Below are 109,165 nucleotides of genomic sequence, written 5' to 3'. Positions count from 1 at the left end.
CACTTCCGAAGGAGCGATCATGACGCAGTTCGACGAGTCCACCCCCAGCGACGACGACGCCCTGCAGGGCGGCGAGTTCTCCGCGGCCGTCGACGGCGCGGCGACGGACGCCGACGACGTGCGCAGCGTGTCGGGGACCGCTGAGAGCGATCTCGGCGACGGCAGCGGCCTCGACGACGCCACGGGCGATGGCAACGCCGGTGCCATCCGGCTGGACCCCGACGACGCCCCCACCGGCGACACGACCGTCGGCGACACCGCTGCGGCGGACGCCGAGTTCGAAGGCCGGCCGCTGAGCGACGCCGTGACGGCCGACGATTCGGCGACGAGTGCGGATGCCGGCTTCGGCGACACCGCTCCGGCCGGGTTCTCCTCGGACACCGAGCAGACGTATGCCCCGGCCGACATCCAGCCCGAGTCGCAGGGCGATGACCCCGTCGTCGCCGAGCTCGGCGAGGACGGCGAAGGCGACCTCTCCCCCGAAGACCTCTGACCGCGTCGCCCGGTCGCTGCCGCGTCGCCTCTTCGCGCGTCGCCGCAGAGACCGGGCCCGGGAACGAAGGGTGCGAGCATGCCCGCACACGCCTCCGACAGCGGATGGCTGCTGACCGTCGCTCTCGCCGCGCCCGTCGCGATCGCCGGGGCCGCCTACCTGGCGGCCCCGGCGCATGAGCGCCGCGGCGGTCGTGGCTGGCCGGTCCGGCGGGTCGTCTGCGCGATGCTGGGGATCGCCGCCGCGGCATCCGGCTTCGTCGGTCCGCTCGCCGACGCGATGCACGACAGCTTCACCGCCCACCTCGGCGCCCACGTGCTGGTCGGGATGGCCGCCCCGCTTCTGCTCGTCCAGGCCGCTCCGATCACGCTGGCGCTGCGGACGCTCTCGGTCACGCCGGCGCGTCGCGTCGCCCGCGCGATGCGGAGCCGCCCGGCGCGCGTGCTGACGCACCCGGTCCCCGCCGCGCTGCTGAACGTCGGCGGTCTCTGGCTGCTCCACGGCACCGGGCTGTTCGCGGCGCTCTCGGGCATCCCGCTCGGACACGCCGTCATGATGCTGCACTTCCTGCTGGCGGGGTATCTGTTCACCGCCTCGATCGCGCCGGCGGATCCCGCACCGCACCGGGCGCCGCTGCGCACCCGGGCGATCGTGCTCGTCGCCGCGGTCGCGGCCCACGGCATCCTGGCGAAGCTGCTGTACTCCGCGCCGCCGACCGGCGTGGCGACGGCGGACGCCCGGACCGGCTCGCAGCTGATGTTCTACGGCGGCGACGCCGTCGACGTCGTCCTCATCGTGCTCATCTGCGCCGAGTGGTACCGCGTGACGGGGCGCCGGCCGGCGCCCCGCGCTGCACCGGCCGCGCGCCGGCAGCCGACACTGGGAGGAGCCGCATGACCGACGCCCCGACCGCCGCACCGTGGCGGAACCGCTCGTTCGCCGCCGCGCTCATCCTGGGCGCCGCCACGATGGCGGCCGTGGACGAGATCGTCTTCCACCAGCTGCTGCGGTGGCACCACTTCTACGACGACGCGACGGTCGGTGTGGGGATCCTCTCGGACGGCATCCTCCACGCCGCGGAGCTGTTCGGCTTCGTGGCCGGGTTCTTCCTCATGCTCGACGCTCATCGTCGAGGGACGTTCTGGCCCGGCGCGGCATGGGCGGGCTTCCTGCTCGGCCTCGGGGCCTTCCAGCTGTGGGACGGCGTCATCGACCACAAGGTGCTCCGGCTGCACCAGATCCGCTACGGCGTCGACGTGCTCCCCTACGACATCGCCTGGATCGGCGGCGCCGCCCTCCTGCTCATCGCGGGCGGTGCCGTGCTCCTCGTGCTGCGACGTCGGCAGCGGGATGCCGCGAAGACGGCGAGCCGGGGACCCCGCGCACCGCGCGGAGCCCCCGGCTCGTGATCGGTCGACTCAGAAGTCGAACTCGCCGATGTTCTCCGCGTCGAAGACGTAGGGGTCGCCCAGCAGGACGGCGCCGTCAGCACCGACCTCGAACGAGCCCAGCTTGCCCGCCTCGAACGAGTCGCCTTCCTCACCGCTGATCTCGCCGGTGACCAGCGCCTGCGCGGCGAAGGCCGCGAGGTAGCCCAGGTCGGCCGGGTTCCACAGCGCGAAGGCGGTGACGGTGCCGTCCTCGACGTACTCGCGCATCTGGTTCGGGGTGCCGAGGCCGGTCAGTGCGACCTCGCCCTTGAAGTCGGACGTCGACAGGTAGCGCGCCGCCGCGGCGATGCCGACCGTCGTGGGCGAGATGATGCCCTTCAGCTCGGGGTACGTCTGCAGCAGGGCCGCCGTCTTGTCGAACGAGGTCTGGTCGTCGTCATCGCCGTAGACGACCTCGACGAGCTCGATGTCGGGGTGGCTGGCGGCCAGCTCAGCCTCCATCAGCTCGATCCAGGCGTTCTGGTTCGTGGCGTTGGCCGAGGCGGACAGCACCGCGACCTGGCCGGCGTCGCCGATCTGCTCCGCGATCAGGTCGACCTGGACCTTCGCGATGCCCTCCGACGTCGCCTGGTTGATGAAGAGGTCACGGCAGTCGGGGTTCGTGTCCGAGTCGAACGTGACGACCTTGACGTCCGCCGAGCGCGCCTCGTCGAGGGCGTCGCAGATGGCCTCGGGGTCGTTCGCCGAGACCACGAGTGCGCCGGTGCCCTGCTGAGCGGCGGTCTGGATGTACTGCACCTGCGAGGTCGGGCTGGCCTCGGAGGGGCCCACCTCCTCGAACTGGCCGCCGAACTCCCCGGCCGCTTCCTCGGCGCCGGAGCTCGACGTGTCGAAGTAGGGGTTGCCGAGGTTCTTGGGCAGCATCGTGATCGAGACATCGGCGTCGCCGCCGTCGCCTCCGGGTGCGGGGGTGTCGCCGCCGCCGCCGGCGCTGCAGCCGGCGAGGACGAGGCTGGCACCGAGGGCCAGCGCCGTGACGACACCAGCGCGGCGCGTGCGCGTGAATCCGAACATCATTGTTTCCTTCCGTGGTGCGAGGGTTCGCGTGGATCTATCGGGGACCCGCGATGCCGTCGGCGTCGCGTCGTCCTTTTCTGCGCCCGATGGCTGCGGCTCTGCTCGTGTGCAGCCATGCGAGGAGACTTGCCGACACCACGGAGAGGATGAGGAGCACACCCGTGATGACGTTGATGATGTCGCTCGTGACACCGGCCAGGCGCAGCGCGCTGCCGAGGATGCCGATGAGCAGCACGCCGGCGATGACGCCGTGCAGCGCGCCGCGCCCGCCGAAGATGGAGACGCCGCCGAGGAGGACGGCCGCGATGATCTGCAGCTCCATGCCCATCGCGTTGTCGCCGCGCGCATTCGAGTAGAGCAGGGTGAAGTACACCCCGGCGAAGCCGGACACCGCGCCCGACATGACGAACAGCGCGAACTTGCTGCGGGCGACGTTGATGCCGGAGAAGTGCGCCGCCTCCTTGTTGAGCCCGATCGCGTACAGCGACCGCCCGAACGGGGTGAAGTGCAGCAGCACCGCGAAGGCGATCGCGAGGACGACGAAGGGGATGATCACGACCGGCACCGGGGTGCCGGGGATGTTCGCCTTCGCGAGGTCGGTCCACTCCTCGGGGAAGTCGGTGATCGCAGTCGTCCCGAGCAGGCCCACCGCGATGCCGCGGAAGAGCGCCAGCGTGCCGATCGTGACTGCGAGCGAGGGCAGCCCGACGACGGTGACGAGGAAGCCGTTGACGACGCCGGCGACGGCGCCGACAAGGATGGCGACGAGTGCCGCGGCGGGGAACGGGATACCGGCCTGGGTCAGGATCCCCGTGGTGACACTGGAGAGCCCGACGATGCTCGCGACCGACAGGTCGATTTCCTCCGTGATGATGATCAGCGTCATCGGCAGGGCGATCAGCAGGATCGGCGCGATGTCGCGCAGCAGGTACGTGACCGTCAGCGGGCTGTCGAAGTTCCGGACGGTGCCGAGTGCGACGACGACGACCAGGACGAGGACGACGATGATCGCCGCCTCGCGGGTGAGCAGGGCGCGACGCCAGAGCGCGCGGCCGTGGTCCGAGTAGGTCCGCACGGCGGCGGTCCCGGTGGTGACGGCGGTCATCGGTCGTCCTCCCGTTGTGCGATGAGTCGTCGGTGCTGGCGGACCGCGAGCACGCGGTCCAGCACGATCGAGCCGAGGATGAGGATGCCCACGACGGCGCGCTGCCAGAAGTCGTCGATGCCGAGGATCGGCAGGGCGCGGTTGATGGTCAGGAGGAGGAAGGCGCCGATCGCGGCCCCCCACACGGTGCCGACTCCGCCGGAGATCGCGACCCCGCCGATGACGGCGGCGCCGATGGCCTGCAGCTCCCAGCCGAAGCCGGCGGCGGAGCTGACCGTCCCGTAGCGCGCCGCGTACAGCACGCCGGCCAGACCCGACAGCGCCCCGGAGACCACGAACGCCGTGATGACGCGCCGGTTCACCTTGAGTCCGTACAGGTGCGCCGCGGCCGGGTCCGAGCCGATCGCGTAGAGCTCGCGTCCCGCGCGGATGTTGCGCAGGTACCAGGCGCCGCCGATCAGCACGACCACCGCGATGATCGTGAGGATGGGGATGCCGATGATCTGCTCGGTGCCCAGGCCGCGGAAGTCGCGCGGCAGATCCGAGGCGTTGATGCGGTCGCTGCCGGCCCAGGCGACGTTGATGCCGCGGTAGATGTACATCGTGCCGAGGGTGATGACGAGGGCGGGCACCTTGGCCCACGCCACGAGGAGGCCGTTGATCGCGCCGAGGAGAGCGCCGAGGGCCACGCCCGCGAGGAAGACCACGATGACCGGAACACCCTGCATGTCGACGAACAGCCGACCCGTGAGGTACGCGGTGAGCCCCACGACCGATCCCACCGAGAGGTCGACGCTGCGCGTGATGATGACGATGGCCTGCCCGACCGCGACGAGGAGCAGGAGCGAGGGCGTGAGCAGCAGGTCGCGGAAGCCGTCCGCGGAGAACAGGAAGTTCGGGTTGGATGCCGTCGCGGCGATCACGACGAGCACGAGTGCGAGGGCTATCCCCGTCTCACGGGCCGTGGCGACCTGGCGGACCAGGCGGGCGGCGCCGTTCGGCTGGGCGGTCGGGGTCCGACGGGGCGTGGTGATCGTCATGCTGCGGCCTCCGCGTCCGCTGTCGCCGCGAACATCACGGCTTCGGGTGTCGCTTCGGCGCGCGAGAACTGCCCGGTCAGACGGCCCTCGCGCATCACCAGGACGCGATCGGCCATGCCGAGCACCTCCGGAAGCTCGGACGAGATCATGAGGATCGCGATGCCCTGCTGGGCGAGCTCGCTCAGCAGCCGGTGGACCTCGGACTTGGTGCCGACGTCGATGCCGCGGGTGGGCTCGTCGACGATGAGCACGGTCGGCTCGGTGGCGAGCCACTTGCCGAGGACGACCTTCTGCTGGTTGCCGCCCGACAGGGTGCCCGTCTCGGCGTCCAGCGCGTTGGTCTTGACCTCCAGACGGCTCGCCCAGACCCGGGCCGCCGCGTTCTCGAGCCCCGTCCAGATGAGACCCCACTTCGCGAGCTTCGAGCGGATCGCGAGGGTGACGTTGCGCGAGACGCCGTCGTCGAGGACCAGGCCCTGCTTGCGGCGGTCCTCGGGCACGAGGGCGACGCCGCGGGCGGTCGCCTTCTGCGGGTTGCCCTTCGGAAGGTGCGCGCCGTGCAGGGTGACCGAACCGGACTCGTAGGAGTCGACGCCGAAGATGGCCCGGGCGACCTCGCTCCGCCCTGCGCCGACGAGACCGGCAAGTCCGACGATCTCCCCGGCCCGGAGGTCGAACGAGATGTCGGTGAAGACGCCGCGGCGGGTCAGACCCTCGACGGAGAGCACGACGTCGCCGACGTCGGCGGGGAGCTTGGGGAAGAGCTCCGTCACGTCGCGGCCGACCATCTGACGCACGAGGTCGTCGACGGTCGTGTCCGCGAGCGGTGTGGTGTCGACGTATGCTCCGTCGCGCATGACCGTGACGGTGTCGCACAGGGCGAAGACCTCGTCGAAGCGGTGCGAGATGAACAGCAGCGCCCGCCCCTCGTCGCGAAGGCTCCGGGCGACGGCGAACAGACGTTCCACCTCGACACCCGACAGCGCGGCCGTCGGCTCGTCCATGATGAGGACCCGGGCATCCAGCGAGATGGCCTTGGCGATCTCGATGATCTGCTGGTCGGCGATGGAGAGGCCCTCCGTGACCCGGTCCGGGTCGAGACGGACGCCGAGACGCTCGAAGATGCGGACCGCCTCCTCGCGCATCGCCCGGCGGTCGATGCGACCGACCCGGTTCGTCGGCTGGCGGCCCATGAAGATGTTCTCGGTCACCGAGAGATCGGGGAAGAGCGTCGGCTCCTGGTAGATGACCGCGATGCCCGCCGCCTTCGACTGCGCCGTGCTCGTGAAGTCCACGCTCCGGCCGCCGAGGGTGAACTCGCCCGAGTCGCGGCGGTAGAGGCCCGCGATGATCTTGACGAGGGTCGACTTGCCGGCCCCGTTCTCCCCCACGAGTGCGTGGATCGAGCCGGCGGCCAGCCGCAGGCTTCCGGATCGCAGCGCGATCACGGGACCGAACGACTTCACGACGCGCGTGAGTTCCAGCGCGGGTGGTGACGTCTGCGGGTCAGCGGCGAGGACCACGGATGCCTCCTCATTGAGGGTGTGCGTATCGGGATGAATCGTCTGATCGGACCTGAATCGATTCAGGATGATTTCACGCTACTGTATGAAACCGAAGCGCACACGGTCAAGTCACCCGGCGAGAGTGACCCAATCGTGATTTCCGGGGGAACGAGGAGGTGCCATGCCGGTCCGCATCCGAGACGTCGCCGAGCGCGCCGGCGTTTCCGTCGGGACGGTCTCGAACGTCCTGAACCGGCCCGACGAGGTGTCGTCGGAATCGGTGGAGCGGGTGACCCGGGCCATCAAGGAACTGGGGTACATCCGCAACGACGCGGCGCGGAAGCTCCGTGCCGGCGTGTCGACGACCGTCGGCTTCGTCGTCCTCGACGGCCAGAACCCGTTCTACAACGACGTCGTGCGCGGCGCCGAGGATGAGGCCACCCGGCACGGGATCGCGATCCTCTACGGCAACACCGACGAGGACGTCTCGCGCGAGCGGATGTACCTGGACCTCTTCCAGGAGCAGCAGGTGCGCGGACTGCTCATCGCACCCTACGGCGATGTGACGGCGCGACTGCAGCGCCTGCGCGCCAGCGGCATCGCCGCCGTGCTCGTTGACCGATTCAGCGGCGACGGCCGCTTCTCGTCGGTCTCGGTCGACAGCGTGGCCGGCGGGAGGCTCGCCGTGGACCACCTGATCGAGACCGGCAGGCGCCGCATCGCCTTCGTGGGCGGCCCGTTCGACATCCGTCAGGTCAACGACCGGCTCGCCGGCGCCCGCGCCGCGGCCGAGAACGCCGGCGCGCAGGTGGACCTCGACGTGATCGCGACCGAGGCCATGACGGTCGACGAGGGCGCCGCGGCCGGCGCGCGCCTGCTCGCCCGACCGCGCCGGGATTGGCCCGATGCCCTCTTCGCCGCGAACGATCTGCTCGCGCTCGGGCTGCTGCAGGCGCTCGTCGTCGACGGGCGGGCGTCCGTCCCCGGGGACATCGCGATCATCGGGTTCGACGACATCCCGTTCGCGGCGGCCGCCGCCGTCCCGCTCTCCTCGATCCGCCAGCCGAGCCGGATGATCGGCCGGACGGCGCTGCGGATCGTCCTCGAAGAGGCCGACGACCCCGACAGCATCCCGCGTCAGACGGTCTTCCCGCCCGAGTTGATCGTCCGCGCCTCCACGGCGGGCTGACCCGCCGTGCGCCGGGGTCGGTGCCGTCCGGCCGGCGGCCGGACCAGCGCGCCGATCAGAGCGACCGCCGCGGCGGCGACGAAGGCGGCCGGCAGGCCCGCGGCATCCGCCCCGCCGCCCAGCAGCGGCGCTCCGACCGCCTGGCCGAGGGCGAGCGCGAGGAACGCGACGCCGACGCCTCGCGCGGGGACGTCCGCGTAGACCCGCGTGCTCCAGACCAGCAGGATGCCGGTGAGCGCGATGTACACCGCACCGAAGACGCCCGACGCGACGATCGCGGCGACACCCGAGCCCGGCAGGACGCCGATGGCGAGGGTGGCGGCGGCGGCGCCGACCATGAGCAGCGTCCACGACCTGGCGAGCCCGATCCGCCCCGCCAGGTCGCCGGCGGTCGCGCCGATCAGCCCGCACGCCCCGAGCACGATCCACGCGATCGTCGCGAAGGTCCGGTCGTGGCCGCCCTCCGCCGTGAGGATGTCCTGCCCGAAGGTCCACACCGCGGCGGTCGCGAGGCCCATGGTGCCGGCCGCCAGCAGCAGCCGCCCGGCGCCGGTCGGCAGCCATGCGTGCCGCTCGCCCCGGCGTCCCGGCGCGCCGTCCCGGGCTGCGGGCATGAGGACGGCCATCCACGCGGTGACGAGGGCGCAGATCACGGCGAAGATGATCCAGGCGACCCGCCACTGCTCCTGGGCGAGGAGCGCCACGGGTCCCGACACCATGACCCCGAGCCCCGTCCCCGCGTTCACGATCGTCTGCACACGGTCCCGGCGCCCGGCGCTCACCCGCTTCGCGACGGCGTGAGCGAGCGGGGGCGAGGCCACGCCGGTGCTCGATCCCGCCAGCATGACACCGGCCGCGAGCACGAGCGCGTCGGGCGCGAACGCGATGAGCGCGGTTCCCGCTGTCGCGAGCACACCGGCGCCGACCGCGACCACGCGAGCGCCCAGGCGCGGCGTCGTCGCGGTGGCGGCGAAGATGCCGATGCAGTAGGCGCCGTAGCTTCCGGACGCGATGAGGCCCGCGGCTGCGGCGTCGAGGTCGAACGCACTGCGGAACGCGGGCACGAACAGTCCATAGGCGAACCGGGCGAGGCCGTAGCAGACGGCGATGAGGGCGAGCCCCCCGATCGCGAGGTGGACGGTGCGCCCGGTGGACAGCGTCGTGGTGTCCTGCGACGTCGGCATGCGTTCCCCTTCCCAGCTTCACCGATCGGTGAAGTAGTCTTGAAGACTACGCGACGACCGAGGAGAGGGGAACGGATGCCTCCGATCCTGACGCCTGGCGCGCGGCGAGTGCTGGACGCCGCGACCACCCTGTTCTACACGCACGGCATCGCCGCCGTCGGCGTGGAGACGATCGCGGCGACCGCCGGCGTGACGAAGCGGACCCTGTACGACCGGTTCGGCTCGAAGGAGGCGCTGGTGTGCGCCTACCTGCGGCGCCGCGACGAGGAGTGGACCGCGCGCTGGGAGGAGCGCATCGCCACCGCACCGGAGCCCCGCGCGCTGACGGTGTTCGACGCCTACGCCGAGGATGCGGAACCCTCCGGGCGAGGCTGCGCGTTCGTCAACGCGGCATCCGAGCTCGCCGACGAGCATCCGGGGAAGGCGGTCATCCGCGAGCACAAGGCCGCGGTGCGCGCGAGGATCGAGCAGCTGGTGACGATCGACGCCGCCCGCGCCGACGCGGTGGCCGTCGCCCACCACATCTTCCTGCTCGCCGAGGGCGCGATCGCCCAGCAGGGCGTGGACGGCGATGCCGGCCATCTGCGCCGGGCCCGCCGGCTGGCGGCCGAGCTGCTGCGCCGCTGAACCGTCCGGCCGGCCCGCGGAACAACGAAACCCCCGGGTGGAGCCGGGGGTTTCGAGTAGCGGGAGCGGGGCTTGAACCCGCGACCTCACGATTATGAGTCGTGCGCTCTCACCAACTGAGCTACCCCGCCGCGTAGCTTTCGGAGGCGGACCTCCGGATGCTGCGAGCCCCGAGTCAGGATTGAACTGACGACCCCTTCCTTACCATGGAAGTGCTCTGCCACTGAGCTATCGGGGCGTGCTGCCTGCGAGCAGGCAACTAGAAGAGGATACCAGAGCTGCGGCGCCTCCTCGAACGGGGATCACTCCGCCGTGTGCTCGTACATCCACGCCATCGGGTCGATCCGCTCGGTGCCGTTGAGCGCCACCTCGAAGTGCAGGTGCGGACCGGTCGCCTTGCCCGTGGAGCCCACGGCGCCCAGCACATCCCCGACCTCGACGGTCTCCCCGGGCGACACGCGCAGCGAGCCGTACTGCATGTGGCCGTAGCGCGTCGAGACCAGCTGGCCGTCCACGATGTGGTCCAGGACGACCGTCACGCCGTAGTCGCCGCCGACTTCGGTCGCGATGCGGACGGTGCCGGATGCCACCGCGTGGATCTCCGCGCCCGCTCCGGGGGTGAGGTCCACACCGCGGTGCGGCATCGCGAACTTCGACAGGTACGAGCCGGATCCGAAGGCCGCCGAGATCGGCACCCCGACCGGGAACGGCCACTGGATGTCCGCACTCGCGTCGTTGACCCAGGTTCCGGCGAAGTGCGTCACGCCCGAATCCGCGGCGACGTCCGCCATCGACTCGACGTCATACTCCTCGACGCGGACGAGGTCGCCGGACTTGGCATCGGATGCCGCGACGTACGCCTGGATCTCGGTCGACGAGCTCGCCTTCTGCGGCGCGACGAGGGAGATGTCGCCCTGAGCGCCGGCGCCGAATGCGCTCACCGCCGAAACCGGCGTGGTGGTTCCGACGGCCAGGAGTCCGACGACCCCGACGACGGTCACGGAGAAGGAGGCCGCGGCCACCCGCGTGAGCATGACCTTGCCGAACCGGGGCTTGGCAGGCAGCGCGGCCGCCGCGCGCGCACGGGTCGTCGGAGGCGCCTCCGCCTCGACGGCGGCACGGGCGACCTGGATCGGCGTCTCCCCGGTGAAGGCGAAGACCCGGGCGGCGAGCTCGAACTCGTCGGCGATGCGCGGGCCGGGCTGCTCGGCGGCCAGGTGGGTCGACGTCGCCGACGGGAGGACGACGGTCTCGTCGAGGAACTCGGGAGCATGCGAAACCGGCTCAGCCGCGGCATCCGTCGATTCCGTCCGCGCAGCGCGCGTGCGACGCCGCAGCGGGAGGGCGGCAGCCGCCGCGCCGAGGACGACCTGCTCCGTCACGGATGCAGGCGCGACCGGCTGGGCCGGTGCGGACGCCGCGGCCGCCTCCGCCGCCGCTTTCTCCGCCGCGAGCCGCCGGTACTCGGCACGGCTGAGCGGAACGCTCGCCGGCGGCGTGGCGCGCGCGGCGCCGCCGACGCGGGCGGCGTCCGTCGCAGAGGTATCGAAAGTCAAACGCGCAGGGCTCTCGGAATCGTGCGGCCGGGCGACCGCGAGGCTTCAGGCTTCACCGATCATTTCGCTTCGGGCGGCGAAAGTAACGATCGGGTAAACACGCTACACGAATGGACTGAAAAACACATGTACGAGTTGGCATGCAGTCAGGCCGAGATGGCCGCCACCAACCTCGCGTGCAGTGCGGGGCCTGCCGCGACCGTCATCTCACGCCCCGGCGCCCCGTGCGGCGACCCCGTCACGACCCCGCCGGCCTCCGTCACCAGCAGCGCTCCGGCGGCGTGATCCCACGGATGCAGCCCCCGCTCGAAGTAGCCGTCCAGGCGACCTGCGGCGACATACGCCAGGTCGAGCGACGCTGCGCCGCCCCGTCGGAGATCCCGCACCAGCGGCATCACCTTCGCGACCCGCGCCAGGTCGCCGGCGTGCGTCGCCGGGTCGTAGCCGAACCCGGTCGCGACGAGAGCTCCCGCGCCGCCGACCTCCGAGACCGCGAGCCGCTGTCCGTCCCGCCACGCGCCGCCTCCCCGCACCGCGGAGAACGTCTCCCCCGTGGCCGGGTTGTGGACGACGCCGGCCAGGGCCGTCCACAGCGGCGGCTCGGGCTCCCCCTCGATCGCGGCGATGCTGACGGCGTAGTGCGGCATCCCGTAGGCGTAGTTGACCGTGCCGTCGATCGGGTCGACCACCCAGGTGATCCCCGTGGTCCCGCGCTCGGCCCCCGACTCCTCCCCCAGGAAGCCGTCGCCGGGACGGGCGACCGCGAGCCGCTCGCGGATGAGCGCCTCCACCTCGCGGTCCGCCTCGGTCACGATGTCGGCGATCACCGACTTGGTCGCCGCGATGGCGACCCCCGCCTCGCGGCGGCGCCGGGCGAGATCACCGGCCTCACGGGCGATGTCCAAGGCGAGGTCGGCGAGCGCAGCGGCATCCATTCCTCCACGCTATCGCCCGCTATGTTGAGCGTCATGGCCGCCATCCGAGACGTCATCATCGTCGGCGGGGGGCACAACGCCCTCGTCGCCGCCGCCTACCTCGCCCGCGCCGGACGCACGGTCACGCTGCTCGAACGCCTCCCCCACGTGGGCGGCGCTGCCGTCTCGGAGCGGCCATGGGCAGGCGTCGATGCGCGACTCTCGCGGTACTCCTACCTGGTGAGCCTCCTGCCGGCGACGATCATCCGCGACCTCGGTCTCCAGGTCCAGCTGCGCCGGCGCCGCTACTCCTCCTACACGCCCCTGCCGGCCGACCCGTCCCGGGGTGTGCTCGTCGACAACGGCGATGCCGAGGCCACGGTGGCCAGCTTCGTCCGCGCGACCGGGGACGCCGCCGAGGCCGCCCGGTTCGACGCGTTCTACGAGCGGCTGCGACCGCTGGCATCGGTCCTGTTCCCGACCGTGACCGCGCCCCTGCGTCGCGAGCGGGACGTCCGCGCCGCCCTGGCCGACGACGAGCTGTGGGAAGCCGTGACCGCCCGCCCGCTCGGCGAGCTGATCCGCGGATCCTTCGCCGACGACCTCACCCGCGGGATCGCGTTCACCGACGGTCTCATCGGGACCTTCGCGACGGCAGACGACGCCTCGCTGCGGCAGAACCGGTGCTTCCTGTACCACGTCATCGGCGGCGGGACCGGGGACTGGGACGTCCCGGTCGGCGGGATGGGGAGTGTGAGCGGGGCCCTCGAGCGCGCTGCGCGCTCCGCGGGGGCGGAGATCCGCACCGATGCTCCCGTCACCGCCGTGACGCCCGACGGAGAGGTCGTGCTCGAAAGCGGCGAGACGCTCACCGCCCGCCTCGTGCTCAGCGGCGTCGGCTCGGCCGTCCTCGATGCGCTGCTGGCCGCCGGCGGGGCCGCGACGACGGATGCCGCGGCCCCCGAGGGCGCCCAGGTGAAGGTCAACATGCTGCTCCGCCGGCTTCCTCGTCTGCACGATGAGACGGTCTCGCCCGAGGCTGCGTTCTCGGGGACGTTCCACATCAATGAGACGCTCACCCAGTTGGATGCCGCCTACGCGCGCGCCGCCGGCGGCGCCGTCCCGGACCCCCTCCCCGCCGAGATCTACTGTCACTCCCTGACCGACCCGACGATCCTCGGGCCGGAGCTCCGGGCGAGCGGAGCACAGACGCTCACGCTGTTCGGCCTGCAGGTGCCGCACCGCCTCGTCGCGGACGGGGACGTCGACCGTGACGACCTGCTCGCCGCGGCCCACCGGTCGTTGGACTCCGTCCTGGCGGAGCCGATCGCCGATGTCGTCTTCGAGGCTCCGGACGGGTCGCCGTGCATCGAGGCGCGGTCGACGGCGGATCTCGAGGCGTCCCTCGGCATGGCGGGCGGCGACATCTTCCACGGCGACCTGTCGTGGCCGTGGGCACGGGACGACGCGGCGCTGCGCACACCGGCGGAGCGGTGGGGCGTGGCGACTCCCCACGAGCGCGTGCTCGTGTGCGGATCGAGCGCGCAGCGCGGCGGAGCTGTCAGCGGGATCGGCGGCCACAATGCGGCGATGGCCGCCCTGGAGCTGCTGGCCCGCTGACAGCGACGCCGCCTGCTACTGCTGCGGCGGGACCGGCGGAGCCGGCGGCATCTCGGGGTGACCCGGGAGCGGCGGGGCGGGCGGCACGTCAGGGTGGCCGGGGACCGGCGGTGCCGGCTGCTGCGGCGGCGCCGTCGGCGCGTCCGGCCGGCCAGGCGCGGGCGGTGCGGTCGGCTGCGCGGGCGGCACCGGCTGGTCGGGCGCGGGCGGCCAGATCGGCGCGTCGTGCGCTGCGGGCGACGCCGGCTGCGCGGACGCCGAGGAGGGACGCGCCGAGGGCGCGGTCTCCTCGGGCAGGGCCTCGGCCGGGGCGGCTGCGGCGTACGGCTGCTGCGGATAGGTCGGCCAGCCGGTGTAGTAGGCGTTCCAGTCGGGCGAGCCGTCAGGCAGGACCGGGAGCGGCGTGCGCCCGTCGCCGTACGTCGGCCATGCCTGCAGCTGCGGCGGAGCGGCCTGCTGCGCCCCGTAGGCGGACCGGTCGTACGCCGCGGCCGCTGTCGCGGGACGGCGCGGCTTCTTCGGCGCGAAGAGCGCGTTCACGAGCGGGACCAGCGCCGTGCCGACGGCCACCAGGATCGCCAGGGCGACGACGACGCGCCAGTAGATGTCGCGGAAGTCAAAGAACTCCTCGAGCATGAGCGGCAGCACGAGCATGACCGCGAGGATCACGACGAGGCCCATCGTGACGTAGGCGACGACGCTCGTGAAGGTCGTCTGGTGGCGCGCGTAGGCCTTCGAGAAGAGGCGGATGTGCAGCAGCGCACCCTGCAGGATCAGCAGGATCAGAAGGAACTTGAAGAACCGCTCCGCACCGACGCCGTAGTCGTCGGGAGACTCCGGCATCCAGATCAGGAAAGCGCCGACGAGGAGGGCGAGCACCCACGAGACCATGCTGGCGAGCGCGAACCAGGCCGGTCGGCGATCGGCGAGGTTCGACTCGAGGATGGCCACCCCGGCGAACGCCGCCAGCAGCAGGATGGTCAGGAACGCACGTCCGACGATGCCGTTCGAGTCGCCGATGAGCACCCAGATGACGCAGACGATGGCCGCGGCGATGAGCGCGCCGATCGCGACCCAGATCGCCGCTCGGAAGATCTTGCTGGACTCGGGCGCGCTGATCGGTTCGCTCATCGGTGTTCCCTCCGGCGGGCCGTCGCCCGCGATTCCCACCCATCCTGTCAGACGGTCCCCGCCCGCGGCAGGTCTGTCCGAGCCGTCCTCGCGACGCCTCGTCAGGCCTCCCCCATCAGCTCCGCCCGGATGCGGCGGAGGTCTTCGAGCAGCGACCCGATCAGGACCCAGTGAGCGGATGCCGGTGGCCGGACCTGCAGCGGCGAGGTGAGGGCGGGGACGGTCGCGCCGACCGGCTCGCCCCCACCGCCCGTGACCCGCGCCGCGAGCCGGACGTCGTGGGCGGCGCGGCGCAGCTGCTCCGCGATCGCGACGACCGTCGGCTCGTCCGCGAGCCCGTCGTCGTAATGGTCGGCATAGGCCCGGGTCATGCCGATGACCTGCGTGACGATGGGGCTGAGAGTCGTCATCAGCGCGCGCAGCTCGCCGAGCACGTCCCCGTGCGCGGATCTGCGGGGATTCAGTGCGAGGGATTCCTCACCCGCACTCAGGGATTCCTCGGCGACGTCCTTCATCGGCCGCAGCAGGCGCGCCTCCAGGAGCAGTCCGAGCCGCTCTGCGGAGGAGGAGGGGTCGGCGAGACTCTCGGCGAGCCGCTCCATGCTGGCGGCGAGCTCGTCGGCGAGCAGCCGGACGTCGCGCGCCGCCGGCGCCACGAGCACGGGCGGCACGATCAGGACGTTCACGATGACGCCGATGAGAGCGCCGATGAGCGTCTCGATGATCCGATCGAAGGCGTACTGCGGGTTCGAGGAGCCGAGAGCGAGGACGAGCAGCGCCGAGATCGCCACCTGGTTCCCGGTGCCGGGAGAGGCCCGCAGCGCCCAGGCGACGAGCATCGCCACGACGACGGCGAGCAGCACGACCCAGCTCTGCGGTCCGAGCAGCAGACTCAGCACGACGGCGATCACCACGCCGACGACGACGCCGACGCTGCGCTCCAGCGCCTTCGCGAGGGACTGGTTGACGCTCGGCTGCACCACCAGGAGGGCGGCGATCGCGGCGAAGACGGGGAGCGGCCCCGGGACGAGCCACCCGGCGATGAGCCACGCGCCGATCGCGGCCGCCGCGGACTTCACGACCTGCAGGAGCGACCCGCGCTTCGCGCTCCGCACTGCCGAGGTCACCCGCATGCGTCCACGCTAGTCCGCACAGCCGCCGCATCCCTTCGTCTGCCGGAAGAACCACCGCCACCGGTGTCCGCGCCGAGCGGGCGCCTCGTAGGCTGGCCCCATGGCTCACCAGGGGGGCGGTCCGTCCCGCGGACGGGGCAGGCCGCGCGGGCGTTCCGACGCGCGAGCGCGGATCCTCGCGGCGGCGGCCGAGGAGTTCGCCGAGCGCGGGTACGACGCCGCCACGATGCGGTCGATCGCCGGCCGGGCCGGCGTCGACGCAGCCCTGCTGCACCACTACTTCGGCACGAAAGCCGACCTGTTCGCCGAGACCATCGGCGCCCCGCTGCGGCCCGATCTGGAGATCCCCCGCCTGCTCGCCGGCGACCGGGGACAGCTCGGCGAGTCGATCGTCCGCTTCGTGCTGTCGCGATTCGAGGTTCCCGAGGTCCGCACGCGCGGCGTCGTGCTGCTGCGCACGGCCATCGGCAACCGCCTCGCCACGCCGCTGCTCGCCGGATTCCTGTCGCGAGAGCTCCTCGGCCGCATCGCGACGGAGATCGGCGGCGACGACGCCGAGCTGCGCGCCGCCCTCGCCGGGTCGCAGATCGCGGGCCTGCTGATCACGCGGTACGTGCTGCAGCTGCCCGGCATCGCCACCGCCCCCGCCGACGAGCTGGTCCGCCGGGTGGGGCCTGTCGTGCAGGCCTACCTCGTCGCCCCGCGCTGACGCAAGGGCGGCGCGCAGGCCGGCCCCTTGACCCGCCCTCGCTGCGGGCGCACAATTCACCGCATGATGAATAAACCGGGCGCGGTGCGCATTCGGGGACTGCAGGTCACCCGGGGCAGGACCCGGGTGTTCGACGGCCTCGACGTCGACATCGCCCGGGGAGCCGTCACAGGACTCCTGGGCCCGTCCGGGTGCGGCAAGACGACCCTCATGCGGGCGATCGTGGGCGTCCAGAAGATCACCGGCGGTGCGGTCACCGTGCTCGGCCACCCCGCCGGGAGCGCCACGCTCCGTCGTCGCGTGGCCTATGACACACAGGCCGCGTCGGTCTACCCCGACCTCACCGTCCGGCAGAACCTCCAGTACGTCACGCGGGTGCTCGGAGCTCCGGCATCCGACGCCGATCGCGTGCTGGACGCCGTCGCCCTCACGGCGCACGCCGACCAGATCGTGTCCTCGCTGAGCGGCGGGCAGAGCAACCGGGTGTCGTTGGCGGTCGCGATGCTCGGCTCACCCGAGCTGATCGTCCTCGACGAACCCACCGTCGGCCTCGACCCGCTCCTCCGAGCAGAACTGTGGCAGGTGCTCAGAGGCCTGGTCACGGCGGGATCGACCCTGCTCGTCTCGAGCCACGTGATGGACGAAGCGCTGAGGTGCGACCGGCTGCTCCTCATGCGCGACGGCCGCCTCGTCGCCGACACGACACCGGACGGGCTGCTCGCCGAGACCCGCGCATCCGATCCGGATGCCGCGTTCCTCGCCCTGATCCGACGGGAGATGGCGGCATGAACACGCGACGCCTGTGGGCGACCGCGACGCGGGTGCTGCGGCAGCTGAGTCACGATCCTCGGTCGATCGCATTGATGCTCGTCGCCCCGGCGACCCTCGTCGGCCTGTTCGCCTGGCTGTTCAGCGACCGCGAGGGGGTCTTCGATCGGTTCGGTGCACCGATCCTCGCCCTGTTCCCGTTCGTGGTCATGTTCCTGGTGACGTCGATCACGACGCTGCGGGAGCGCCGCAGCGGCACGCTCGAGCGCCTGATGACGACGCCGCTCGGCAAGGCGGACTTCGTCGTCGGGTACGCGCTGGCGTTCGGGCTCATCGCCACCCTCCAGGCGATCATCACGGTGACGTTCGCCGTCGTGGTCTGCGGGCTGACGGTCGACGGCCCGATCTGGCAGCTCGGACTGGTCGCGGTCGTCGACGCGGTCCTCGGGACCGCGCTGGGCCTGCTCGCGAGCGCCTTCGCGCGGACCGAGTTCCAGGCGGTGCAGTTCATGCCGGTGCTCGTCTTCCCCCAGATCATCCTGGGCGGCCTGTTCATGCCGCGGGATGAGATGCCCGACGTGCTCCACGCGATCAGCGACTGGCTGCCGCTCAGCCATGCCGTCGACGGGTCCGCCGCGGTGGCATCGGGCGAGGAGGGATGGGACCTCTACCAGCCCGTCCTCATCGTGGCGGCGTTCGCCGTGGGCGCGCTCGTGCTCGCCTCCCTCACCCTGCGTCGTCGCACTCCCTGACGAACGCCGAAGGGCCCCCGGCTGAGCGGGGGCCCTTCGTGGTGCGATGGTGGCGAGTGAGGGATTCGAACCCCCGAATGCAATGCAGTCTGATTTACAGTCAGATCCCTTTGGCCGCTTGGGTAACTCGCCAGGTGCGCATCCGCCCGGCTTTCTCAGTCGACCGGAGGCGCGAGCAACCATATTACCCTCCCGCGCGGCGCGCGACGAACCATCCCCTCAGGCGGCCGTCGCGACCCGCCCGACGAACGATTCGAGCCGGTGCCGCGTCCCGTCGATCCGCCGATCCACGCTGGCCCGGATCTCGCTCGGCGCGAGCGGTGCGGCGATCCTGACGTTCTCGTGGCAGGTCAGATCGGCGCAGAAATAGGTGCCGACGCTGTCACCGCGGTCGCCGGCATCCCCCGACTTGCGGGCGGTGAACAGCGTCACCTGATTGCCGGGCTGCATCGTGTGGCAGATGTTGCACATCGCCGATCGGCCGCCACCCGACCCGCTCGCCGCACGAAGGACGATGCCGGTCGGCTCGCCGCCGATCTCGGCGACGACGTACCCACGGCTCCGGGTGGTGGGATCACGCCACGCGAGGAAGTCGAGGTGATCCCACTCGAGGATCGGGAAGTCGTGGGGCAGTTCGAGGCGCTCGCGCTCGTCGCGGGTGGCATTCACGAGGACGTCGCGCAGCTGGTTCTCCGTCAGCGGCCGCATCGCTCCATTCTACGAACCGCCGTGGCAGCGGGCGCGACGAGAGTCAGAGGAAGGCGAGGGGCGTGAAGATGAGCGCCGTGGCCACCGCGAGCAGCCCGCCCAGCACGATGCCCGCCACCGGCCATGCGTAGGCGCGGCGCCGCAGTCGGGCGTAGACGATGCCGACGACGCCCGCCAGCGCGGCCAGCACGCCTCCGACGGCGGTCGCCGGAATCGTGATCAGGCTGAACCACCCGAAATCGGGGCTCACCGTCGCCGCCAGGATCAGGACGAGCACGGTGGGGATGAGGGCGAGCGCACCGATCACGACGGCGGCGATCCCCCACGCTCGCTGGGCGGTCACGGGAACGGGCGCGGAGATCGTCACGGCGCCAGCCTAGGGCGCGGACGGATGCCGGCTCGATAGACTCTCGGCATGGCCGACAGCTCATTCGACATCGTTTCCAAGATCGATCGCCAGGAGGCTGACAACGCTCTCAACCAGGCGCGCAAAGAGGTCGAGCAGCGCTACGACTTCAAGGGCACCGGCGCCTCGGTCGAGTGGAGCGGCGAGTCGATCCTCATCAAGGCGAACAGCGAGGAGCGCGCGAAGGCGGTGCTCGACGTGCTGCAGTCCAAGCTGATCAAGCGCGGCATCTCGCTGAAGAGCCTCGACTCGGGCGATCCCGTGGCCTCCGGCAAGGAGTACCGCCTCGTGTCCACCCTCAAGGAGGGCATCTCGTCCGAGGACGCGAAGAAGATCAGCAAGATGATCCGTGACGAGGGTCCCAAGTCCGTCAAGGCGCAGATCCAGGGCGACGAGCTGCGTGTGCAGTCGAAGTCCCGCGACGACCTGCAGGAGGTCCAGCGCCTCCTCAAGGCGGCCGACCTGGACGTCGACCTGCAGTTCATCAACTACCGCTGACCCACCCGGGGCACCTGCGCCGTCCGATCGTTCGCGCCGGCCGCCCTCACGGCCTCGTCGGAAGCCGACGCCCCGCTCTCGTCGGGGATGGCTCGATAACCCACGCCTCGCTGCGGAGCAACCCCCGCCGCGTCGCCCACCCCGTCTGATACTCGTGGGAAAATCGCGTGGAGGTCATCGCGAGAGATTCCGAGCAGCCAGACGAGGGAGGGCGTCACGTGCCCAGAACAGGACTGCGAACGGCGGGATGGGCGGTGGTCGCCGCGCTGATCCTGGCGGTGATCCCGGCCACGGGGGCTGCCGGCACCACGCCGACACCGGCGGCCACCAGCGAGACGATGACCCCGGCGCCCGGCCCGCGACCGACGGACGGCGCCGACCCGCAGCCGGAGCCGACGGACCCGGTCGCGGAGCCCGAGCCGACCGAGCCCGCACCGACCGAGCCCGAGCCAACACCGGCCGAGCCCGAGCCGACCGAGCCCGCACCGGAGCCGGAGCCGGAGCCGACCGAACCGCATGACCACGCGACCGATGAGGAGCCGCACACCGACGGCCCCACCATGCCGCTGACCCGGGAGATCCCCCGCGCGACGACGGAGACCCGCGCGCTGCGACTCGTGGCGAGCACCGGCCCGCAGCCGGTCTTCCACTTCCCCTGGCTGCCCGGCGAGCGCTGGGGCGCCAGCGGATCTCACGCCGACAGCGACGGGATCAACCGCGGCGCCATCGACTTCGCCCCGCTCAACTCCCGCGTCACCGCTGTCCGCGCCGTCGCGGCCGGCCGCGTGTACCGCGTCTCCTGCGCGGGCGGCTGGTTCCTCGGCATCGATCACGGTGGCGGATGGATGTCGGAGTACTACCACCTGAGGAAGGCCAAGTCCTCGCTGGTCGGCACGTGGGTCGAGGCGGGGACGATGCTCGGCTACGCCGGACAGACTCTCCCGTGCGGCGGAACACCGGGAACCAGCGCCCACGTCCACCTGTCGATCCTCAACGAATCCATCGACGTGCCGAGCGGCAAACGGAAGTACGTCAAGGTCAGCGGCATCCAATTCGACCGCTTCGTGCTGCGCGACAGCAGCGGCGCCTACAACGGCGTGTGGCGCGACATGTCGGGTAAGACGGTGCTGAACTCCCGGAGAGTGACGTGCTGCCTCACCGCATCGTCCCGCGTCGGACCGTCCTCGCCGAAAGCGGTGCTGCCCGATGCCGACGGGAACGGGATCGACGACCGATCGGAGGCGGCGGCGTGGGACACCGACCTCAACTCCGACGGACGGGCAGACGTCGTCGGGTTCGGCATCGACGGCGTCAAGACCGCCCTGGGCCGGAGCGCCTCGTTCGCCTCCCTGCGCGTCGCCACCCCCGGATTCGGGACGGGCACGGGATGGTCGCCCTCCAAGCGCCTCCGCATGGTGCAGGACGTCACGGGCGACGGCAGGCCGGACATCGTCGGCTTCGGGGACTCCGGGGTGACGGTCGCGCGCGGCAAGGGGGACGGCGCCTTCAGCAGGGCGACCAGGTGGTCGAGCGCGTTCGGCCGCAACGCGAGCTGGTCCGTCAGCAAGCACGTCCGCACCCTCGCGGACGTGAACGGCGACGGACTGCCCGACGTGGTCGGGTTCGGCGGCTCCGGGGTGAGCCTCGCGCTGAACACGGGCTCGTCGTTCCGTCCCTCTCAGCGGGTGCTCTTCGCCCTCGGCGCGGACCAGGGCTGGAATACGACCCGCAAGCTGCGGCTGGCCGCAGACGTCACCGGTGATGGGCGCGCCGACCTCGTCGGGTTCGCGAACTCCGCCGTGTACGTGGCGGAGAGCACCGGCACGGGCTTCCGCAAACCCGAGGCCTGGAGCCGCAGCTTCACCGGCGACAACGGCTGGCGAGCCGACGTCACACCCCGTCGCCTCGCCGACATGGACGGTGACGGCCTGCTCGACATCGTCGGCTTCGCGCGGTCCGGCGTGTACGTGGCACTCAACATCGGATCTTCCTTCGCCTCTCCCAAGAGGTGGGCGAAGAGCTTCGGCCTGAACTCCTCCTCGAGGGGCTGGAAGGTCGATCGCGACCCGCGCACCCTCGGCGACGTGGATGGCGATGGACTCCTCGACATCGTCGGCTTCCGGCGCGACGGGACGTACGTCGCTCTCAACACGGGGTCGACGCTGGGCGCCGCGAAACGATGGACGACCGACTACGGCTCCCGCGAATGGACGCTGGGACTGATGCCCCGCGCGGTGGCGGACGTGAACGGAGATGGGCGCGCCGACATCGTCGGCTTCGCCCGCCATGGGGTGCACGTGGCACTCAGCAGCGGCTCGCGGTTCGGCGCCGCAGCGCACTGGAGCGAGGACTACGGCTGGGGCACCTCGACCGGCAACTGGCGGGTCACCACCAAGCCTCGCGGCGTCAGCGGCGGCTGAGTCCGAGCGAGCGCTGACGCGCGCCCGGCGGCACGACGACGGCCCGGGTCCTCCGCGGAGGAACCCGGGCCGTCGTGCCGTGCGGGTCAGACCAGGGTCTGGGCGAACGGGTCGAAGTCCGCGGGCACGGCCGGGACCGATGCCACGGTGCTCGCGATCTCGAGGTAGGCGCCCGTCTCTGCGGACTCCTCCGCCGAGAGCAGCACGTCGAGCACGTGGAAGCCGAGCTCCCCCGTCGCCACGTGCGGGCGACCCTCCGCGATCGCGCGAACCATGTCCAGCACGCCGAGGCCGCGGCCGACGACGGTGCCCTGCTGCTCGACCTCGATCCACTCCTGCTCGTGCGACATCCCGTCGCGCAGCACGCCGAGCGGCTTCACGTACGCCGTGCGCCCCTCGAACTGGTTCGGGTCGGGCAGGACGATCGATCCGTCGGTGCCGTGGATCTCGACGACGCCGTGACGTTCGAGCGCGGAGTCGAAGCTCAACAGGTGCGTGCCGTGCTGGCCGCCCTCGAAGGTGGACAGCACCTGCACCGACGACGGCACCTCGACGGGGAACGTCTCGCCAGCCCGGGGGCCCGTGGCGATGCGGCGCTCGGTCCGGAAGCGGGACCCGCGCGCGGCGACCCCGGCGACGGGACCCAAGAGGCTCACGAGCGCCGAGAAGTAGTACGGCCCCATATCCAGCAGCGGGCCCGCGCCCGTTGCGAACAGGAACCCGGGCTCGGGATGCCAGAGGTCGGGCCCCTGCGTCTGGAACGCGGTCTGCACGAACAGCGGTGTGCCGATGACCCCCTCGGAGATCGCGCGCTTCGCGGTCTGGAAGCCGGGTCCGAGGATCGTGTCGGGAGCGGACCCGATCCGGACCCCCGCCGCCTCCGCATCCCGCAGCAGCGCACTCGTGCTCTCACGGTCGAGCCCCAGCGGCTTCTCGGTCCAGACGTGCTTGCCGGCCGCGACGGCGCGCGCCGAGACCTCCACGTGGACCGCGGGCACCGTGAGGTTGACGACGAGCTCCACCTCGGGGTGCGCGAGCACGTCCTCGGGCGAACCCCACACGGGGACGCCGTGCTCCTCGGCCTTCGCGCGGGCGCGCTCGGGCAGCAGATCCCCGACCGCGACCACCCTCACGTCGGGGAAGGAGGTGAGGTTCTCGAGGTACGTCTGACTGATGACACCTGCGCCGATGACGCCGACGCCGACCGGGCCGGTCATGCGACGAACCCGCCGTCGCGCAGGAACGCGTAGCCCGCGGCGATGTCGGCGAACACGTCGCCGGGTGCGTTGTCGTACTCCAGGACGGCATGACGGATGCCGCTTCCCGCGCGCAGCGCCTCGGCGAGCGGAACCTCCCCCGTGCCGGGGTGACGCTGATCGAGCGTGTCGGAGCCGAAGCTCTCGGCGCCCGGCGCCCACGGGTTCGCGGCCGGCACGATGCCGTCCTTCACGTGCACGGCCACCAGGCGGTCGCCCAGCGCGCGGACGAGCGCGGGCACGTCCTGCCCGCCGGTCATCGCCCAGAACAGGTCGAGCTCGAGCGCGACGCGCTCGTCCGTCAGGGCGACGAAACGCTCGTAGGCGCTCTGGCCGTCGAAGTCCGCGACGAACTCCTGGGCGTGGTTGTGGTAGCCGACGGTCAGTCCGAACGTGGCCGCCGTGTCGGCTGCGCGGTTGAGTCGCTCGGCGATGTCGGCGACGCCGTCGGCGGTGAGCCAGCGCTCGGGTGCGACGAACGGGTCGATGACGGTCGTCATGCCGACGGTCGCGGCGGCCTCGAAGACGACCTCGGGCGCGGGTGTCGGGATCGCACCGTCCGGCGTCCACAGCTCATCGGACAGGAGCGGCGCGTGGCCGGTCGGCGACGCGAGACCGCTGGCGTCGAGCGCCGCGCGGATCTCGACCGGACGCCCGACGAAGTTGAACGCCTCGACGTTGCGCAGCCCGATCGCGGCGAGCTTGTCGAGGGAGCCAGGCATGTCGGCGCTGAACTCCTTCGCGAGGGAATAGAGCTGGACTGAAGCGGCGGGCAGTGCCATGGGCTTCCTTTCGTTCGTCGTCGGACGCGGTGAGTCCTCCCGACGATATCAGTAAACCTCCACGTGGAGGTTTAGGGATTCTGCGCGGTACGCTGGCGGCATGGAGCCCCAGCCGCACCCGGTGATCGGGCGCCGCGGATCCCAGCCCAAGGGGGTCGCCCGGCGCCAGGAGATCCTGGACCGCGCGATCGACGTCTTCCGCGAACGCGGCGCCGACGGCACCTCGCTGCGCCGGATCGCCGAGGCCATCGGCGTCTCGCATGCGGCGCTCCTGCACTACTTCGACTCGCGGGAGCAGCTCCTCGTCGCGGTGTACGCACACGCCGAAGCGCGCAACGCGGCTCAGGGCGAACGCGTGCCGGGGATCGAGACCATGGTGCATGCGGCCATCCGCAACGTCGAGATCCCGGGCCTCGTGAAGCTCTACTCGACCCTCGTCGCGGCGTCGCTGGAGAGTGCGAGCGAGGTGGGCCACGCGTTCTTCTCCGCCCGGTTCGAGCGGCTTCGGTCGACGCTCACGGCAAGCCTGCAACGGCAGCAGGACGCCGGCGAAGTCCGGGCGGACGTTCCGGCCGACCATCTCGCGGCACTGATCATCGCGGCATCCGACGGCCTGCAGATCCAGTGGCTGCTCGAGCCGTCGGTGGAGCTGGAAGCCACCCTCCGGACGCTCGGCGACCTGCTGCAGCCGCCGCGCTGAGCGCGTCTCAGCGGCCGAGGACTCCCCCGACGAGCCAGCGCTGCAGGGCCGAGTACGCCTCCGTGCGCGCGCTCGGTCGCGAGAGGAAGAGGTCGTGGATGCCTCCCTCGATGCGCGAGATGGTGACGTCGCGTCCGATGCGCGGTGCGGCGCGGGCGATGTCGTCGACGACCAGGACCGAGTCGCTCGCGGTCATGTCGACGTTCCAGACGAGCGGGTTCGTGGATCTCGTCGACAGCAGCACGAGCGCGGGGCAGCCGACGTCGATGCCGGCGGCGACACGGCGATGGCCCTCGACGATCGCCGCGAGCCAGCCCGGGTGGGTGGGGAAGCCGCGCTCCGGACGCCACTCCCGTCGGTACCCGGCGATGGGGAGCGCCCCCACGTCGGCCTGCGCGCGCGTGTAGTAGCCCAGATCGACCACGGGATGCGTGCCGAGCGGGTCGAGCCGCGCCCGCACCTGCACGAACGGGGCGAGCACCTGGCGCCCCAGCGTCCCGATCTGCAGCTCCAGCCAGGGACTGTTGAGCACCAGAGCATCGGCGACGCCCGGATGCCGTGACGCCCAGAGTGTGGCGATGAGGCCCCCGGTGGAGTGGCCCATGACGACGAGCCGGCGGCCGGCGCCGGGATCCGTCGCGTCGGTCCCGCGCCCCATGGCCTCGAGCGCCGCGGCGATGTCGTCATCGTAGGTCTGGAGGTCCGTCACGAAGCCGGGCGTCTGTCCCTCGCGGAGGCTGCGTCCGTACTTGCGCAGGTCGAGAGCGTGGAAGCGGGCGCCGTGGTGCGTCCAGAACCGCGCCAACTCGACCTGGAAGAAGTAGTCCGACCAGCCGTGCAGGTAGAGGACGTCGACGTCGCGGAGCGATCCGAGCACCGATGAGGCGAACGGCGGGTGGAGCCGGACGAGCGTCGCGACGACCTCGCCCTCCTCGTCCTCGCCGAGCGGCAGGGTGAACTGCTCGAACGGCTTGCCGAGCACGTCCTGCACCCATTCACCGCTCATGGCCCCACACTACCCAGCGGCGCGCCGGGGGCCCGGTGGTCGCGCGGTCACTCGCCGCGGGAGACCTGCACCATCTGATCGCGATCGACGACCTTGATGCGCGCGCGCTCGTGCGGGGCGCCGAGGGCGACCTCGTGCTCGTCGAGACGGTGCCATCCGGCCAGGTCGGTCCAGGCGACCTGGCGCTCGGCGAGCAGCGCGGGGACCGCCTCCTCCGAGGCATCCTCGGGTGTCCACCACGAGCCCTGGTCGTTGATGAGGTGACGGACGGTCTCCATCGCGTCGGACTTGGTGTGACCGATGAGGCCGACCGGCCCGCGCTTGATCCATCCGGTCGCGTAGACGCCGGGGACCCGCTCGTTCGAGCCCTTCTGGAGGACCTGGCCCTCGTGGTTCGGGATGACGCCGTGGCGCTTGTCGAAGGGGACGTCCTTGAGCGGCGACCCGAAGTAGCCGACGGCGCGGTAGACCTGGCCGACAGCGACCTCGCGGAACTCGCCGGTGCCCTCGACACCGCCCGAGCTGTCGGGACGCGTCCGCTCGTACACGAGCGCTGCGGCGCGGCCGTCGGCATCCGTCTTGATCTCGACCGGACGCGCGTAGAAGTGCAGGTGCAGCCGGCGGCTGGCCTCGCCGCCGGCGTTGTTGACGCTCGGCCGCTGGCGCCACGCCTGCAGGACGCGGTCGATGACCATGACCTGCTTGTTCGACGCGATCGCCGCCTTGGATGCCTCGTCGTAGTCGAAGTCCTCGTCGTAGACGACCATGTCGACGTCGCGCAGCTCGCCGAGCTCGCGCAGCTCGAGCGGCGTGAACTTCACCTGTGCGGGGCCGCGGCGGCCGAACACGTGCACGTCGGTGACCGGCGACCTCTTGAGGCCGTCGTAGACGTTCGCGGGGATCTCGGTCGGGAGGAGGTCATCGGCGTGCTTGGCGAGGATGCGCGCGACGTCGAGGGCGACGTTGCCGTTGCCGAGCACGGCGACGGATGCCGCGTCGAGCGGCCACTCGCGCGGGAAATCGGGGTGCCCGTCGTACCAGCTGACGAAGTCCGCCGCACCGAAGGAGCCCTCGGCGTCGATGCCGGGGATGTCGAGATCGGCATCCCGGATCGCGCCCGTCGCGAAGATGACGGCGTTGTAGTGCTTCTTCAGATCGGCGAGGGTGATGTCCTCACCGAAGCGCACGTTGCCGAAGATGCGGATGTCGCCGCGGTCGAGCACGTCGCGCAGGGCGTTGATGATGCCCTTGATGCGCGGGTGGTCGGGCGCGACGCCGTATCGGACGAGACCGTAGGGCGCCGGCAGCTGGTCGAAGAGGTCGATCGAGACGTCGAACTTGCGCTCGGCCTTGAGGAGGATGTCCGCCGCATAGATGCCGGCGGGTCCTGCGCCGACGATGGCCAGCCGGAGCTTGGTCATGGGTGTCCTTTCCGAGTGCCCGGTGCGGGCGGAGCGAAGGGGCGGCGGGAGCGCCGTGGGTCAGCTGGAGCGGTCGACCATGACGTGCGCGAACCGCGTCAGCGACTCGCGGACGGGGCCCTCGGGGAGCGGCGCGAGCGCCGCGACCGCCCGGTCCGCCCACTCGTGGGCGAGGGCTCGGGTCGCCTCGGTCACGGGGTGCTCGCGGAGCGTCGCGAGCGGGCCGTCGAGGATCGCGGGGTCCGCGCCGTCGGCGATGCGGGCGACGCCGTCGTCGATGGTCGCGGTGAGCGCCTGGGAGGCGGGATCCCCGGCGCGGCCGAGCAGCAGGTACGGCATCGTCGGGACACCGGCACGCAGGTCGGTGCCCGGAACCTTCCCGGTCTCCTCGGCGTCCGCCGACAGGTCGATGACGTCGTCGAGCAGCTGGAAGGCGACGCCGACGCGCTCGCCGAACTCCCGCACCGGCGCGGCGTACTCGTCCGATGCGTCCGAGAACACGACTCCGGTCTCGGCGGCCGCCGCGATGAGCGAGCCGGTCTTGTCGCTGAGCACCCGCAGGTAGAAGTCGACGGGGTCGTCCCCGGCCTGGACGCCGACCGTCTCGTGCATCTGTCCGAGGACGAGTCGCTCGAACGTGTCGGCCTGCAGCCGGATGGCGCGCTCGCCGATCGTGGCCATGAGCTGGCTGGCGCGGGAGAAGAGGAGGTCGCCGGTGAGGATCGCGACGTTGTTGCCCCAGACCGCGTGGGCGCTCGGCACCCCGCGGCGCCGGTCGGCTTCGTCCATGACGTCGTCGTGGTAGAGCGATCCGAGGTGGGTCATCTCGAGGGCGGTGGCGCCGGCGATGACGTCGTCGTTGACCCCCGAGCCCAGCTGCGCGGTGAGGATCGACAGCACGGGCCGCAGTCGCTTGCCGCCCGCCTCGTACAGATAGCGGGAGGTGACGTCGGCGAGCGAATCGCCGACCTTCAGCTCATCGGCCAGCCGGGTCTCGACGAGCTCGAGGCCGTCCTCCACCGCGGTCAGGAGCTTCCGCAGCCGGGGCCCTGCGAAGATCCGCTCGGTGACGCCGAGATGGCTCGCGAGGTGCGAGCCCGAGGTCACAGGACGGGGGGTCATCCTCCCAGCGTACCGGTCGCGCCCTCGGGCCGGTTCGCCGCGTCGACGCTCCCAGCGAGCTCGCGGTCCGCCGGCGCCGGCGCGAGCGGCTTGCGCGCGCGGTGCAGGGCGACGATCCCGAACGTGAGGTCGCGATGCTCCACGGCATCCCACCCCGCGGCGCGGATGCGCGCCGAGAGGGCGAGCTGGTCGGGCCAGTCGCGGATCGACTCGTTGAGGTAGTCGTACGCGTCGGGGTTGCTGCTGACGGCGCGCGCCACGAGCGGCAGCACGCGGTCGTTGTAGAAGCCGTAGAGACCGCGCATGAGCGGATGCTGCGGGTGGGAGAACTCGCAGATGACCAGGGTGCCGCCGGGACGCGTGACCCGCAGCATCTCGCGGAGCGCCGTGTCCGGGTCGTTCACGTTGCGGAGGCCGAAGGAGATCGTGACCGTGTCGAACTCCCCGTCGGCGAACGGGAGCGCCATGGCATCCGCTTCGGCGAAGGTCAGGTTCGGGATGCCGCCGTGCCGGCGCTCGCCCTCCGCGATCATGCCCGCGGAGAAGTCCGCCGCGACGATCTCGGCGCCCGAGCGGGCGAGGGAGACGGAACTGGCGCCCGTGCCCGCCGCGAGGTCCAGGATGCGCTGGCCGCGCTCCGGCGCGATGGCGCGCGTGGCCGCGATGCGCCACAGCTTGTCGTTGCCGAGGCTGAGCACGGTGTTGGTGCGGTCGTAGCCGGCGGCCACCTCGTCGAACATGCCGCTGACGCGCGACGGGTCCTTGCCCAGGTCGGCGCGGGTCGGTTCGGCGTTGCGGGGCTGCTCGGTCACCCGTCGAGTCTACGGCGCACCTCCGGCCGGTCGCGGGGACCGCGGCGGCTTCGGCGGAAGCGGCGGGATTAGGCTGGGACGGTGACCCCCGACGCGCTCCGCCCTCCTCGGCTGCGCGCGACGACCCGCGAGATCCCGGCGCTCGACGACCTGCTGACGTTCGCGGAGCCGCACGATCCGATGGTGTGGACGCGCCGTGGCGACATCCTCGTCGGCATCGGGCGCGCGGCGGCTCTCCCCGAGGGCGCGGACCCCGGTTCCTGGTGGCGCCGGGTCGGCGGCGCGGCCGAGGTCGATGACGAGGTCGGCCAGCCGGGCACCGGGCTCGTCGCCTTCGGCGCGCTGCCGTTCGATCCCGCCGTCTCGACGGCCGCCGCGTCGCTCACGGTCCCCGAGGTGGTGCTCGGCCGCCGTGGCGGCAGAGCCTGGATCACGCGCATCACGGCCGAGGACGACGACGATGCCCGCGCGTCGCGCGGATCGGCCGACCTGCCCGAGCCGACCGGATTCGGGCCGCACTGGTCCGCGACCGTGGGCCCGGGCGCATGCACCCCCGAGGGCTATCAGGCTGCGGTCCGGGACGGCCTCGCCGCGATCGCCTCGGGCGAGGTCGCCAAGGTCGTGCTCGCCCGCGACCTCGTCGGCTCGGCCCCGGCCGGAGCCGACCTGCGACGCCTCGTCCGCGCGCTGGCCTCCTCCTACCCCGATACCTGGACCTTCGCCGTCGACGGTCTCATCGGCGCGAGCCCCGAGACCCTCGTGACCGTCTCGGGAGGCACCGTGACCGCCCGCGTGCTCGCCGGCACCGCCGCACGCGGCGCCGACGCGGACGCCGACACGGCGGCATCCCTCGCCCTCGCGACCAGCGCGAAGGACCTCGACGAGCACCAGTACGCCGTGCAGAGCGTGCTGACCTCGCTGCGCGCGCACACGAGCGCCCTCGTCGCGGAGTCCGAGCCGTTCATGCTCAAGCTCCCCAACGTCTGGCACCTCGCGACCGACGTCGAAGGCACCCTGACCGGCGACGCCTCCGCCCTCGACCTGCTCGGGGCGCTGCACCCGACCGCCGCGGTCGCCGGCACGCCGACGGATGCCGCGCTCTCGGTCATCCGCCGGATCGAACGCTTCGACCGCGGCCGCTACGCCGGCCCGGTCGGCTGGATCGACGCGAACGGCGACGGCGAATGGGCGATCGCCCTGCGCTGCGCGCAGTTCGACGTGCACGGCGCCGATGCCGACGGCATCCGTCTCACCGCGCATGCCGGCGCCGGAATCGTCGCGGGCAGCGATCCCGAGACCGAGATGCTGGAGACGCGCGTGAAGTTCCGTCCCATCGTGGACGCCCTCGCCTGATCCCCGGCGCCTCCGCCCGCGCGGCTACGCGCGCGCCGCCGCGAACGAGAGCGGCTCGAGCCCGGAGTCGAGGTTCGCGCCGTTCCGGTACCGGGCGCCGGCGTGGGAATCGGGGAGGCGGGGGCCGCGGCCGAACAGCGTCTCGCGCAGTGTGGCGGGCTCGCTCTCGCGCAGGCGGCCACGACGGCGGAGCTCGGGGACGACGAGCTCGGCGACGTCACGCGCGGTGTCGAACGAGTGGTACTGCCGCAGATTGATGCCGTCGACCCCGTCCTCGTCCAGCCACCGTTCGATCTCGTCGGCGACCACCGTCGGCGTGCCGGCGACGAAGTACCGGCCCTCCCGGCTCGCCCGCAGGTTCTGCAGCACGGCGCCCGCGGTCGCCTCCGGGTCGAGGTACGGGACGGCGGACAGCGGCACACCGGCCGCATGGAACGCCTCCCGCAGCCGCGTCTGCGGCGGCACCGCGGTGAGGTCGACGGGGAAGCTGGAGTGGGCGAGGATGCCGTCCAGGCTGCGGTGCTGCTCGTACTGCCGCCACTTGTCGGCCGCTTCCTCCTCGCTCCGCCCCACGACGATGCCGGCCTGCACGATGAAGCGGAGGTCGGCCCGCGAGCGGCCGTGGCGTTCGGCGGCCGCGGTCATCTCGGCGGCGTTCCGGCGGAAGTCCTCCGCGGTCCGGCCGCCCGTGAAGACGATCTCGGCGTGACGGCCGGCGAACTCGATCCCCGCCGGCGACCCGGTCGCCTGGTACAGCACCGGGGTCCGCTGCGGCGACGGAGCCACGAGGTGCGGTCCGGCGACGTCGAAGTGCTCCCCCTTGTGGTGGATGTAGCGGACCTTGGCGGGATCGGAGTAGATCCCCCGCTCCCGATCGACGATGACGGCGTCGTCGTCCCACGAGCCCTCCCACAGCTTGTAGACGACGTCGAGGAACTCGTCCGCGATGCGGTAGCGCTCATCGTGCGGGATCTCCTCGGCCAACCCGAAGTTGCGGGCGGCGTTCGGCAGGTACGACGTCACGATGTTCCAGCCGACGCGTCCCGCCGTGAGGTGGTCGAGCGTCGACATCCGACGCGCGAACGTGAACGGAGGCTCGTAGCTCGTCGAGAAGGTGGCGCCGAAGCCGAGCCGCTTCGTGACGGCGGCCATCGCGGGGATCACGAGGAGCGGATCGCCGGAGGGGATCTGCAGCCCCTCCGCGACGGCGGTCTCGATGCCGCCCCGGAACACGTCGTACGCGCCGACCACGTCGGCGAGGAAGACGCCGTCGAAGCCGCCGTCCTCGAGGATCTCGGCCAGCTCGACCCAGTACGACAGCTCGCCGGTGCGGTGCCGGTTGTTGCCGGGCAGGGTCCACAGTCCGTGGGTGATGTGACTGACCGTGTTCATCTCGAACAGGTTGAGGATCAGCGGCTTGGGGTCGGTCATGTGTCGTCCTCCTCATGCCTCGCCGTTGGACCACCACGACACCACGGGGGTGTCGTTGAGCAGGTGGTCGCCGACGATGCGGGTCTTGTAGCGCAGCGGGTTGTGGCTCGCGACCGTCCGGGCGTTGCGCCAGTGGCGGTCGAGTCCGAGGTCTTCGGCGAGCGCGCTCGCCCCGCCCACCTCGAACAGGGCGGTGGCATTGTCGAGCACGGCCGGCAGGATCACCTGCTGCGCCCGGGCGACGGCGAGGTCCGCCGCCCGGGCGCGCGCCTGCCGCTCCCCCTCATCGGCTCCGGCGAGGATCGCCGCCGACGAGCGGGCGAGGGCGGTCGCGGCGACCGACAGCGCGGCATCCGCGGCGAAGGATCGTCCGCTCAGCTCCCCCACCGTCTCCTGCACGAGCGGATCCTCGCGTGCGGTCGCTGCGGACGCGTGACTGTACGTCCGGGTTCGCGCGCGGACGAAGCGGACCGCATCGTCGACGACGGCGCGCCCGATCCCGGCGACGACGGCGAGGAGCACGAGCTGCACGAAGGCGCCGCCGTGACCGGCGGGTTCGCCGCCCCGCGGCGTCAGATCGGTCTCCGCGACGCGCACCCCGTCGAACACGGTCGTGCCCGACCCGGTGAGCCGCTGCCCGAACCCGTTCCAGTCGTCGATGCGGACCACTCCGGGCGCGTCGGTGCGGACCAGGGCTCCGACGACGCCGCCGTCGTGCTCCGCGGCGACCGACACCACATCGGCGTACAGCGTCCCCGTGCTGTAGAACTTCGTGCCGTCCAGGCGCAGCCCCTCGGCATCCCGGCTCACGGCGGTGGCGAACGAGCCGACCCGCGCCGGCCCCTTCTCGAACGTCGCGTTCCCGTGGATCGCGCCGTCCGCCACGAGGCGCAGGTGCCGGTCCCGGCGCTCCGACGGCTTCGCGTGGACGGACCGGTCCACGAAGGAGAAGTGCGAGCGGAACAGCTGCGCGAGGTTGGAGTCCCGGCGTGCGAGCTCGGCGAGCAGCTCGAACAGCTCCGTCGCGTCCGCACCGCGTCCGCCGTACCGCTCCGGCAGCGTGACGCGGGTGAAGCCGGAGTCCCGCAGCTGATCGATCTCGGCGAACGGATGCCGCCGCTCCCGTTCCCGCGCGACCGCCTCGGCGCCCACCGCGTCGAACACGGGCGCGAACTCCCGGGCGAGGTCGCGCTCGGCGACGCTCATCCGGTCACCGCCGCGCGCTCGCGTCCCTGCGAGATGGACAGCGCGTCGCGGGCGCGATCGCCGCGCACCGCCGCGGCGAGGGCGTTCAGCTCCGCGAGATCGGCCGCGCCCAGCAGCACGTCGACCGCCGCGAGGTTCTCTCGCACGCGCGCCGCACGACGCGTGCCCGGGATGGGCACGACCGTCGCCCCGAGCTCCGCCGCGCGGACGTCGAGCCACGCGAGCGCCACCTGGGCCGGGCTTGCGCCGACCCGGTCGGCGACGGCGCGCACCCCGCGCGCGATGACCTCGTTCGCCGCGCGGTGCTCCGCGTCGAAGCGCGGGAAGTTCCGCCGGTTGTCGCCCGCGGCGAGCGCGACCGGACCGGCGAGGAAGCCGCGGCCGAGCGGCGAGTACGCCACGACGCCGGCGCCGATCCGGGCAGCCGTGGGAACGACCCGATCCTCGATGTCGCGGCTCCAGACCGACCACTCGCTCTGCACGGCGCTGATGGGCGCGATGGACGCGGCGCGCTCGAGCTCGCCGGCGGTCACCTCGCTGAGTCCGACATGATCGATGATCCCCTCGTCCCGCAGGCCCGCGAAGGCCTCCACCGTCACCTCGATCGGGATCCGGGGGTCCACGCGGTGGTAGTAGTACAGGTCGATCCGATCGACGCCGAGTCGCTCGAGGCTGCGCTCGACGGCGGCACGGACGTGGTCGGGCGATCCGTCGACACGGAGTCCGTCGGCATCCGGCTCGGGCAGGAACCCGACCTTGGTCGCGAGGACGACTTCGGAGCGCCGGGTCCTGAGGACCTCGCCCACCAGGCGCTCGTTGTCGCCGTTGCCGTAGATGTCGGCGGTGTCGATGAGGGTCACGCCCGCGTCGAGGGCGGCGTGCAGCGTGCCGATCGACTCCTCGCGATCGGCGGCGCCGTAGGTGCTGCTGAGGCCCATCGCGCCGAAGCCCTGCGCCGAGACGATGAGTCCGTGCCCGAGGGCACGGGACGGGACGGATGCGGACGCGCTCATGATGCTCCTGCCGGGGTGGGTGCGCCGGGTGCCTGCCACTGCGGCAGGCGGCCCGAGATGTCGCGGTCGCCGACGGCGCGCGTGCGCTGGGCGACGGGGTTGTGCGAGGCGATGGTGCGGATGTTGCGCCAGTGCCGATCGAGGGCGCGAGTCCGAGAGGTGGCGCTCGCACCGCCGACCTCGAACAGGCGCGTCGCCGCGGCGAGGGCGAGCTCCGGGATGACACGCTGGGCGCGGAAGATCTCGAACTGGACCTCCTGCAGCGGCTCACCGGCACCGGCACGCAGCCGCTCCCGGGCGTCGTCGAGATCGCGCGCGATCGAGAGGACGAGTCGACGGGTGGCGGATGCCGCGCCGCTCAGCTCGCCGACGACCTCCTGCACGAGCGGGTCGTCAGCGGGAAGGTGCTCGCCGGAGTGGCCGAACGTGCGCCGACGCCCGCGGACGAAGTCGACGGTGTCGTCGGCGGCGCGCCGCGCGATGCCCGCGATCACGGCGAGGAGCGAGAGCTGGAACACCCCGCCGACGTACTGCCAGCGCTCGGGGTCCTCGCCCGCTCGCCCGATGTCGCCCGGATCCACGGCGACGGCGGTGAACGTCGTCGTCCCGGATCCGGTCAGCGGCTGTCCGAAGCCGTCCCAGTCGTCGACGATCCGCACCCCCGGGGCGCGTGCGGGGACCGTGACGGCGACCCGCTCGTCGCCGTCGAGGGCGGCGAGGTGGATCCAGTCCGCGTAGATCGAGCCGGTCGTGTAGAACTTCGTGCCGGTGAGGCGGACGACTCCGTCGACCGACTCGACCCGCGTCGAGAGCTCGGCGGTCGCGGCGCGCTCGGACTGCGCGTTGCCGATAACGTCGCCGGCGGCGATGCGGTGCCGCCAGCGCACCGCGCGGGGGCCGTCCCAGCCTTCCAGCGCCAGGGATTCGACGAACCCGATGTGCCCGCGCCAGACGTGCCCGAGGTTGGAGTCCGCCGCGGCGACGTCGATGACCCGGTCGAGCAGCTCGACGAGGTCGATCCCTTCGCCGCCGTGCTCCTCGGGCAGGCGGGCGGAGCCGAAGCCGAGGCCGGCGAGCGCGCGGACCTCGTCGTGGAGCAGGCGCCGGTCCTGCTCGCGCTCGACGGCGTCCGCCCGCGCGCGCTCCAGCACGGGGGCGAACCGCAGGCGGGCGTCGGGACGCACGGTGCTCATGCGTGCATCACCTTCCGCGCGACCCGGTTCCCGAGCCACTGCGCCGCCTGCACCAGCACGATCAGGGTGACCACCACGATGATCACGGTGACCCAGTCGAAGCGCGAGTAGCCGTATCGCATCGCGAGGTCGCCCAAGCCGCCGCCGCCGACGACGCCGGCGACCGCCGTCGCATCGACGAGCGCGACGAGAATGTAGGTCAGCCCGAGCGCGAGCGGACCGAGCGCCTCGGGGATGACGATCGTGAAGAGCACGCGGGCGGGGCTGGCGCCCATCGCCGCGCCCGCCTCGATCGTGCCGGGATCGACGGCGACCAGGTTGGACTCGCTGACCCGGCCGATCGCGACGGCTGCGACGATGATGAGCGGCAGTGTCGCCGGGAGCGGACCGAGGCCCGTCCCGAAGACGAACCGGGTCAGCGGGATCAGCGCGATCGCCACGATGAGGAACGGGATCGGGCGGATCGTGTTGATGATCGCGTTGAGCACGCCGAAGACGACCCGGTTGGCCAGCAGATTGCCCGGCCGGGTCGCATAGAGCAGAAGGCCCAGCAGGACACCGAGGACCGCGGCGACCGCGAAGGACACCGTGACCATCAGGCCGGTGTCGGCGAGGGCCTTCAGGAAGCGCGGGGCGAAGGACTCGAGATCGAAGTCACGCACGCGGCACCTCCGTGATGTCGGCGACGGTGCGGAGCGATGCCAGCGCCGCGTCGATCTGCGCGTCGGCGCCGGTGAGCTCGACGGTGAAGGTCCCGAAGAGCCGCCCCTGCAGCTCGTCGACGCCCCCGTGCACGAGCGTGACGTCGGCACCGGTCTCCCGCGCCGTCCGCGAGAGGAACGGCTGGTTCGAGACGTCGTCGGCGACGTGCACCTGCACGAGGCGGCCGGTGTGGCGTCGGCGGATCCCGTCGAGGGCCTCGGGCGAGGGCACATGGCGCAGCACGGACGACACGAACCGCTGCGCGGTCGAGGTGCGCGGGGCGGAGAAGACGTCGTACACGCTCCCCTCCTCGATGACCCGGCCGTTCTCCATCACCGCGACCCGGTTCGCGATCTCCCGGATCACGTCCATCTCGTGCGTCACCAGGAGGATCGTGACTCCGAACTCGCGGTTCACCCGCTGCAGGAGCTCCAGCACCTCGCCCGTGGTCTGCGGGTCGAGCGCACTGGTCGCCTCGTCGCAGATGAGGATGTCGGGGGCCGTCGCGAGCGCGCGAGCGATGCCCACGCGCTGCTTCTGACCCCCGGAGAGCCGGGCGGGATACTGCAGCGCCTTCTCGGTCAGCCCCACGAAGTCCAGCAGCTCCTCGACACGGTCGACGATCTCCTCCTTCGGGCGCTTCGTGAGGGCGAGCGGGTAGGCGATGTTCCGGTAGACGTTGCGCGAGCCCAGCAGGTTGAACTGCTGGAAGATCATCCCGATCTGCTGCCGCGCCCGGTACAGCGCCGGACCGCTGAGCGCGGAGACCTCCGCGCCCTGCACGACGACCCGACCCGACGTCGGACGCTCCAGGGCGTTCACCGTGCGCAGCAGGGTGGACTTGCCGGCGCCGGAGTATCCGACGATGCCGAAGATGTCTCCCTGCGCCACCGTGAGGGTGACGTCGTCGAGGGCGACGAAATCGGCCTTGCCCCGGGCCCGGAAGGTCTTGGACACGTTCTCGAAGCGGACCGCGGGGACGAGCGGGTCCCGCCCCCGGAGGTCGTCGACCGCGGTGTCGCGATCGAGCACGGCTGTCGCACCCATGGGTCAGCCGTTCTCGGCGGCGAGCTCTTCGAGCTCGGCGAGCTTGGCGCGGAGCTTCTCGACGTCGACGTCGACCGCGATGCTGTTGCCGAAGAACTCCTCCTCGCGGGCCGTGTCGACGCGCGGGTCGGCGTACGCCTCGGCGAGGATGTCCCACGCCGGGTCGTCGACGTCGTCGGCACGCGTCGCGACGACGTTGACGTAGGGCAGGCTCGCGTCGGCCAGCGGATCGTCGAGGAAGAGCGCGTCCTCCTTCGTGACGCCCTGCGACGGCTCGAAGTAGCTCGTGCCGACGACGACGGCGGACAGGCTCGGGTCGTCGAACTGCTGCGGGATGGTGCGGGCGCCGACCTCCACGAACTCCAGGCCGAGAGGGTTCGAGGTGATGTCGTCGGCGGTCGGGAACTCGCCTGCATCGTCGGCGACGGCGAGGAGGCCGGCGGCTTCGAGGATGAAGAGGGCGCGACCGCCGTTGGACGGGTCGTCGGGAATCGCGATCCGGCCGCCCTCCGGGATGTCCGCGACGTCGTCGAGCGTGGCCGAGAAGATGCCCCACTGCGTGATCACCGTGGAGAAGACCGGTGTGATGTCGGCATCCGTCTCGGCGTTGAACGCGCTCAGGTACAGTATGTGCTGGAACGCGTTCGCGTCGACGGTCCCGGCGACGAGTTCGGTGTTCGGCAGCACCCAGTCGTCGACGTTGACCCACTCGACGTCCAGGCCCTTCTCCGCCGCGACCTCGGCGATCGTGTCCTGGTACGCCGAGTCGTCCGCCGTCGCGATCCGGACGCTCAGCCGCTCCGGCGCGCCGGTCGCCGCCGCCTTCGTGGCATCCTTCGGCGCCCAGACGTTCGTCGCGAGGACGACGCAGCCGACGATCGCGCCGACGGCGACGACGCCGATGGCGATGCTCCAGACGGTCTTCGTTCGGCGGGAGTCCGCGGCGAGGGCGCTGCGCAGGTCGCTCGGTGCGCCGGTGGGTTCGGTCATGACGTGCTCGCTCTCGTGGTGGTGCATCCGGGGCCGCGGGATGTGCGGCGTCGCACGATTCGAGCACCTCCGCGCCGCCTCGTACAGCGCGCCCGTCATGGGAGGTAAGAGCCGGTCACACAGCGTCCAGAACCGTCATGAACGGTCATACGACGCGGTATGACGTTCAAGTCGCCGCGAGCCGCGCCTTCTCGGCCTGGACGTCGAAATCGGCGGTCGGCCACTGCGGATCGATGCGCTCGAGCGCGTCCAGCAGCAGCGCCTGGACCGCGAGTCTCGCGTACCACTTCGCGTTCGCCGGCACCACGAACCAGGGCGCCGCATCGGTCGAGGTGCGGTCGAAGACGTGCTGGTACGCCGCCATGTACGCCGGCCACTCCTGCCGCTCGTCGACGTCACCGGGGTTGTACTTCCAGTGCTTGTCGGGGCGTTCGAGTCGCTCCATCAGCCGGGACTTCTGCTCGTCGCCCGAGATGTGCAGCATCACCTTGACGAGATGGACTCCGCGTCCGGCGAGACGGTTCTCGAACTCGTTGATCGCGACGTAGCGGCGCTCGATCTCATCGGCCGGGGCGAGGCCCCGCACCCGGCCGATCAGGACGTCCTCGTAGTGGGACCGGTCGAACACGCCGATGTAGCCCGGACCCGGAACCTCCTTCTCGATACGCCACAGGAAGTCGTGGCCGAGCTCCTCGTCCGTCGGCTTCTTGAACGCGGTGAGGTGGACGCCCTGCGGGTCCGTCGCGCCGATGACGTGACGGACGATGCCGCCCTTGCCCGCGGAGTCCATCGCCTGGAGGACGAGGAGCACAGCCGGCGACCCGTCCTGCACGCGGCTCTGCGCGAACAGGCGCTCCTGCAGCTCGTCGAACTGCGCCGCGCCGGCGGCGAGGTCCTCCGCACCGGACTTCTTGCCGCGCTCGTACCCGGGTGTCGCGTCGGGGTCGACGTCGCTCAGGCGGAAGCCCTCGCCGACGCGGAGCAGCGGGGAGGGATCGCCGGTCCAGTGCTTCTGGCTGGTCGCTGTCATGCAGCCATCATGGCCCGCACTCCGCCGGTCGGGGCGGTGCCGTGACCGCCGGCGTGCCCGCGTCACGGGGGGACGGTGGCGCAGACGACGGATGCCGGGGTCAGCGCGGCAGCGGGACCTCGATGATCTGTCGTCCGCCGATGGGCGAGGTCAGCGCCTGGTCGAGGGCGCCGCGCGTCGTCACGCGGGTGTACTCCCATCCGTACGCCGTCGCGAGCTCTTGCAGCCGGGCGGTGTGCGGCGTGAACAGCACGCGGTCGAACGCGTCGTCGCCGGCGATGTCGGCGACTTCCAGTCCGTCGAAGATCGTCCCGCCGCCGTCGTTGCCGACGATCACCTGCAGCCGGGGCTCGTTCTCGCGCGGCGGCATCAGCAGCCCGCCGACGTCGTGGAGGAACGTCAGGTCGCCGAGCAGCACGCGGGTGACGCCCGGGGCACCGGCGCGCTGCGAGGCGGCCGCGATGCCGTGACCGGTCGCGATCGTGCCGTCGATGCCGGCAAGACCGCGATTCGCGTGGACGGGCACCTTCTTGCCGCCGAGGACCTGGTCGGCGACCCGCACGAGCCGCGAGGACCCGAACAGCAGCCGGTCGTGCGGCCATGTCGCACGCCACACCGCGTCGACGAGCGACGCGCGATCCAGCGGTGCGCGGATGGCACCGAGCTCGTTCGAGATCGCGGTGAGCCGCTCAGCGGGGACTGTCGAGGCGAGCGCGTCCGCGTCCGGCGCGGCCGGGCTGAGATCGACGACGCGTTCGCGCGAGGCGCGCAGCCACGCACCCAGCCAGTCCCGGTCCGTCGCCCCGTCGGCGACCGCGACGGCGCCGACGGCGGTCGTCACGCCGTTCAGGTTGAGGGGTTCGCCCGGGCCTCGGACGGCCAGCACGTCGATGTCGGGCCGGCTGACGAGCCTCGCGACCTCCCGGCTGAGGGTGGGATGCCCGAAGACGACCACCCGCTCGATCCGGCCGCCCAGGTCGGGATCGGACAGCAGGTCGCGGTAGCCGTGGACGAGGTGCCGCCCGTAGCGGGACCCGCTCACGATCTCGGCGATGAGCGGGAAGCCGCCGTCATGAGCGAGCTCTTCGGCGGCGGGTCCGGCATCCGCGCCGGCGACGACGACGGTGCGCGGACCGAGGGCCAGCTCGAAAACCGCCTCGACGTCGACCGGGACGTCGGCGGCGCCCACGCCGCCACCGCCCTGGTAGTGCGCGCCCCACTGCTCGTCCTCCGAAATCGCCGTCCCCCGGCCGTCCGTGACGGCGGCGTCGGCGGTGTCGTCGGTGTCGTCGGTGTCGGCGGTGTCGTCGGTGTCGGCGGTGTCGTCGGCGGCCTCACCGGAGTCCGCCGTGCCGCCGGCGAGGAGCCATCCCGGCAGCGCGCCGGCGAGCGGCTCGCGGTAGGGCACGTTGAGGTGCACGGGCCCGGCGGGGCGGGGACCCGTGCCGAGCGCGGCGTCCAAAGCGGCATCGGCGGCGGCGGCGAGCGCCGCGCCCTGCTCGTCGGCCGGGCTCTCCTCGACGGCCGCCGGGACCGGGAGATCCGCCTCGAACCGCACGTAGGGCGAGAACATCCCGGGCTGCCGGGTCGCCTGGTTCGCCCCGATGCCGCGCAGCTCGGGCGGGCGGTCCGCCGTCAGCAGGAGGAGCGGCACACCGGCGTGGTGCGCCTCGAGCACGGCGGGCAGCAGGTTGGCGACAGCCGTCCCGGACGTGCAGACGACGACCGCCGGCATCCGGGTCTCACGCCCGACTCCGAGCGCGGTGAACCCGGCGACGCGCTCGTCGATGCGCACGTGCAGCTGCACGAGACCGCGCCGTTCGAGCTCGGCGGAGACGAGAGCGGGAGCCTGCGAGCGCGACCCGGGGGCCAGGACGATGTGGCGGACGCCGCGGCTGACGAGGCGGCCGAGGAGCGCGGCGGCGGCGTCGGTCGCCGGGGCGCGGCCGGACGGGTCGGGCGTCGTCATCTCAGGAGCGGTTGCCGCGCGTCTGCTCGTCGGTGTCGTCGTCCGTGGGCGGCGGGTCGATCCGACGGTCGCGCGGATCCTCGGCCTCGGAGTCGAGGGCGGCGAGCTCCTCCTCGAGGCGGCGGATGCGCTCGTCCTGGTCGCTCACCGACGCGATGCGGCCGAGGAACTCCGGGTTGTCGTCGGGTGCCTGGAAGCGGGGCGCGACGGAGCGACGCGCACGGCCGATGACCCACCACAGGATGCCGCCGAGGACCGGCAGCAGCACGATGATCAGCAGCCAGATCGGCTTGCTCACCCCGCGGTGACGCGTGGGCGGCTGGAGCGCACAGTCGACGATGCTGTAGACCCAGAAGGCGGCCGCCAGCAGCGCTAGAACAAGATAGACGCGCGCCATGCTCTTATCCTAGGCGCGTAGGCCGGGAGGGGGCTGTCAGAGGCCGACGCCGTAGGATATCGGCATGCGCGCCCGCTCTGCCTTCGTCTACTCGCTGCTGCGGCTGCTCGCCTTCTTCGTCCCGTTCGGGATCATGATGCTCTTCCCGGTCCTGCGCGAGTACTACTGGCTGGCCGCGATCTTCGCGGCGCTCATCGGCCTCAGCCTCTCGATGCTGTTCCTGCGCCGGCCTCTCGACGACGTCTCCGGCAGCCTCGCGCAGCGCCGCGCCGAGCGTCGTCGCGCCGAGAGCGATGAGGCCGTCGAGGACTCGGCCGGCGGCGATCCCCGCTGACCGTCAGCCGACGTAGGCCCACACCAGGATCGCGCTGTACGCCACCGAGGTCAGCGAGCTGAGCTGCAGCGCCACGAGCAGTTCACGCGGCGCCCGGTAGGTCCAGACGATGAGCGTGGCCGAGAGCGACGCGAGCAGCGCGAGCAGCGTCAGCCACGCGATCGGGTACAGCTGCGCGATCAGCACCGAGATGACGAACGGCACGAGCATGAACACGGTGTAGAGGACTTGCGATCCGCGGCGGCCGATCAGGACGGTGAGGGTGCGCTTGCCGGCCACGCGGTCCTGATCGATGTCGCGCAGGTTGTTGGTCACGAGCACGCCGCAGGCGAGCAGGCCGACGCCGATCGAGGCGAGCCAGGACTCCCAGGGCGCCGCGCCGACCTGGACGTAGGTCGTCCCGATCGTGGCGACCGGGCCGAAGAAGACGAACACGAAGACCTCGCCCAGGCCGTTGTAGCCGTAGGGACGCTTGCCGCCGGTGTAGAACCAGGCGGCGACGATGCACACGATGCCCACGAGCAGCAGCCACCACAGCTGGGTGCGGATGACGACGGCGAGCCCAGCGACGGCGGCGAGGCCGAAGAAGATGAGAGCCGCCGTGAGCACGGCGCGCGGTGCGATGCGGCCCGAGGCCGTCAGCCGGGTGGGGCCGACGCGGTGGTCGTCCGTGCCGCGGATGCCGTCGCTGTAGTCGTTCGCGAAGTTCACGCCGATCTGCAACGCGACCGCGACGATCAGGCAGCACAGCGCCAGCACCCAGTGGAAGCGATCATCGACGACGATCGCGGCGCCCGTGCCCGCGAGCACGGGGCTCACTGCAAGCGGCAGCGTCCGCAGTCGCGCGGCGCCGACCCAGTCCCGGAACGTCACCGGGGCCGGCTTCGACGGCGCCGAGGGGATCCGGGGCCGAGCGGGATTGCCGCGAGGACGGTTCGCCTTCGGAGCGGGCTTTCGAGGGTTCTTCCGGGAGGGTGCTGCCACGAGCGACGATCCTATGCCCCGCGGCCTCGGCCACTCCGACGCGGACCCCGGCGACACCGTCGTGCGGGGCCTGGACGGTGGCCGAGGAGCGGTGGATGATGACCGCATGCTGCAGATCGGGAACATCGTGATGACCGTCGAAGACCTCGACCGGGCCATCGCCTTCTGGACGCAGGCGCTCGGGTACATCGCCGACAAGACGGCGGACGACTGGGCCACCCTGGACGCACCGGGCAAGACCGACCGTACCGAGCTGCTGCCCAGCCTCGCCCTCTCCGTCACCGGGTATCCGCAGCACTACCCGCCGCGGATCCACCTCGACCTCTACGCCGAGGACCAGGAAGCCGAGATCGAGCGGCTCCTGAACGTCGGAGCGCGCGAGGTCGACTGGGACGGCTATCCCGAGGACGCCGACTGGGTCGTCCTGGAGGACACCGAGGGCAACCGGTTCTGCGTCGTCGACGTCGGACCGTTCAGGGCCGGCTGACCCGGCCGCCCTCCGAGCGCGGGGGCACCCACCGCGGACTCATTCCGCGAGCAGGTCCCGGAGGAGCGCGCGGTCGGGCTTCCCGCTGCTCAGCCGGGGCATCTCTTCGACCACGAGGAGCTCGCGCGGACGGGCCGGCGTGCCGATCTGCTCGGCGACGACGCGTCGGACCTCCTCGAGGACGACGGCCTCGCTCCGTCCGCCGAGCGCCGCCGCGGGGACGACGACGACGGATGCCGCCCCCCAGCGCTCGTCGGCGGTCGGGACGACGACGGCCCCGGTCAGGCCGGACAGAGTGCGCACCGCCTGCTCGACGCGGTCGAGCGACACGTTGACGCCGCCCGAGATGATCACGTTGTCGAGGCGTCCGGTCACGCGCAGAACGCCGTCCGCGACGACGCCCGCGTCACCGGTGCGATACCAGCGGGTGCCGTCCGGGTCGCGCGGGAAGGACGCGGCGGTGCGGTCAGGGTCGCCGAGGTAGCCGTCGGCGAGCGTGGGCCCGGTGATCTGCACCTCGCCGTCCGCGACGCGCACGCGCACGCCGTCGAGCGGGATGCCGTCGTACACGCAGCCGCCGCTGGTCTCGGACGAGCCGTAGGTGCGGACGATGCGGGCGCCGAGCGTCGCGGCGCGCTCGGCGAGCGCCTCCGGCAGCGCCTGCCCGCCGATGAGGACCGCTCGGAACGAGGCGAGCGCGCGGGCCGTCCCGGCATCCGTCTCGGCGGCCTCGACCAGCGTCTGCAGCTGCGCCGGGACGAGGGACGTGAACGTCGGGATCCGCTCCCCGTGCTCGGCGGACGCCATCGACAGGGCCGCCGCGGTGAAGGCCGCCGGGGTGAAGGCGCCCGCGAGGATCGCGGGATCCCGGCCCGCGACGAGCGCGCGGACGATCACCTGGACACCCGCGACGTACGACGCCGGCAGGGCGAGCAGCCAGGTCCCGCTGCCGATGCGGTCGGCCGTCGCCAGCGCGGATGCCGTCAGCGAGGAGCGGCTCAGCGCGACGGATTTCGGGTGACCGGTCGAGCCGGAGGTCGTGACCACGACCGCCGTCCCCGGCGGCACCTCGTCGGGCAGGTCGGCCGTCGCACCGAGGGCGACCGCGGGGCCGGCACCCAGGACCGCGCCGCGCAGGGCGCGGACGACGTCGCGCGGGTCGTCGGAGGCGAGCTGGCTCAGGCGCACGGGATCAGAAGTGGTACGGGTACGGCGACCAGTCCGGGTCCCGCTTCTCGAGGAACGCGTCACGTCCCTCGACGGCTTCGTCGGTGCCGTACGCGAGGCGGGTCGCCTCACCGGCGAAGACCTGCTGGCCGACCATGCCGTCGTCGATGGCGTTGAACGCGAACTTCAGCATCCGGATCGCCGTCGGCGACTTGCCGAGGATCGTCCGCGCCATCGCGATCGCCTCGCGCTCGAGCTCGGCGTGCGGGACGACGCGGTTGACGGCGCCCATCTCGTAGGCGCGCTGCGCGGAGTACTCCTCGGCGAGGAAGAACACCTCGCGAGCCGCCTTCTGACCCACCTGGCGGGCCATGTACGCGGAGCCGTAACCGGCGTCGAACGAGCCGACATCCGCATCCGTCTGCTTGAACCGGCCGTGCTCGGCGCTCGCGATGGACAGGTCGCAGACGATGTGCAGCGAGTGACCGCCGCCGGCGGCCCAGCCCGGGATGACCGCGATGACGACCTTCGGCATGAACCGGATGAGCCGCTGCACCTCGAGGATGTGGAGGCGTCCGGCGCGGGCCGGATCGTGGACGGCCGCTTCGTCGTCGGAGTACTTGTAGCCGTCCCGGCCGCGGATGCGCTGGTCGCCGCCGGAGCAGAACGCCCAGCCGCCGTCCTTCGGGCTGGGACCGTTGCCGGTCAGCAGGACGACGCCGACCTTCGGATCCTGCCGGGCGATGTCGAGCGCGCGGTAGAGCTCGTCGACCGTGTGCGGCCGGAAGGCGTTGCGCACCTCCGGACGGTCGAACGCGATGCGCGCGATGGCGCCATCGGCCGAGACGTGCGCGGTGATGTCGGTGTAGCCGTCGGCGCCGGGCGCCACGGTCCACTCCGCCGGGTCGAAGAGCTCGGAGACGGTCACCCGCTCAGCCTACGCCGCGGCCCGTCGACGCTCGCCGGCGCTCCGCGCGCCCGGACGGTCCGCGCCGTGACGAGAACGTGCGAAGCTTGAGAAGCGGCTTCCTTTCCCCCGACGGATGCCGCGGAAGGGCCCGCCATGAAGATCACGAGATCATCCGACTGGCGAGACGCCCTCCCCTTCGAGGTCCCGATGCCCGCCGCCGATGCCGTGCCGGGTGAGCCGACCCGCTGCGTCGGCTGCCCCGCCGGCGCCGAGCCGCGTGATCGCAGCGAGCTGTGGGTCGTCAAGCACCGGCATCCCAACAACCACGCCGGCTTCGTCCGCTACTACTGCGACGAGCACCGTCCCAAGACCGCGCCGCCGCCCGCGCCGTCTGCAGCCCGACCCGACAAGCCCCGGGGTTCCGCGCCGCGGGCCGCGAAGCCGAAGCCGGAGCGGACCACCGTCCCGAAGCGACCCGCCCCGTCGCTCGACGTCGTCCGGGCGATGTGCCCGGACTGCTTCGTCGAGGTGTCCGCGACCGGCGTGTGCGGCATGTGCGGGCAGCGCGTCACCGCCTGACGCGCCGACTCCTGACGACCCTCACGCATAGGCGCGGTGGACGTGCCAGTGTCCGGCCTGCTCGTAGACGTCGAAGACGAGCGACTCGCCACCGGGGTTCGTCCCCTGGAACCGCCATGCCCCGCCGCGCGCGCCGATCGGCGCGTTCCGCACCGGAAGCGGCGTCGGGGTGTCGGTGACCTCCCACCGCTGCCCGGCGAAGAACATCCGCACCGGCACGTCAGCGTCGAGCCAGAGCGTCAGATCGTGGGCGGATGCGGCGGGTCTCATGCCGACGACAGTAGAACATCCGTTCTCTACCGGCAAGACCGAGATTCGAATCAATGTCGGATGTCCGTGGCACGCTGATGGCATGGCGAACGAGAGCTCGATGGACCGGATCCGCAGCGCGGAGCGGTTCGTCGAGCGCGCGATCGAGGCGCACCGGCGGATCGCGGCGGCGCAGGCCGCCGAGATCGCGCTGCTCGCCGAAGCCCAGCAGTGGGCCCGATCGGCGGATGCGTCCAGCCCGACCTCCCTCGCCGCCGAGCTGACCGTCCGGAGCGTGGCGGCGCAGATCGGCGCCGGCATCCGTCTCGCGGACCGCACGGTGCAGGCGCAGATGGATGCCGCGACCACGCTCGTCGAGCTGTTCCCGTCCACCTACGCCGCGTGGCGCGACGGCCGGATCGACCGGCGGCACGTGACGGTGATCACCGACGCGGGGGCGGGCATCGTCGACGCGGAGGCCCGCTGTTGGTACGAGCGGCAGGTGCTCGAGCGTGCGGCGACCCTCACCGCGGCCCAGCTGCGACCCGCCGCCACGGCGATCGCGGAAGAGGCTCACCCGGAGTCGCTGGCCACGCGACACGAGCGGGCACGGGAACGGCGACGGGTCCTCGTGATGGACGGCGCCGGCGGGATGGCCCGACTGACCGCCGACCTCCCGGCGGTCGCCGCGTACGGCATCGCGGACCGGCTCACGCAGATGGCGCGAGCCGTTCGTGACGCTGCGGATGCCGAGGCCGCCGACAGCGACCCGCCGCCAGCGGGCGTCGAGCCCGGCTCGATGACGTGCGAGACGGCGCCCGAGGGTGCGGCGGCGTCTCGCGCGGGCAGCCCGACCGACGCCGCCCCGCGCGACTCCCGGACGATGGATGAGCTGCGCGCCGACATCTTCGCCGACCTCCTCCTGACGGGTGACCCGCACGCGCACGGCGACGGTCTCGAGGCCATCGCCGCCCGCGTCCAGGTGACCGTGCCCGTCCTGACGGTGCTGGGCGAGTCGCGGCAGCCGTGCGTGCTGGCGGGGCACGGCCCGATCCCCGTCGAGACGGCTCTCCACCTCGCCGGGGCGGCATCCGGTTGGGACCGCGTCATGACCTCCCCCGTCGACGGGACGGTGATGGCGGTCGACCGGTATCGGCCGTCCGAGCAGCTGCGACGCTTCCTGCGCGCCCGCGACGAGAACTGCCGGTTCGTCGGATGCCGGATGCCGGTCTGGCGGTGCGACGCCGATCACACCGTCGACGCCGCGCACGGCGGCCCGACCTGCTCCGGGAACCTCGCGTCCCTCTGCCGCCGGCATCACGTCCTCAAACACAACTCCGCCTGGACCGTCGTGCAGCTCGGCGGCGGGCGCCTCCGGTGGACGAGTCCGGGCGGCCGAAGCTACGTCGACAGACCCGCGCCGATGGTCCGGTTCGTCTCCGCGGACGATCCACCGCCGTTCTGAGATGATCCTCCCTCGAGCGACACTTCTTCGGCATGGCACGTCGTCGCCCGCGCACCGCGGATCACCCCCACGTCGCCCGCGCGGCGGGGGCGGCCGCCCTCGTGACGGCATGGGCCGCGATCGCCGTCGGCTGTGCGGCGACGCCGACCGGGGCCGAGACCGGCCTGTGGGAGATCCGCGAACCGCCGACGGCGGACAGCACGAGCATCGACATCGCCGTCACCCGGCTGGAGTGCGCGAGCGGGGTGACCGGGGACGTCCTCGAACCCGAGGTGACGTACGAGCGCGACCGCATCCTGATCGCCACCCCCGTGGCCGACAACCACTCGGACGCGGCCACCTGCCAGGACAACGACGCGGTGCCGATCACCGTCGTCCTGACCGAGCCCGTCGGCGACCGCCTCCTGATCGACGCCGCGTGCCTCGAGCCGGAGGCCGGTGACCTGATCGCGTGCGAGGACGACGTCCGCTGGCGGCCATGATCCGCCGACGACCCGCGGCGCCCCGTCGCTGCCTCGGGACGACTCCGCGCCGCGACACCCGGTCGACGCCGATGCTCCCCCGCAATCGGCCGCCAGCGGCCAGGATGGGCACATGGACCTCCCGTCGCTGCATGACCTCACCGCGAGGGCCCACGTCGTCGCACTCCCCCTGACGACGCGTTTCCGCGGCATCGACGTGCGCGAGGCGCTCGTCGTCGAAGGCCCTGAAGGGTGGACCGAGTTCTCCCCCTTCCCCGAGTACGACGACGCCGAGGCCGCCGCGTGGCTCGCAGCGGCCATCGAGTACGGCTGGCAGGCCGCTCCCGCGACGCGCCGCAGCGAGGTCCGTGTCAACGCCACCGTGCCCGCCGTGCCGGCGGCATCCGTCGCCGGCGTCCTCGCTCGCTTCGACGGATGCCGAACCGCCAAAGTCAAGGTCGCCGAAGCGGGGCAGCGTCTCGCCGACGACGTCGCCCGCGTGCGGGCCGTGCGCGAGGCGATGGGGCCCGAGGGACGGGTCCGGATCGACGCCAACGGCGGCTGGAACGTCGACGAGGCCGAGCACGCCCTCCACGCGCTCGCCGAGTTCGACCTCGAATACGTCGAGCAGCCCTGCGAGAGCGTCGAGGAGCTCGCGGAGGTGCGCCGCCGGGTCTCGTACATGGGCATCCCGATCGCCGCCGACGAGAGCGTCCGCAAGGCGGCCGACCCCCTCGCCGTCGCCCGTGCCGGCGCGGCCGATCTGCTGGTGATCAAGGCGCAGCCGCTCGGCGGCGTGCGCCGCGCCCTCGAGATCGTCGCCGAAGCAGGCCTTCCCGCCGTCGTCTCCAGCGCCCTCGACACGAGCATCGGCCTGTCGATGGGCGTCGCCCTCGCCGCAGCCCTTCCCGAGCTCGACTACGACTGCGGACTGGGCACGGCGTCCCTGCTCGCACGGGACGTCACGGTCCCCTCGCTCACTCCGACCGCCGGCGCCATCCCCGTCGGGCGCGTGTCCGCGGACGCCGAGCTCCTGGCTGCTCATGCGGCATCCCCCGAGCGCCGCGCCTGGTGGCTCGCCCGCCTGGAGCGGTGCCACGCCGTGCTCGCCGCCCGAGCGGGCTGAGGCGCTCCGTCAGCGGGTCTGGACGAGCAGCGTCACCAGCTGCTCGAGCCGCGCCTGGAGCGCGACGCTCGCCTCGGCCCGGGAGCGCTGCTCGAGGGCGGACTGCACGCCGCACTCCTCCGAGACGTCGAGCAGCAGCTGGGCGGCGTCGCCGAGCGGCATCCGCAGCCGCAGCGCGTGCGACGCGCTCACGTCCGAGATGATCGCCTCGACGCGACCGCGCATCTGAGACCGCCACCCGAGGTACGCCTCGGCCAATCGTGGGTCACGCAGCGCCTGCGTGCGCATCTCGCTCAGCAGCTGCGGATCCATCCGCTCGGCGAGCGAGATGTCGGCGATCTGACGCACCAGGTCGACGGGGTCCTCGCCCCGCGACAGATCGCGGACGCGAACGGCGACCTCGTCGAGCTTCTCCTCGGCGAGCTCGGTGATGAGGGCGAGGAACAGCTCGTCCTTCGTCTCGAAGTTGGAGTAGAAGGCCCCCCGCGTGAACCCGGCGCGTTCGCAGATCGCCTCGACGGATGCCGCACCCAGCCCGACCTCGCCGAACACCTCATGAGCGGCTTCGAGCAGACGTGCCCTCGTGTTCTCTCGACTTCGCGCCATTTCACACCTCCTCCCCAGAAACATCGGGTCGCTTCAGGACTAGGATACATCTGTGTATTGGATACAGCGCTGTATCGAAATCCCCTGATCCCCTGGAGCGTCCGTGTCCACTCTTCTGTACTCGCTCGGCCGCTGGTCGTATCGCCACTCGTGGCGCGTCATCATCGCGTGGGTCGTCCTCCTCGGTCTCGTCGGGGGCGGCGTCGCCCTCTTCATGAAGGGCACGGACAACGCCTTCACCATCCCCGGCACCGAGGCGCAGGAGGGCATCGAGCTGCTGAACCGCACCTTCCCGCAGGCCAGCGGCGCGAGCGGTCAGCTGGTCATCGTGGCGCCGGAGGGGACGACCATCGACGACGAGCCGCTGCGCGGCGAGATCGTCGCGGTCGCCGAGGAGCTCCGTGACATCGACGGCGTCGCCAACGCCACGGACCCCTACGACGAGATGGTCGAGGGGCTCATCTCCGACGACCAGCGCGCCGCGCTCGTCCAGATCCAGTTCGACGGCCAGTCGATGGACATCACCGATGAGACGATCGACGCCGTCCGGGCCGCGATCGAGGACTTCCGCGACACCGCGCCCGAGGGGATGACCTCCGCGCTCGGCGGCGACCTGTTCTCCACGTCCATCCCGGCACTGTCCGTCACCGAGGCCGTCGGCGTCATCGTCGCCCTGTTCGTCCTCATGATCACGTTCCGGTCCTTCGCGGTCGCCTGGTTCCCGCTGGTGAGCGCTCTGATCGGCGTCGGGCTCGCCGTCGCGCTCATCTACCTGTCCACCGCGGTCACGACGATCTCGTCTGTCACGCCGATGCTCGCGGTCATGCTCGGACTCGCCGTCGGCATCGACTACGCGCTGTTCATCGTCGCCCGCCACCAGGACCAGGTCCGCGCCGGCATGGACCCCGAGGAGTCCGCCGCCCGGGCGAACGGCACGTCCGGCTCGGCCGTGCTCTTCGCGGGGGTCACCGTGCTCATCGCCCTCGTCGGCCTGAGCCTCGCCGGCATCCCGTTCCTCACCACGATGGGCATCGCCGCAGCGGTCGCCGTCGCGATCGCCGTGCTCGTCGCCGTCACCGTCACCCCCGCGCTCCTCGGACGCGCCAAGGGACGCGTCGTCGGCTGGCCGCGCCGCATGCTCGCCGCCGGCGTCGCCACGCGCCGGCGGAGCAAGGCGCCGAACCCCGAGAAGGCACCCGCCGCCAAGAAGACCAACGCCTGGGTGATGCTCGTGACGCGGCATCCGGTCATCACGACGGTCGCGGTCACGGTCGGTCTCGGTGTGATGGCGATCCCCGCCGCGAGCTTGGCCCTGGCCCTCCCGAACGCCGGCGTGCAGCCGCCCTCGAGCGAAGCACGTCAGGCCTACGACCTGAACGCCGAGTACTTCGGCGCCGGCTCCAACGGTCCGCTCGTCATGACGGGGACGATCGTCACCTCGACCGATCCGCTCGGTCTGATGGACGACCTCAAGGCCGAGGTCGAGGACATCCCCGGCGTCGAGCGCGTCGCCCTCGCCACCCCCAACGAGACGGCCGACACCGGCCTCATCCAGATCGTCCCGAAGACCGCGCCCGACGACCCCGCGACCGCCGACCTCGTCCGCGAGCTCCGCTCGCACCACGACGAATGGCTCGACGAGTACGACGTCGATCTCAAGGTGACCGGCTACACCGCCGTCGGCATCGACATCTCCGACCGCCTCGGCGCCGCGCTGCTGCCCTTCGGCGTGTTCGTGGTCGGACTGTCGTTCGTGCTCCTCATGGTCGTCTTCCGCTCGATCTGGGTGCCGCTGAAGGCCACGCTCGGCTACCTGCTGTCGATCCTCGCGGCCTTCGGCGCCGTCGCCGCCGTGTTCGAGTGGGGCTGGCTCGCCGACCTCCTGCACGTGACCCGCACCGGCCCGGTCATCAGCTTCATGCCGATCATCCTGATGGGCGTGCTGTTCGGCCTCGCGATGGACTACGAGGTCTTCCTCGTCTCGCGCATGCGCGAGGACTTCATCCACGCCCGCCGGGCGCGCAACGGCCGGGGCGCCCGCGAGACCGCCGTCGCCGCCGTCCGCAGCGGATTCACGGCGTCGGCGCGTGTCGTCGTCGCGGCGGCCGTGATCATGTTCGCGGTGTTCGCCGCCTTCGTGCCCGAGGGTGACAGCTCCATCAAGCCGATCGCGCTCGGCCTCGCCGTGGGCATCGCCGTCGACGCGTTCCTCGTGCGCATGACCCTCGTCCCCGCCGTCATGACCCTCTTGGGCGACAAGGCATGGTGGATGCCGCGGTGGCTCGACCGGCTCCTGCCGCACGTCGACATCGAAGGCGAAGCCGTCGAGCACGAGCGGTCGAACGCGGAGTGGCCGGAGCCCGACTACGCCGGCGCGCTGGCCGCCGACGACCTCGAGGTCCGCGCGGAGAGCCGCGGCGAGGACGTCGTCCTCTTCTCGGGCGTCTCGGTCCGTGTCCCCGACGGCGGCACGCTTCTCGTCGACGCGGCGGAGCCTCATGCCACGCGGGCGTTCCTGCTCGCCGTCGCCGGCCGCATCGCGCCGTCCGAGGGTCTGCTGCGCGTCTCCGGGCACCTCCTGCCCGGTCGCGCCGCATGGGTCCGCGCCCATGTCGGCGTCGCCGAGCTCGCGGGATCCGAGCAGCCGCTGCGCGACCTGCAGCGGGCGCTCGCGGGCCGCACCCGCTTCGTCGTCATCGCCGGGCTCGACACCCTCCGCAGCGGCGACCGCGACCAGGCGGCCGCGCTGCTGCGCGATGCCTCGGCGGCCGTCTCGGCCCGCGGCGGCGCCCTCACCGTCGTGGCATCCGCGCGCGACCTCGATGCCGCCCGCGGCATCCTCACCGACGCCTCCCGGCCGAACGTCGACATCCTGACGCTGCCGGCCGTCTCCCCCACCCCCGCCACCCACAGCCAGGTGATCCCCTCATGACTCTTCCCCTCGAACGCTCCTCGAACCGTCGCCCGGTGACGTGGACCACGCTGCTCGGCGTCCTGCTGCTGCCGGCACTCATCGGCGGCATCCTCGTCGCCGCGCTGTACAACCCCACCGAGCGCCTCGACGCACTCAACACCGCCATCGTCAACGACGATGACCCGGTCGAGATCGACGGCCAGACGACCCCGCTCGGGCGTCTGCTGACGTCGGGTCTCGTCGAAGGGTCCGACGACCTGGACAGCAACCTGACCTGGACGATCTCCAACTCGGAGGACGCCGAGGACGGTCTCGCCGACGGCACCTACGACGCCGTCGTCACGATCCCCGAGAACTTCTCCGCCGCCGCCACCTCGACCGCGCCCGGCGGCGAGCCGGAGCAGGCGACCATCACGCTCACGACCCCGCCCGACAGCCGGATCGTCGACGACGCGATCACGAGCCAGGTGACCCAGACCGCCGCCACCGTGCTCGGCGAGCAGCTCACCAGCACGTACCTCGAGAACGTCCTGCTCGGCTTCACCACACTCGGCGAGCAGCTGGGCGAGGCGGCCGACGGCGCGGAGCAGCTCGCCGACGGCGCCGGGGAGGCGGCGGACGGCGCCGAGCAGCTCGCCGACGGCGCCGACGACGCCACGACCGGTGCCTACACCCTCGCCGACGGCATCCGCGAGCTCGCCAGCGGTGCCGGCAGCTCGGCGACCGGCGCGGCTGCGCTCGCGGACGGCGTGCGCGGCGTGGCCGGCGGCGCGGACGACCTCGCGGGCGGCGTCGACCAGCTCGCCACCGGCGTCGGCGGTCTCGCCGGCGGCGCGCAGCAGCTCGCGATCGGCGCGGATGCCGCCGCCGACGGCCTCGACGAGCTCGCCGGCGGTGCGCGCACCCTCGCAGACGGCACCGCGGCGACGGCGGCCGGACTCGGCACGTGGTCCGCCGGGGCGAACGATCTCGCCGACGGCACGCAGCAGCTCGCCGACGGCCTCGCGGATGCCGCCGAGCAGACGGCCGCGATCCCCGCCGTCCCGCCGGCGCTGGTCGACGGGCTGAAGGCGCTGACGGCCGACGGCGAGCAGAACAGCGCGGCCGTCGGGACAGCCGTGCAGGCCCTCGCGGACGCCGCTGCCGCGTGCACCGACCAGGGCGGCTCCGAGGAGCTGTGCGCGTCCCTCACCCAGGCCTCGGCGCAGGCCACCGCCGTGCTGCCCGCGCTGCAGGAGACCGTCGGCGACTCGGAGCAGCTGGCAGCCGACATCGATCGGCTGGCTCAGTTCGGCCCGACGCTGAGTGCCGGCCTGGCAGAGTCCGCGGCCGCGGCCCAGGAGATCGCGGCCGGCATGACCGGCCTCGCGGACGGCGCGGACGACCTGGCCGCGGGCGCGCAGGATCTCGCGACCGGCACCGACGGCCTCGCGACCGGCGCCGGTGCGGCCGCCGCCGGTGTCCGCCAGCTCGCCGACGGCGCGGCCGACCTCTCCGACGGCGCCGCGGAGCTGGCCGGCGGTGCGACCCAGGTCGCGGACGGCGGGCGCGCGCTCGCCGCCGGTGCCGGCGCCGCCGCTTCGGGCACCGACGACCTCGCCGCCGGGCTCGGCCAGCTCGCCGGTGGAGCGGGCACCGCCGCGTCCGGCACCGATGAGCTCGCAGGCGGCATCGGCGCCCTCGCCGACGGCGCGACCGGTGTCGCGGACGGCGTCGGCCAGCTCGCGGACGGCACCGGCGAGATCGCCGACGGCCTCGGCACGGCGGTCGAAGAGGTGCCGAGCTACACCGAGGACGAGGCGGGCGATCTCGCCGCGGTCGTCGCCAACCCGGTCGTCGCCGAAGGTGCCGGCTCGTCGATCTTCGGCGCCTCCGCCGTCCCGCTGCTGGCCACTCTGGCCCTCTGGTTCGGTGGCCTGGCCTCGTTCGTCGCCTTGCGCGCGGTCCCGCGGGACGCACTCGGCTCACGCCGCTCGTCCGCCGCACTGTCGCTGCGCGCGCTGGCACCCGGGGCCGCCGTCGGTGCGGCGCAGGGCCTCCTGGTCGCCATCGTGGTGCAGCTGGCCGCGACGTACGAGTTCGGCGCGTGGTCGGTGTTCGCCGCCCTCTGCGTCGTCGCCGGAGTCGTGTTCGCTGCGGTGAACCACGCGCTCGTCGCGCTGCTCGGGGGCGTCGGCCGCTGGATCTCGGCGCTCGTCGGTGTCCTCACGATCGCCACCGGCGTCGTCTCGACGGTGCCGGGGGTGCTGAGCGACATCGCGGGCCTCATGCCCACCGCCCCCGCCTACACCGCGATGCTCGCGGCGCTCACGGAATCGGACGGCGCGGCATCCGGTCTGGTCGGCATGATCGTCTGGGCGCTCCTCGCCGTGATCATCGGCGTCCTGGCGGTGACCCGGCACCGGTCCACGTCGGCGCGAGCGGTGCTCGCACAGCCCGCCTGAGCCTGACCGACGCCACGAAAGCCCTGTCCTTCCGGACAGGGCTTTCGTGCGTTCGGCCTCAGTTCAGGCCGCTGTAGGAGTGCAGCCCCTGGAAGAACTGGTTGACGATCGTGAAGTTGAACAGGACCGCGACGAAGCCGATGATCGAGAGCCACGCCGAGCGGGTGCCGCGCCAGCCGCGCGTGGCACGGGCGTGGATGTATCCGGCGTAGATCACCCAGATGACGAACGTCCAGACTTCCTTCGTGTCGAAGCCCCAGTAGCGGCCCCAGGCGTCGTTGGCCCAGATGGCGCCGGCGATGAGCGTGAACGTCCACAGCACGAAGCCGATGATCGCGAAGCGGTACGCCAGCGACTCGAGCACCTCGGCGCTCGGCAGGGTGCGCAGGAAGCGCATCTTCGTGCGCGGCGCGGTGGCGACGTCGGCGGCGGCGATCGCGATGCGCTCGCGCCGCGCCTGCAGAAGCTGCACGACCGACAGTGCGAAGGCGATCGCGAAGAAGGCGGATGCCAGCGACGCGACGAACACGTGGATGACGAGCCAGATGCTCTTCAGCGGGTCGGCCAGCGGGACGACCTCGACGTAGTACGCCAGCGCGGCGCCGCCGAGCAGGACGACGATGAGGCCGTTGACGAACGCACCCAGGAAGCGCAGGTCGTACTTCACGAGCACGCCGAGGAAGACGGCGACGACGAGAAGAGTGCCGGTGAGGGCGAACTCGTAGTTGTTCGACCACGGCACGCGACCGGCTTCCAGGCCGCGCGTCACGTCGGCGCCCAGGTGGAAGAGGAACGCGAGAGCGGTCAGGACCGTGCCCAGCCGTGCGAACAGGTAGCGACGACGCTGCGAGGGCTTCGCCTCGAGTGCGACCTTCGCGGCGGCCTGCTCGGCGCGGACGTCGTCGATCGTCTGTCCCCCGGCCGCGACGAGCGTGCGCGCCTTGGCGTCCTGCGCCTGGATCGCGAGCTCCGAGCGCCGCGCGAGATCGATCGTGAAGGCCAGGAAGCCGAGGGTGTAGATCGCGATCGCGGTCCACAGCAGCAGCACGGACAGGTCGTCGAGTGACATCGAGGTCTCCGGAAGATGGGGGTGGATTCAGTCTACGTTCGGGGCGTCAGCGCAGCGCCGTGATCCCGCGCGAGCTCGGCGACCGCCACGGCGATGGCCGGGTCCTCGCCGCGCGCCAGGCCGGCGTACTCGATGCGGACGGTGTCGCCCTCGGGGGTCGCCTTCACCCACATGCGGCGGCGCGGGACGAACAGCGCCGCGAAGAGGCCGGCGAGCGCGAGGATGGCGAAGACCAGCACCCAGGTGGCGCCGGAGTCGTTGTGGATGGACAGCGACACGTACCGCTTGACGGACTCCGGCGCACCGGCGGCCAGCTCGTCCTCGAACGTGATCGTTCCGAGCCCGTTCGGCAGGTCCACGGTCTCGCCGGGCACGAGCTCGAGGGAGGCCTGGTCGGCATCCGCGCCCGCGAGCTGCTCCATGCCGGTCGGGTCGAGCGCGTAGACCGACCGAGGGGTGCCGTCGTCGATGCCGAGATCGCCGGCGTAGACCCAGAAGGTCAGGCGGGGGTTGAGGAGGTCGCCGTAGGCCGAGGTGAGCGCCCCGGTGCCGAGCGTCGCGGCGGTGGGATAGAAGAACCCGACCAGGCCGAGCTGCTCCGCCAGGCCGTCGGCGACCTTCACGACGCCCTGCGAGGTGAGGTTGGAGTCCTGGGGCAGGAACGGCACCGACTCGCTGAACACGATCTCGCCGTCCGGGTCCCGCACCGTCACCGTCGGGGCGTAGCCGTTGCCCATCAGGTAGATGCGGTCGCCGTCCATCGTCAGCGGATGGTTGACCCGGATGACTCCCGAGGCGGGCTCGCCGCCCGCGAAGCGCGTCGTCACGTGCGCCGCGAAGTCGCCCGACTGACCCGCGCCGGCTTCGCCGAGGGGGGTGTACGACACATCGAACTCGTCGAGGGTGATGGAGTAGGGCGAGAGCCCGTCCGGGTCGACGAAGCGCCCCGGCGTGAACGACGTGTATCCGAGGCCGAGCGAGTTCACGAAGCCGTCGCCCTCGGTGATGACGGTCTGCCCGGTGTACGTGAACCCGCCGCCGATGCCGACCGAGATCAGGATGCCGACGAGCGCGCCGTGGAAGACGAGGTTGCCGGTCTCGCGGATGTAGCCGCGCTCGGCGGAGACGGATGCCGCGCCGCCGTCGTCGTACCGTTCGACCCGGTACCGTGCGGACGCGAGCTGCGCCTGGGCGAGGTCGACGGCGTGCGCGGCGTAGGTGTCCGCCGTCTCCCCCGCGGGGACCTCGAGGACCGCCTCGGCGTGGTCGTCGAGCCGCGACAGCCGTGCCGGCGTGCGCGGCGGGCGGGACCGCAGCGCCTTCCAGTGGTGCTTGGTCCGCGGCAGCACGCAGCCGATGAGCGAGACGAACAGCAGGATGTAGATGGCCGAGAACCACACCGAGCTGTACACGTCGAACAGCTGCAGCGCCTCGAAGACCGGGAAGAGGTCGGGGTTCGTCGCCTCCCACTGCGTGACGCCGTTGGGATCGGCGCTGCGCTGCGGAACGAGCGAGCCCGGGATGGCGGCGACCGCGAGCAGGAGCAGCAGGACGAGCGCGGAGCGCATGCTGGTCAGCTGGCGCCACCCCCAGCGCAGCCACCCTCCGATCCCGAGCTGCGGCTGTCCTCCGGTGACTCCCGCGGCTGACGCCTCGCCGGTGGACGACGTCTGGTCGAGGTGATCGCTCGGGCGGAGCGGCCCGTCGATCGTCGGCGAGTCGGTCGAGGACTCAGAGGAACGTCGGGACACCGGCCACCACTCCTGTGAAGACGGACATGAACGCCGTCCAGACGCCCGTCACCATGAGGATGCCGAGAAGCACGAGCAGCACTCCCCCGACGATGTTCACGGTGCGGATGTGGCGGCGGACGAAGGCGACGGACCGGGTCGCCCAGCTCGCACCGAGGGCGAGCAGGACGAAGGGGATGCCGAGGCCCAGCGAGTACGCGACCGCGAGGATGCCCGCGCGGGCGGGGTCGGCCTGGCTGTACGCGATCGACAGGATGGCCGCGAGCGTCGGGCCGATGCACGGCGCCCAGCCGATGCCCATCGCGACGCCCAGGAGCGGTGCGCCGACCAGTCCGAGGTTCTGCTGGAGCTGCGGACGGTAGATCCGCTGCGCGAACCCGAACACCCCGACGAACACGAGCCCGAGGGCGATGACGACCACGCCGAGAATCCGGGTGATCGCATCCTGATACTCGATGAACACGCGCCCGAGGGTGCCGGCGAAGACGCCCATCGCGAGGAAGACGATCGTGAATCCGGCGATGAACAGCAGGACGCCGCCGAGCAGCCGCCCTCGCCCGGCGGTCTTCACCGCCGTGGTCGTCGCGGTGCCGCCCCCGGAGCGCCGCGCCTCGCGGGGCGCGACGGCGCCGCCGAGGAAGCCGAGGTAGCCGGGGACGAGCGGCAGGACGCACGGCGAGAGGAACGAGACGAGGCCGGCGAGCGCGGCGATGGGGATCGCGAGGCCGAGTGCTCCGTCGAAGACGATCGAGCCGGTGCTCACAGGTCCTCCGCGAGCGCGTCCGTCACGAGCGTCCGCAGGACCGAGTCGTCCTGGAGCTGCCCGAACAGGCTCGCCGCCACCCGGCCCTGCCGGTCGAGGACGAGGGTTGTCGGCGCCGCCTGCAGCGACGTCCAGTCCGCGAACGCGAGCTTGAGGTCGACGTCGCCCCGGGCGAGCACGGACGGGTAGCCGATGCCGTACTCCTCGTCGAAGGATGCCGCCTGCTCGGGCCCGTCGAAGATGTTGACGCCGAGGAACTCGGCCCCGTCCTCGGACGTCTCCTCGTAGGCCGACTGCAGGAAGGGCGCCTCGGCCCGGCAGGGGCCGCACTGCGCGTACCAGAAGTTCAGGACCAGGACCTCGCCGGCGTAGTCGTCGCTCGAGATCGTCGATCCGTCCACGGCGGTCCCGCTGAACCGGACCGACGCCCCGCGTTCCGCGGCCGGGATCTCGCGGATGCGGCCGTCGCCCAGTTCGACGCCCTGGTTGCTGCCGTCGCGGAACACCTTCTGCAGGTCGTCGTTCTCGCTCGAGCAGGCCGAGAGCGTGACGGCGAGCGCGGCGGCGGCCAGGGCGGCGAGGATGCGGCGGCTCATACCGCGCCCACGTCCACGGCTCCGGCGGTCTGCGCCGGCTCGGCGTAGTCGACTTCCCGCCAGTCGTCGCCGACGAGCTCGAAGCTCGTGACGCTCGAGAGGTCGCAGCGGCGGCGACGGGGGTCGTGCCGCAGCGGCAGCCCGGCGACCGCGAGGTGCGTGATCCAGATGGGCAGCTGGTGGGAGACGATCACGGCGTCACCCGACGGGGTGCGCTCCCAGGCGTCGCGCATCGCGGCCTGCATGCGCTCGACGACCTCGAGGTAGGGCTCGCCCCAGCTGGGCAGCGCGGGCGTGCGCAGGTGCCACCAGTTCATCGGGTTGCGGAGGGCCCGCTGCATCCGCCGGCCCTCGAACACGTTCGTCGGCTCGATGACGCGGGCGTCGATGACGGGCTGGAGGGCGAAGGCCGCCGCGAACGGCGCCGCCGACTCGCGCGTGCGGTCGAGCGGCGAGCAGACGAGGGACCGGACCGGGCGGCCGAGGCTCTTCACGTGATCGGCGGCGTCCTGCGCCATGCGCCGGCCGTCTTCGCTCAGGTGGAAACCCGGGAGTCGCCCGTAGAGCACGCGGGAGGGATTGTGGACTTCCCCATGGCGCACGAGATGAATCCGTTCGGCGGGCACCTCACCAGTCTACGGTGGGCCCTCCTATGGGCGGCCTGAACGGAGGGGCGGACCGGCCGTCAGGCCGCGTCCGACTCGGGTTCCCGTCGGTGAGCACTGAGGTGACGCACCCGGACGACGATGAACCAGACGATGGCCGCCGCGACGGCGGCGATGACCACGTACTGGAGGATGTCGGCGTACGTCTCGACGATGTGCCACGACTCCCCGAGGAAGTATCCCGCGAGCACGAACACCGTGTTCCAGATGGCCGAGCCCGCGAGCGTGAGGAGGCCGAAGCGCCACGCCGGCATCCGCACGACGCCGGCGGGGATCGAGATGAGACTGCGGAAGATCGGGATCATCCGGCCGAAGAAGACGGCCTTGCCGCCGTGGTGGTCGAACCAGGCGACCGTCCGGTCCACGTCCTCGACTTTGATGAGCGGCATCCGCGCGGCGATGGCCGTGAGCCGGCGCAGGCCGAGCCAGGCACCGAGCCCGTAGAGGAGGAAGGCGCCGACGACCGATCCCGAGGTCGTCCACAGCAGCGCCTCGATGACGGTGAAGGAGCCGCGGCTGGCGGCGAGACCCGCCATCGGGAGGATCGCCTCGCTCGGCAGCGGCGGGAACAGGTTCTCCAGCGCGATCGCGAGACCCGCGCCGGCGGGGCCGATCACGTCCATCAGCCCGACGACGGCGTCGACGAGGGAGCTGAGCCAGGAGCCGTCGGAAGCCGTCATGGCTCCCACGGTAGGCGACGGGCATGGGAGAACGGTCAGCGGCGCGGGACCACCGTCAGCACGCGCTGGATGAAGACGGAGAACTCCTGCATGTACTCGCGCAGGAACTCCTCGGTGCTCGGCTCGGTGACGGTGCCGTCGTCCTCGATGAGCCCGGGGGTCATCGTGATGTACGCCTCGGGCGCGTTCATCTGCGGCGAATCGCAGAACGACAGCACGCTGCGGAGGTCCTGCTGCGCCACGGCCGTGCCGATCGACCCGGGCGAGGCGCCGATCACCGCGGACGGCTTGCGCGCGAACGAGTTCGTCCCCCACGGCCGGCTCGCCCAGTCGATGGCGTTCTTCAGCGCACCCGGGATCGACCGGTTGTACTCCGGCGTCACGAACAGGATGCCGTCCGAACGCTCGATCGCCGCCTTCAGCTCTCGCGCCACCGGCGGGTAGTCCTCGTCGAAGTCGTAGCTGTACAGCGGCAGGTCCCGGATCGGGATCTCGGTGAACTCCAGCTCGGGCGGAGCCAGCCGGATGAGCGCGGTCGACAGCGTCCGGTTGATGGAGGCGCCGGCGAGACTGCCGACGAAGTAGCCGACCTGATAGGGCGGCTCGTGCTCGACGATGAATGACATGCGGTCCTGCCTTCCTGGGTGGCGATCCGCCCAGTGTCTCCTGCTGGCGCCGTCCTGTCAGCCCCCGCCGCGGCGGACCTCCCGCCCCACGTAGACTCGACTCCCGTGAGCAAACGCGTCCTCGTCCAGCAGCTGCAGTCCCGTGAAGACGGCCCCGTCTCCGTGTCCGGATGGGTCGAGACCGTCCGCGACCAGAAGAAGGTCCAGTTCGTCATCCTCCGCGACGAGACCGGCGCGGTGCAGCTGGTCAACCCGGCGACGCGGCCGGCCGAGGACGGTCGGGAGCAGGATGCCGCGGCCCTCGCCCTCACGGAGCTCATCTCCACGCTCTCCACGGGCAGCTTCCTGACCGTCACGGGCGACCTCAAGCACGACGAGCGCGTCAAGCTCGGCGGCGTCGAGATCAAGATCGGGGCGCTCGAGATCGCGGCATCCGCTCTGCCCGAGACGCCCATCGCCGCGGACAGCGGCCTCGACAAGCGCATGGACTGGCGCTTCATCGACCTGCGCCAGCGCCGCAACAACCTGATCTTCCGGATCCAGACGACGCTCGAGCACGCCATGCGCACGTACTGGATCGAGCGCGACTACATCGAGATCCACTCCCCCAAGCTCATGGCATCCGCCTCGGAGTCCAACGCCGAGCTGTTCGAGGTCCCCTACTTCGAGGACAAGACCGCGTACCTCGCGCAGTCGCCGCAGTTCTTCAAGCAGATGGCGCAGTCGGCCGGCTTCGGCAAGATCTTCGAGATCGGCGACGTGTATCGCGCCGACCCGTCCTTCACGAGCCGGCACGCGACCGAGTTCACCTCCATCGACGCCGAGATCAGCTGGATCGACTCGCACGAGGACGTGGCGACGATGCAGGAGGAGCTGCTGCAGTTCGCGATCCAGGCGGTCGCCGACAAGCACGGCGCCGAGATCAAGGACCTGTTCGACATCGACGTCGTCGTGCCGACCGTGCCCTTCCCGCGCATCCCGCTCGCCGAGGCGCGCGAGATCGTCGCGGCGCGCGGCTACGAGATCCCCCGCACCGACGGCGACCTCGACCCCGAGGGCGAGCGGCAGATCTCCGCGCACGTGCAGGAGACCTACGGCCACGAGTTCGTGTTCATCACCGACTACCACCCCGAGATCCGCGCGTTCTACCACATGCGCGACGAGGAGACCGGGCTCACGAAGAGCTACGACCTGCTGTTCAAGGGCGTGGAGATCACGACCGGCGCACAGCGCGAGCACCGCGTCGAGGTCCTCGAGGAACAGGCCCGCGAGAAGGGGCTCGACCCCGAGCACCTGGGCTTCTACCTGGACTTCTTCCGCTACGGCGTGCCGCCGCACGGCGGCTTCGGGATGGGACTCGCCCGCGTGCTGATGCTGCTGCTCGGGCAGGACTCGATCCGCGAGGTCACCTACCTCTTCCGCGGTCCGACCCGTCTGGCACCGTGACGTCCCGCTGAGGCCCGTCTTGTAACGTGGCACCTTCCGAGACGGAAGGAGTACGCCCATGTGGGAGAGCTGGCTCGGCTACGGCATCGCCGTGGCGATCGCCGTCGTCGCCGCGGTCGTCATCGCGGCGCTCGTGTCGTTGAGCGTGCGTCTGCTGGCGAAGCGGACGCAGTGGGCGGGCGTGCTGGTCCGGCACGCCCGGCATCCGTTCCGGACGATCCTCATCATCGCCGGGCTCTGGGCCGCGACCCAGGCCTCGTTCCCCGACCGCGAGATGCTGCCGACGCTCGTGCACGTGTTCTCGATCCTCGCGATCGGCGCGAGTGCGTGGCTTCTCGCCTCCCTCGTCGTGGTGGTGACCGACGTCGCGCTCGGCCGCTACCGCATCGACGTCCCGGACAACCGCGTCGCACGCCGCATCCGCACGCAGATGCTGATCGTGCGCCGGCTGGCGATCGTGCTCATCGTCATCATCGCGATCGGCGCGGTGCTGCTCACGTTCGACGCCGTCCGGGCGATCGGCGCGAGCGTGCTGGCCTCGGCGGGCATCGCCTCGGTGGTCGCGGGTCTCGCCGCGCAGTCGGTGCTGGCCAACGTGTTCGCCGGGCTCCAACTGGTGTTCAGCGACGCACTGCGCGTCGACGACGTCGTCGTCGCGGAAGGCGAGTGGGGGCGGGTCGGCGAGATCACCCTGAGCTACGTCGTCCTCGAGCTCTGGGACGACCGCCGGCTGGTGCTCCCCTGCACCTACTTCACGACCACGCCGTTCGAGAACTGGACCCGGCGCGGCTCGGAGCTGCTGGGGGCGGTCGAATTCGACCTCGACTGGCGCGTCGACCCCGAAGCCATGCGCGCCCACCTCGACACGGTCCTCGCGCAGACCAGCCTCTGGGACCGGCGGGCGTCGGTCCTCCAGGTGACGGATGCCGTCGGCGGGTACGTGCGCGTGCGGATCCTGGTGACCGCCGCGGACGCCCCGACCCTGTTCGACCTGCGCTGCATCGTGCGCGAGGCGATGGTGCTGTGGGTGCAGCGGACGATGCCCGCCGGCCTGCCGGTGCAGCGCGTCCTGCTCACGGATCCCGAGCCGACCGGGGCCGCGGCGCCGGATGCCGCGCGCTCGGCGGCGGGGCTGTTCACCGGCAGCATCGAGGCGGAGCAGCGCGCCAGCACGTTCACGAATGCGATCCCGGTCGTGACCACCGACCCCGACGGATCGGGATCAGCCGGCTCGGCCCGCTGAGCGGACCGCGCGGCGTCAGACCTGGAAGTCGACGGCGACGCGTTCTGCCATGACGGAACGGATGAAGCCACTCACCTCGACGTGCGCGGGATGCACCTGGTAGGCGTCCAGCGCGGCCTCGTCGTCGACGTCGGCGACGAGCACGAGATCCCAGTTCCGGCCCGGGTACAGCGTCTCCGCACCCGCGGACATGGACCGGAGCGAAGGGACGACTCCGAGGAGCGCGTTGAGCCGACGGGCGGCCTCCGCGGCGTGCGCCGCGCGGTCCTCGGCGGTGGCGCCGTTCAGACGGAAGGCGACGACATGGCGGATCACGAGGGGCTCCCTTCCAGTGCAGCACGGAGCCGCTCGGCGGAGACGCGCCAGTGCGCGTGCAGCTCGCCGTCCACGAGGACGACCGGGATCTTCTCCCACCACTGCGCGTACAGACCGGGGTCGTCGGAGATCGACAGCTCCTCGACCTCCACCCGGCCCTCGGGCAGATCGGCGACGACCGTGTCCACGATCTCGCGAGCGACGTCGCACAGGTGGCAGTCCGGCTTGGAGATGAGGGTCAGAGCGGTCACGGCATCCATATTCCCATCCCGTCACCGTCTCCGGCGCAAACACGAAGCGCCCTCGATGCCGGCCGGGGCCGATCGGGGGCGCTTGTGTGCGGTGCCGCTTACTTCTTGTTGCGGCGCTGGTGACGAGTCTTGCGAAGCAGCTTGCGGTGCTTCTTCTTCGCCATACGCTTGCGGCGCTTCTTGATGACTGAACCCACGGGAAACCTCACTAAGTCGGGGTCTGGACGCGCGGTGCCGGCGTCCGGGAACGGCAAAAACGGAAAAATGCCTCGGATCAGTCTAGCCGACGTCGGCGATGGGACGTTGCAGGGCCTCGGTGACCGCCGTCTCGGGGACGCGGTAGCTGCGACCGAAGCGGACCGCGGGGAGGTCGCCCGAGTGGACCAGGCGGTAGACGGTCATCTTCGAGACGCGCATCAGCTCTGCCACCTCCGCGACGGTGAGAAAGCGCACGTCCGCGATGCCCGTCATGTCGTCCCCTTTTTGAATTCCCCAACGAATCCCCTCAGAGTAGGGCCTGCGCGGGACACGTGTAAACCGCCGTGACGGGTGTGACCGCGGCTCAGCGGCCGGGGAACTTGCTGAAGACGCTCGCGACCGCGTGCTTGGCGGATGCCGCGGCCCGTCCGACGACGTCGGCGGCGTGCACCGCGCTCTCCGGGAGGACGACCGTGGTGGCGGCATCCTCCCCCATCGACAGGAACGGCAGCAGCCAGTCGTCGACGGCGTCGAGCGGCTCGGGCGACAGGCTGTAGTAGCGGTGCTGCCCGACCTCGCGGACCGAGACGAGGGCCGCCTCGCGCAGCACCTTCAGGTGCTTCGACACCGTCGGCTGGCTCACCCCGAGGGCGACGACGATCTGGGAGACGCTCGTGCCCTTCTCACCCGACTCCGCGCGTTCGCGCAGGAGCTGCAGGATGTCCCGACGAGTGCCGTCGGCGATCACGTCGAAGATGTCCGCCATGTGCTTAGGTTAGCCCGCAGCGCGGCGGGAGTACCATGACAACGATCCGAACGAGGAAGGGGCGCGCATGACGGGCTCGACCGTCGCCCCGCGCACCCCGCGCAGCGGCCCTGGATGGCGTCGCCGCGTCCTCGATGCGTTCAAGGACCTGGCGACGGCGTCGCCCTCCCGGTTCGCGGTGATGATCTTCTCCTCGCTGATCCTCGTCTTCACGGCGCTGTTCTCGCTGCCCCTCGCCGCGTCGGACGGACGGGTGACCCCGTTCGCGGACGCCCTGTTCACCGCCGTGTCGACCATCTGCGTCACCGGTCTCGCCACGGTCGACATGAGCACGCACTGGTCGCCGTTCGGGCACATCCTCGTGTACGTCGGCGTGAACGTCGGAGCGATGGGCGTGCTGACCCTCGCCTCGATCCTCGGTCTCGTCATCTCGAAGCGCCTGGGCCTGCGGGCGAAGCTCCTCGCCGCGGGCGACAGCAACCCGCTCCGGGCGCACGGTGGCCCCATCAACGAGGGTCAGACGATCCGGCTCGGCGAGGTGGGCTCGCTGCTGTCGACCGTCGCGCTGTCCACCCTCGTCATCGAGGCGGGCCTCGCCGTCCTCCTCTACCCCGCACTGCTCTCGAGCGGCGTCGACGCCCTGACGGCGCTGTGGGAGGCGCCGTACTACTCGGCGATGGCCTTCACGAACACGGGCTTCACGCCCAACGCCGAGGGTCTCGCACCCTTCGCGCAGAACTACTTCCTGATGAGCATCCTCATGGCGGGGGTGTTCCTGGGTTCCATCGGGTTCCCGGTGATCTTCGCCCTGTGGCGCAGCCGCTGGCACGTCCACCGGTGGACCCTGCACGCCAAGCTGACCATCATCACGACCGTCGTGCTGTTCGTCGCCGGCGCCGCGGCGTTCCTCGCGCTGGAGTACAGCAACCCGAAGACGTTCGGCGCCCTGGACGCGTGGGACACGACCTTCCAGGCGTTCTTCCTGTCGGCCATGACCCGCTCCGGCGGCTTCTCCGTCATCGACATCGGCGAGCTGAACGAGTCGTCGATGGTCGTCGGGTCGATGCTCATGTTCGTAGGCGGCGGGTCGGCGTCCACGGCCGGCGGCATCAAGGTGACGACGCTCGCCGTCCTCGCCCTCGCCGTCTGGTCCGAGGCGAAGGGACGCCCGAGCGTCTCGGCGTTCGGCCGCCGCATCCCGAGCGACGTGCAGCGCGTCGCGCTCTCGGTCGTTGCCTGGGGCGCCACGATCGTCGCCCTGTCGACGATCACGATCGCGCATCTGACGAAGGCCCCGCTCGACGAGGTGATGTTCGACGTCATCTCCGCGTTCGCGACCGTCGGCCTCTCGAGCGGTCTCACCGAGCAGCTCCCGGACTCCGCCGCCTACGTGATGGCCGCGACGATGTTCATGGGTCGCGTTGGTACAGTGACACTCGCTGCAGCGGTGGCTGCGACCAGCCGGTCGCAGCTGTACTCGCTGCCCGTGGAAAGGCCCATCGTTGGTTGAGCAGCTGCGCAACGACGCACCCGTCCTCGTCATCGGCCTCGGCCGTTTCGGCGCCGCGTGCGCCGGCGAGCTGGACCGGCTCGACCGGGACGTCCTCGCGATCGACGACGACCTCGACCTCGTCCAGAAATGGTCCGAGCGCGTCACGCACGCGGTGCAGGCGGACGCCCGCAACATCGAGGCGCTCCGGCAGATCGGCGCGCAGGACTTCGAGGTCGCCGTCGTCGCCGTCGGCAGCTCCATCGAGGCATCCGTCCTCATCACGGCGAACCTCGTCGACCTCAAGGTCCCGCAGATCTGGGCGAAGGCCGTCTCGCAGGCCCACGGCAAGATCCTCGCCCGGGTCGGCGCGAACCATGTCATCTACCCCGAACGCGAGGCCGGCGAGCGCGTCGCGCACCTGGTCAGCGGGCGGATGCTGGACTTCATCCGGTTCGACGACGACTTCGCACTCGCGAAGATGTACCCGCCGCGCTTCATCCGAGGCGTGGGCCTCAACGAGTCCGGCGTCCGCTCCAAGTACCGCGTCACCGTCGTCGGCGTGAAGAGCCCGGGGAAGCCGTTCCGCTATGCCGAGGCGAACACCGTCGTCACGAACCACGACCTGATCATCGTGTCGGGCACGAACTCCGACATCGAGCGGTTCGCCTCGCTCGACCGCTGACGACCGCGCGTCAGGCGCCGGCCGCGAGCTCGCGGGACCGGGCCAGCGCGGCATCCGTCGCCTGGGCGAACAGACCCTCGAGGTTGCCCGTCTGCAGCACGGCGATGGCGCGCTCGGTCGTGCCCTTCGGGCTCGTCACCCGACGCCGCAGCTCTGCGGGGTCCTCACCGGACGCGGCGAGGAGCGCGGTCGCGCCGATGAAGGTCTGCTCGACGATGAGCCGGGCGTCGGCGTCCTCGAATCCCTTCCCCCGCGCCGCCTCCGTGAGCGCCTCGATCAGGAGGAAGACGTAGGCCGGCCCCGACCCCGAGATCGTCCCGAGCGCGTCGATCCGGTCCTCGTCGACCTCGATGACCGCGCCGCACGTCTCGAACAGGCGCCGCACGAGGGTGAGGTGGTCGGCGGTCGCGGAGCGGCCCGCGGCGATGCCGGTCACGGCCCTGCCGACGACGGCCGGCGTGTTGGGCATCGAGCGGACGACGGGGATCCCGGCTCCGACGATGCTCTCGAAGGTCGTCGTCGGCACGCCGGCGGCGAGGCTCACGACGATCGTCCCGGGGCGGAGCGCGGGAGCGATCTCCCGGAGCAGGTCGGGGACCATCGCGGGCTTGACGCCGATGAGGACGATGTCGGCGGAGGCCGCGGCGGTTGAGTTCGCGTCGGGGTGGTCCGCCAGGGCGAGGCTCGAGACGCCCGGCAGGTCGGCGAGCTCGGCGGCCTTCGCGGCGGTGCGGTTGGTGACCGTCACGCCGGCGGCCGCCTGCGAGCGGGCGATCCCCCGCGCGATCGCGCCGCCCATCGACCCTGCTCCGAGGATGGCGACGGGGGGAAGGAGCTGCGCGGTCATGCGTCCATCCTGACATCCACGGACGCTCCTGTCCCGCCCATGTCCCGGGCCTATCATCGGCTCATGGCCCTCCTCGACGGAATCACGTCCCGCATCATCGACACGGACCGCTTGAGCGTCAACATCCTCGAGCGCTCGGGGGACGACCCCGCGACGACCGCGCAGCAGACCGTGGTCCTGATCCACGACAACGTCGCATCGAGCCTGTTCTGGCAGGAGCTCATGCAGGACCTGCCCACGGAGCTTCGCGTCGTCGCGGTGGACCTCCGCGGCTTCGGCGGCACCGAGCACATGCCGGTCGACGCGACGCGCGGCGTCCGCGACTTCAGCGACGACGTGCGCGCCACGCTCGACGCGCTCAGCATCGACACCGCCCACCTGGTCGGCTGGGGCCTCGGCGGCGGCGTCGTCCTGCAGTACGCGCTGGACCACCCTGCTCTCTCGCTCACCCTGGCGGCGCCCGTCTCGCCGTACGGGCTCGGCGGCACGCGCCGCGACGGGAGCAGGCTCACCGACGACGACGGCGGCGCCGGGGCGGGGAGCGCGAACCGCGATCTCGTGGCGCGGCTGAACGATCGCGACGCCGGCGCCGGCGCCCCCACGTCGCCGCGCAGCGTCTTCCGCTCCAGCTTCGTCGCCGAGGGCTTCCGGAGCGACAACGAGGACATCTGGGTCGAATCGATGCTGTCGACGTCGACGGCGTCGGGGAACTACCCCGGTGAGATCGTCCCCAGCGAGAACTGGCCGGGCTTCGCCCCCGGGGCGACGGGTGTTCTGAATGCGCTCGCGCCCCGCTACTTCGACGTCTCGGCGATCGTCGATCTGCCCGAGAAGCCGCCGATCCTGTGGGTGCACGGCGACGCGGACTCGATCGTGTCGGATGCCTCCTTCTCCGACGTCAATCAGCTCGGCGCCCTCGGCATCATCCCCGACTGGCCGGGCGCCGAGGTCGCGCCGGCGCAGCCGATGGTGTCGCAGACCCGCGACGTGCTCGCGGCGTACGGCGCGAAGGGCGGCACGGTCGCGGAGCTCGAGCTGGCGGGCGTCGGCCACACGCCCCACCTGGAGCGCCCCGCCGAGTTCCGACGGGCTCTGCTCGAGGCGATCGGCTACCTCGGCCGCCGCGCCGACCCGGCGCCGCCGACCGAGGCGATCATCCTCAGCTCGTCGGACTGAGAAAGGTCAGGGACGGCGCCGCGCCTCGAAGAACGCTCGGAGCTGCGCGGCGGCCTCGTCGGCCCGCAGGCCGCCGACGACCTCGGCGCGATGCGGCAGCCTCCGGTCGCGGAGGAGGTCGTGCATCGACCCGGCGCCACCGGCCTTCTCGTCCCATGCCCCGAAGACGACCCGCCCGACCCGGGCCTGCAGGATCGCGCCCGCGCACATGATGCAGGGCTCCAGCGTGACCACCAGGGTGGACTGCTCGAGGTTCCAGGAGCCGAGGACGGATGCCGCGTCCCGCAGCGCGACGATCTCCGCGTGCGCGAGGGGATCCCGGTCGCGTTCCCGGAGGTTCCGTCCCCGGCCGAGGATCGTCCCGTCGAGGGCGGTGACGACGGCGCCGACCGGGACGTCCCCGGAGCGGGCGGCTTCGTCGGCGAGAGCGAGCGCCTCGACCATGGCGACGTCGTCGGTTTCGCGGACGGGCAGGCTCACGCGCTCAGCGTAGCCCCGGTAGCCTGGTCTCATGCGTGTGCATGTCGCCGAACACCCCCTCATCACCCACAAGCTGACGGTGCTGCGCGACAAGCGCACCACGTCGCCGGTCTTCCGCCAGTTGACCGAGGAGCTCCTGACGCTCCTCGCCTACGAGGCGACCCGCAACGTCCGGGTGGAGGAGGTCGAGATCGAGACCCCCGTGACGAGGACGATGGGCGTCAAGATCGGTGAACCCCGTCCGCTCGTCGTGCCGATCCTGCGGGCCGGCCTCGGCATGCTCGAGGGGATGACCAAGCTGCTGCCCACGGCCGAGGTCGGCTTCCTGGGCATGGCCCGCGACGAGGAGACCTTCCAGCCCTACACGTACGCCGAGCGTCTCCCCGACGACCTCAGCGACCGGCAGTGCTTCGTCCTGGACCCGATGCTCGCGACGGGTGGCTCGCTCGGCGCCGCCATCGACTTCCTCTTCGCGCGCGGCGCGCAGGACGTCACCGCCGTCTGCATCCTCGCGGCCCCGGAGGGTCTCGCCGCCATCGAGAAGCAGGTCGGCGAGCGCGATGTCACGCTCGTGCTGGGCGCACTCGATGAGCGCCTGAACGAAAAGGGCTACATCGTCCCGGGCCTCGGCGACGCCGGCGACCGGCTCTACGGCACCGTCTGAAGCATCCGCTCGCCCGTCGTGACGCCGACCAGGCGCGCGAACGCGCTCAGCCGCGCGACGCCGTCGGGGGTACGCGGCAGGTCGTCGAGGAGCCCGGTGCTGTAGACGATGTACGCCGTGTGCATCGCGCGGGAGACGGCGACGTTCAGGCGGTTCTGGAGCAGCAGGAACTCGAGTCCGCGCGGGGCGTCGCGTCCCGACGACGCGGCGAGCGAGACGATGACGACCGCCGCCTCCTGTCCCTGGAACCGGTCGACGGTCCCGACGGGGACCGCTCCGAAGCCGGCGTCGGCGAGCGCCGCCTCGACGAGCACCTGCTGCGCGTTGTACGGGGTGACCACGATGATGTCGCGCTCGGTGAGCGGTCGCGTTCCGGATCCGTCGTGCCATGTCCGGCCCCGCAGGTCGCGGACGAGGGAGACGACGGCGTCCCCTTCCTCGGGTGACTGCGTGGCGTTTCGGGTGTGCGCCAGCGGCATCGGGATGACGCCGGACGGGATCCCGTCGAGACGCCGTTCCGAGGTGTCCGGGTGCGCTTCGAGCTTGCCCTCGTACGAGAGCTGCGACACGGGTTCGGCGACCTCGGGCCGCATGCGTCGGGTGCGCGCCAGGAAGTACCCGCGATCCGGGGGGATGACGGCGGAGCCGTCCATGACCCAGCCGAGGGCGGAGGTGTCGACGGGCTCGGGGTGGGTCCCCTGACTCACCTGCGGAAGCTGCTGCGGGTCACCCAGCAGCAGGAGCCGCCGCGCCGCGACCGAGACCGCGATGGTCGAGGCGAGCGAGAACTGGCCGGCCTCGTCGATGACGAGCAGGTCGAGGCTGCGCCGCCCGATCCGGCCGGTGTGGGTGAGGTCCCACGCGGTGCCGCCGACGACGAACCCGCCGGGCTGGCCGTCGATGTAGCCCGCCATGCCGTTCTTGGCGATGACCGTGAAGCACTCGTCGCCGGATGGCGTGCCCTTGGGGGCCTTCGCCACCTGCGCTGCGGGCACGCCCGCCGCGACGATGCGATCGAGCATGTGCTCGACGACGTTGTGCGACTGCGCGACGACACCCACGCGGAACCCCTTCTCGCGCACGAGCCGGGCGACGACATGCGAGCCGACGTACGTCTTGCCGGTCCCGGGAGGACCCTGCACGGCGAGGTAGCCGTCCTCGAGGGCGGCGAGGGCTGCGGCGATGTCGGCCACGTCGTCGCCGCTGCGCGGGAGGCCCTCCCCCGGCCGCGCACGGCCGGTGAGCCGAGGAGCGCGTCGCAGCAGCAGGTCGCTCGCAGGATCCGCGGGAAGCGCCGGTGCGGCAGCCAGGACGGCGTCCGCCCACTCGTCGATCGCGGCCTGCTGACTGCCCGCACGGGGTGGCGCCGGCGGCGTCAGGGCAGCCGGCAGCTCCTGCCAGGTGAACCCCTGGAAGGCGTTCTCCTCGATCACGACGCCGTCGTCCCGCACGTCGACGACGGAGACCGTGCGCGCCGCGGAGATCCATCGCGGGTTCGTCTCGACCGGGAACGGCGCCGGCAGGTCGTACAGCGCGTACGGGTTCTGGCCGACCGTGATCCGGGTGCCCGGTGCGACGTCGCCGCGGATCACGACGATGCGCTTGTCGGAACGGCCGCCCTCGGGGCGGTGCCAGTCCGTGAGCACGCGGCACCGATCGCGATCGACGACCACGACGTCGCGGGTGTCCTCCCACACCGAGACCGGTTCGCGGAGGCGGAGGAAGTGGGTCGCCCAGAAGGTCTTCGCCTCACGGGGGTAGTAGTCGATGGCGGCGGCGGCCAGCCGCAGGGCATCGGCGACGGTGTCGTCGGCCGCGGCGGCCGCGAGCCGCGAGAGCGCGTCGGCGCGCGGGGACGGCTCGTACCCCGCCTCGGCCGCCTCCACCTCGCGGGACGGCAGCAGGTTCGCGTCCCGCGCCCTCTCGACGAGCCAGTCGCGCAGGCGCCGCGTCGACACGCAGTCGTAGCGGTTGTAGTCGGCGAGGTCGTCGAGGACGGCCCGCGCCCCGACCCGGTCGCCGCTCTCCTCGAGCGCCCGGGCCTCGACGTAGCGGACGATCGAGTCGTCGCCGCGCTGCACGTCGCTCGTGCGCACGTCCGCTCCCATGTAGAGCGGCTCGAGCTTCTTGATCGAGTAGGAGCGGGAGCCGACCCTCAGTGCGCGCCGGACGATCGGATACAGGTCGACGAACACGCCGTCGCGGAGCAGCCGGTCGACATCCGCCTCGCGGACGCCGTGACGGGCGGCCATGGCGAGCAGATGCGTCGGCTCGTACGGCGCGTAGTGGTAGATGTGCATGCCGGGGTGCGCGGACCGGTGCACCGCGATCAGGTCGAGGAACTGCTCGAGAGCCGTCCGCTCGTCGGCGAACGAGTGCGCCCACAGCGCCGAGTACTGCTCGCGGGTGTCGACCCACCCGAACAGGTAGTCGATGCCCCACTGCGTCGCGGAGCCCTCGGTGTAGAGCGGGTCGCCCTCGAAATCGAAGAAGAGATCGCCGTGGTCGGGCCGCGGCAGCGCGCCGAGCGCCTTCGGGAACACCACATCGAAGGTGGGGATCGCGGGCGCCGCCCCCGCGGCCGGGGTCGCGGGATCGTCGACCCCGCCGGCGGGGCTGTCGAGCTGGAGGCGCGCCTGCGTGCGCAGGCCCGTGAACGTGTCCCAGGACATGCGGGGCGGCGCCTCGCGAGCGGCCGCGAGCCCGTCGATCGTGGTGATCCCGGCCGCGCGCAGCCGGTCGCGCTGCACGGGGCGCATGCCGGCGACGAGGAGCAGATCGCGGTTCGCGACGACCTCGAGGTCGCATGTCGCGCAGCGCCCGCAGGCGACGATGCGGAGCGCTCCGCGGTCGTCGCCCCACGCCAGCGCGGCTCCGCCCGACCCTGCGGCGACATCGCGGTCGGCGATGAGCGCACGCAGCCGGTCGCGGCGGAGCGCGAACACCGGCATGAGGTCGCGGACGGCGTGCTCCGACACGGTGCCGTCTCCGAGCAGGAGTTCGACGGTCTCCGACCGCGGAACGCCGAGCCGGTCGAGCTGGTCGACGTAGGCCGCGAGCTGCATCAGCGCCGTCACCCGGGCATGCCGGGCGAGCTTCGTGTCCTGGACGATCCAGCGACCGTCGTTCCCGCGGACGAGGAAGTCCGCGAAACCCACGAACTCGTCGGTCGCGAACGCCGCCTGGTAGACGACGTGCACGTCCTCGTCCGCGAGAGCCCGGAGGGTGGCCTCCGTCGCGGCCGCGAGGCCGGCGGCATCCGTCGACCGCGTCTCGGCGATCTCGACGACGCGACCCGGGTGCGCCGTGCGGTAGGCGTCGAGGACGCGCAGCTCGTGCTGGGTGCCGAGGCGTCCCGCGCGCTCGAGGGTGAGGTCCTCGGGGTCGGCCACCGCGTCGACGCGGCCGAGCTTCGCGTCGATGGCCCGCAGCCAGGCGAACTCGCACTCGGCCGCGGCCTTCAGGTCGCTCGCGCTCCAGACGATCCGGGCTTCGTCCTCGATGTATCGCATGATCCCCCTCGGTTTCGACACTAATCGGGGGCGACGACATCACCGGTGCGCATCGCCTGCCGCCAGGCCGCCATCCGGCGGTCCGCGGACGCGGTTCCGAGCTCGGCACGGTCATCGGGGTGGTCGACCCAGTACCGCACCGCCGTGTAGACGAGCCACGGCGGGCCAGCGAGGGTGTCGAGATTCAGCGTCACCGGGTCGGGCCGGGCCGCGAGGTCCAGATGGACCCACGGCTGTCCCTCGCTCCGGTGCGCCGTCGTCGCGTGGACGGCCGGACGGACGGCGCGGACGTCCGTCCAGGCGACGCGCTCAGTGCCACCGCGATGGTGCCAGGTGATGCCGCGCGGGTCGAGGATGACACCGAGGCGCGAGCGGGCGGAGGAGCGCCGACGCCAGATCGACACGAACGCCCGGACGCCCGTGACCAGCAGCAGGAGGCCGGCGAGCGCCGCCGGGAGGAAGAAGAGCAGCAGCCACCCGGCGCTGTCGCGGACGAGGAGCGAGGGGGCACCGAACAGGGTCGCGGCCGCCGCGCCCGCAACGGTCGACGACGCGGCGAGCCAGACCCGCGGCGTCCGCTCGCGGAACAGGTGGGCGCGCGATCCAGCGGTGTCCGCGCCGGCCGCCGCGACGATGACCGGGTCGGCGTGTGCCGACGCGCCGCGGTGCCGCTCCCCTGCCCGCCACCCCGCCGGCAGCGAGTACGGCGGTGCGGCAGAGGCGTCGCCGCCCTCGGGCATAGGCATCCCCGCATGAAACCACAAGCCCCTGCACGGCCGCAGCCCACCTGACAGACTGAAGCGGTGAGCGAGGACCTGCCCTTCGAGAACCCTTACCGTCACGGGTACGCGCGCGTCGCCGCGTGCACCGTCCCCGTCGGCATCGCCGACCCCGCCGCCAACGCCGACACGATCCTCGACGCGGCGCGCGCCTGCGCCGACGACGGCGTGGCGGTCGCCGTGTTCCCGGAGCTCTGCCTGTCGGGCTATTCGATCGAAGACCTCGTGATGCAGGACGCGGTCCTCGACGCTGTCGAGGCCCAGCTGCTGCGGATCGCCGCCGAGACCGCCGACCTGCCCACCCTCCTGCTCATCGGGGCTCCGCTGCGGCACGGGAACCGGCTCTACAACTGCGCCGTCGCCATCCAGCGCGGCGAGGTGCTCGGCATCGCCCCGAAGTCCTACATCCCCACCTACCGCGAGTTCTACGAGCGCCGCTGGTACGCGCCCGGCGACGACACCCGTGGGCAGTGGTTCGACCGCGGCGAGCTCTCCGCGCCGTTCGGTCCGGACCTCATCTTCGAGGCGACCGACGTCTCCGACCTGCGAGTGTTCGCGGAGGTGTGCGAGGACTACTGGGTCCCCGTCCCGCCGTCCTCGCACGCCGCGCTGGCCGGGGCGACGATCCTCGTCAACCTCTCCAGCAGCCCCATCACGATCGCCCGCGCCGAGGACCGCCGCATCCTCACGCAGTCGCAGTCCTTCCGCTGCGCGGCCGCGTACGTGTACGCCGCCGCCGGACAGGGCGAGTCCACCAACGACGTGTCGTGGGACGGCCAGACGATGATCTACGAGGGCGGCACGCTCCTCGCCGAGACCGAGCGCTTCCCCGACGGCCCCCGGCGGGCCGTCGCCGACATCGACCTCGACCGGCTGCGCCAGGACCGCATCCGGCAGGGCACGTTCGACGACAACCGTCGCGGCGTCGGCATCCAGACCGGCAGCGTCGACTCCGACTTCCGCACGATCCCGTTCGAGGTGGGGGTGCCGGCATCCGTCACCGGGCTGCGCCGTCCGCTCGACCGCTTCCCCTTCGTGCCGGACGACCCGGCCCGGCTCGACCTGGACTGCTACGAGGCGTTCAACATCCAGGTGTCCGGGCTCGAGCAGCGGCTGCGGGCCATCGGCTCCCCGCGGCCCGTCATCGGCGTGTCGGGCGGACTCGACTCGACGCACGCGCTCCTCGTCGTCACGCGCGTGATGGACCGCATGGAGCGCCCGCGGAGCGACATCCTCGCGTTCACGATGCCGGGCTTCGCCACCGGCGATGCCACGAAGTCGAACGCGATCGCCCTCGCCGAGGCGCTCGGGGTGACCATCGAGACAATCGACATCCGGCCGATGGCCGGCGAGATCCTGAAGGGCATCGGCCACCCGTTCGCCAGCGGCGAGCCGGTGTACGACGTCACCTTCGAGAACGTGCAGGCCGGCGCCCGCACCGACTTCCTGTTCCGGCTGGCCAACCAGCGCGGCGGCATCGTCATCGGCACCTCCGACCTGTCCGAGCTGGCGCTCGGCTGGGCGACGTACGGTGTCGGCGATCACATGGCGCACTACGGCGTCAACGCCGGCGTCCCGAAGACGCTCATCCAGCACCTCATCCGATGGGTGATCGCCCACAGCGACGAGTCCGGGACGACCCTGAACGACGACGCGAAGCGGATCCTGCAGGCGGTTCTGGACACCGAGATCAGCCCCGAGCTCGTGCCGGCAGGCGAAGACGGCAAGGTGCAGTCCACGGAGGATTCCATCGGCCCGTACGCGCTGCACGACTTCGCGCTCTTCCACGTGCTCCGGTACGGTCTCCGTCCGTCGAAGATCGTGTTCCTCGCGGAGCAGGCGTGGGCGGATCCGGATGCCGGCAGCTGGCCGGCCGGCTTCCCCGCCGAGGACCGCTACGGCTTCGACCGCGAGACGATCGTGCAGTGGCTGCGGGTCTTCCACAAGCGCTACTTCGGCTTCGCGCAGTTCAAGCGCAGCGCGGTGCCGAACGCTCCCAAGGTCTCCCCGGCCGGCTCGCTGTCGCCGCGTGGCGACTGGCGGGCGCCGTCGGACGGCAACGCGAACGCCTGGCTCGCCGAGCTGGACGCCGCGCTCCCCGAGTACGCGGGCTAACGGCCGCGCCGGGCCCCCGGCTCCGCGGTGGCGATCGTGACGATCCACGCGTCCCGTGACGCGTCGGTGAGCGTGTAGACCGCGTCGCGATCGGGCACCCAGCCCGTCCGCCGGCCCGTGCCGAGCATGACCCGCTCGGGCAGCACGCGCGTGCCGCGGCCGTCCGCTTCGAGAACGGCCTGCACGTGCGTCCAGTGGTCGAGGAGGTCTCGCACGTTCGCCCCGTCGAGGACGTGACTGTGCCGGCGCATGAGGGCGAGTTCACGGGCGTCCGGCTGCGGATCGCGCAGATCGAGCCCGATGCGCGTCGCCGGATCGCACACCGCGACGATCGTCGCCGCGCGGTGACTCGCGGTCGCGATCGTCATCGGGACCGTCCTGCCCGCGCGCGTGGCGATCAGGCGACGGTGGTAGCCGAACCCCCTCGGTTCCTCGCGATCCACGGTGACCTCGCCCGGTTCACAGCCGAGACCGGCGGCGACGAGCTCCCGCGCGAGCGACCGCCGGCGGTCGTGGGCGGTGGTGGCCGGGTCCCAGCCCAGGCGGGCGGCGATCCCTTGCGGCGAGTCCAGCTTCACCGATGCGAGAGTCATGAGGAGTCCTTTCGGCGGGGCGGACCCCGCACCCCTCCATCCTGTCGGTTTGCGGACCCTGGTGGAGCCGTGCGGGCCGGATGAAATGATGGCGACATGAAGCTCCTGGTCGCAGCGCTTGATTCCGAGCTCGTCGCCTTCCCCGCCGAGCTGCCGGGGTTCACCCGCCTCGTCACCGGCCCGGGCAAGCTCCAGGCGACCTACGCCCTGACGCGCGAGCTCGATGCGGCCGACTACGACGAGATCCTGGTGGTCGGGACGGCGGGCGCGGTGGATGCCACGACGGTGGGCGTCCATGACGTCACCGCGGCGCTGCAGCACGATGTGTCCGATGTCGACGGGATCGCCGGGCAGCACGTGTCACTGCCGCCCCTGGTCACGATCGCCGGCCGGTCGGGGACGACGATCGCCACCGGTGACCACTTCGTGGACGATGCCGGCACCGTCGCGGCGATCCGCGCGCTCGGCGGCATCCTGGTCGACATGGAGACGTACGCCTACATCTGGGTGGCGCAGCAGTTCGGCGTGCCGATCCGCGTGCTGAAGGCGGTCTCCGACAACGCCCAGGACGACGCCATCACCGACTGGCGCGACGCGGTGGCCGCGTGCAGCGCTCAATTGCGCGACCGGGTCGCCGAGCTCTACGGCGTCTGAACCGTTCCGGCGGTCAGGCGTGCGGCGGTCAGGCGTCGCGGCGGCTGAACAGCCTGCGCAGGACGAAGAAGACGATCAGTGCGACCACGGCCACGAGGACGATCTTCGCGAACAGCAGCGCCAGCTTGAGGACGACGTCGACGACGACCCACGCGATCACGACGGCGACGACCACGCCGACGATGGTCCAGAGCATGCCTTTGTTCATACCTCCACCCTACGAGGCGACGGACTGTCGGACGACGCTCGGCCCCTCCGGCGTCGCCTGGACGACGAGCTGTGCCGGGATCTGCTCCTTCATCGTCTCGACATGACTGATGACGCCGACCACACGGCCGCCGGCGCGCAGCTCATCGAGGGTGCGCATCGCGAGCTCGAGCGTCTCGGGATCGAGTGAGCCGAAGCCCTCGTCGATGAAGAGGGTGTCGAGACGGATGCCGCCCGCCCGCGACGTGACGACTTCGGCGAGGCCGAGCGCGAGAGCGAGCGAGGCGAGGAACGTCTCACCGCCCGAGAGGGACTGCGGTGAGCGGGAGCGTCCGGTGTGCGCGTCGAGGACCTCGATGGACAGTCCCGAGGCGGCGCCGCGCGCCTGGCGGGCATCGGAGTGCTGCAGCGTGTACCGGCCGGACGACATCTCGGCGAGCCGGAGGTTCGCCGAGGAGACGATCTCCTCGAGCTCCGCGGCGAGGACGAAGGTCTCGAGGTCCATCTTCATCGTGTTCGGCGCGCGTCCCGCGACGGTGTCGGCGAGGCGCGTGACCGCGGCGGCCTCCTCGGCCTTCGCCGCGATCTCGGCGGCGGCGGCGTCGATCCGGGCGAGCAGGTCGTGCAGGCTCGTCGCGACGAGGGCCGCATCGGCCGCGGCGGCGATCGCCGCAGAGCGCGCCGCCTCGGCGTCGATCGCGGCCTGCGCGGCGGCGGCGACCGCCTCGTCGTCCACCTCGAGATCGACGGTGTCGAGTTCGAGCTCGAGCGTCCGCGCACGAGCGGCGGTGAGCGCTGCCGCGTGCGCGGCCACGCGGGCCTCGAGCGCGCTCCAGACATCTGCGGGCAGCAGCGCGGCGACGACCTCGGCGACGTCGGCGAAGTCGGAGGCGGCGATGCGCGCGGCGAGGTCGGCATCCGCCTCGCCGACGACACGCGCACGGTCGGCGGCGGCCTGCCGCGCGTCGAGAAGAGTCTGAGCGAGGCGACGGCGGCGACTGTCCGACTCGAGGCGGGCGGCGACCGACTCGTGCTCGCCGCGCGCTCCGGCGACGTCGCGGGTGAGCGCCGCGCGGGTCGCCTCGCCGGCGGCATGCTCTTCGCGCGCTGCGGCGAGGCGGGCGGCGAGCTCCGTCTGCTCGCGACGACCCGCCGCCTCGAGCTCCGCGAGCCCATCGAGCCGGCGGATGAGCGCATCGACACGGCCGTCCGCGGCGGTCGCCGTGACCAGTTCCGTCTCGACGGCGGCGAGGTCGACGGAAAGCGCCTCCACCTCGCGACCGCCGGACCCGGTGACCGCGACGGCCAGGGCCTCGCGGGCGGCGGCGGCGGCGGTGCCGGCGGCGCGCTCCGCGCCGGCCGCGGCGTCGCGTGCAGCCTCGGCGGACGCGAGGTCGTCGTCGGTGACGGCGTCGACGTCGGGCGACGCCGGCGACGGATGCTCGACCGATCCGCACACCGCGCAGGCCTCACCCGGCGAGAGTGCGGCAGCGAGCTCACCGGCGTAGCCGCGCAGCCGCCGGCGGAGCAGGTCGCTCACGGCGGCACTCGCCGCGGTCGACGCCTCCGTCGCCACGAGGTAGCGGGCGGCCGCGGCGTCCTTTCGCTCCTCGAGCCGCGCCACGGTGCGCGCCGCGCCCAGCTGCGAGGCGAGCTGGGCGCGCGTCGCCGTCAGGTCGTCCAGCCGCGCCGCGGCGGTGCGCGCGCCGGTGAGGTCGTCCTGGACAGCGGCGCGCTCGGGCGGTACCGCCGCGAGCTGCGCCCCCAGATCCGCGAGCGCGGCCTCGAGTGCCGCGATCTCGTCGCCGCGTTCCCGCCGTTCCGTGTCGAGATCCGCCAGGCGCCGTTCGGCATCGACGGCGTCCTCGGCCCGTGCGATAGCACCCGTCAGCGCCTGCACGACGTCTGCCAGCTCGTCGGCGCTGTCGCCACCGGCCTGGATCCAGCGCTCCTCCGCGTCGACCCGGGCGGCATCCACCTCGGCGAACGCCGCCGCCGCGCGCTCGGCCGCATCGACGGACGCACGCATCGCCTCGGCGGCGGCGGCGCGAGCAAGGCGCTCCCGGCTCTCGGCGATCGCCGGAGCCTCGCCCTCCCGCGCGGCGAGGTCGGCGCGGGCCGCGGCGAGGTCGGCGAGACGCTGGGCCCGGGCGGTGAGCTCGCGGTGCCGCGCTCCGGCGACGACGGCGGTTCCCTCTGCCGCGGTGCGCTCGTTCGCCCTTACCTCCACCCGGTAGTCGGCGCGGGCGATCGCCCGCTCGAGTGCCGCTCGACGGCCGGGGAGATCCGGCTCGAGCGCCTGCTCATCGCCCATCAGCCCGTGCGTCCGGACATCGCGCTCGGCCACATCCAGGAGGGTCCGCACCTCGGCGCCGCCCTCGTCGACCTGCTTCTGGGCATCGCGGCGCCGCTGCTCGAGCGTTTCTTTGTACTGTTCGAAGCGCCGTGTCCCGAAAAGGGTGCGGAGCAGCTGCTGCCGCTCGGCGTTGCCCGCCAGGAGGAACCGGGAGAACTTGTTCTGCGCCAGCAGGATCACCTGCTGGAACTGCTGCGCGCTGAGGCCGAGCACCTCGTCGAGCAGCTGCCCGACCTCGCGCTGCTTGGCGGCGCGACCGATCCAGATGCCGTCGACGAGTTCCTCGAGTTCGGCGCGGGCAGGTTCGAGCGTGACCCCGCCGCCCCGCTTGGCGGGACGCTCGTACTCGGGAGCGCGGGAGATGCGCCACCGCGTGGCGCCCACGGTGAACTCCAGCCGGACCTCGGTGGCGTCCGCCAGCGAGCTGTGGTCGCTGCGCAGACGACGGTCGCCACCCTCGTAGCGGGGAACCGACCCGTAGAGCGCGAAGCTGACCCCGTCGAGGATGCTGGACTTGCCCGCCCCGGTGCGGCCAGAGATGAGGAACAGTCCGTCGCCGTCGAAGGCGTCGAAGTCGATGACCTGCCGCTCGCGGAACGGTCCGAACCCGGTCAGCTCCAACCGGTGGAGCTTCATGCGACGGCCTTTTCGCGAACCCGATCGGCGAGCACGTCGTCGAGGACGCCGGCCTCGCGGTCGGACGCGCCCTGCCCGTCGCGCACGTGCGTGAGGAACGCGTCGACGAGCTCGCGGTCCGATCGCGCCGCCCGGACGCGGTCGACGTACGTCAGCGTGTCACGCGCGCGCGCCGCAGCCGGAGCGTGCACGACGCGCGCGCAGAACGGGAATCGCGCCTGCAGTCGGCGCAGCGGGTCGGGCTCGGGCAGATCGTCGGTGTACTCGACGCACACCCACGCCTCGGCGTGTTCCGCGTGCGCGGCATCCGTCAGGATCTGCGCGAGCGGACCCCGCAGGGTGACGAGTCGCCGGGGAACCGGGAGCGCGAGCCATTCGACCGACCTCAGCCCCGTCTCGTCGAGGTCGACGAGCCAGGAGCCGCGCGGCTTGTCCCCCTCGCCGAAGCTGTAGTGCAGCGGCGCTCCGGCGTAGCGCACGTGCGTCGAGAGCTGCTGGCGCCCGTGGATGTGGCCGAGTGCCATGTAGTCCACGCCGTCGAAGGTGGACAGCGGCACGATGTCGAGCCCGCCCTGCTGGATGTCGCGCTCGAGGGAGGGCGTGGGCTCGACGCCGGCGGCGAAGCAGTGGGCGATTGCGACGGACCGGCCGCCGCGCACGGCGAGGTCGGTGCGGATGCGGTCCATCGCGTGGCCGAGGACGGCGGCCTGGGTCCGGGCGTTCGCCCAGCCGTCGTCCCGATGGCGCAGGAGCGCCGGCTCGAGGTAGGGGATGCCGTAGAAGTGCACCGGGCCGTCGGCGTCGGACACCGTGAGCGGCGTGCCGACGGCGTCCGGATCGGTGAGGACGTGGATGCCGTCGCGCAGCAGTCCGGCCTGGAACCCGAGGCGTGCGGCCGAGTCGTGGTTGCCGCTGGTGACGATCACGGTCGCCCCGGCGTCGGCCAGGCCGCGCAGCGTGTCGGAGAGGAGGGTGTAGCAGCCGGCCGCGGGCGTCGCCGAGTCGAAGACGTCGCCGGCGACGATCACGACGTCGACGCCGTGGGTCCGCACCTGCGAGGTCAGCTCCTCGAGCACGCCGCGGAGCGCATCGAGCGTGGAGTGACCGTGAAAGGTCCGCCCGATGTGCCAGTCGGAGGTGTGCAGGATTCGCATGGTGTCACGGTAGGTGCGACCTCGGACATCGTCCGCGAGGCGTGCGGGCGGGAGGTCAGGTCCGCTCGCGGCGGCGCGTCGAGACGAGGTCGGTGACGGCGAACAGCAGCGCGAGCGCGACGAACCCGGCGACCGCGGCCATGCCCAGCGCGTACGCGTCGTGGTAGATCGCCAGCGAGGACAGACCCGTGTCGGTCTCGCGGAAGATCGTCGCGTAGAAGAGCGAGAGTCCGATCGCGGTTCCCACCGACGTGCCGACCCGCTGGCCGAGCTGTCCCACGGAGCCGGCGAGGCCGCCGTCGCGCACCGGGATCTCGGACAGCGTGATGGTCTGGTTCGGCGCGACGACGAATCCGCCGCCGATGCCGGCGACCAGGAGCGCGCCGGCCATGCCGTAGGCCACGACCTCGGGAGGCAGCGTGTACGCGACGATCGCGAGTGCGACGACACTGACGAGGACCACGGCGAGGCCGATCGTGACGAGCTGGCGCCCGATCCGCGCGACGAGCACGCCGCCGTAGTACGACGCCACCGCGCTCGCGACGGCGAACCCGATGGAGACCATCCCGGCGAACACCGGCGAGATGCCGACGCCGACCTGCAGGAACAGCGTCGTCAGCAGGAACATCGGCGGGATGGCCGTGAAGTAGGCGATGATCACCAGCGTCCCGTTGCGGAACGACGTGATGCGGAACATCCCGAAAGGGATGAGCGGCTGCTTGCCGGATGCCGCGTAGCGCCGCTCCCACCAGAAGAACGCGACCGCGAAGAGGCCGAACACCGCCAGCACCCACCAGCGGTTCGGATCGTCCTCGGACGAGCCGGTCGTGAACAGGAACGGCCACATCAGGGCGATGATCGTGATCGCGAAGATCACGACGCCGACCGGGTCGAGCTGCAGCCGATCGCGCGACGGCATCCGCGTCTGCGGCAGCAGCACGATCACTCCGGCGAGGACGAGCAGGCACAGCGGCACGTTGAACCAGAAGATCCAGCGCCACCCCTCCGTGTCGCCGCCGGCGGCGACCATCAGTCCGCCGAGTGTGGGGCCGAAGGCCGTCGCGATGCCGATCGTGGCGCCGAACAGACCGAATGCGCGGCCGCGCTCCTTGCCCACGAACAGCTGCTGGATGGTGCCCATCACCTGCGGCATCTGGATGCCCGCCGCGAGCCCCTGCAGCAGGCGCGCCGCGAGCAGCACCTCGATCGTCGGGGCCAGCGCGCAGAGGGTGCTCGCGACCGTGAACAGGCTGAGCCCGACGATCATGAGCGTCTTGCGCGAGCGCTGGTCGCCGAGGCGGCCGAACGGCACGAGTGCGAGGCCGAACGCGAGGATGTAGCCCGAGACCACGAGCTGCAGCTGCGTCGACGAGGCGCCGAGCGAGGCCTCGAGGGAGGGCAGCCCGACGTTGATCTTGCTGAGGTCGAGGATCGTGAATGCGGCGACGGAGACCGAGACCCAGAACGCACGCCAGCGGTGAGCGGTGGTCAGGGGGATGCTGGCGGTGGAAGGTGCTGTCATGGCCGTCCCAGATTAGTCGCCTCCCGGGCCCGGTCGGGCGGCGGGGGGCCTCCGGGCAAGGTCAGGACACGGCGCGCGCGGCGCGTCTCTCGTCCTGGAACCGGCGCAGCGCCTCGTACCGGTCCGCCGAGCGCTCCTGGCGCTTGGCCGCCTCCGCCGCCCGGTCCTTGGGCGGCGCGGCGGTCACGAGGTCGTCGAGCAGATGCCTGGTCGCGTGCGCGATCTCGGCGACCGCCCGATCGAAGACCTCCTGGTTCGCCTTCGACGGCTTCGTCGTCCCGGTGATCTTGCGGACGAACTGGAGCGCGGCGTCGTGACACTCGGTATCCGTCGCGGGCGGCTCGAAGTTGTGGAGCGGCACGATGTTGCGGCACATGGCGGTCAGGCTACGCCGACACGGCGCCGCCGGACAGGGCAATACGCTCGGGGGGTGACCGATCTGCCCGCCGACACCGTCCACGAGCGGTTCACCGTCGATGGGGCGCAGATCGTGGCCGAGTCCGCCGGCGACCCGGCGGCGCGCGTGACGTTCCTCCTCGTGCACGGCATCGGCATGGGGCGCCGCGTCTTCGGCGACCTGGTGTCCCGGCTCGCGCCTCACGGCTTCTGCATCGCGATCGACCTGCCCGGATACGGCGAAGCGCCGGAGCCGGCGCGGACGCCGACGATCGAGCGGATGGCCGACATCGTCGCCGCCTATCTGCGTCGGACGGACCGCGGGCCGGTCGTCCTCGTCGGCCATTCGATGGGGACGCAGGTGGTGGTCGAGATCGCCGTCCGACATCCCGAGCTCGCCTCGCACGTCGTGCTCGTCGCGCCGACCGTCGATCGGCGCGCACGGCATCCGCTCACGCAGTTCCTGCGGCTGGCGGCTGACGTCGTCGGCGAGAGTCCCAAGGTCATCTGGCTCGGCGCCCGCGAATACCTGCGCGCCGGACCGAACCTGCGAGGCAAGGTCCGGTCGGCGTTCAGCCATCGGCCGGAGCGCGTCTATCCGGACGTGCGTGTGCCCGCCCTCGTCATCCGCGGCGGCAAGGACCGCGTCTCGCCTCGTCGATGGTGCGACGAGGTGGCGTCGCTGCTGCCGGATGCCCGCCGCTCCACGGTTCCCGGTCATGGCCACGAGACGCTGATCGACGACGCGACACCCGCCGCCCGTGAGATCGTGCGGCTCGTCACCGGCTGAGATCGCCGGCCGAGATCGGCTCAGCGACTCAGCGGCTCAGCGCTCGTCCGCCTGCTCGTCGGCCTGCTCGTCGGTCACGAGATCGGGGTCGAGGCCCTGCTGGATCTCGGCGCTCTCGACGAAGGCGTCGGATGCCCCGTCCGGCGTGCCGTCCGGGGACAGCGCGGCCGGTTCGCCGGAGTGGCCGCGATCGGCCTCGTCGGCGGCTTCCTTCGCCTCGTTGCTCGTCGCCGCGGGGGCGGGCTCGACCAGGCCCTCGGGAAGGTCGTCTGCTGATGCGCTGCGGTCCATGGCCGCTCCTCTCGATGGGTGTTCGTCAGCTCGCGCGGCGCGCGTGCAGGAGGTCGGAATGCTCGGGGTGCTCGCCGAACCAGTCGGCCACGTACCAGCACACCGGGATGACGGTGCGGTCACCGCGCGACTCGAGGTCGGCGACGGCGCGTGCGACGAGCTCTCCCGCGAAGCCCGACCCCCGGAACGTGGGGATCGTGTACGCCCGCGTCAGCGCGACCGACCGGCCGTCGTCCCGGTAGTCCAGGACGCTCACGAGGTCGTCACCCCGGTGAAGGGTGTAGCGGGAGGCATCCTTCTCGTCGGTGAACAGGAGTTCGCTCATGCCTTCACGCTACGCCCGGCGGGCGACATCGGCACCGGACTGAGCAATGTGTCACATTCCGTCACGTGAGCGACCCGGCATCCAGGCGATTTGACACCTTCCGACACGCTTCGTCATAATCAGGCACATGACTGACATCGCACGCACTCTGTCCGCCCAGGAGGCGAACGGAACTGCCGGCATCATGATGCCGCAGCGTGCTGTCATGTGTTGCCGAATGTGCCGCTGACACGGTGATCCCCGCTGGGTCGCGCCGCCGTTTCTGAACACGGCGTCGCCACGACCCCCGAGGCTCCGGTAGGTCCGCCCACAACGCGGACGCCGGCGCCCTCGCACAACGGCCTCTCGGAAGGCCACCGCGCAACACCTCGGATCCGGCCCGTCGCTCGGATCCCCCCTTCGAAGGACATCACCATGTCGACCTCTGCTCTCCTCACCCGCGCCGCCGCCCCCCGTCACCTCCGCGCCGTCGAGGACATCGTGCCCGCCGCGGCCGCCCCGACGACCCCGGCCCTTCCCGCCGGCACCGCCCCGCGCGGGTTCGCCCTCTACGTCGGCATCGACGAGGCGAAGGCCGCCGCCGACGGCGTGAGCCTGTCGGTGCTCGTCGACGCGCTCCGCCGCACGCTGGCCGAGCTCGCGCCCTCCGCCGAGACGCACGCCACCGTGGCGCTCGCCCCCGCCGGCGCCGGCGGCCGTGACGTCGACGTCGTCCGCCTCGCGCTGCACGAACCCGCCGCCGTCGCCCGCACCAAGCCCGAGGAGCCGATCGTCGAGCACGTCCCCGGCGGCGTCACGATCGACATCTCGCGCCGTCGCGTGCACATCGACGGCGAGACCGCGGCGCTCACCTTCAAGGAGTTCGAGCTGCTGCAGTACCTGGTCCTGCGAGAGGGCCGGACCATCGAGCGCACCGAGCTGGTGTCGTCGCTGTGGAGCCACACCGACGGCGACGAGGCACCCGGCGAACGGACCATCGACGTCCACGTGCGCCGCCTGCGCTCGAAGCTCGGCCGGTACGAGGACATCGTCCGCACCGTCCGCGGCGTCGGCTACCGCTTCGACCGGCACGCCGACGTCGTGATCCGCTACGGCGCCGGCACGCCCTCGCCCGACCGGTTCTGAGGCCCACTGTCAGCGCCCCGACGTAGGGTGGGCGCCATGACCTCGGGAGTGCGCGAACGGATGCCGCGCGCCGCGGCGGCGCCATCGCTGCGACCCCTCGAGGCCGAGTACCGGCCCGGCGCGCCCGCCGACACGATGGGCGCGATCCGATACCAGCAGCGCGGTGCGCACGACCCGACGCAGCGCACGATCGACGGCGTGGTCTGGCGGGCCACACGGACCCCCGAGGGCGTCGCGACGATCGCCATCCGGCCGGGGCTGCGGACCGTCCGCGCCGCCGCCTGGGGACCGGGGGCCGCCTGGACCCTCGATCAGCTGCCGCGGCTGTGCGGCGCCGACGACGACCTCGAGGGGTTCGACGCGTCCCGGCATCCGCTCATCGCCGACACGCACCGACGTCGCCCCGACCTGCGGATCGGCGCGACGGACCTCGTCTTCGACGCGCTGGCCAGCGCCATCTTCGAGCAGAAGGTCACCGGGCTGCAGGCGTTCGGCGCATGGCGCTGGATCGTCTCGCGTTTCGGCGAACGCGCCCCGGGGCCCACGCCGATCCCGCTGTTCGCGCCGCCCGCCGACTGGCACCGCATCCCAAGCTGGGACTGGCACCGAGCCGGACTCGAGCCCCCGCAGTCGCGGACGGTCGTCGCGGCCGCGCAGCGACGCACGTCGATCGAGCGCGCCGTCACCGCCGCCACGACCGGCGAGGACCGCGAGAGGATCCTCACGAGCCTTCCCGGCATCGGCGTGTGGACCAGCGCCGAGACGCGGATCCGGGCTTTCGGCGACCCGGATGCCGTCAGCTTCGGCGACTACCACGTCGCCCACCAGGTGGGCTATGCGCTGACCGGCTCCCGAGTCGACGACGACGGCATGGCCGAGCTCCTAGAGCCCTGGCGCGGACATCGGCAGCGGGTCATCCGGCTCATCGGCGCGAGCGGCGTGCAGGAGCCCCGCCGCGGGCCGCGGCTGCACCCCGAGGACCACCGCCGCCGGTGACGGCGGCCCCGCCGTGCTCGCCGTGCGCGACGACGACCGGCGTCGCCACGTTGCCGAGGATGCGAGAGCTTCACCTCCGCCACGCTCATCCGGATGGCCGCCGCGTCCTAGGGTGGGAGCATGGCGACGCGGCGATGGGAACGAGGACACACCTTTTGGGCGCTCGGGGCGGTGCTCGTCTTCGCCGCCGGCATCCTGTTCGGCCTCGTGATGGACAACATCTGGCTCGGCCTCGTCCTCGCCGCGGCCGTGTCCATCGGCTGGCTCATCGCCTACGAGTCCCGCCGCGGCCGCAATCAGGGCATCTACGACCGCGACGACGACGGCGCGCAGCTGTAGCGGCGTCCTCTTGCGGGGGCCGCAGGGCGCCGCGACACTGGTCGGGCAGCGGGAGCCCGCTGCGCGACGCGAAGGGACACCGCTGATGCCGCTCACCCTCAACCCGTACCTGACGTTCCGAGACACGGCGCGCGACGCCCTCGGGTTTTACCACTCGGTGCTCGGCGGAGATCTGTCGCTGGATGAGTTCGGAGCCTTCCCGGACATGGCTCCCGAGGGCGACGAGCACCTCATCATGCACGGTCAGATCACCACCGACGACGGTCTGGTCCTCATGGCCTCCGATACTCCGAGCAGCATGCCCTCCGCGCCGCCCGCCGGCTTCTCGGTCTCGATCAGCGGCGACGACGAGGCACGTCTTCAGGCCCTGTGGGACGGGCTCTCGGCCGGCGGCGAGGTGAGGATGCCGTACGAGACACCGCCCTGGGGCGGCACCTTCGGGATGTTCACGGATCGGTTCGGCGTCGACTGGATGATCGGCTATTCGCCCGCCTGAGCGACTCAGTAGTAGACGGCGAGACGGCCCCGCGGGCCGTCGACCACGTCGACATCCGTGTCGAAGATCTCCGACAGCACCTCGGCTCGCACGATCTCGTCCGGTGTGCCGAAGGCCGCCACGCGCCCGTCCTTCATGGCGCACACCCGATCTGCGTAATGCCCGGCGAAGTTGATGTCGTGGAGGACCACGACGATCGTGCGGCCGAGCTCGACCGCCGCCCGGCGAAGGTGGCGCATCATGTGGACGGCGTGCTGGATGTCGAGGTTGTTGAGCGGCTCGTCGAGGAGGACGTACTCGGTGTCCTGCGCGAGCACCATGGCGACGTACGCACGCTGGCGCTGACCGCCGGACAGCTGATCGAGATACCGGCCCTCGAGCCCGCCGAGCCCGAGGAAGTCGATCGACCGGTCGATCACCGCCTCATCGGCGACCGTGAGGCGGCCCTGCGAGTGGGGGTAGCGACCGAAGCCGACGAGCTGCCGCACGGTGAGCCGGGTGACGAAGTGGTTCTCCTGGCGGAGGATCGCGACGACCTTCGCCAGGTCGCGGGATCTCGTCGCGCCCACGTCGTGACCGCCGACGGAGATGGTCCCGGCATCGGCGGCCAGCAGCCGGCCGATCATCGTCAGCAGCGTGGACTTGCCCGCGCCGTTCGGGCCGATGAGCGCGGTGATGCCACCCGCTGGCAGATCGAGGGTCACCGGGCCGATGGCGACCTCGGTGCTGTACCGCTTCTCGACGGAGCTGAGCGAGATCACAGGCGGCCCTTTCGGAGGAGGTGGACGAGGAAGAACGTGCCGCCGACGATCTCGACGATGATGCCGACCGACCCGGCGGCGTAGAACACGTGCTTGAGGACGACGTACGCGCCGCCGAGGACGACGAAGCCGACGAGTGCCGCCATCGCGAACATCCGGCGGTGGTCATAGGTGTCGGCGAGCTGGTAGGTCAGCATCGCGACGAGGAAGCCCAGGAAGGTCATGGGCCCGATGAGCGAGGTCGACACCGCCATCAGGATCGACACCATCAGGAGGGTCAGGATGGAATCGCGACGGTGGGACGCCCCGAGACTCAGCGCGACGTCACGCCCGAGGCCGAGCAGGTCCAGCCGGCCGCCACCCCACCACAGCGCCGCCGCGGCGAGCACCACGAGCGGGACCGCGATGGGCAGGTAGCTCGCGTCGGCGTTCGCGACACTGCCGATGAGGCGCGCCGTGAGCAGGTCGAACTCGGTGGGGGTCAGCATCCGCTGCAGGAAGGTCGAGAACGCGGCGAGCGCGCCCCCGAGGATGATCCCGACGAGCAGCATGATCTGGACGTTGGCGTAGCGCCCCGACAGCAGCCACCCGTAGAGCGCTCCCGAGAAGACCAGCATCACGACGATCTGGAGGAGATACGGGCCGACGCCCTGCACCATCCGCGCTCCGGCGGCGCCGAAGAAGAAGATGGCCGACGTCGAGATGGCGGTGTACAGGGACTCGAAGCCCATCAGCGAGGGCGTGACGATGCGGTTCCCCGTCACGGTCTGGAACGAGATCGTGGCGAGCCCCTGGCAGACGGCGACCACGACGATCACGATCAGACTCGTGACCCGCAGCTGGGCGATGCGCCAGAACCCGTCGCTGCCGGCCGGTGCGGGGTTGTCCCAGACGAGGATGCCGACGGCGAAGACGGCGGCGAGGGCCAGCAGCACGCCCATCGTCACGGCGTACCGGCGGGCACGCTGCTCGGTCGCGAACGGGCCCGACAGTGACGCCGTCGCCGCGGTGCGCTCAGCCACGACGACGCTGCCGCAGGAGGAGGGCGATGAAGACGACCGCGCCGATCATCGCGAGGATCAGGGAGACCGGCACCTCGAAGGGGGCGTTCACGACGCGGGCGAGGATGTCGCAGGCCGTGACCAGCGCGATGCCGCCGAGCGCGACCCACGGGAGGTTCGAGCGCAGGTCGTCGCCGCGGATGAGGGACACGACGTTCGGCACGATGAGCCCGAGGAAGGGGAGGTTTCCCACGACCACCGTCACGACGCCGGCGGCGAGGGCGATGAGCACCGTGCCGATGAGCACCACCCTCGAATAGTCGACACCGACGTTGGTGGCCACGTCCTGGCCGAGCCCGGCGATCGTGAACCGGTCTGCGGCGACGAACACCGCCGCCACGACGATGAGGACGATCCACAACGGCTCGTACTGGCCCCGGAGCACGGACGTGAAGGATCCGGTGAACCAGATCGCCATCGACTGCAGCATGTTCGTCGACAGCGCGATAAAGGTCGAAACCGCCCCGACGACCGCCCCCAGCATGAGGCCCACGATCGGAACGATGACCGATGAGGTCAGCATCACCCGGCGCAGGAAGAGGAAGAAGAGCATCGTTCCGACGAAGGCCATGACCACGGCGCCGACCATCCGCGCCATCAGCGGCGCCTCGGGGAACAGCAGCATCACGAGCAGCAGCCCGAGGCCCGCCCATTCCGTCGTTCCGGTGGTCGTCGGCTCGACGAATCGGTTCTGGGTCAGCAGCTGCATGACGAGGCCGCACATGGCCAGGGCGGCCCCGGCGAGGACGAGTCCGACCGTCCGCGGGATGCGGGTGATGGCGAACATCTCGCCCCCGTCGGGCCGGCCGAGCACGTCGTACACGCCGACGAAGAGCGACACGGAGACGAGCCCCCCGACCACGAGGAGGCCGACGAGCAGCGGCCAGGTGAACAGGCGCCCGCGGGAGCGTCGGCTCCCGGCGGGCGCCTGAACGAGCGTGGTCATCAGCTCTCGAGCGCGTCGGCCAGGTCGTTGAAGAACGTGGTGTAGGTCTGGATGCCCTCGTCGAGGTAGGTCTCCTGCGGCATGTAGACGACGTTCCCCTCGGTCACCGCGGTGACGTTCTGCAGGGCCTCGGAGTCGCCGATGAGATCGTTGGCGGGGGTGTAGGCCTCGTCGGTGTTCGCACTGACGCCGGCGTCGCGGTCCATCACCAGGATCCAATCGGGGTTCGAGGAGGCGACCGCCTCGACGGAGATGTCGTCGCCCTGGTGATCGGTCGACCCGTCCGACGCGAGGGCGGGGGTGAGACCCAGGATGTCGTACACGGGACCGAGGGTGCGGCCGGTGGTGGGTGCGGCGTAGTTGATCTCGCCGCCCGAGGTGATCACGCCCATCACGGTCTGCGAGTCGTCATAGGCGGCCGTGACGCGCTCGATGGACGCCTCGAAGTCCGCGACCAGCTGCGCGGCCTCGTCCTCCTTGCCGAAGATCTCACCGAGCACGGTCACCTGACGCTTGAGCTCCTCGTCGAAGGGCTCGCCCTCGCGCGGGTCGAGCTCGACGATCGCGGCATCCGGGACGAGCGTCTGGAAATCGGCGTAGTAGCTCGAGAAGCGCTGACCGTTGACGATCAGGTCGGGGTCGCCGGCGACCACGGCCTCGAGATCCGGTTCGCCGTGGTTGCCGAGGTTGATGACGTCGGAGCCGTCCTCCTTGTACGACAGTCCGTCGGGGAAGATGTCCAGCGGTGCGGCGACGATGTCGATGCCCCAGTCATCGAGCATCGTGATGGTGCGGTTGTCCGTCGCGACCACACGGGCGGGCGGTGTGGTGACGGTCTGCTCGCCGTGGTTGTCGGTGACGGTGACGGTGCTCGACTCCTGCGCGGCCGGTTCGGGAGCGGTGTCGGTCGAGCAGCCCGCGAGGACGAGGGCGGCGCCCGCCGTGACCACGGCGGCGGAGAGGGGACGGAAGGTGGGCATGGATGCTCCTCAGCTCAGATGCCCGAGCGCGTATCAGCACGCCGGCTGTCTGTCGGAAAGGTGGGATGCCGGACGAGTGCCGACGAGATGAGGGTAGCCTTACCTATATGAGCATCGTCAAGTCGTCCCCCTCCTTTCGGCTGGAGCGCCGACCGCACGAGCTGCGGTTCCGCACCGCGAGCCTTGCGGCCCGCACGTGGGAGACGTCCACGTATGTCCGCATCCGCCTCACCGGCGAGGACCTGATCGGCTTCGACTCCGCGGGCAGCGACGACCACATGCGACTGTTCTTCCCCGACACCCTGCCCGAGGGCCGGACCGAGCTTCGGTCGGCCCCCAACCGCGAGTACACGCCGCTCGCGTGGGACGGTGACGCGGGGTGGCTGGACGTGGAGTTCGCCGTCCACGGCGACTCCGGCATCGCCGCGCCGTGGGCCGCGACGGCCGCGCTCGGCTCGACGATCGCGGTCGGCGGACCGCGCGGTTCGATGATCGTGGACGGCCGGCCCGACGCCTGGTTCCTCGCCGGCGACGAGACCGCCGTTCCCGCCATGCGGCGTTTCGCGGCGCTCATGGATCCCGATGCCGTCGGGCGCATCCTCGTGGAGGTGGCGGATGCCGCGCACGAGCTGCCCGTCGACGCGCCTCCGGGGGTCGCCGTCACACCGGTGCACCGAGGCGGTGCGCTCCCCGGGACCGCACTCGCCTCCGCCCTGAGCGCGCTCGGACCGGAGGACCGTCCGGACGGATCGGTCTTCGGCTTCATCGCGGCGGAGCAGGCCATCGTCAGGCACGGCCGGGCCCTGCTGCTGGACCGCTGGGAGCTCCCCGCCGAGCAGACCGTCGTGAAGGGGTACTGGAAGGCCGGCGAGGCCGAGTACCACGCTCCGCACTGATCCCGCGCGGCGCGGTCGGCGAATCCTCGGCCGGTCGGGCTCACCCTCCCGGTCGGCGAGCCGGAGGCACCCTACATCTCCTCGTGGGTGTCGGGGTCGCCGTCCCAGAGTCGGCCGCGCTCGAGGGCGGACAGTGCCGCGACCTCGTCGTCGGCGAGGGTGAAGCCGAACACATCGGCGTTCTCCCGCTGACGCGCCGGGTCCGCGGACTTCGGGATCGGCGTGCTGCTCAGCTGGACGTGCCAGCGCAGCACCACCTGGGTCGGAGTCACGCCGTGCGCGCCGGCGATGTCGGCGAGGACCGGCTCGGCGAGCAGCTCGCTGCGCCGCGCGAGCGGGCTCCAGCTCTCGGTCCGGATGCCCTGCGAGGTGTGGAACGCGCGAAGCGCCGCCTGCGGGAAGTAGGGGTGGAGCTCGACCTGGTTGACCGCCGGGACGACGCCCGTCTCGTCGATGACGCGGGCGAGCATCGGCTCGGTGAAGTTGGAGACCCCGACCGATCCGACGAGCCCGTCCTTCTGCAGGTCGACCATGGCGCGGAACGTGTCGACGTAGCGGTCGACACTCGGATTCGGCCAGTGGATCAGGTAGAGGTCGATCCGCTCGAGGCCGAGGCGCTCGAGCGAGCCTCGGGCGCTCGCGATCGTCTCGTCGTAGCCGTGATCGCGCCCGGGGACCTTCGTCGTGACGAGGAGTTCGTCGCGGATGCCGCTGGCGCGCACCGCCTCGCCGACCTCGGACTCGTTCTCGTAGTTGACGGCCGAATCGAGCAGCCGGTAGCCGCCCTCGATGGCGGCGACCATGGCGGCGACGCCGTCCTCGCCGCGCAGGTTGTAGGTGCCGAGCCCGAGCTGCGGGAAGGCGGTGCCGTCGTTCAGTGTGACCGGGGGAATCGAGATCATGCCGTCACCCTACCGACGCAGCGGCGGGGTCCGGGCCGCCCGTGTCAGTCATGCTGCGGGAATCCGAGGTTGATGCCGCCGTGGGACGGGTCGAGCCACCGCGAGGTGACGGCCTTCTCCTGCGTGTAGAACGCGAAGCCCTGCGGGCCGTACGCCTTGGTGTCGCCGAACAGCGACGCCTTCCAGCCGCCGAAGGAGTGATAGGCGACCGGGACCGGGATCGGCACGTTGACGCCCACCATCCCGACGCGCACCTCGCGCTGGAAGCGCCGAGCGGCGCCGCCGTCGTTCGTGAAGATCGCCGTGCCGTTGCCGTAGGGGCCCGCCTCGATGACCGCGACGCCCTCCTCATAGCCGCTGACGCGGACGACCGACAGCACGGGGCCGAAGATCTCGTCGGTGTAGACCGCTGAGGACGTCGGCACCCTGTCGACGAGCGAGGGTCCGAGCCAGAAGCCGTCGGCGTCGCCGTCGGGAACGACGCCCCGCCCGTCGACCACGATCCGCGCGCCGTCGGATGCGGCGACGTCGAGATACGCCGCGACCTTGTCGCGGTGCTCGCGCGTGATGAGCGGTCCCATGTCGCATCCGCGGGTCCCGTCACCGATGCGGAGGCCGGCCATGCGCTCGGCGATCTTGTCCACGAGCGCGTCGGCGATCGAGTCGACGGCGAGCAGGACCGAGACGGCCATGCAGCGCTCGCCCGCCGAGCCGAACCCGGCGTTCACGGCCGCGTCGGCGGCGAGGTCCAGGTCGGCGTCGGGCAGGACGAGCATGTGGTTCTTGGCGCGGCCGAGCGCCTGGACCCGCTTGCCGTTGGCGCTCGCCCGCTCGTAGATGTGCTTGGCGATCGGTGTCGAGCCGACGAACGAGATCGCGCGCACCTCGGGGGCGTCCAGCAGCGCGTCGACGGCTTCCCGGTCGCCGTGCACGACGTTGAGCACCCCGTCCGGAAGCCCCGCCTCGGCGAGCGCCCGTGCGATCCAGTCGGCGGCGCTCGGGTCCTTCTCACTGGGCTTGAGCACCACCGCGTTGCCCGAGACGAGGGCGACGGGCAGGAACCACAGCGGCACCATGGCGGGGAAGTTGAAGGGGCTGATGACCGCGACCACGCCGACCGGCTGGCGCAGCGTGTACACGTCGACACCGGTCGAGACGTTGTCGGAGTAGTCGCCCTTGAGCAGGTGCCCCGACCCGCACGCGAACTCGACGACCTCGAGTCCGCGGGTGATCTCGCCGAGCGCGTCCGAGAGCACCTTGCCGTGCTCGGCCGTGAGGATCTCGGCGAGCTCGTCCTTGCGCGCGTTGAGGATCTCCCGGAACGAGAACATCACGCCCTGGCGCCTCGCGACGCTGGCCTCCCGCCAGCCGGGCAGCGCCTCGGCGGCACGGGCGACGACGCTCGTGACGTCGGCGGCACTCGCGAGACGGACCCGACCGCTCACGCGGCCGGTCGCCGGGTTGTGGATCGGACCCGTGCGCTCCGAGTCCCCGCGCCACGGCGCACCCCCGACCCAGTGGTCGAGCAGCGGCGTCCCTGTGTCGGTGTCGGTGTCGGTGGCGTCGGTCATGCTCTCCCCCTGTGTCAGAGCACCGCGGTGAAGGCGGCGTCGTAGATCTCGATGGCGGTGTGCACCTCGTCGTCGGTGACGGTGCACGGTGGGACGACGTGGACGCGGTTCTCGCTCGTGAAGGCGAGCAGACCGCGGCGGTGGAGCTCCGCCTTCAGCGCACCGACGACAGCGGCGTCGACCGGCTCCCGGGTCACCGGGTCGGCGACGATCTCCAGCGCCCAGAAGACGCCCTCGCCGCGGACCTCGCCGATGGCGGTGTGCTTCTCGGCGAGTGTGCGGAGGCCGGGGCCGAGCACGTCGGCGCCGATCCGGCGCGCGTTCTCGATGATGCCCTCCTCCGTCATCGCGTCGATCGTCGCGACGATGGATGCCGCCGCCAGCGGATGCCCCGAGTAGGTGAGCCCGCCGGGGAACACGCGGTCGTCGAAGGTCGCCGCGATCGGATCGGAGATGATGACGCCGCCGATCGGCACGTACCCGGAGTTGACGCCCTTCGCGAAGGTGATGAGATCGGGGACGACGGCGTGTCCCTCGAAGGCGAACCAGCGGCCGGTGCGTCCGAAGCCCGCCATCACCTCGTCGAGGATGAGGACGATGCCGAACTCGTCGGCGAGTGCCCGCACGCCGGCGAGGTACCCGGGCGGCGGGACCATGATGCCCGCCGTGCCGGGAACCGTCTCGAGCAGGATGGCGGCGATCGTCGACGGACCCTCGGCCTGGATCACACGACGCAGATGGTGCAGCGCCCGCTCGCACTCCTCCTCCGGCGTCCCCGCCCAGAACTCGGACCGGTAGAGATAGGGCCCGAAGAAGTGGACGTGGCCCCGGGCGTACTCGTTCGGGAAGCGGCGCCAGTCCCCCGTCGCGACGATCGCCGCGCCGGTGTTGCCGTGGTAGCTGCGATACCGCGAGAGGACCTTGTCGCGTCCGGTGTGCAGGCGCGCCATGCGGATGGCGTTCTCATTGGCGTCGGCGCCGCCGGTCGTGAAGAAGACCTTGGCGAAGCCGTCCGGGGCGAGGTCGGTGATCCGCTGCGCGGCGAGGCCGCGCACGAGGTTGGCGGTGGAGGGCGCGATGGTGGTGAGCAGGTCGGCCTGCTCCTTGATGGCGGCCACCACGGCCGGATGCTGGTGGCCGATGTTCACGTTGACGAGCTGGCTCGAGAAGTCCAGCCATCGCGTGCCCGCGTGATCCCAGACGACGGTCCCCTGCCCGCCCGCGATCGGGAACGGATCGATCCGGCCCTGGGCGGACCACGAGTGGAAGACGTGCGCGCGATCGAGCTCGCGCGTGCGCGCGTCGAGATCGGTGGTGCTCATGGGGATGCTCCTGACATCGGAAAGCGGGTCCGGTCGGGGCCGAGTCACCGGCGACCCGGGACCAGCATGGCATCACGGCGGCCGTCGGGCGGGGGTTATCCCGACAGCGAGTCTCCGGACGGCCCCGATGTGCCCGATTCCGCGCCGCTCTACCGTGGTGACATGACTTCGGACACTCCCCCGCCGGTGCGGCCCCGGCGCCTGCTCGTGCGGCTCGGCGCCCTCGCCCAGCTCGCCGCCATCGCCCCGGTCGGGCTCGCCCTGTTCACCATCGTCCTCACGTTCTTCGGCACGGGCATCGGGACGATCCTCGTCCTCGGCTTCGGGCTCCTCCTCCTGATCGCGGCGCTCTACATCGCCTGGGCCGCCTCGTGGCTCGAGCACGAGCGCGTCGAGGGCCTGTACGGCTACGGGCTGCCGCCGCTGCGGGCCCGCACGAGCGGACAGCCCGGGTTCGCCGGCTTCCTGCGCACCCTGTGGGCGCAGTTCACCGACGCCGGGATGTGGCGGGGCATCGGCAGCGCGGCGATCGCCACGGCTCTCGGCTGGGTGGTCATCGGGGCGGTGTGGGGTGTCATCTCCGGCTTCGCGCTCGCCTTGTCCCCGCTCACCGGCGGCACGACCGGCACGTTCCCGCTGACCGCCATCCCGCTGACCGGCGGGTGGATCGTCGTGGGCGGCCTGTTCGGCGCCCTGCTGAGCCTCGGCATCCTGTTCGGCGTCTCACTCCTCGACGGCGTCGTGACGCGCGGCGTGCTCGTCCCCTCCCGTGAGGCCCTCCTCGCCGAGCAGGCGCGGACGGCCGGCGTGCAGCGCGCCGGTGCCGTCCGTGCCAGCGAGGTGGAACGCACCCGCATCGAGCGCGACCTGCACGACGGCGTCCAGCCACGGCTCGTCTCGGTCGGCATGACCCTCGGACTGGCGCAGCAGAAGATCGACACCGACCCCGCCGCCGCGAAGACCCTCATCGACGAGGCCCACACGTCGACGAAGGCGGCCATCACCGAGCTGCGACAGCTCGCCCGCGGGATCCATGCCTCCGTCCTCGACGATCGCGGACTGGATGCCGCCCTGTCGGCCCTCGCCGCGCGCTCGCACGTGCCGGTGTCGCTCGACGTCCGCGTCGACGGCCGGTGCAGCAGCATCGCCGAGGCGGCCGTCTACTTCGTCATCGCCGAGTCGCTCACCAACGCGGCCAAGCATGCCCGCGCCACCGACGTGCGCGTGGTGGTCCGCAGCCGCGAGGAGGCTCCCGGCACGCGTGTCCTCTGGGCACGGGTCGAGGACAACGGCATCGGCGGCGCGACCGTCGCGCCCGGGGGCGGCATCGACGGCATCATGAACCGGATCGTCGCCGCCGGCGGCACGGCGCGGCTGGACAGCCCCGTCGGCGGCCCCACCGCCCTGGAGGTGAGCGTCCCGTGCGCATCCTGATCTGCGAAGACTCCACCCTGCTGCGCGAAGGCCTCGTCCGGGTGCTGGAGGATGCCGGCCACACCGTGGTCGCCGCCCTCCCCGACGCCCGCGACCTCGTCACCACGGTGACCGCCTCGGACCCGCAGCTGTGCATCCTCGATGTGCGCCTCCCGCCGACGTTCACGGACGAAGGCATCCGGGCGGCCCTGGAGCTGCGGACGCAGCATCCGGCTCTCCCCGTCCTCGTGCTCAGCCAGTACGTCGAGGAGCGCTACGCGAGCGACCTGATCACGGGCCAGAACGCCGCACTCGGCTACCTGCTGAAGGACAGGGTCGCCGATGTCCGGGACTTCCTGGACTCGATCGACCGCATCGCCGCCGGCGCCACGGTGCTCGATCCCGAGGTCGTGGCCCAGCTGCTGACGCGGCGGGCGCGCGACGACCGCATGGCCCGCCTGACCGAGCGCGAGCGCTCCGTGCTCGCACTCATCGCCGAAGGCAAGAGCAATCAGGCCATCGCGCAGACGCTGTTCGTCTCGGAGGCGAGTGTCGAGAAGCACATCACCTCCCTCTTCCAGAAGCTCGGCCTCGAACAGGACGAGCACGGCAATCGCCGAGTCCTGGCCGTTCTCGTGCACCTCGAGCACGGCGGTCCCCGCACGTCCCCGAATGGAGCAGCACGATGACCACTGACCTGATCCCCCCGACGCCGGCACCGGCCGGCCCTCCGCCGCTGCCGCCCGAGCAGCGCCGCGGCTCCGCCCGTGTCGTCGCGATCATCGCGATCGTGGTCGGCGGCGCGCTGATCCTCAGCGCGATCCTGTCGGCCGTGGGCTCCGCCCTGTGGATGACCGGAGCGCGCGGCGCGGACGGCCCGCGCGTCGCGGACGCCGGCGGCATCTCGTCCCTCTCGCTGGACGTCTCGGCGGGCGACGTCGCCGTCGTCTACGCCGACGTCGAGGAGGCCACGCTCGACGTGCTCGGCGACGGGCGCGGGTGGCGCCTCGAGCGTCAGGGCGACCAGCTCCGACTGTCGAAGCACGAGCCCTGGTGGATCAGCTGGAACGGGTTCGACTGGAACAGCGATCGGGTGACGCTGACGCTGCCGCAGGAGCTCGCCGACGAACGGCTCGACGCACGCATCGACGTGTCGGCGGGCTCGGTGTCGATCGACGGCACCTACGGCGACCTCGACGTCCACATCGGCGCGGGCAGCGCCGATGTGAACGGCACGGCCGATGTCCTGAGCGTGGACCTCAGCGCCGGAGGTGCGGACATCGACGTCGCGGATGTGTCGCGCGGCACCCTCACCGTCGGCGCCGGCGAGCTGATCGCCAGCCTGACCGGCACCGCACCCGATGAGCTGACGATCGACGTGAGCGCGGGCAGCCTGGTGGCGAGCCTTCCCGACGACACCTACGCCGTGACGTCGGACGTCTCGGCCGGTGAGCTCGACAACCAGCTGTCGACCTCGAGCGACGCGCCCCACCGGATCGACGTGCAGGTCTCGGCCGGCAGCACGACGCTCCGGCCGACACGCTGATCGCAGCCGCACGCACGAGAGGGGCGGGTCCCACCGGGACCCGCCCCTCACGTCGCGTCAGGAGACGACGGCGAGTTCGTTGGGCACGTGCGGCAGCTCCACCGTCGTGACGATCTCACCCGTGGTGAGGTCTACGGCGACGATCTCGCTGTCGGCCGGGTCGGTCACGTAGGCGATGTCGCCGGCGACCTTCACGGCGGGGTGCGGTGCCTGCCATTCGGCGGGACCCTCCCACGGGTCGACGACCGGCAGCGAACCGGTGACCTCGCCGGTCGCCGGATCGATCGTGTGCAGCTTGCCGTCGGTGCCGATCAGGACGGCCTCACCGGCCGGACCGCGGGCGATGCCGCGGAACGTGTACGCGACGCCGTCCGGCAGGGCGACCTTCTCGAGCGTCGCTGCCGCCGTGTCGACCAGCGCGATGTTCGTGAGCAGGTACCCCTCGGCATCCGGGTCGTCCTTGTAGTCCATGACGACGAGCGGACTCGACTCGGAGACGTAGGCGTTGCCGATGCGGCCGTACTCGTCGGGGGACGTCAGCTTCGTGATCTCGCCGTCCCGGTACAGGAGGGCGCCGTTCTCGCAGCCGAAGACGACGGCCTCGTCAGCCGCAGTCCCCTCGCCGTGCACGCCGGGGCACTGGTCGTTGGACGCGATCTCCTCCCGCGCGGCGTCGAGGACGCGGATGCCGCTGCGGGCGGCCTCGTCTCCCACGGTCGTCAGCAGCGTGCCGTCCTCGAGCTGAACGGAGACGCCGTGGTGCGCGGTGACCCCGGGAACGACCTCGGCGTCGGGAAGCTCGCCCGCCGCCTCGGCCAGCTCCGCCGAATCGACAATGGTCGTGTCGCTCGTGGCGTCGTCGTAGAGCACCGTCAGCCCGCCGTGCGTGACGACGTGGCCGGCGGTCGCCGCCGGCACCACGAGGTCCCTGAGCTCGGGCGCGCGGACGTCGAGGAGCTGGAAGCCCTGCGACGTCGTCACCATCACGTGCCGGCCGTCGCCGGCCGCGTTCAGGCGGATGAACTCCTCGGAGTCGAACTCGCCGAGGTTCTCGAGCTCGTCGCCGCCGAGGACGAGCACGCCGCCCTCGTAGCCGACGGCGACGCGGACGCCCGACGTCGCCGTCGGCGCCTCGCTCGGGGTATCGGCGGGGCTGCCGGCCGGTTCGCTCGGGGACGCGCAGCCCACCAGCAGCAGCGCGGCGGTGCCGGCGAGGGCACCGAACTGCAGGGTCTTCTTCATGGGTTTCCTTTCCAGGGAATGCCTCACGGATGGAGGCCGTCAGCGATGCTCTGCAGGTTGCGTCGCATCATGTCGAGGTAGGTGTCGCCGGGTTCGCCCGCCGGGGCCAGGGATTCGGTGAACAGCGAGACGACCCTGACGTCGCGTCCCGCCTCGTCGGCCAGCACCTGCATCAGGCGATCCGGCTGAGACGAATCCGCGAAGATCGTCGTCACGCCGGCGTCGTCGATCGCGTCGACGAGCTCCTGCAGGTCGGACGCGCTGGGGGCGGCCAGCGTGGTGCCGCCGGGGACGGCGGCACCGAGGATCCGGACGTCATAGCGCCGGGCGAGGTATCCGAACACGTGGTGGTTCGTGACGAGGGCACGGTGGTCCGCGGGAATCGACCCGAGCGTGTCGCTCATGGCGGCATCCAGCTCCCGGAGCTCCCCGAGGTAGGCGGCCGCCGCGGCGTCGACCGCATCAGCGCCGTCGCCGGCGATCTCGGCGAGGACGGGCGCGAGCGCGTCGACGACGCGGGCCGTCTGGGTGGGGTCGGTCCAGAAATGCGGGTCCGCGGCATCCGTGCCGGCATAGCCGAGCGGGTCGACGTGGTCCCCGGCGACGAACTGCGCCACCCCGTCGGATGCCGCCGCGTCGACGTGATGCTGCACGCCCTCTTCCAGACCCAGCCCGTTCGAGACGACGAGATCGGCGCTCCGCATCGACGCCGCCTCGCGCGCGGAGAGCTCGAAGGAGTGCGGATCGGCGTTCGCCGGCATGAGCGTGACGACGTCGACCTCCTCTCCGACGAGGTTGTCCGCGATGTCGCCGAGGATGTTGGTCGTCACGACGACCGTGGGACGGTCGGATGCCTCGGGGGCGCAGGCGGCGAGGCCGCCGGCGGCGACCAGGGCGGCGAGCATCCCCGCGACGCGCCTCATCGCCCGGTCTCCGCGACGAAGGCGGGCACGTGGTCGGCGGTGAGCTCGCGGGCGATCCGGCCGCCGTCGGCGGGGTCGATCTCGAACAGGACGCCCTCGGCGGGTCCATTCAGGTAGGTGCGGTTCTGGTCGGCGGTCAGGGTCACACCGCCCGCGCGATCGGCGTCGGCGAGAGAAGCCGCGACGAGCGGCTCGGTGCGGGCGAGGTGCTCGCCGGTCGCACCGTCGATGACCAGCACCGCCCCGTCGGCGGTCAGCGCGACCACATGCCGATCGGCGTCGTCGACGGCCGCCACGCGGACGAGGGGCTCGCCGGCATCGATGTGCGACCAGGCGCGCTCCCTCGTGTCGAGCAGCCAGAACGCGCTGTCGCCGCTGAGTCCCGCGACCGTCGGCCGCCCCTCCCGCGCGGCGAATGAGAGGGCGCGGTCGCCCGCCTCCGCCGGGTAGGGCACGCGTTCGACCGTCGTGCCGCCGGCATCCGTCACGGCGAGCACCGCCCCGTCGGCGCAGCCGACCACGACGCCGACGTTCGTCGCGATCGAGCCCGCCGGGTCGACGCACGCGACCGTGTCCAGGTCGTCGCCGTCGACGTCGACGTGACGGAGTCCGCCGACGGCGGGATCCGACACGAGGGCGCCGGCGGGAAGCGGCACCACGAGGCCCTCGTGAGCGGGCACGTCGAGTCGGAAGCGCTCGACGATCTCGCCCGCTTTCAGCGCATCCAGGTCGAGCAGCACCGCCTCGCCGCCGTCGAAGAAGATCCCCGCGCCGAGGTCGCTGGCGACCGTGCGGGGAGTGCCTCCGCCCGGGACCTCACCCAGCAGGGCGGCCGGCGCCTCGTAGTAGTGGAAATGGTCCACGTGGTTCCACGTCCAGACTCCGCTGTCGATGATCGACACCTCGCCTCCCCGAGCCGCGTAGAGGAAGCGACCGTCGGTCTCGAGCGCGTCGACCGGTGCCACCTCGCCCAGGACCTCCGACGTCTCGTCGACGAGGTCGAGGTGATGGATGCCGCCGTCCGGCGCGATGCTCGTGAGGTGCAGTGCCGGCTCGGCGAGCTCCTCGGCTCCGGCGATCGCGCCGTGCCCGTCACCGGAGCCGGCGGGCGGCTCGGACGCGGTCGGGGCGGGAGCGCCCTGGCATCCGGTCAGCACGGCGAGCGCGGCGAGGCCGAGCAGGGCGAAGGGGGCGCGGGGACTCATGCGGTCCTTTCGGAGGACGAGGGGGTGGGGCGGGTGATCCGCCGGAGGGCGTGGATGCCGGTCGACAGCGCTCCCGAACAGATCGCGGCGAACGCGACGGTGGCGCCGGCGGCGGTGCCGAGGTGCCACGAGAGCAGCAGCCCGGCGGCCACCGAGGCGACGCCGATCCCGGCAGCGAGCGCCATGGTCGGGACGATCCGGCGGGTCCAGTGCCCCGCCGCGACGGCGGGACCGAGCAGCATCCCGACGACCAGCAGCGAGCCGACGGCCTGGTAGGCCGACACGACGGCGAGGGTGACGAGTCCGACGAGCAGGACGTGGGCGACGCGCGGGCGCAGCCCGAGGAGCTGCGCCTGGCGGGGATCGACCGTCAGCGCGACGAACGACCGGTGGCCGAGGAGCGCGAGGAGGAGCGCGAGGGCCACCGCGGCGCACAGGACGATCAGATCGCCGTCCTCGATGGCCAGGATGTCGCCGAACAGGATCGCCGACGCGTCCGTCGCGAAGCTCCGCGAGGCCGAGATCACGATGACGCCCAGCGAGAGGCTCGCCACGAAGAGGAGTCCGATGCTCGTGTCGGCCGAGAGTCGGCCGCGCCGCTGCAGGGCGCCGACGCCGAGCGACATCACTGCCGCGCTGACAGCCGCACCCGCCATCGGCGGCAGCCCGGCGAGGGTGGCGACGGCGACACCGGGCAGCATGCCGTGCGCCATCGCCTCGCCGAGGAAGGCCATCCCGCGGAGCACGACCCACGTGCCGACGACGCCGCAGACGACCGCGACCATCGCTCCGCCGAGGAGGGCGCGCTGCACGAACGCGGCGGCGAACGGGTCGAGGAGGAAGGTCACGGGGGACGACCATACACGTAATTGAGAACGGTTTTCATTTGCAATAATGGCCGGATGCCGTCCTCCACCGACCCCGAACCGCTCGTACGACTCATCGACGTCTCGGTCGACATCGACGGCCATGCCGCGCTCCGCGGCGCGACGCTGGACGTGCGTCCCGGACGGCTCCTGACCGTCGTCGGCGCCAACGGATCGGGGAAGTCGACGCTGCTGTCGGTCATCGCCGGACTGCAGGCCCCGTCATCGGGGCGGGTGGAGCGACGCGCCGATGCGCGGATCGCCTTCGTGCCGCAGACGAAGACCGACGGCGCCCGCCTGCCCCTGACCGTGACGGACCTGGTGTCGATGGGACGGTGGCGCGATCGCGGCCCGTTCCGTCCGCTCCGTCGCGCGGACCGCATCCGCGTGGCCGAGGCGGTCGACGCGGTGGGCCTCACGGCTCACGCGGCCCGTCCGATCGGGGCCCTGTCGGGAGGTCAGCGGCAGCGGGCCTTCCTCGGACAGGCCCTCGCGCAGGACGCTGATCTCCTGCTTCTCGACGAGCCCATGACCGGCGTCGACGACGACGCGCGGCGTGCCGCGGCACGCGCGATCGCGACCGTCGCCGCGCACGGGGCGGGCGTCATCGTGGTCACCCACGATCTCGCCGAGATCAGCGGTGCCGACGAGGTGGTCACCCTCGTGGACGGACGCGTATCGGAGCGTTCGTCGTCCGCCGAGCGGGCTGCCGGACCCTCGGCGGCCGCGTGGACGGTGCCGGGGAACGCCAGTACCGTGGAGGGGTGACCACTCCTCCGATCGATGCCACCACCACGTCCGCTTGGGCCGAGCTCGACGCCCTGAGATCGGGGTTCACCCCCGACCTGCGCGGCTGGTTCGCCGCCGACGCCGATCGGGTGCCGAAGCTGACCTTCGAGCTCGCCGACCTGCACGTCGACCTGTCGAAGAACCTCGTGGACGATGAGATCCTGGCGTCGCTCGTGCGGCTGGCCGAGCAGACGGGCGTCGCCGACCGATACGCCGCGATGCTCGCCGGCGAGCACATCAACGCGACCGAGGACCGCGCCGTGCTCCACACCGCGCTGCGCCGCCCCGCCGGGTCGACACCCGCGCTGACCGTGGACGGACAGGACGTCGACGCCGATGTCCAGGGAGTGCTGGACGCGCTCGCCGAGTTCGCCGGCCGTGTCCGCTCGGGCGAGTGGACCGGCATCACCGGCAAGAAGGTCGAGACGGTCGTCAACATCGGGATCGGCGGGTCGGATCTCGGGCCCGTCATGATCTCGGCCGCGCTCGAGCCCTACGCGGACGCCGGGATCTCGGCGCGGTTCGTGTCGAACATCGACCCGTTCGACATCGCGTCGAAGACGAAGGACCTCGACCCCGAGACGACCCTCTTCATCGTCGCGTCCAAGACGTTCACGACGCTCGAGACGCTGACGAACGCGCGCCTCGCGCGCGACTGGCTCTGGCAGGGGCTCGCGTCGGCGGGGGCGATCGACGACAGTGACGAGCAGAGGAAGGATGCCGTCGCGCACCACTTCGTGGCGGTCTCGACAGCGCTCGACAAGGTCGCCGAGTTCGGCATCGACACCGCGAACGCCTTCGGCTTCTGGGACTGGGTGGGCGGTCGGTACTCCGTCGACTCGGCGATCGGCCTCTCCCTCGTGATCGAGTTCGGGGCGGAGGCGTTCCGCGAGCTGCTCGCCGGCTTCCACGCGGTCGACGAGCACATGCGGACGACGCCGCTCGAGCGCAACGTCCCGGTCCTCATGGGACTGCTGAACGTCTGGTACGTGAACTTCCTCGGCGCCCAGTCGCACGCCGTGCTGCCGTACGCGCAGCAGCTGAGCAGGTTCGCCGCGTACCTGCAGCAGCTGACCATGGAGTCCAACGGAAAGTCGGTGCGCTGGGACGGCTCGCCCGTCACGACCGACACCGGCGAGGTGTTCTGGGGCGAGCCGGGGACCAACGGGCAGCACGCGTTCTACCAGCTCATCCACCAGGGGACGCGGCTCATCCCGGCGGACTTCATCGCGTTCGCGAACCCGGCCTACCCGCTGGCCGACGGCGGCCGCGACGTGCACGGGCTGTTCCTGGCCAACTTCCTCGCCCAGACGAAGGCCCTCGCCTTCGGCAAGACGGCGGCGGAGGTCGAGGCCGAAGGCACGACGGGCGCGCTCGTCGCCGCCCGGACGTTCGCCGGGAACCGGCCGACGACGTCGATCTTCGCGCGGTCGCTGACGCCGCGGGTGCTGGGCGAGCTCGTCGCGCTGTACGAGCACATCACCTTCACGCAGGGCGTGGTCTGGGGCATCAACTCCTTCGACCAGTGGGGGGTGGAGCTCGGCAAGCAGCTCGCGCTGCAGATCGCGCCGGCCCTCGAGGGCGACACCGCCGCGCTCGAGGCGCAGGATGCCTCGACCCGTGCCCTGCTGGAGTACTACCGCGACAACCGGGCCTGACGCCCGGCGCGGGGCGTCGCCGCTAGGGGATCCAGTACCCCACCGCGCACATCAGCCGCGTCTCGTCGTCCGCGCCGGCGGGCGGCTCGATCGCCGGCGGGAAGACGTCCCATTGCCGCCACTCGTCCGCGTGCGGGACGACGTGCTCGTTGAGCCCCGCGATGAGCTCGGGCGTGAACGAGAACGGGATCCCCAGGTGCCGGGAGATGAGCCACGCCTGGAAGGCGCGGTACCCGGCCATGTGTGCGAACCCCTCTTCGGCCGGATAATCGCCGTACTGGAAGTGGAACACCCGGTCCGGTTCGACTCCTTCGCGGACGGCGGCGGTCGCGGTGTCGTGGAAGGCGTCGTACGCGGCGATCGGGTCGTCCCCGAGCAGATCGGCGTCACGGAACTCGTCACCGTCGGCGATGGAACGCCCGGCGAGGACCCCCGGGATCCACGCCTCGTCGTACGCATGGACGAAGAGGACGTCCCGGAAGGTGGGATCCGGGATGCTGGTCCACTCCGGCGGCGCGGGCCTGGCCAGATCCGAGGGATCGATGCGGTCGATGACGGAGCGCAACGCGGCATCCGCCCGGAGGAACAACTCGTCTGCGTTCATGCGCGCGAGGTTAGTCCCCGCCGCCGACATCCGGCAGGCCCGCCCCCTCCCGTCACTCCTGCGGGTACGGATCTGTCGGCCAGCGCAGCACCGCGACCACCTCGCGCTGGGGTCGGTCCGGCCTCGGCTCCCCCTCCTCCAGGTGCTCCGCGGTCACCAGGATGCGTGCGCCGGTGAGGATGGCGGCACGCGCGAGCGCGTCCGCTGCCGACACCCACCCGATGCTGTCGGCGGCATACTCGTCGTCATCGCCCTCGGCGACCCAGGGCGGGGCCCCGAGGGCATCGAGCATCCGCTCGGAGGCCGCGGCCTCATCGGGCAGGACGAGCGTCTCCACCTGCGCGCGCTGCAGCAGCGGCACCACCTCCCGGACGCCGTTGCCCTCCCGTCGATGACTCTCCTCGGCGGCGTGGTCGAGAGCGTCGGACACCTCCGCATCGACGCCCGCGTCCGCGGAGTCCGCCGATCCGGCGCCCGCCGACATCGCCTCCCGCGACCGATGGAGCAGCAGCGGGATCAACGGCGGCACCGGGCCGTGCCGGAAGGTCTCCGGTCCGTGCCGCGGACCTGCGAAGCTCTGGTCGAGCTCCACCCGCCCGTCGCGAACGAGCAGATACCTCGTCGACGGACTGGCCATCCCGGTCTGCGCGGCGATCGCCTCCGCGATCGCCGTCACGTCGGCGTCGGGGGCGCCCGCGCCCTCGACGGACTCGCCGACGCGACGCCGTCGCGCCAGCTCATCGGGTTCGGGCAGATCGCTCGGACCGTCGATGTACGCGGCCGTCCACGGTCCGCGCTCGGCGAGGAGCCGCTCGAGGTCTTCGTGCTCAGACATCGCCGCGCTGCTCCCCGTCCCGCCGGAGCGCCGCCTGGGTCTCGTCCGGATCGGTGTCGTCCGGCAGCGGCTCCGTCTCGCGGAAGGGCTCGACGTGCGCCGCGCCTCCCTGACCCTGCACCATCCCGCGGGTCTCCTGTTCCATCTCCTCGTCGAGGCGGGGCCCGTGCTTCGTGTTGCCGCGTTCGCCGTCAGTCATGTCCGTCCTCCTCAGCCGGGGTCATCGTGCGTCCACGGTGGCCACGGCGGGGGCGCGCAGGCGACGGG

110 protein-coding genes and 3 tRNA genes are annotated in these 109,165 nt (G+C 71.8%); 40 read left to right on the top strand and 73 right to left on the bottom strand.

The genetic code is table 11. From position 1 onward, the window contains the following. The first annotated feature begins 19 nt into the window (after window positions 1-19). From AB3M83_RS04565 to AB3M83_RS04555, 3 genes are all read left to right on the top strand, one after another. On the top strand, window positions 20-493 hold the full coding sequence (locus AB3M83_RS04565) for a hypothetical protein (RefSeq protein WP_412945480.1): 474 nt from the start codon (window positions 20-22) through the stop codon (window positions 491-493). 78 nt (window positions 494-571) lie between these two features. Beyond that, a complete protein-coding gene (locus AB3M83_RS04560; RefSeq protein WP_412945478.1) occupies window positions 572-1,390 on the top strand; it encodes a cytochrome c oxidase assembly protein in 819 nt (272 codons plus the stop codon). Further along, entirely contained in the window at window positions 1,387-1,902 is a 516-nt protein-coding gene (locus tag AB3M83_RS04555) for a DUF2243 domain-containing protein (protein WP_412945476.1), read from the top strand. Before AB3M83_RS04560 ends, AB3M83_RS04555 begins: the two co-directional genes overlap by 4 nt. Window positions 1,903-1,911: 9 nt before the next feature. Here the strand turns inward: AB3M83_RS04555 and rhaS are convergent, their stop codons facing one another. The 4 genes from rhaS to AB3M83_RS04535 are packed head-to-tail and all read right to left on the bottom strand — an operon-like array spanning window position 1,912 to window position 6,629. Then, a complete protein-coding gene (gene rhaS, locus AB3M83_RS04550; protein WP_412945474.1) occupies window positions 1,912-2,958 on the bottom strand; it encodes a rhamnose ABC transporter substrate-binding protein in 1,047 nt (348 codons plus the stop codon). Between the two features lie 37 nt (window positions 2,959-2,995). Next, complete coding sequence (locus tag AB3M83_RS04545) at window positions 2,996-4,066, bottom strand: ABC transporter permease (protein WP_412945472.1); 1,071 nt, start codon at window positions 4,064-4,066, stop codon at window positions 2,996-2,998. After that, window positions 4,063-5,106: an ABC transporter permease gene (locus AB3M83_RS04540; RefSeq protein ID WP_412945470.1), complete on the bottom strand. Its 1,044-nt coding sequence runs from the start codon at window positions 5,104-5,106 to the stop codon at window positions 4,063-4,065. Before AB3M83_RS04540 ends, AB3M83_RS04545 begins: the two co-directional genes overlap by 4 nt. After that, window positions 5,103-6,629 carry a sugar ABC transporter ATP-binding protein gene (locus tag AB3M83_RS04535; RefSeq protein ID WP_412945468.1) on the bottom strand — a complete coding sequence of 509 codons (1,527 nt, stop codon included), beginning with the start codon at window positions 6,627-6,629 and terminating at the stop codon, window positions 5,103-5,105. The genes AB3M83_RS04540 and AB3M83_RS04535 overlap by 4 nt, the downstream gene beginning before the upstream one ends. Before the next feature lie 163 nt (window positions 6,630-6,792). Here AB3M83_RS04535 and AB3M83_RS04530 point away from each other — a divergent pair, with 163 nt between their 5' ends. Beyond that, complete coding sequence (locus AB3M83_RS04530; RefSeq protein ID WP_412945466.1) at window positions 6,793-7,800, top strand: LacI family DNA-binding transcriptional regulator; 1,008 nt, start codon at window positions 6,793-6,795, stop codon at window positions 7,798-7,800. On the opposite strand, the gene AB3M83_RS04525 is transcribed toward AB3M83_RS04530, so the two are convergent. Beyond that, window positions 7,749-8,984 (bottom strand): MFS transporter, encoded by a 1,236-nt coding sequence (locus AB3M83_RS04525; RefSeq protein ID WP_412945465.1) that lies wholly within the window; start codon window positions 8,982-8,984, stop codon window positions 7,749-7,751. The genes AB3M83_RS04530 and AB3M83_RS04525 overlap by 52 nt on opposite strands. A 75-nt stretch (window positions 8,985-9,059) precedes the next feature. On the opposite strand from AB3M83_RS04525, the gene AB3M83_RS04520 reads away from it, so the two are divergent. Further along, complete coding sequence (locus tag AB3M83_RS04520; RefSeq protein WP_412945463.1) at window positions 9,060-9,611, top strand: TetR/AcrR family transcriptional regulator; 552 nt, start codon at window positions 9,060-9,062, stop codon at window positions 9,609-9,611. Window positions 9,612-9,668: 57 nt separating this feature from the next. On the opposite strand, the gene AB3M83_RS04515 is transcribed toward AB3M83_RS04520, so the two are convergent. The 4 genes from AB3M83_RS04515 to AB3M83_RS04500 form a co-directional block, all read right to left on the bottom strand. Further along, window positions 9,669-9,742: transfer RNA gene (locus tag AB3M83_RS04515), tRNA-Met, on the bottom strand. A gap of 35 nt (window positions 9,743-9,777) precedes the next feature. Further along, window positions 9,778-9,849, bottom strand: a tRNA-Thr gene (locus tag AB3M83_RS04510). A gap of 64 nt (window positions 9,850-9,913) precedes the next feature. Then, complete coding sequence (locus tag AB3M83_RS04505) at window positions 9,914-11,167, bottom strand: M23 family metallopeptidase (RefSeq protein WP_412945461.1); 1,254 nt, start codon at window positions 11,165-11,167, stop codon at window positions 9,914-9,916. Between the two features lie 146 nt (window positions 11,168-11,313). Then, a complete protein-coding gene (locus tag AB3M83_RS04500) occupies window positions 11,314-12,102 on the bottom strand; it encodes an inositol monophosphatase family protein (RefSeq protein WP_412945459.1) in 789 nt (262 codons plus the stop codon). Window positions 12,103-12,135: 33 nt separating this feature from the next. Between AB3M83_RS04500 and AB3M83_RS04495 the strand changes: the two genes are divergently transcribed. Beyond that, on the top strand, window positions 12,136-13,701 hold the full coding sequence (locus tag AB3M83_RS04495) for a phytoene desaturase family protein (RefSeq protein ID WP_412945457.1): 1,566 nt from the start codon (window positions 12,136-12,138) through the stop codon (window positions 13,699-13,701). A gap of 15 nt (window positions 13,702-13,716) precedes the next feature. On the opposite strand, the gene AB3M83_RS04490 is transcribed toward AB3M83_RS04495, so the two are convergent. Beyond that, complete coding sequence (locus tag AB3M83_RS04490) at window positions 13,717-14,832, bottom strand: hypothetical protein (protein ID WP_412945455.1); 1,116 nt, start codon at window positions 14,830-14,832, stop codon at window positions 13,717-13,719. Between the two features lie 101 nt (window positions 14,833-14,933). Continuing rightward, window positions 14,934-15,965 (bottom strand): FUSC family protein, encoded by a 1,032-nt coding sequence (locus tag AB3M83_RS04485; protein WP_412945453.1) that lies wholly within the window; start codon window positions 15,963-15,965, stop codon window positions 14,934-14,936. Between the two features lie 100 nt (window positions 15,966-16,065). Between AB3M83_RS04485 and AB3M83_RS04480 the strand changes: the two genes are divergently transcribed. The 3 genes from AB3M83_RS04480 (at window position 16,066) to AB3M83_RS04470 (ending at window position 18,194) form a co-directional block, all read left to right on the top strand. Continuing rightward, window positions 16,066-16,674 carry a TetR/AcrR family transcriptional regulator gene (locus tag AB3M83_RS04480; protein WP_412945451.1) on the top strand — a complete coding sequence of 203 codons (609 nt, stop codon included), beginning with the start codon at window positions 16,066-16,068 and terminating at the stop codon, window positions 16,672-16,674. A gap of 63 nt (window positions 16,675-16,737) precedes the next feature. Further along, complete coding sequence (locus tag AB3M83_RS04475) at window positions 16,738-17,463, top strand: ABC transporter ATP-binding protein (RefSeq protein WP_412945449.1); 726 nt, start codon at window positions 16,738-16,740, stop codon at window positions 17,461-17,463. Continuing rightward, window positions 17,460-18,194 (top strand): ABC transporter permease, encoded by a 735-nt coding sequence (locus AB3M83_RS04470; RefSeq protein WP_412945446.1) that lies wholly within the window; start codon window positions 17,460-17,462, stop codon window positions 18,192-18,194. The genes AB3M83_RS04475 and AB3M83_RS04470 overlap by 4 nt, the downstream gene beginning before the upstream one ends. Before the next feature lie 47 nt (window positions 18,195-18,241). On the opposite strand, the gene AB3M83_RS04465 is transcribed toward AB3M83_RS04470, so the two are convergent. The 3 genes from AB3M83_RS04465 to AB3M83_RS04455 all read right to left on the bottom strand — a co-directional run bounded on the left by AB3M83_RS04465 (window position 18,242) and on the right by AB3M83_RS04455 (window position 19,269). Then, window positions 18,242-18,326, bottom strand: a tRNA-Tyr gene (locus AB3M83_RS04465). An 87-nt stretch (window positions 18,327-18,413) separates the two neighbouring features. Continuing rightward, complete coding sequence (locus AB3M83_RS04460; RefSeq protein WP_412945444.1) at window positions 18,414-18,902, bottom strand: FBP domain-containing protein; 489 nt, start codon at window positions 18,900-18,902, stop codon at window positions 18,414-18,416. A 43-nt stretch (window positions 18,903-18,945) separates the two neighbouring features. Beyond that, a complete protein-coding gene (locus AB3M83_RS04455) occupies window positions 18,946-19,269 on the bottom strand; it encodes a hypothetical protein (protein ID WP_412945443.1) in 324 nt (107 codons plus the stop codon). A gap of 48 nt (window positions 19,270-19,317) precedes the next feature. Here AB3M83_RS04455 and AB3M83_RS04450 point away from each other — a divergent pair, with 48 nt between their 5' ends. Together AB3M83_RS04450 and AB3M83_RS04445 are read left to right on the top strand one after the other, a co-directional pair. Next, window positions 19,318-19,806, top strand: coding sequence for a YajQ family cyclic di-GMP-binding protein (locus tag AB3M83_RS04450; RefSeq protein WP_412945442.1), 489 nt, complete (start codon window positions 19,318-19,320; stop codon window positions 19,804-19,806). A 218-nt stretch (window positions 19,807-20,024) separates the two neighbouring features. Further along, window positions 20,025-22,226, top strand: coding sequence for an FG-GAP-like repeat-containing protein (locus AB3M83_RS04445; RefSeq protein ID WP_412945441.1), 2,202 nt, complete (start codon window positions 20,025-20,027; stop codon window positions 22,224-22,226). A gap of 86 nt (window positions 22,227-22,312) precedes the next feature. Here AB3M83_RS04445 and AB3M83_RS04440 read toward each other — a convergent pair whose 3' ends face one another. Together AB3M83_RS04440 and AB3M83_RS04435 are read right to left on the bottom strand one after the other, a co-directional pair. Then, window positions 22,313-23,443: a Gfo/Idh/MocA family protein gene (locus AB3M83_RS04440; RefSeq protein ID WP_412945440.1), complete on the bottom strand. Its 1,131-nt coding sequence runs from the start codon at window positions 23,441-23,443 to the stop codon at window positions 22,313-22,315. Then, complete coding sequence (locus AB3M83_RS04435; protein WP_412945439.1) at window positions 23,440-24,264, bottom strand: sugar phosphate isomerase/epimerase family protein; 825 nt, start codon at window positions 24,262-24,264, stop codon at window positions 23,440-23,442. Before AB3M83_RS04435 ends, AB3M83_RS04440 begins: the two co-directional genes overlap by 4 nt. Before the next feature lie 100 nt (window positions 24,265-24,364). Here AB3M83_RS04435 and AB3M83_RS04430 point away from each other — a divergent pair, with 100 nt between their 5' ends. Continuing rightward, complete coding sequence (locus AB3M83_RS04430) at window positions 24,365-24,964, top strand: TetR/AcrR family transcriptional regulator (RefSeq protein WP_412945438.1); 600 nt, start codon at window positions 24,365-24,367, stop codon at window positions 24,962-24,964. 7 nt (window positions 24,965-24,971) lie between these two features. Here the strand turns inward: AB3M83_RS04430 and AB3M83_RS04425 are convergent, their stop codons facing one another. Genes AB3M83_RS04425 through AB3M83_RS04410 form a run of 4 tightly spaced genes read right to left on the bottom strand, consistent with a single transcriptional unit; the run spans window position 24,972 to window position 29,325 of the window. Further along, the gene (locus AB3M83_RS04425; protein WP_412945436.1) at window positions 24,972-25,970 is read right to left on the bottom strand and encodes an alpha/beta hydrolase; all 999 of its coding nucleotides are present in this window, start codon (window positions 25,968-25,970) and stop codon (window positions 24,972-24,974) included. 47 nt (window positions 25,971-26,017) lie between these two features. Then, complete coding sequence (locus tag AB3M83_RS04420; protein WP_412945434.1) at window positions 26,018-27,391, bottom strand: FAD-dependent oxidoreductase; 1,374 nt, start codon at window positions 27,389-27,391, stop codon at window positions 26,018-26,020. Window positions 27,392-27,451: 60 nt separating this feature from the next. Next, entirely contained in the window at window positions 27,452-28,513 is a 1,062-nt protein-coding gene (locus AB3M83_RS04415) for a polyprenyl synthetase family protein (RefSeq protein WP_412945432.1), read from the bottom strand. Beyond that, complete coding sequence (locus AB3M83_RS04410) at window positions 28,510-29,325, bottom strand: class I SAM-dependent methyltransferase (RefSeq protein WP_412945430.1); 816 nt, start codon at window positions 29,323-29,325, stop codon at window positions 28,510-28,512. The genes AB3M83_RS04415 and AB3M83_RS04410 overlap by 4 nt, the downstream gene beginning before the upstream one ends. Before the next feature lie 81 nt (window positions 29,326-29,406). Here AB3M83_RS04410 and AB3M83_RS04405 point away from each other — a divergent pair, with 81 nt between their 5' ends. Further along, window positions 29,407-30,678, top strand: a complete 1,272-nt coding sequence (locus tag AB3M83_RS04405) for an isochorismate synthase (RefSeq protein ID WP_412945428.1) — start codon at window positions 29,407-29,409, stop codon at window positions 30,676-30,678. Between the two features lie 24 nt (window positions 30,679-30,702). Here the strand turns inward: AB3M83_RS04405 and AB3M83_RS04400 are convergent, their stop codons facing one another. The 10 genes from AB3M83_RS04400 to AB3M83_RS04355 all read right to left on the bottom strand — a co-directional run bounded on the left by AB3M83_RS04400 (window position 30,703) and on the right by AB3M83_RS04355 (window position 41,656). Further along, window positions 30,703-32,109, bottom strand: coding sequence for an NtaA/DmoA family FMN-dependent monooxygenase (locus AB3M83_RS04400; RefSeq protein ID WP_412945427.1), 1,407 nt, complete (start codon window positions 32,107-32,109; stop codon window positions 30,703-30,705). A gap of 12 nt (window positions 32,110-32,121) precedes the next feature. Then, window positions 32,122-33,315 carry an acyl-CoA dehydrogenase family protein gene (locus AB3M83_RS04395; protein ID WP_412945426.1) on the bottom strand — a complete coding sequence of 398 codons (1,194 nt, stop codon included), beginning with the start codon at window positions 33,313-33,315 and terminating at the stop codon, window positions 32,122-32,124. After that, window positions 33,312-34,328, bottom strand: a complete 1,017-nt coding sequence (locus AB3M83_RS04390) for an aldo/keto reductase (RefSeq protein WP_412945425.1) — start codon at window positions 34,326-34,328, stop codon at window positions 33,312-33,314. The genes AB3M83_RS04395 and AB3M83_RS04390 overlap by 4 nt, the downstream gene beginning before the upstream one ends. Beyond that, entirely contained in the window at window positions 34,325-35,521 is a 1,197-nt protein-coding gene (locus tag AB3M83_RS04385; RefSeq protein WP_412945424.1) for an acyl-CoA dehydrogenase family protein, read from the bottom strand. The genes AB3M83_RS04390 and AB3M83_RS04385 overlap by 4 nt, the downstream gene beginning before the upstream one ends. Continuing rightward, window positions 35,518-36,183 (bottom strand): methionine ABC transporter permease, encoded by a 666-nt coding sequence (locus AB3M83_RS04380; protein ID WP_412945423.1) that lies wholly within the window; start codon window positions 36,181-36,183, stop codon window positions 35,518-35,520. Before AB3M83_RS04380 ends, AB3M83_RS04385 begins: the two co-directional genes overlap by 4 nt. Beyond that, window positions 36,176-37,270: a methionine ABC transporter ATP-binding protein gene (locus AB3M83_RS04375; protein WP_412945422.1), complete on the bottom strand. Its 1,095-nt coding sequence runs from the start codon at window positions 37,268-37,270 to the stop codon at window positions 36,176-36,178. Before AB3M83_RS04375 ends, AB3M83_RS04380 begins: the two co-directional genes overlap by 8 nt. Before the next feature lie 3 nt (window positions 37,271-37,273). Then, a complete protein-coding gene (locus tag AB3M83_RS04370; protein WP_412945420.1) occupies window positions 37,274-38,260 on the bottom strand; it encodes a MetQ/NlpA family ABC transporter substrate-binding protein in 987 nt (328 codons plus the stop codon). A gap of 166 nt (window positions 38,261-38,426) precedes the next feature. Beyond that, window positions 38,427-39,290, bottom strand: a complete 864-nt coding sequence (locus tag AB3M83_RS04365; RefSeq protein ID WP_412945419.1) for a PPK2 family polyphosphate kinase — start codon at window positions 39,288-39,290, stop codon at window positions 38,427-38,429. 100 nt (window positions 39,291-39,390) lie between these two features. After that, a complete protein-coding gene (menD, locus tag AB3M83_RS04360; RefSeq protein WP_412945418.1) occupies window positions 39,391-41,259 on the bottom strand; it encodes a 2-succinyl-5-enolpyruvyl-6-hydroxy-3-cyclohexene-1-carboxylic-acid synthase in 1,869 nt (622 codons plus the stop codon). Window position 41,260: 1 nt separating this feature from the next. Next, window positions 41,261-41,656: a PLDc N-terminal domain-containing protein gene (locus AB3M83_RS04355; protein ID WP_412945417.1), complete on the bottom strand. Its 396-nt coding sequence runs from the start codon at window positions 41,654-41,656 to the stop codon at window positions 41,261-41,263. Between the two features lie 64 nt (window positions 41,657-41,720). On the opposite strand from AB3M83_RS04355, the gene AB3M83_RS04350 reads away from it, so the two are divergent. Then, on the top strand, window positions 41,721-41,990 hold the full coding sequence (locus AB3M83_RS04350) for a DUF4229 domain-containing protein (RefSeq protein ID WP_412945416.1): 270 nt from the start codon (window positions 41,721-41,723) through the stop codon (window positions 41,988-41,990). A 3-nt stretch (window positions 41,991-41,993) separates the two neighbouring features. On the opposite strand, the gene AB3M83_RS04345 is transcribed toward AB3M83_RS04350, so the two are convergent. Continuing rightward, entirely contained in the window at window positions 41,994-42,974 is a 981-nt protein-coding gene (locus AB3M83_RS04345) for a 1,4-dihydroxy-2-naphthoate polyprenyltransferase (protein WP_412945415.1), read from the bottom strand. 13 nt (window positions 42,975-42,987) lie between these two features. Here AB3M83_RS04345 and AB3M83_RS04340 point away from each other — a divergent pair, with 13 nt between their 5' ends. Then, entirely contained in the window at window positions 42,988-43,461 is a 474-nt protein-coding gene (locus AB3M83_RS04340) for a VOC family protein (RefSeq protein ID WP_412945413.1), read from the top strand. Window positions 43,462-43,500: 39 nt separating this feature from the next. On the opposite strand, the gene AB3M83_RS04335 is transcribed toward AB3M83_RS04340, so the two are convergent. After that, window positions 43,501-44,649 carry an AMP-binding protein gene (locus tag AB3M83_RS04335; RefSeq protein WP_412945412.1) on the bottom strand — a complete coding sequence of 383 codons (1,149 nt, stop codon included), beginning with the start codon at window positions 44,647-44,649 and terminating at the stop codon, window positions 43,501-43,503. A gap of 4 nt (window positions 44,650-44,653) precedes the next feature. Next, window positions 44,654-45,556 (bottom strand): 1,4-dihydroxy-2-naphthoyl-CoA synthase, encoded by a 903-nt coding sequence (locus AB3M83_RS04330; RefSeq protein ID WP_412945411.1) that lies wholly within the window; start codon window positions 45,554-45,556, stop codon window positions 44,654-44,656. Window positions 45,557-45,691: 135 nt separating this feature from the next. Here AB3M83_RS04330 and AB3M83_RS04325 point away from each other — a divergent pair, with 135 nt between their 5' ends. Continuing rightward, the gene (locus AB3M83_RS04325) at window positions 45,692-46,117 is read left to right on the top strand and encodes a glucose-6-phosphate dehydrogenase (RefSeq protein ID WP_412945410.1); all 426 of its coding nucleotides are present in this window, start codon (window positions 45,692-45,694) and stop codon (window positions 46,115-46,117) included. A gap of 21 nt (window positions 46,118-46,138) precedes the next feature. Here the strand turns inward: AB3M83_RS04325 and AB3M83_RS04320 are convergent, their stop codons facing one another. Then, complete coding sequence (locus tag AB3M83_RS04320) at window positions 46,139-46,387, bottom strand: hypothetical protein (RefSeq protein WP_412945409.1); 249 nt, start codon at window positions 46,385-46,387, stop codon at window positions 46,139-46,141. 82 nt (window positions 46,388-46,469) lie between these two features. Here AB3M83_RS04320 and AB3M83_RS04315 point away from each other — a divergent pair, with 82 nt between their 5' ends. The 3 genes from AB3M83_RS04315 to AB3M83_RS04305 all read left to right on the top strand — a co-directional run bounded on the left by AB3M83_RS04315 (window position 46,470) and on the right by AB3M83_RS04305 (window position 49,418). Further along, window positions 46,470-47,831 carry an HNH endonuclease signature motif containing protein gene (locus tag AB3M83_RS04315; protein WP_412945407.1) on the top strand — a complete coding sequence of 454 codons (1,362 nt, stop codon included), beginning with the start codon at window positions 46,470-46,472 and terminating at the stop codon, window positions 47,829-47,831. Between the two features lie 32 nt (window positions 47,832-47,863). Then, on the top strand, window positions 47,864-48,313 hold the full coding sequence (locus AB3M83_RS04310; RefSeq protein ID WP_412945405.1) for a hypothetical protein: 450 nt from the start codon (window positions 47,864-47,866) through the stop codon (window positions 48,311-48,313). A gap of 112 nt (window positions 48,314-48,425) precedes the next feature. Further along, a complete protein-coding gene (locus AB3M83_RS04305; RefSeq protein WP_412945403.1) occupies window positions 48,426-49,418 on the top strand; it encodes an o-succinylbenzoate synthase in 993 nt (330 codons plus the stop codon). Between the two features lie 9 nt (window positions 49,419-49,427). On the opposite strand, the gene AB3M83_RS04300 is transcribed toward AB3M83_RS04305, so the two are convergent. Further along, entirely contained in the window at window positions 49,428-50,024 is a 597-nt protein-coding gene (locus AB3M83_RS04300) for a TetR/AcrR family transcriptional regulator (RefSeq protein ID WP_412945401.1), read from the bottom strand. Between the two features lie 103 nt (window positions 50,025-50,127). On the opposite strand from AB3M83_RS04300, the gene AB3M83_RS04295 reads away from it, so the two are divergent. Both AB3M83_RS04295 and AB3M83_RS04290 read left to right on the top strand, forming a co-directional pair. Next, a complete protein-coding gene (locus AB3M83_RS04295) occupies window positions 50,128-52,956 on the top strand; it encodes an MMPL family transporter (RefSeq protein ID WP_412945399.1) in 2,829 nt (942 codons plus the stop codon). Further along, entirely contained in the window at window positions 52,953-55,382 is a 2,430-nt protein-coding gene (locus AB3M83_RS04290) for a YhgE/Pip family protein (RefSeq protein WP_412945397.1), read from the top strand. Before AB3M83_RS04295 ends, AB3M83_RS04290 begins: the two co-directional genes overlap by 4 nt. 58 nt (window positions 55,383-55,440) lie before the next feature. Here the strand turns inward: AB3M83_RS04290 and ccsB are convergent, their stop codons facing one another. Genes ccsB through AB3M83_RS04255 form a run of 7 tightly spaced genes read right to left on the bottom strand, consistent with a single transcriptional unit; the run spans window position 55,441 to window position 61,532 of the window. Beyond that, the gene (gene ccsB, locus AB3M83_RS04285; protein WP_412945396.1) at window positions 55,441-56,451 is read right to left on the bottom strand and encodes a c-type cytochrome biogenesis protein CcsB; all 1,011 of its coding nucleotides are present in this window, start codon (window positions 56,449-56,451) and stop codon (window positions 55,441-55,443) included. A 32-nt stretch (window positions 56,452-56,483) separates the two neighbouring features. After that, window positions 56,484-58,202 carry a cytochrome c biogenesis protein ResB gene (gene resB, locus AB3M83_RS04280; protein WP_412945394.1) on the bottom strand — a complete coding sequence of 573 codons (1,719 nt, stop codon included), beginning with the start codon at window positions 58,200-58,202 and terminating at the stop codon, window positions 56,484-56,486. Further along, window positions 58,183-58,965: a cytochrome c biogenesis CcdA family protein gene (locus tag AB3M83_RS04275; RefSeq protein ID WP_412945392.1), complete on the bottom strand. Its 783-nt coding sequence runs from the start codon at window positions 58,963-58,965 to the stop codon at window positions 58,183-58,185. The genes resB and AB3M83_RS04275 overlap by 20 nt, the downstream gene beginning before the upstream one ends. Then, entirely contained in the window at window positions 58,962-59,561 is a 600-nt protein-coding gene (locus AB3M83_RS04270) for a TlpA family protein disulfide reductase (protein ID WP_412945390.1), read from the bottom strand. The genes AB3M83_RS04275 and AB3M83_RS04270 overlap by 4 nt, the downstream gene beginning before the upstream one ends. Continuing rightward, window positions 59,558-60,187: a histidine phosphatase family protein gene (locus AB3M83_RS04265; RefSeq protein ID WP_412945388.1), complete on the bottom strand. Its 630-nt coding sequence runs from the start codon at window positions 60,185-60,187 to the stop codon at window positions 59,558-59,560. The genes AB3M83_RS04270 and AB3M83_RS04265 overlap by 4 nt, the downstream gene beginning before the upstream one ends. Before the next feature lie 59 nt (window positions 60,188-60,246). Then, window positions 60,247-60,906: a DedA family protein gene (locus AB3M83_RS04260; protein ID WP_412945387.1), complete on the bottom strand. Its 660-nt coding sequence runs from the start codon at window positions 60,904-60,906 to the stop codon at window positions 60,247-60,249. 35 nt (window positions 60,907-60,941) lie between these two features. Continuing rightward, entirely contained in the window at window positions 60,942-61,532 is a 591-nt protein-coding gene (locus AB3M83_RS04255; protein WP_412945385.1) for an NADPH-dependent FMN reductase, read from the bottom strand. Window positions 61,533-61,637: 105 nt separating this feature from the next. Between AB3M83_RS04255 and aspS the strand changes: the two genes are divergently transcribed. Continuing rightward, window positions 61,638-62,978: an aspartate--tRNA(Asn) ligase gene (gene aspS, locus AB3M83_RS04250; protein ID WP_412945384.1), complete on the top strand. Its 1,341-nt coding sequence runs from the start codon at window positions 61,638-61,640 to the stop codon at window positions 62,976-62,978. A gap of 58 nt (window positions 62,979-63,036) precedes the next feature. Next, the gene (locus AB3M83_RS04245) at window positions 63,037-64,221 is read left to right on the top strand and encodes a mechanosensitive ion channel family protein (RefSeq protein WP_412945383.1); all 1,185 of its coding nucleotides are present in this window, start codon (window positions 63,037-63,039) and stop codon (window positions 64,219-64,221) included. A 15-nt stretch (window positions 64,222-64,236) separates the two neighbouring features. Here AB3M83_RS04245 and AB3M83_RS04240 read toward each other — a convergent pair whose 3' ends face one another. The 5 genes from AB3M83_RS04240 to AB3M83_RS04220 all read right to left on the bottom strand — a co-directional run bounded on the left by AB3M83_RS04240 (window position 64,237) and on the right by AB3M83_RS04220 (window position 65,751). Continuing rightward, window positions 64,237-64,536 (bottom strand): Dabb family protein, encoded by a 300-nt coding sequence (locus AB3M83_RS04240; RefSeq protein WP_412945381.1) that lies wholly within the window; start codon window positions 64,534-64,536, stop codon window positions 64,237-64,239. Further along, window positions 64,533-64,787 carry a glutaredoxin family protein gene (locus AB3M83_RS04235; protein ID WP_412945380.1) on the bottom strand — a complete coding sequence of 85 codons (255 nt, stop codon included), beginning with the start codon at window positions 64,785-64,787 and terminating at the stop codon, window positions 64,533-64,535. Before AB3M83_RS04235 ends, AB3M83_RS04240 begins: the two co-directional genes overlap by 4 nt. 98 nt (window positions 64,788-64,885) lie before the next feature. Then, window positions 64,886-64,984, bottom strand: coding sequence for a 30S ribosomal protein bS22 (locus AB3M83_RS04230; protein ID WP_003792170.1), 99 nt, complete (start codon window positions 64,982-64,984; stop codon window positions 64,886-64,888). 82 nt (window positions 64,985-65,066) lie between these two features. Next, window positions 65,067-65,258, bottom strand: a complete 192-nt coding sequence (locus AB3M83_RS04225) for a helix-turn-helix domain-containing protein (RefSeq protein ID WP_412945378.1) — start codon at window positions 65,256-65,258, stop codon at window positions 65,067-65,069. 91 nt (window positions 65,259-65,349) lie between these two features. Further along, window positions 65,350-65,751: an ArsR/SmtB family transcription factor gene (locus tag AB3M83_RS04220; protein ID WP_412945376.1), complete on the bottom strand. Its 402-nt coding sequence runs from the start codon at window positions 65,749-65,751 to the stop codon at window positions 65,350-65,352. Between the two features lie 67 nt (window positions 65,752-65,818). On the opposite strand from AB3M83_RS04220, the gene AB3M83_RS04215 reads away from it, so the two are divergent. Both AB3M83_RS04215 and AB3M83_RS04210 read left to right on the top strand, forming a co-directional pair. Then, on the top strand, window positions 65,819-67,261 hold the full coding sequence (locus AB3M83_RS04215; RefSeq protein WP_412945375.1) for a TrkH family potassium uptake protein: 1,443 nt from the start codon (window positions 65,819-65,821) through the stop codon (window positions 67,259-67,261). Continuing rightward, entirely contained in the window at window positions 67,254-67,925 is a 672-nt protein-coding gene (locus tag AB3M83_RS04210; protein WP_412945374.1) for a potassium channel family protein, read from the top strand. Before AB3M83_RS04215 ends, AB3M83_RS04210 begins: the two co-directional genes overlap by 8 nt. Before the next feature lie 10 nt (window positions 67,926-67,935). On the opposite strand, the gene proC is transcribed toward AB3M83_RS04210, so the two are convergent. Next, window positions 67,936-68,772, bottom strand: coding sequence for a pyrroline-5-carboxylate reductase (gene proC, locus AB3M83_RS04205; protein ID WP_412945373.1), 837 nt, complete (start codon window positions 68,770-68,772; stop codon window positions 67,936-67,938). Between the two features lie 63 nt (window positions 68,773-68,835). Between proC and AB3M83_RS04200 the strand changes: the two genes are divergently transcribed. Next, window positions 68,836-69,948 carry an alpha/beta hydrolase gene (locus AB3M83_RS04200; protein ID WP_412945372.1) on the top strand — a complete coding sequence of 371 codons (1,113 nt, stop codon included), beginning with the start codon at window positions 68,836-68,838 and terminating at the stop codon, window positions 69,946-69,948. Window positions 69,949-69,954: 6 nt separating this feature from the next. Here AB3M83_RS04200 and AB3M83_RS04195 read toward each other — a convergent pair whose 3' ends face one another. Further along, window positions 69,955-70,428, bottom strand: a complete 474-nt coding sequence (locus AB3M83_RS04195; RefSeq protein ID WP_412945370.1) for a nucleoside deaminase — start codon at window positions 70,426-70,428, stop codon at window positions 69,955-69,957. Between the two features lie 31 nt (window positions 70,429-70,459). Here AB3M83_RS04195 and upp point away from each other — a divergent pair, with 31 nt between their 5' ends. Beyond that, window positions 70,460-71,092: a uracil phosphoribosyltransferase gene (gene upp / locus AB3M83_RS04190; protein ID WP_412945369.1), complete on the top strand. Its 633-nt coding sequence runs from the start codon at window positions 70,460-70,462 to the stop codon at window positions 71,090-71,092. Here the strand turns inward: upp and AB3M83_RS04185 are convergent. Together AB3M83_RS04185 and AB3M83_RS04180 are read right to left on the bottom strand one after the other, a co-directional pair. Beyond that, window positions 71,077-74,604, bottom strand: coding sequence for a TM0106 family RecB-like putative nuclease (locus AB3M83_RS04185; RefSeq protein WP_412945367.1), 3,528 nt, complete (start codon window positions 74,602-74,604; stop codon window positions 71,077-71,079). The genes upp and AB3M83_RS04185 overlap by 16 nt on opposite strands. Before the next feature lie 20 nt (window positions 74,605-74,624). Further along, window positions 74,625-75,350, bottom strand: a complete 726-nt coding sequence (locus tag AB3M83_RS04180; protein WP_412945365.1) for a hypothetical protein — start codon at window positions 75,348-75,350, stop codon at window positions 74,625-74,627. A 57-nt stretch (window positions 75,351-75,407) separates the two neighbouring features. Between AB3M83_RS04180 and AB3M83_RS04175 the strand changes: the two genes are divergently transcribed. Continuing rightward, window positions 75,408-77,498, top strand: coding sequence for an NAD(+) synthase (locus tag AB3M83_RS04175; RefSeq protein WP_412945363.1), 2,091 nt, complete (start codon window positions 75,408-75,410; stop codon window positions 77,496-77,498). On the opposite strand, the gene AB3M83_RS04170 is transcribed toward AB3M83_RS04175, so the two are convergent. Next, window positions 77,495-78,091, bottom strand: coding sequence for a hypothetical protein (locus AB3M83_RS04170; RefSeq protein WP_412945362.1), 597 nt, complete (start codon window positions 78,089-78,091; stop codon window positions 77,495-77,497). The genes AB3M83_RS04175 and AB3M83_RS04170 overlap by 4 nt on opposite strands. Window positions 78,092-78,187: 96 nt before the next feature. On the opposite strand from AB3M83_RS04170, the gene AB3M83_RS04165 reads away from it, so the two are divergent. Continuing rightward, complete coding sequence (locus AB3M83_RS04165) at window positions 78,188-78,745, top strand: phosphorylase family protein (protein WP_412945360.1); 558 nt, start codon at window positions 78,188-78,190, stop codon at window positions 78,743-78,745. Window positions 78,746-78,773: 28 nt separating this feature from the next. Here the strand turns inward: AB3M83_RS04165 and AB3M83_RS04160 are convergent, their stop codons facing one another. The 5 genes from AB3M83_RS04160 to AB3M83_RS04140 form a co-directional block, all read right to left on the bottom strand. Next, on the bottom strand, window positions 78,774-78,953 hold the full coding sequence (locus AB3M83_RS04160) for a hypothetical protein (protein WP_412945358.1): 180 nt from the start codon (window positions 78,951-78,953) through the stop codon (window positions 78,774-78,776). A gap of 9 nt (window positions 78,954-78,962) precedes the next feature. Then, window positions 78,963-81,944: an AAA family ATPase gene (locus AB3M83_RS04155; RefSeq protein ID WP_412945356.1), complete on the bottom strand. Its 2,982-nt coding sequence runs from the start codon at window positions 81,942-81,944 to the stop codon at window positions 78,963-78,965. Further along, window positions 81,941-83,098 (bottom strand): exonuclease SbcCD subunit D, encoded by a 1,158-nt coding sequence (locus tag AB3M83_RS04150; protein WP_412945355.1) that lies wholly within the window; start codon window positions 83,096-83,098, stop codon window positions 81,941-81,943. Before AB3M83_RS04150 ends, AB3M83_RS04155 begins: the two co-directional genes overlap by 4 nt. 55 nt (window positions 83,099-83,153) lie before the next feature. After that, window positions 83,154-84,620 (bottom strand): MFS transporter, encoded by a 1,467-nt coding sequence (locus AB3M83_RS04145; protein WP_412945353.1) that lies wholly within the window; start codon window positions 84,618-84,620, stop codon window positions 83,154-83,156. A 61-nt stretch (window positions 84,621-84,681) separates the two neighbouring features. Beyond that, on the bottom strand, window positions 84,682-84,996 hold the full coding sequence (locus AB3M83_RS04140) for a DUF2277 domain-containing protein (protein WP_412945351.1): 315 nt from the start codon (window positions 84,994-84,996) through the stop codon (window positions 84,682-84,684). A gap of 54 nt (window positions 84,997-85,050) precedes the next feature. Between AB3M83_RS04140 and AB3M83_RS04135 the strand changes: the two genes are divergently transcribed. Further along, window positions 85,051-85,806, top strand: coding sequence for an alpha/beta fold hydrolase (locus AB3M83_RS04135; protein ID WP_412945349.1), 756 nt, complete (start codon window positions 85,051-85,053; stop codon window positions 85,804-85,806). Between the two features lie 36 nt (window positions 85,807-85,842). Here the strand turns inward: AB3M83_RS04135 and AB3M83_RS04130 are convergent, their stop codons facing one another. After that, on the bottom strand, window positions 85,843-86,097 hold the full coding sequence (locus tag AB3M83_RS04130) for a hypothetical protein (RefSeq protein WP_412945348.1): 255 nt from the start codon (window positions 86,095-86,097) through the stop codon (window positions 85,843-85,845). A 25-nt stretch (window positions 86,098-86,122) separates the two neighbouring features. After that, on the bottom strand, window positions 86,123-86,422 hold the full coding sequence (locus AB3M83_RS04125) for a GNAT family N-acetyltransferase (protein WP_412945347.1): 300 nt from the start codon (window positions 86,420-86,422) through the stop codon (window positions 86,123-86,125). A gap of 414 nt (window positions 86,423-86,836) precedes the next feature. On the opposite strand from AB3M83_RS04125, the gene AB3M83_RS04120 reads away from it, so the two are divergent. From AB3M83_RS04120 to AB3M83_RS04105, 4 genes are all read left to right on the top strand, one after another. Further along, window positions 86,837-87,547 carry a winged helix-turn-helix domain-containing protein gene (locus tag AB3M83_RS04120; protein ID WP_412945345.1) on the top strand — a complete coding sequence of 237 codons (711 nt, stop codon included), beginning with the start codon at window positions 86,837-86,839 and terminating at the stop codon, window positions 87,545-87,547. A gap of 36 nt (window positions 87,548-87,583) precedes the next feature. Then, window positions 87,584-88,543 (top strand): DNA-3-methyladenine glycosylase family protein, encoded by a 960-nt coding sequence (locus tag AB3M83_RS04115; protein ID WP_412945344.1) that lies wholly within the window; start codon window positions 87,584-87,586, stop codon window positions 88,541-88,543. A gap of 120 nt (window positions 88,544-88,663) precedes the next feature. Beyond that, on the top strand, window positions 88,664-88,882 hold the full coding sequence (locus tag AB3M83_RS04110; RefSeq protein WP_412945343.1) for a hypothetical protein: 219 nt from the start codon (window positions 88,664-88,666) through the stop codon (window positions 88,880-88,882). Window positions 88,883-88,967: 85 nt separating this feature from the next. Beyond that, entirely contained in the window at window positions 88,968-89,378 is a 411-nt protein-coding gene (locus AB3M83_RS04105; protein WP_412945342.1) for a VOC family protein, read from the top strand. Between the two features lie 5 nt (window positions 89,379-89,383). Here the strand turns inward: AB3M83_RS04105 and AB3M83_RS04100 are convergent, their stop codons facing one another. The 4 genes from AB3M83_RS04100 to AB3M83_RS04085 are packed head-to-tail and all read right to left on the bottom strand — an operon-like array spanning window position 89,384 to window position 93,126. After that, the gene (locus tag AB3M83_RS04100; RefSeq protein ID WP_412945341.1) at window positions 89,384-90,139 is read right to left on the bottom strand and encodes an iron ABC transporter ATP-binding protein; all 756 of its coding nucleotides are present in this window, start codon (window positions 90,137-90,139) and stop codon (window positions 89,384-89,386) included. Next, the gene (locus AB3M83_RS04095; protein ID WP_412945339.1) at window positions 90,136-91,161 is read right to left on the bottom strand and encodes an iron chelate uptake ABC transporter family permease subunit; all 1,026 of its coding nucleotides are present in this window, start codon (window positions 91,159-91,161) and stop codon (window positions 90,136-90,138) included. The genes AB3M83_RS04100 and AB3M83_RS04095 overlap by 4 nt, the downstream gene beginning before the upstream one ends. After that, entirely contained in the window at window positions 91,154-92,146 is a 993-nt protein-coding gene (locus AB3M83_RS04090; RefSeq protein ID WP_412945338.1) for an ABC transporter permease, read from the bottom strand. Before AB3M83_RS04090 ends, AB3M83_RS04095 begins: the two co-directional genes overlap by 8 nt. Further along, window positions 92,146-93,126, bottom strand: a complete 981-nt coding sequence (locus AB3M83_RS04085) for a siderophore ABC transporter substrate-binding protein (protein ID WP_412945336.1) — start codon at window positions 93,124-93,126, stop codon at window positions 92,146-92,148. The genes AB3M83_RS04090 and AB3M83_RS04085 overlap by 1 nt, the downstream gene beginning before the upstream one ends. 107 nt (window positions 93,127-93,233) lie before the next feature. On the opposite strand from AB3M83_RS04085, the gene AB3M83_RS04080 reads away from it, so the two are divergent. Next, window positions 93,234-94,022, top strand: a complete 789-nt coding sequence (locus tag AB3M83_RS04080) for a siderophore-interacting protein (protein WP_412945334.1) — start codon at window positions 93,234-93,236, stop codon at window positions 94,020-94,022. A gap of 71 nt (window positions 94,023-94,093) precedes the next feature. Here AB3M83_RS04080 and AB3M83_RS04075 read toward each other — a convergent pair whose 3' ends face one another. From AB3M83_RS04075 to AB3M83_RS04065, 3 genes are read right to left on the bottom strand one after another with little or no spacing between them, the layout of a single operon-like run. After that, window positions 94,094-94,924: an aldo/keto reductase gene (locus AB3M83_RS04075; RefSeq protein ID WP_412945333.1), complete on the bottom strand. Its 831-nt coding sequence runs from the start codon at window positions 94,922-94,924 to the stop codon at window positions 94,094-94,096. 44 nt (window positions 94,925-94,968) lie between these two features. Next, window positions 94,969-96,495 carry a CoA-acylating methylmalonate-semialdehyde dehydrogenase gene (locus AB3M83_RS04070; protein WP_412945332.1) on the bottom strand — a complete coding sequence of 509 codons (1,527 nt, stop codon included), beginning with the start codon at window positions 96,493-96,495 and terminating at the stop codon, window positions 94,969-94,971. Window positions 96,496-96,509: 14 nt separating this feature from the next. Beyond that, a complete protein-coding gene (locus AB3M83_RS04065) occupies window positions 96,510-97,817 on the bottom strand; it encodes an aspartate aminotransferase family protein (RefSeq protein WP_412945330.1) in 1,308 nt (435 codons plus the stop codon). A 162-nt stretch (window positions 97,818-97,979) separates the two neighbouring features. Here AB3M83_RS04065 and AB3M83_RS04060 point away from each other — a divergent pair, with 162 nt between their 5' ends. Genes AB3M83_RS04060 through AB3M83_RS04050 form a run of 3 tightly spaced genes read left to right on the top strand, consistent with a single transcriptional unit; the run spans window position 97,980 to window position 100,776 of the window. Next, complete coding sequence (locus AB3M83_RS04060) at window positions 97,980-99,251, top strand: sensor histidine kinase (RefSeq protein ID WP_412945328.1); 1,272 nt, start codon at window positions 97,980-97,982, stop codon at window positions 99,249-99,251. Beyond that, window positions 99,239-99,919: a response regulator transcription factor gene (locus tag AB3M83_RS04055; RefSeq protein ID WP_412945326.1), complete on the top strand. Its 681-nt coding sequence runs from the start codon at window positions 99,239-99,241 to the stop codon at window positions 99,917-99,919. Before AB3M83_RS04060 ends, AB3M83_RS04055 begins: the two co-directional genes overlap by 13 nt. Then, window positions 99,916-100,776 (top strand): DUF4097 family beta strand repeat-containing protein, encoded by an 861-nt coding sequence (locus AB3M83_RS04050; RefSeq protein ID WP_412945325.1) that lies wholly within the window; start codon window positions 99,916-99,918, stop codon window positions 100,774-100,776. The genes AB3M83_RS04055 and AB3M83_RS04050 overlap by 4 nt, the downstream gene beginning before the upstream one ends. A 57-nt stretch (window positions 100,777-100,833) precedes the next feature. On the opposite strand, the gene aztD is transcribed toward AB3M83_RS04050, so the two are convergent. The 4 genes from aztD to aztB are packed head-to-tail and all read right to left on the bottom strand — an operon-like array spanning window position 100,834 to window position 104,994. Next, window positions 100,834-102,018, bottom strand: a complete 1,185-nt coding sequence (aztD, locus tag AB3M83_RS04045) for a zinc metallochaperone AztD (protein ID WP_412945323.1) — start codon at window positions 102,016-102,018, stop codon at window positions 100,834-100,836. A 23-nt stretch (window positions 102,019-102,041) separates the two neighbouring features. Beyond that, window positions 102,042-102,941 carry a metal ABC transporter solute-binding protein, Zn/Mn family gene (locus AB3M83_RS04040; protein WP_412945322.1) on the bottom strand — a complete coding sequence of 300 codons (900 nt, stop codon included), beginning with the start codon at window positions 102,939-102,941 and terminating at the stop codon, window positions 102,042-102,044. Beyond that, a complete protein-coding gene (locus AB3M83_RS04035; protein ID WP_412945320.1) occupies window positions 102,938-104,146 on the bottom strand; it encodes a YncE family protein in 1,209 nt (402 codons plus the stop codon). The genes AB3M83_RS04040 and AB3M83_RS04035 overlap by 4 nt, the downstream gene beginning before the upstream one ends. Beyond that, window positions 104,143-104,994, bottom strand: coding sequence for a zinc ABC transporter permease AztB (gene aztB / locus AB3M83_RS04030; protein WP_412945319.1), 852 nt, complete (start codon window positions 104,992-104,994; stop codon window positions 104,143-104,145). Before aztB ends, AB3M83_RS04035 begins: the two co-directional genes overlap by 4 nt. 54 nt (window positions 104,995-105,048) lie before the next feature. Here aztB and aztA point away from each other — a divergent pair, with 54 nt between their 5' ends. Together aztA and pgi are read left to right on the top strand one after the other, a co-directional pair. Continuing rightward, the gene (gene aztA, locus AB3M83_RS04025) at window positions 105,049-105,780 is read left to right on the top strand and encodes a zinc ABC transporter ATP-binding protein AztA (RefSeq protein ID WP_412945317.1); all 732 of its coding nucleotides are present in this window, start codon (window positions 105,049-105,051) and stop codon (window positions 105,778-105,780) included. Continuing rightward, entirely contained in the window at window positions 105,777-107,459 is a 1,683-nt protein-coding gene (gene pgi, locus AB3M83_RS04020; protein ID WP_412945315.1) for a glucose-6-phosphate isomerase, read from the top strand. The genes aztA and pgi overlap by 4 nt, the downstream gene beginning before the upstream one ends. Window positions 107,460-107,481: 22 nt before the next feature. Here the strand turns inward: pgi and AB3M83_RS04015 are convergent, their stop codons facing one another. From AB3M83_RS04015 to AB3M83_RS04005, 3 genes are read right to left on the bottom strand one after another with little or no spacing between them, the layout of a single operon-like run. Continuing rightward, window positions 107,482-108,063, bottom strand: a complete 582-nt coding sequence (locus AB3M83_RS04015; RefSeq protein WP_412945313.1) for a hypothetical protein — start codon at window positions 108,061-108,063, stop codon at window positions 107,482-107,484. Window positions 108,064-108,115: 52 nt separating this feature from the next. After that, the gene (locus AB3M83_RS04010) at window positions 108,116-108,898 is read right to left on the bottom strand and encodes a hypothetical protein (protein WP_412945312.1); all 783 of its coding nucleotides are present in this window, start codon (window positions 108,896-108,898) and stop codon (window positions 108,116-108,118) included. Next, entirely contained in the window at window positions 108,891-109,097 is a 207-nt protein-coding gene (locus tag AB3M83_RS04005; RefSeq protein ID WP_412945310.1) for a hypothetical protein, read from the bottom strand. Before AB3M83_RS04005 ends, AB3M83_RS04010 begins: the two co-directional genes overlap by 8 nt. Window positions 109,098-109,165: the final 68 nt, after the last annotated feature.

It is taken from the genome of Microbacterium pasadenense, assembly GCF_047246565.1.
GTDB lineage: Bacteria > Actinomycetota > Actinomycetes > Actinomycetales > Microbacteriaceae > Microbacterium.
The sequence above is the reverse complement of the archived record's forward strand: the minus strand, read 5'-3'. Positions and strand labels throughout refer to the sequence as shown.

What these genes read in the sequence shown, in the direction of transcription:
- AB3M83_RS04565 (WP_412945480.1), top strand. Translation starts at nt 20, where the DNA reads ATGACGCAGTTCGACGAGTCCACCCCCAGCGACGACGACGCCCTGCAG.
- AB3M83_RS04560 (WP_412945478.1), top strand. Translation starts at nt 572, where the DNA reads ATGCCCGCACACGCCTCCGACAGCGGATGGCTGCTGACCGTCGCTCTC.
- AB3M83_RS04555 (WP_412945476.1), top strand. Translation starts at nt 1,387, where the DNA reads ATGACCGACGCCCCGACCGCCGCACCGTGGCGGAACCGCTCGTTCGCC.
- rhaS (WP_412945474.1), bottom strand. Translation starts at nt 2,958, where the DNA reads ATGTTCGGATTCACGCGCACGCGCCGCGCTGGTGTCGTCACGGCGCTG.
- AB3M83_RS04545 (WP_412945472.1), bottom strand. Translation starts at nt 4,066, where the DNA reads ATGACCGCCGTCACCACCGGGACCGCCGCCGTGCGGACCTACTCGGAC.
- AB3M83_RS04540 (WP_412945470.1), bottom strand. Translation starts at nt 5,106, where the DNA reads ATGACGATCACCACGCCCCGTCGGACCCCGACCGCCCAGCCGAACGGC.
- AB3M83_RS04530 (WP_412945466.1), top strand. Translation starts at nt 6,793, where the DNA reads ATGCCGGTCCGCATCCGAGACGTCGCCGAGCGCGCCGGCGTTTCCGTC.
- AB3M83_RS04525 (WP_412945465.1), bottom strand. Translation starts at nt 8,984, where the DNA reads ATGCCGACGTCGCAGGACACCACGACGCTGTCCACCGGGCGCACCGTC.
- AB3M83_RS04520 (WP_412945463.1), top strand. Translation starts at nt 9,060, where the DNA reads ATGCCTCCGATCCTGACGCCTGGCGCGCGGCGAGTGCTGGACGCCGCG.
- AB3M83_RS04500 (WP_412945459.1), bottom strand. Translation starts at nt 12,102, where the DNA reads ATGGATGCCGCTGCGCTCGCCGACCTCGCCTTGGACATCGCCCGTGAG.
- AB3M83_RS04495 (WP_412945457.1), top strand. Translation starts at nt 12,136, where the DNA reads ATGGCCGCCATCCGAGACGTCATCATCGTCGGCGGGGGGCACAACGCC.
- AB3M83_RS04490 (WP_412945455.1), bottom strand. Translation starts at nt 14,832, where the DNA reads ATGAGCGAACCGATCAGCGCGCCCGAGTCCAGCAAGATCTTCCGAGCG.
- AB3M83_RS04485 (WP_412945453.1), bottom strand. Translation starts at nt 15,965, where the DNA reads ATGCGGGTGACCTCGGCAGTGCGGAGCGCGAAGCGCGGGTCGCTCCTG.
- AB3M83_RS04480 (WP_412945451.1), top strand. Translation starts at nt 16,066, where the DNA reads ATGGCTCACCAGGGGGGCGGTCCGTCCCGCGGACGGGGCAGGCCGCGC.
- AB3M83_RS04475 (WP_412945449.1), top strand. Translation starts at nt 16,738, where the DNA reads ATGATGAATAAACCGGGCGCGGTGCGCATTCGGGGACTGCAGGTCACC.
- AB3M83_RS04470 (WP_412945446.1), top strand. Translation starts at nt 17,460, where the DNA reads ATGAACACGCGACGCCTGTGGGCGACCGCGACGCGGGTGCTGCGGCAG.
- AB3M83_RS04460 (WP_412945444.1), bottom strand. Translation starts at nt 18,902, where the DNA reads ATGCGGCCGCTGACGGAGAACCAGCTGCGCGACGTCCTCGTGAATGCC.
- AB3M83_RS04450 (WP_412945442.1), top strand. Translation starts at nt 19,318, where the DNA reads ATGGCCGACAGCTCATTCGACATCGTTTCCAAGATCGATCGCCAGGAG.
- AB3M83_RS04440 (WP_412945440.1), bottom strand. Translation starts at nt 23,443, where the DNA reads ATGACCGGCCCGGTCGGCGTCGGCGTCATCGGCGCAGGTGTCATCAGT.
- AB3M83_RS04435 (WP_412945439.1), bottom strand. Translation starts at nt 24,264, where the DNA reads ATGGCACTGCCCGCCGCTTCAGTCCAGCTCTATTCCCTCGCGAAGGAG.
- AB3M83_RS04430 (WP_412945438.1), top strand. Translation starts at nt 24,365, where the DNA reads ATGGAGCCCCAGCCGCACCCGGTGATCGGGCGCCGCGGATCCCAGCCC.
- AB3M83_RS04425 (WP_412945436.1), bottom strand. Translation starts at nt 25,970, where the DNA reads ATGAGCGGTGAATGGGTGCAGGACGTGCTCGGCAAGCCGTTCGAGCAG.
- AB3M83_RS04420 (WP_412945434.1), bottom strand. Translation starts at nt 27,391, where the DNA reads ATGACCAAGCTCCGGCTGGCCATCGTCGGCGCAGGACCCGCCGGCATC.
- AB3M83_RS04415 (WP_412945432.1), bottom strand. Translation starts at nt 28,513, where the DNA reads ATGACCCCCCGTCCTGTGACCTCGGGCTCGCACCTCGCGAGCCATCTC.
- AB3M83_RS04400 (WP_412945427.1), bottom strand. Translation starts at nt 32,109, where the DNA reads ATGACCGACCCCAAGCCGCTGATCCTCAACCTGTTCGAGATGAACACG.
- AB3M83_RS04395 (WP_412945426.1), bottom strand. Translation starts at nt 33,315, where the DNA reads ATGAGCGTCGCCGAGCGCGACCTCGCCCGGGAGTTCGCGCCCGTGTTC.
- AB3M83_RS04390 (WP_412945425.1), bottom strand. Translation starts at nt 34,328, where the DNA reads ATGAGCGCGTCCGCATCCGTCCCGTCCCGTGCCCTCGGGCACGGACTC.
- AB3M83_RS04385 (WP_412945424.1), bottom strand. Translation starts at nt 35,521, where the DNA reads ATGAGCACCGTGCGTCCCGACGCCCGCCTGCGGTTCGCCCCCGTGCTG.
- AB3M83_RS04375 (WP_412945422.1), bottom strand. Translation starts at nt 37,270, where the DNA reads ATGGGTGCGACAGCCGTGCTCGATCGCGACACCGCGGTCGACGACCTC.
- AB3M83_RS04370 (WP_412945420.1), bottom strand. Translation starts at nt 38,260, where the DNA reads ATGACCGAACCCACCGGCGCACCGAGCGACCTGCGCAGCGCCCTCGCC.
- AB3M83_RS04365 (WP_412945419.1), bottom strand. Translation starts at nt 39,290, where the DNA reads ATGACAGCGACCAGCCAGAAGCACTGGACCGGCGATCCCTCCCCGCTG.
- menD (WP_412945418.1), bottom strand. Translation starts at nt 41,259, where the DNA reads ATGACGACGCCCGACCCGTCCGGCCGCGCCCCGGCGACCGACGCCGCC.
- AB3M83_RS04355 (WP_412945417.1), bottom strand. Translation starts at nt 41,656, where the DNA reads ATGGCGCGCGTCTATCTTGTTCTAGCGCTGCTGGCGGCCGCCTTCTGG.
- AB3M83_RS04350 (WP_412945416.1), top strand. Translation starts at nt 41,721, where the DNA reads ATGCGCGCCCGCTCTGCCTTCGTCTACTCGCTGCTGCGGCTGCTCGCC.
- AB3M83_RS04340 (WP_412945413.1), top strand. Translation starts at nt 42,988, where the DNA reads ATGCCCCGCGGCCTCGGCCACTCCGACGCGGACCCCGGCGACACCGTC.
- AB3M83_RS04325 (WP_412945410.1), top strand. Translation starts at nt 45,692, where the DNA reads ATGAAGATCACGAGATCATCCGACTGGCGAGACGCCCTCCCCTTCGAG.
- AB3M83_RS04320 (WP_412945409.1), bottom strand. Translation starts at nt 46,387, where the DNA reads ATGAGACCCGCCGCATCCGCCCACGATCTGACGCTCTGGCTCGACGCT.
- AB3M83_RS04315 (WP_412945407.1), top strand. Translation starts at nt 46,470, where the DNA reads ATGGCGAACGAGAGCTCGATGGACCGGATCCGCAGCGCGGAGCGGTTC.
- AB3M83_RS04310 (WP_412945405.1), top strand. Translation starts at nt 47,864, where the DNA reads ATGGCACGTCGTCGCCCGCGCACCGCGGATCACCCCCACGTCGCCCGC.
- AB3M83_RS04305 (WP_412945403.1), top strand. Translation starts at nt 48,426, where the DNA reads ATGGACCTCCCGTCGCTGCATGACCTCACCGCGAGGGCCCACGTCGTC.
- AB3M83_RS04300 (WP_412945401.1), bottom strand. Translation starts at nt 50,024, where the DNA reads ATGGCGCGAAGTCGAGAGAACACGAGGGCACGTCTGCTCGAAGCCGCT.
- AB3M83_RS04290 (WP_412945397.1), top strand. Translation starts at nt 52,953, where the DNA reads ATGACTCTTCCCCTCGAACGCTCCTCGAACCGTCGCCCGGTGACGTGG.
- ccsB (WP_412945396.1), bottom strand. Translation starts at nt 56,451, where the DNA reads ATGTCACTCGACGACCTGTCCGTGCTGCTGCTGTGGACCGCGATCGCG.
- AB3M83_RS04270 (WP_412945390.1), bottom strand. Translation starts at nt 59,561, where the DNA reads ATGAGCCGCCGCATCCTCGCCGCCCTGGCCGCCGCCGCGCTCGCCGTC.
- AB3M83_RS04260 (WP_412945387.1), bottom strand. Translation starts at nt 60,906, where the DNA reads ATGACGGCTTCCGACGGCTCCTGGCTCAGCTCCCTCGTCGACGCCGTC.
- AB3M83_RS04255 (WP_412945385.1), bottom strand. Translation starts at nt 61,532, where the DNA reads ATGTCATTCATCGTCGAGCACGAGCCGCCCTATCAGGTCGGCTACTTC.
- AB3M83_RS04245 (WP_412945383.1), top strand. Translation starts at nt 63,037, where the DNA reads ATGTGGGAGAGCTGGCTCGGCTACGGCATCGCCGTGGCGATCGCCGTC.
- AB3M83_RS04225 (WP_412945378.1), bottom strand. Translation starts at nt 65,258, where the DNA reads ATGACGGGCATCGCGGACGTGCGCTTTCTCACCGTCGCGGAGGTGGCA.
- AB3M83_RS04220 (WP_412945376.1), bottom strand. Translation starts at nt 65,751, where the DNA reads ATGGCGGACATCTTCGACGTGATCGCCGACGGCACTCGTCGGGACATC.
- AB3M83_RS04215 (WP_412945375.1), top strand. Translation starts at nt 65,819, where the DNA reads ATGACGGGCTCGACCGTCGCCCCGCGCACCCCGCGCAGCGGCCCTGGA.
- proC (WP_412945373.1), bottom strand. Translation starts at nt 68,772, where the DNA reads ATGACCGCGCAGCTCCTTCCCCCCGTCGCCATCCTCGGAGCAGGGTCG.
- AB3M83_RS04200 (WP_412945372.1), top strand. Translation starts at nt 68,836, where the DNA reads ATGGCCCTCCTCGACGGAATCACGTCCCGCATCATCGACACGGACCGC.
- upp (WP_412945369.1), top strand. Translation starts at nt 70,460, where the DNA reads ATGCGTGTGCATGTCGCCGAACACCCCCTCATCACCCACAAGCTGACG.
- AB3M83_RS04185 (WP_412945367.1), bottom strand. Translation starts at nt 74,604, where the DNA reads ATGCGATACATCGAGGACGAAGCCCGGATCGTCTGGAGCGCGAGCGAC.
- AB3M83_RS04180 (WP_412945365.1), bottom strand. Translation starts at nt 75,350, where the DNA reads ATGCCTATGCCCGAGGGCGGCGACGCCTCTGCCGCACCGCCGTACTCG.
- AB3M83_RS04170 (WP_412945362.1), bottom strand. Translation starts at nt 78,091, where the DNA reads ATGACTCTCGCATCGGTGAAGCTGGACTCGCCGCAAGGGATCGCCGCC.
- AB3M83_RS04165 (WP_412945360.1), top strand. Translation starts at nt 78,188, where the DNA reads ATGAAGCTCCTGGTCGCAGCGCTTGATTCCGAGCTCGTCGCCTTCCCC.
- AB3M83_RS04160 (WP_412945358.1), bottom strand. Translation starts at nt 78,953, where the DNA reads ATGAACAAAGGCATGCTCTGGACCATCGTCGGCGTGGTCGTCGCCGTC.
- AB3M83_RS04155 (WP_412945356.1), bottom strand. Translation starts at nt 81,944, where the DNA reads ATGAAGCTCCACCGGTTGGAGCTGACCGGGTTCGGACCGTTCCGCGAG.
- AB3M83_RS04150 (WP_412945355.1), bottom strand. Translation starts at nt 83,098, where the DNA reads ATGCGAATCCTGCACACCTCCGACTGGCACATCGGGCGGACCTTTCAC.
- AB3M83_RS04145 (WP_412945353.1), bottom strand. Translation starts at nt 84,620, where the DNA reads ATGACAGCACCTTCCACCGCCAGCATCCCCCTGACCACCGCTCACCGC.
- AB3M83_RS04140 (WP_412945351.1), bottom strand. Translation starts at nt 84,996, where the DNA reads ATGTGCCGCAACATCGTGCCGCTCCACAACTTCGAGCCGCCCGCGACG.
- AB3M83_RS04130 (WP_412945348.1), bottom strand. Translation starts at nt 86,097, where the DNA reads ATGGACCGCAGCGCATCAGCAGACGACCTTCCCGAGGGCCTGGTCGAG.
- AB3M83_RS04125 (WP_412945347.1), bottom strand. Translation starts at nt 86,422, where the DNA reads ATGAGCGAACTCCTGTTCACCGACGAGAAGGATGCCTCCCGCTACACC.
- AB3M83_RS04120 (WP_412945345.1), top strand. Translation starts at nt 86,837, where the DNA reads ATGTCGACCTCTGCTCTCCTCACCCGCGCCGCCGCCCCCCGTCACCTC.
- AB3M83_RS04115 (WP_412945344.1), top strand. Translation starts at nt 87,584, where the DNA reads ATGACCTCGGGAGTGCGCGAACGGATGCCGCGCGCCGCGGCGGCGCCA.
- AB3M83_RS04110 (WP_412945343.1), top strand. Translation starts at nt 88,664, where the DNA reads ATGGCGACGCGGCGATGGGAACGAGGACACACCTTTTGGGCGCTCGGG.
- AB3M83_RS04105 (WP_412945342.1), top strand. Translation starts at nt 88,968, where the DNA reads ATGCCGCTCACCCTCAACCCGTACCTGACGTTCCGAGACACGGCGCGC.
- AB3M83_RS04090 (WP_412945338.1), bottom strand. Translation starts at nt 92,146, where the DNA reads ATGACCACGCTCGTTCAGGCGCCCGCCGGGAGCCGACGCTCCCGCGGG.
- AB3M83_RS04085 (WP_412945336.1), bottom strand. Translation starts at nt 93,126, where the DNA reads ATGCCCACCTTCCGTCCCCTCTCCGCCGCCGTGGTCACGGCGGGCGCC.
- AB3M83_RS04080 (WP_412945334.1), top strand. Translation starts at nt 93,234, where the DNA reads ATGAGCATCGTCAAGTCGTCCCCCTCCTTTCGGCTGGAGCGCCGACCG.
- AB3M83_RS04075 (WP_412945333.1), bottom strand. Translation starts at nt 94,924, where the DNA reads ATGATCTCGATTCCCCCGGTCACACTGAACGACGGCACCGCCTTCCCG.
- AB3M83_RS04070 (WP_412945332.1), bottom strand. Translation starts at nt 96,495, where the DNA reads ATGACCGACGCCACCGACACCGACACCGACACAGGGACGCCGCTGCTC.
- AB3M83_RS04065 (WP_412945330.1), bottom strand. Translation starts at nt 97,817, where the DNA reads ATGAGCACCACCGATCTCGACGCGCGCACGCGCGAGCTCGATCGCGCG.
- AB3M83_RS04060 (WP_412945328.1), top strand. Translation starts at nt 97,980, where the DNA reads ATGACTTCGGACACTCCCCCGCCGGTGCGGCCCCGGCGCCTGCTCGTG.
- AB3M83_RS04050 (WP_412945325.1), top strand. Translation starts at nt 99,916, where the DNA reads ATGACCACTGACCTGATCCCCCCGACGCCGGCACCGGCCGGCCCTCCG.
- aztD (WP_412945323.1), bottom strand. Translation starts at nt 102,018, where the DNA reads ATGAAGAAGACCCTGCAGTTCGGTGCCCTCGCCGGCACCGCCGCGCTG.
- AB3M83_RS04040 (WP_412945322.1), bottom strand. Translation starts at nt 102,941, where the DNA reads ATGAGGCGCGTCGCGGGGATGCTCGCCGCCCTGGTCGCCGCCGGCGGC.
- AB3M83_RS04035 (WP_412945320.1), bottom strand. Translation starts at nt 104,146, where the DNA reads ATGAGTCCCCGCGCCCCCTTCGCCCTGCTCGGCCTCGCCGCGCTCGCC.
- aztA (WP_412945317.1), top strand. Translation starts at nt 105,049, where the DNA reads ATGCCGTCCTCCACCGACCCCGAACCGCTCGTACGACTCATCGACGTC.
- AB3M83_RS04015 (WP_412945313.1), bottom strand. Translation starts at nt 108,063, where the DNA reads ATGAACGCAGACGAGTTGTTCCTCCGGGCGGATGCCGCGTTGCGCTCC.
- AB3M83_RS04010 (WP_412945312.1), bottom strand. Translation starts at nt 108,898, where the DNA reads ATGTCTGAGCACGAAGACCTCGAGCGGCTCCTCGCCGAGCGCGGACCG.
- AB3M83_RS04005 (WP_412945310.1), bottom strand. Translation starts at nt 109,097, where the DNA reads ATGACTGACGGCGAACGCGGCAACACGAAGCACGGGCCCCGCCTCGAC.